This window comes from Rhizobium oryziradicis (genome assembly GCF_001939045.1).
Classification (GTDB): domain Bacteria; phylum Pseudomonadota; class Alphaproteobacteria; order Rhizobiales; family Rhizobiaceae; genus Allorhizobium; species Allorhizobium oryziradicis.
Genome location: NZ_MKIM01000027.1, coordinates 742,907 through 855,147 on the forward strand (window position 1 = coordinate 742,907; position 112,241 = coordinate 855,147).

Consider the following 112,241-nt stretch of genomic DNA (forward strand, 5'->3'; position numbering starts at 1 on the left):
AATTCTGAATTTGTCGCGCCCAATTTCTTGAGAACTTCAGAAACGTGGTCGCCAAATTTTCGCGCCAGCGTTTCCAAGTGGTTTGAGCTTTCATCCTTGGTGCGCAGCGGCGAGGCAGACGCGAGAAGGTGAGCGGCGACGGCTTTGGTGGGGTAGGAATGAATGGTCATTTTACAGGCTCCTGATTTTTGCAGTAGCCGCCTCGATCTGGGCGGCAAATTCGATTGCTTTTTGATGGTCAACGGCGAACGATTGATCGTTGCCGACAAGCGCGGCAAAGCCACCGCCCGCGATTTTCTGGGCGGCGGAACGTGCCAGGCCAGCCTCGCGGAGGAGGTCAACAAGTTCGGATTTTGAGTTGATGGATTTCAGCGCAGACACCCGCGCCGAACGATTTGACGGAAACACCACGACGCTGACCTCTTGCAGGTCGATTTCCTTTAGAAGGCTCGTTCCGTCGCGCTGGATTTCTTCAGCCCCTGCCGGGACGCGATAGCCGATGGAAAGCCCGCCAGCGTCGCCCGCTTTGAGGTGTTCCCATGCATCCCGCCCGCCTGTGGTGCGCAAGTTGATGACGCCCTCGGAAACCAAGCCGTGCGCGTCTTCGCGCATGGCGGTCCATTTCCCGATAGGTTGGTCTTGCTTGTGAGACCACAACAGCGCGGGCATGGTGCCAGCCGCCTTGTGTTGCGCCAGAGACTTTTGGAAAGCGCCAGGCGCAATTATGTCGCCGTGGCTATCGGCCCCGCCACCGAACGTGGAAGCGTAACCGATTATAATTCCTTCACCTTCCGTCTTGAAGCCATCAAGAACAGCGTTTGCGGTGAAGCGACGTTGAGCGTTTTTATGGAAAATGGTCATAGGCATACCTTCGGACACGACAAAGCTCGGGCAGAACTGCCCATTTTTTTGAGCTTCGCGCCCGGTATGGTCGCCGGTGCTGTCGAAGGTGGATTGTCTATGCGCTCCCTGCTTGGCAGGTGAGCCTTCAATCAAGCCGAGGGGAACATTGCCAGAACGATGCATGTCAGTCAATGCCTCACACCCATGTTTTCACTTTCGCCGGTGATACTGTGGAAAATCCCTGCCTCAATTTTCCCGGCGATCACGCGGAAGGCTTTCGCGGTGTTTGGCGATCCTTCAATTTTGCACACATGGGCGGCGGCGAACGTCAAGATTCGGTCGAGAACGAGGGGCATGGGTGCGCCGCTGTCCTCCGTCATGATTTTCGCGGCGCGGAACAAAACTTCGTCGCAAAATGCCTTCTGGCGTTCTTCAAGTTCGCTTTCTGAGGTGACTGTCTTGGGTTTCATGATGGTTTTTTCCCTTCAATTTCAGGTTTCTACAAAGAAATGACTGACGCCGGTGCGCGGCAAGGCGGGCTTTGAACTTTTGACCCGCCCCCCATGTCAGTCGGGTTCGGGACGGCGGCTTTCGCGCCATGACCGAAGGTTTGCGATGTGATCAGCGCGGCGGCATTCAGCCGAACAGAACACCGGCTTTCGCCCCGCACGGCTGGTTTCAGCGCTGAAGGGCTGCTGGCATGTCCTGCAAATCAGGTGCGCCCGTGCTGCTTCGCGGTCGGCTGCTTTTTGCCCATTCCATGCGTCACGGGTGCGTTTGCGGTCGATGGTGCGGCAGGCTTCAGAGCAGAACCGCGAAGGACGCCCGTTTGTGACTGGCTGGCTGAAATGCGCGCCGCATGTCTTGCAGGGCAGGGAACGAGGGCTTGCGCTCATTGCAGCACCCCCAGACCGGGAACCGTTGGCAAGCAAAGCCGCTGACATACCAAGCGCAGCCCGTCACCGCGCCGCCTAATCTCTGCTGCTGTGGCCTCGCCAGTGATTTCGGGGGTGAGGCGTTCAAGGGCGTCGCTGTAGGCTTCCCAACCAAGGCCGCGTAGGTCCAGCTCCAAGCGCCTGTTGGCGGCGTTCTCTGCCATCTGCCCATAGGATGCAGATATTGCAACCTTTGATTGTTGCTTCGATCCTGTCGGCTTGGACCCTTTCAAAAGCCCAATCGACCTTGAATTTAACTGATCGGTATCGGGCTTTTTCTCGCGCTCACGGCATACGTCTTCTCCACGTAGTTCTTTCACGTAGTTTATTCTATTGGTTTGGGTCGCATCCGTGCGACTATCAAAGTCGCATCCATGCGACTGTAGAGGTCGCACCGGTGCGACTGTTGCCGTCTGGTTTTGGGTGTCGAATGGTGGCATTTCCACCACCTCGAAATCGTCCGTTTGAGGGTCGGTTTGGGACGCGCCGCCCTTCATTTTTGCGTTCCACTCTGCAACTAGAGAGTTGAATTTATCCCAGACGGGCAGGTAGGCGTTACGGTGCGTTCTGCTTCCATGCTTCACACATTCGATAAGGCCAGCCGCATGGAGTTGCTCTGTGGCGCGCATGACGGTCGTGCGGTGCATGTTCAACAGCTTCGCCAGCCGGTCTATGCTGGGGTCGCACTGGCCGGTTCTACGATTGAAGTGGTCAATGATGGCCGCACCGACGCGACGCGCGCCGTCTGTCAGCCCTTCAGCCAAGTTCAGGGCCTTGTGTGCAAATAGAATATCGTTCTCGCGGATTGGGGACACACTCAACGCCCCCCGGCAAAACGAAGCTTGTGCGCAAGACGTGACGCCTCGACGGCTTCGAGAATATTCAAGCCGAACTTTGAACGAATAAACGGAATGCGCGGGCCGCGAATGTCGTCTTCATGGGTGGAAATCCACATGGCCGCGACCTGAACTGCTGTGGGTGCGCCTGACGCGCCGCCTGTATCGGTCGCGTTCATTTCATGCTCTGGGAGAGAGGAGGGGATCATAGCGCCCTCCAATTTTCATGAAAATACGTGATGAACGTTCGTGGAACATCATTTCGGAAATTTATGTGTTGGATTTTTCGGAAATGCCTCTTGCGCTTCTGATCAATCCGTTCTAAATGCCCGTCACCACACGCTTTTAAGTATTGGAATGGCCTCGTGGCGGAGTGGTTACGCAGAGGACTGCAAATCCTTGCACCCCGGTTCGATTCCGGGCGAGGCCTCCATTCCCTTCTTTCTCCCCCGGCAAGATATTGATGTTAAATCGGTATTTTCGAAGTGTGGCACTTTGTTCCTTGCCCGTTCCGCCACACATTTTTGAGGGTGTGGCAGTGTGTTCCTGAATTAGCCGTTTTCTGCCTCGTCTATAGGCAAGAGTTGCGACCCGACGCCATCCCAATTGATGCGCTCTACGGTTTGCCTTGCAAGCCGGGATCTTTCGGCGTTGCGGGTGTAGATTTTCGATGTTTTGCTATCGCGCCAGCCGAACATGGCTTCCAACATGCTGTCGGTCGCTTCGTTGTGCGCAACGTCCGTTGCAAGGCCTTTGCGTACCGAGTGCGAGGTGAGGTGGGGCATTCCGGCTTGCGTCCACCAGTCCGATATTCTGTTGCCCAATCCCTTCACGCTAAATGGTTTGCCAAACTCGGTCACAAGGTAGGTCGGGCCTGTGGTTTTGTGGGTTACTAGAACGGCCTCAAGAATGGGGTGAATGGTTATGTCGATGTCCACCGGCGTCCTGTTGCGATTCTTGAACAGGCGGAACCGGAAAGCGTCTTTGCGCCGGTGCTGCGGGCCAAGAGCTGCGAGGTCTGAAACGCGCAAGCCGGTGTACATCTGAATAGCCAAATAGAGTGTTGCTTTTGAACCTGTGCCGTGGTGCGCAATGAAGCGTTCCAGATCGGCAGGGGTTGCCGTGTCGTGGCCGTCTGTCTGGGCGCGAAATGGTTTTACCATCCGTGCGATGTTGGGCGTAATGGGTTTGCCGTTGTGCGCGGTGTCAAAAACCTGCCTAAGCACTTTCAAGCGCTCGTCGGCGGCAAATGGCGTTTCCTTTTTTCGGTCGCGCAATACTTCCAGATTTGTCACGTCCATATGCTGCAAGGGCATATCGGCAAAGGTGCGCTCGTCGCCTGCCTTTAGCGGTTCTTGCCACATTGATTCCATGATGTGCCTGCGCCGCGTCTGTGTGGTTATGTCCAGCGTGGTGAACTCATGGCTGCGCATGTATTCCATGCAGAGCCAACGGAACGTGCCGGGCTTGACTTGGCGCGAAATGGGTTTTGGTCCAGTGTCTTCCACCAAGGGGCGAACGGTGTTTCTGGCCTTCCAATAAGCCTTGGCAAAATCTTCTGATTCAATATCATCGGGCAGGCGGCAAATGCGCTGTCCTGCGATGCGCAGATAATAGCGCATCACGCCATGACGGGTTCTGTTCTTCTCGATGTAGGGCAGTTCGATATTGGTCATATTCATTATACAGATGCCCGCCACTCGTCGGCGCTACTGTCCTTTTTTGCCAAGGGGTTGTTGTCTTCTGGCCAGTCCATCATGGCGGCGGCGATTTCCTGCACCAGCCAGAGCTTGCGCCGATGAATACGTCGCGGTGGTGGAAGAAAACCTTCCATCACCATCACATCCACCATGGTGACGCCGACGCCAATGGATGCGGCCAACTCCACGCGGTTGAGGCAAAGCCGTGGCACGCTTGCGATGGGCGAGAAGGCCGGGCTGGAGCGAATATGCCCTGCTGTTGTCATTGCGTACCTCCCTGTTTGATGTGTTCCTCTTCTTTCAAAGATGCCTCTCCCGCCTGCTTTGTTCTGCGCGGGCTGCGGCAAGCGTGGAAAGGTCAGGCAAGGTCACACGTGAGCCGTCTGCCATTGTGGTGGTGTGGGTCCGAATAAAGGGGAACTGCTCTTTCAGCACGCCTTTGCGGGGCGTTGTGGGCTGGTTTCCGGTGGCGGGCTTGGTTTGTGGCTTTTCAGGTGCTGCACCCGGCAGAAACCACTTTCCCTTGCCGTTGTGAGTGCAGCCGAGATCACGCAACCATTCTCGCACTGTGTTGGCGGCGCACGCCAGCGTTTTTGCCATTTCGGTTGGTGCAATGCCTTCCTGCACCAATACCAAAAGCTCTTCGTCGTCGGGGCGCTTTATGGGTGTCGTAAATGCCATTGTGCATTCTCCTTTGCGTCTTGCCTGCCAAGCGGGCACAGAACTGCAATCGCGGCTCGTGGTGCGAGTGCGTTTGATTTGTGCCCACCGAGTTGAAGTGAGTGACGTGAAGATAATGCGGGAAATATCCCTTAGTCAACATAAATAAGGGACATGTCCCTCTTTTTGTTGCGCGGCATTTCGGAGAGGCTACCACTTGTGATTTTATGTTGAGGGGGCTATTTCAGGATATGTCTATACTACTTGCGGTATTTGGCATCGGCTTTATGGCAAACGCGGCCATCATGATGCCAAATGTACAATCGGCAATTCATCAACAATTGATTGCTGTCTATTTGGTCGGTGGCGCGATCGTTTTTGGTCTCGGCATTGTCGTTCACTACTTGAAGCGCGTGACCGAAGATCTGTCTTATGGGGTCAAAAAAGCAGATGAACGCGCAAATAAGGTGAGCTAGCGATCGTTAGGATAAGTCAGTGATTACCCGAACGACCTGTCCTATCACGACCGTTTCCTCATCAATGCTCATGGCTTCATGCTGAGGGTTGGTTGAGTAGGGTTCCAGCCGGTCAGGGTTCGACATGAACCGCTTGAATGTTGCTTTTTCGCCTTTTTGAAAGATGTAAAACTTCCGTGGAAGTAATTCTTTTGCTGAGGCATTTACGACAATCGTCGTGCCTTCTGGCGCTACGCGATTCATGGAATCGCCATGCACGGTAAGTGCAAAATAGGTGGCGGGCTTTAGACCCTGAACGGAAATTCTAGCTGCGTTGGCTTGATGTTCTATGAAGCCCGTTTCGGCAAAGGGGCTTGCCGCAACCCAGCTGATAATCGGAATCTGAATTGATTCTGAGTTGTTCTCTGATGCTTTCTCACCGAAAGCCAGCCAGCCCGCGGACACATTTAGCACCTGTGCGATTTTCTGAATGCTGTCCAGGCGAGGCAGCACCGCTTTACCGGGTCTCGTCCAATCGCGAACCAAATCCGGACCATGGCCAGACAACAGCGAAACCTTGCGCATTGAAAGGCCAAGCTCTTTCGCGCGTTGCGTCACCCTTGCAATGATTTCTGCTGTCTGTGAACTTTCCATAAGGGAAATATCCCCTGTTATCTTCTTGCGTGAAAGAGGGACATGTCCGGTTGACATTTGAGGGATATGTCCCTTATGCATGTTCGCATGAAACATTTGGATGCATTCTTTTCGTTGGTGGAAGCGTTCTGCATAGCCTCAGGCCATGCGGAGGCAACGCTGTCGGGAAAAATGTTCTCGGATGGAAAGCGAATTGCGGCCCTTAGAAGTGGTTCGGATATTGGGGTGAGGCGACTCTCTCGGGCAATAGAATGGCTATCCGATAACTGGCCGCCAAACGCTTCATGGCCAGAGGGTGTCTATCGTCCATACGCCAAGCCTGTGGAGGTTTTGCGATGATGCGATTTGCCTTCCTGTTTTTCCAATCGCGCACGCCTGCCTGCGAAGCTTGCGCGTCCCGCACCGGGTTATATGGCGTCTGGCCCGGTGCGGGCATTTATCATTTCCCATGCGGGCCTCCATAGCGGTGTAGTTGCTCCTTCCTACGCGCCTGAGGCGTGGGGATCATAGAATCATTTTCGCTTTTTGTTTCCTTGACTTGATCGGGGTGTTTTCGTGCGCCGTTTTTCTGAGAATGAATATCTGTCGCTTAAGCGTGTGCTGGATGTGGCCTATGAGCTGGCCGGTGGCGTTTCGGTGCTTCGGCATGTGACGCGCGTTAGCATTTCCCAGCTGTCCAAATATGCATCGGCGTTGAAATCTGCGCTGGATGATCCGCGCTCCGATGAAAAGACCTTCATTCCGGTGGACGTTGCCATTGATGTGGATAGGGCGGCGAAAGAGCCTTTGATCACGGCCAAGATGGCGGAATTGCTGGGCTATCGCTTGGTGCCTGCCGAAGAGCGCCTTGCGCGTGCCGGGGTTCTTTCGGTGGAAGACGCTTTTCGTATTATCGATGAAGCCACCGATTTTTGGCGGCTCACGCGCGAAGCCTTTGCCGATGGCCGAATCGATGCGCTGGAACGCCAGCAGCTACGCTACAAAATCGGGGAGCTGATCCGCGCCGCTCACATCATTTCCGATAAGTTGGAGGATTGAGGCGATGGCAGGTTATGTGCCCGTTAAATTCCCCAAGCCCGGTCCTGCCGGGCTTACGCTTATGGGGCTTGCAGTGCGCCATGGAGCGGTGTTCACCACCGATTCGCAGCAGGCAATTGCTGCGGCCAAGTGCCTGAGCCACGGCTATCTCACCCGTGATCCGCAGAATGGGAATCGCTGGTATCCCACCGATAAGGGCAGGGCGATGCTGGCAGCGCGGCGAGGTGTTGCCCCCGCCGTTGATGTGGCTCCGATTTCGGTTGCCAAAACCAAAGTGGCGACCGAACGGCGAATTGATAGCATTCGCGCCGAAAATCGTTTGCGGAATTTGGACGAAAAGACCGTGCTGGCCCTGATGGAATCCGTCCGCCAATACGGGCTGGAAACGCCGATCACAGTTTACGGTGATGTGGGTGCCGACTTGGTTGATCTTGGTGCGGGTGGCCATCGGCTGGAAGCCTGCAAGCGGCTGGGGCTTGATGCTATTCTTTGCTTTCATAAGCGTGGCGATGAGCTGGACCGCCAGCTTTGCGAGATCGACGAAAACCTGATCAGGGCCGATTTGACGCCTGCTGATCGGGCTTTGTTTTTGCATCGTCGCAAAGAAATCTATCTGGTCAAATTTCCAGACACGGCCCGCGAAGCCAGTTTGAAGCGCGGCGCTAATCTCCCGTCTCGCCAAATTGGCGAAACGGGAAAGCGCTTCACGGCGGCAACGGCAGAAGCCACGGGGCAGACCGAACGCACTATTCAGCGCGATGTCGAGCGGGGCGAGAAGATTTCGCGCACCGCGTTGCAAATGTTGCGCGGCACCCGCCATGACAAGGGCGTAACGCTTGATCAGCTTAAACGGCTGGAAACCCATGAGGCGCAAGAGAAATTTGCCCATGACCTGATCAAGGCTGACAAGGCGGTTACGGCTGAATCTAAGGCTATTCGCACCATCGGCCAAAAGCACAATCGCGAAATGCGGCTCAATCTGGTGTGCGCTATTGCCGAACAGGGGCGGCGCAAGGGTGCCGACATGCCGCGTGGCGCTTACGCGGTTGGTTATGCCGATCCGCCGTGGCAGCAAGAGGCGTGGAGCAATGAAACCGGGCAGGATAGGGGCCTGAAATATCCCTCCATGAGCGTGGAAGAGATCAAAGCGTTGTGCGCTGGCAATAAAAGCCCGTTCACCATGGATGCCGTGCTGTTTCTTTGGGTAACGGCCAATCGTTTGCCCGATGGCATTGATGTGCTGCAAGCTTGGGGCTTTGAATATGTCTCCTGCATGGTTTGGGACAAAGCCCACATCGGGATGGGGCGATGGGTGCGTGACCGTGCCGAGCTGCTGCTGATTGGCAAGCGCGGCAAGATTTCGTTGGCACCGTTGCCCGGCACCCAGCCCGAAAGTCTGTATGCCGAGCCGAAAACCGAACACAGCCGCAAGCCAGTGTGGTTTGCCGAACAGATAGACCGCCTCTGGCCCCAGCTGCCCAAGCTTGAGCTTTTCCAGCGGCGCGAAAGCTTGGCCGATGGCGACGTGCGCCTTTCGGACAGTTGGGATTTCTGGGGCTTTGAAGCTGGCCAAGGCGGTGCGGCATGACCATCGCTTTGAAACACTTCCATGGCAAATCCGTGCAGCCGCTGCGCATCCTGATTGGGTGCGAAACATCGGGTGTTGTCCGTCGCGCCTTTGCGGCTCTGGGCCATGATGTTTGGTCTTGCGATCTGCTGCCCGCCGATGACCGCAGCAATCGTCACATCATGTGCGATGTACGCGATTTGCTGGGCGATGGTTGGGATTTGCTGGTCGTACTTCATCCGCCATGCACCCGCTTGTGTAATTCCGGTGTTCGGTGGTTGAGAGAGCCGCCAAGGAATGCGCCCCGCGATGCAACTCCCGAAGAAATAGCCGCCTGGGCGGCAATGTCGCGTGAAGACAGGCTGCGCATCATGTGGCGGCTGCTGGATGAAGGGGCGGCGCTGTTTTCCGATTGCTGGAATGCGCCAATCGAGCGCATCGCGGTTGAAAACCCCGTCATGCATCTGCATGCGAAACAGCGGATACGGAATTATCAGAAGGCTGCGCAGACCGTGCAGCCGTGGTGGTTTGGTGATCCTGCATTCAAGGGCACGTCACTCTATCTGCGCGGCCTGCCGCCATTGGTTGCCACCAACCGCCTGACCCCGCCACAGCGCGGCACGGATGAGCATAAAATCTGGTCTGGCGTGCATCGGGCCTCACCGGGCGCGAACCGCTGGCAAATCCGCTCTAAGACGTTTCCGAGCATCGCGGCTGCAATGGCGTTGCAATGGGGCGGCCACGCCGTGGAGGCAGCGGCATGCGTATGACCGACCCGCAGCGCGACCGCGAAAAGGTGGCCATCAACCGGCTGCGCGCCACGGCGGATCGTCGATCTGGCGACATTTGGACCGTGGAAGATCGGCGCGGTGGCTTGCGGGTTATTGTGCGCCGTTCCACCGGCGAGGATGCCCATGTGGCCACCATCCACGCGGATGCGCTGGATGATGAGCGCGACCTGATATGTGGCGCGCTTGGCAATCTCTTGCTGTTTCTACGCCTGTTTGATCGTGCTGCCAATGCTGTTCGCGATTTGCGCGGGCAGCTGGAGCGCGGGCAAGCGCAAGCGAATAAGAAGAACTATTCGGCACAAGCCGCCATGCTGCTTTCGGACAGGGCGTTTCAGCGCTTTCTTGAGGGCAAGGGGGCAGGCGGGCCGGTGCGAGACAAGGGGGCTGCGGACACGCGCCTGAAAAGCCTTCTCGCCATTTCCAGCAAATCACAGATCAACACGGTTGAGCGCGCGCGGGCTGCCTTTTTGGCGCTGCGGGGCGAGTTCGACGCGTGGAAACGCGGAGGTACGCAATGACGGATATTTTGCCAATTGTTGAGCAGCTTTACGACTGCCAGACGGATGCCGAGCGGGCCGACTGGCTGTTGCGCGTGCCGCAGGGCGTTATCTTGCGCGATCTTTCCACCATTCGCACCGCATTGCGCACGGCTGGCTTTCTGGCCGGTGTGGCCTGCCTTGAGGTGGAGTTTGCGGCGCTCAATGCCACGCGCCTGCCGGATGGCGGCTTGCCAGAGGCGCATAAGGTGGCGGTGAAGGATGCCCGCATTTTTCTGGAAACTATTGTTTGCAAGGGAGGTTTGGCGTGAGTGCTGAAGCCACGATCCGGCGCGGGGTTCGCAATGCGCGTTACACCACAGTGCCGAACCATGTGTTTGAGGATGACCGGCTTTCCATGGAAGCGCGGTGGCTGCTTGGCTATCTGCTCTCCAAGCCAGATAACTGGACGGTTGTTGTTGGCGATATCGTCAAGCGCGGCAAATGCGGGCGCGACAAGGCCCGCAAGATGATCGCCGAGTTGGTCGAGATTGGCTATGCGGAACGGGAACAGACGCGCGACGACGGCAAATTCAGCGCGTCGGTTCTGGTGATCTATGATGAGCCGCGCGATGTGGTGCCGGTTGCAGATCCAGCCGCTTCCGAAAGTGTTGCATTTCTACCGCAGACTGATTTACCGGCGACGGCAAAACCGTCGCCGGTTTTGCCGTCGCCGGTAAAATCGGCACCTAGTAAAGACTTAAAGATAGTAAATACTGAATCTCTACCAAGCGGAGAGGCCCTTGCCGATGATTTGGAAAGTGCCCCGGCATCTGACGTCCCGGAAAAGGGGCAGGGGCGGGTGGAGCGGGAACGTGCCAGCCGTCAGTTTGACGTTTGGTTCAAAGCTTGGCCAAAGCCCGGCAGTCCAGTCTTTGCCCGGAATGCTTGGTTTGCGTTGTCGGCTGATGACCGTGCGGCCTGCATTGAGAAAACACCGATCTATCTGGCATGGGCCAAGCCCGAGGAGCTAACGGCACCAGCGGTCTACCTCAAGGGCAGGGCGTGGAATGACGTGCCTGAGCATTTCTCGGCAGATCAAGCGCCAGTGCGTGAGCTCGCCAAGCCTTGTGGTAAACTTTGGATGGGCACGCGATTGGAAGCGCTGCTCGGCGACCCCACTGGTCGCTTGGTGATTACCACGTACGACGAACGGCAACTCGCGTCTGGTGCCATTAGCCGGGAAGCGCTGTTGCGGCAAAAGCGCCGTGACAACGGCTGGCCGCTGGTGAGCCGTATGCATGAGCTTGCGCGCCACAATGAGCCTTTCTTTGCCGGGCTGGCCCTGAAGCCGCTTGTTGTTGATTTCCAGAAGGTTGAGCGAGGCACCCCTTTGTTTGTCGCATGGCGACGGCTGCATGAGCGCCGGGGCTGGCTGTTTGTCGATGGCCTGCGCGACTTCAACTATTTCCCGCCGATTGAAGACGGTGCGGATGATCTCGATGCGGCTGTGGAAGCGGCGCTTGAACACTTCAGAACCAAGATCAGCAAGGAGCGCACCAATGATGCAGCATAATGGAAACCTCTTGCGTGGCGTGTCTGATCAGGGGCTTTTGAAGCTTGCCCAGATCAATGAGGCAGAGGCCAGCCGCCAACGTATGATTGCCATGGCGCGGCAAGATCGGCCCGGCTTTGGGCAGCTGGCCCGCTGGCTGGTGGCCAGTTGCCAGAGTGGCACCGAACAGGGCATTCGTGATTCCTTGCAAGAGCAGCGAATCGAATGCTGGTGCCCGTGTGAAAGCTTTCGCAAGCCGCCAAAGCGAGGTCAAAAAGCTGTGGAAGTGAAGCGGGCAATTTTCCGCGGCTATCTTTTTGTAAGGGTGATTCCAGATAACGAAGCCTTTGTCGGCCTGCTGGCCGCATCGAAGCTAAAGGGGCTGATGGGGCAGGATGGCAAGCCTTATCTGATGCCCGAAACATTGATGAGCAAGCTCATGTTAGCGGCTAAGAAATCCGAGCGAAAACATATGGATGGCGAGAGCCTTCCCGTGATGCCAGATCTGCTTGGCAAGACTGTGACAATCCGCTCTGGCCCGTTTGCCGAGTTCGTTGTGACGGTGCGCAAGGTTCTGTCCAAGCGCGGGCAGGTGGTTGTTGAGGTGCCCATGTTTGGCGGTATGAGCGAAATTACCTTGGGTGTTGACAGCGTCGTCGCGTGAGATTATCGCTCGAAATGTGGAAAGGCGAATAGCGCCTCTCCATTAGAGATGACCGGGGCGCGCTGATGCTCCCAAAGGGATTGATGTTCACCCCCCGGCCTCGTTCTGATCCAAGCCAATAGGCAATGTGATTCAGAGCCAGTGCGTAAGCTATGCCCAAATGAATGAGTGAACGACAAGGCGGCCAGAGGGTCGCCTTTTTGCGTTATAGGATATGAGCATTCGTTATGATGAGGGCAGGCCGTGGAAGGGGTGGTACTCCACCGCCCGCTGGCGCAAGACCCGGCTTAACCAACTGACCATTGAACCGCTCTGCCGCATGTGCAGGCTGCAAGGCCGCTTCACAGCCGCCACGGTGTGCGACCACATTGAACGCCACAGCGGCAACCCTGATAAGTTTTGGAATGGCCCGTTTCAAAGCCTTTGCAAGACCCACCACGATGCAACCAAACAGGCAGAAGAGCATCGCGGCTTCTCGACGGCAGCAGGCACAGACGGCTGGCCCATCGACCCCCGCCACCCGGCAAACCGAGGGTAGGGGCGGGTCAAAAGTTCAATCCCCCTCCCACCGCGCACCGGCGTTAGTCATTTCTGTGTAGCGAGGGGAAATTGGAGACGAAAAGCCACTTCAATCTTTAGTGCTTTGTTGTAGATCTGGTCTGGCAATAAGCCAAAATGTTGCGCCAACCAATGCTCCGACTAAGCCGAATATAAGGAGGCGTGTCGGCTGATGGAGGACAGCATCACGCAACTCCTTTCCAACTATGCCGAATTGCAGGTTGTCTTGATATGCGATCCAGAGCCAAGTCGCTGCTATGCTAATGAATCGCAAAGCAACACCACATACAAAAGCTGATATAACGTAGTGATGTAGTCGTTCAAGCCGTTTTGCCTTCAACAAAAGGTGGCAAGGAAGGCCAGCTATCACCATCAAAATGTAGGCTACTGTAAAGCCAGCTGCTCCTGCTGTTCCAATTAATTCTGCCGCCGTCATTTCGCTTAGAATGGGATCCGTATGCGTCCAAGCCATTATTCCAAATAATATTGCGTAGAGCACTATCCAGAGTGGAGCAATTGCAAAGGCTATCATGGGTCTGCGGTTCATGGCGAAATCTCTCTCGTTGAACGATACGTGTTCGGTTATTTTTTTGCCGATTTCTTGAGGTAGATTCCGCTGAACGAAACACCTTGGCCGCCGCATTCCTCATTATCATCAACGAACAAATAATAGCCTGAGTATCTCAACCGAACCCTGCAGCCACTTTCGTCTTCAGATGACTTGGTACTGGCAGGTGCAGCGCCATCATAGTGTGAATCAGTGTATCCTGCCGCTTTGCCGCCATCTCCGATGAATGCCGGGCCAGATATGAAGCCTGTTCTAGGGTTATCAGACGGCCCGATTGTTGCGTCTCCTTCGATAACAACATAGCGGCCACTTTCACCCGGTTTGATAGTGATGTCGTTACCTGACTTATCCGTCCAATCGCCAAAGACTTTGGGGTCATCAATTGGATCCATGAAGTTTCCACCTCCAAAAAACCCTTCTTGGTTGAGCCATCCGAATGTAGTGATGCCCTTAGGTGAAATGTAGACGCCGCAGATCAAGGTTTTTTTATTTTTGGAATCATATCCCGTTGCATTAACAATCACTTGGTCTCCACTTAGCAAAAAAGCAGATGTCTCGCATCCATCCGCTCCTGGACAATTTGGTTTCTCTGCGGATGTTGGTGCAAGAAAGTGTAATTTTGGGATGCCTTCTTTCACATTTCGCCATGAGGGGTCACTGCTTGGATCTATGTATGACGTGCAGTTCATCGCTGCATAAGTGACATTTGGAACTGTGAATATGCACAAATTTACATATATTATTCTTAAGGTGAGTGAGTATATTTTTTTATACATTTAAATAATCCGTTGTGTGAGATTAAATGAAAGGTTGGCTAACATGCATAGCTGATCTCTCTCAGTCGGTGTCTGACAGTGTAAAGCCTGATGCCGAACCTACTTTTGTGAAATAAATCTCCGATTTCGGCGGATTCCAATACGCTGTTTCGGATACCTCGTTGAGATCTTCACTCTTAGGCTTGCCAAGCTCTATTTTTAGATCGTTCAGAAGGTTGCTTTTGTTTGTTAAGCTGTAACTGCAAACACGGGCCGGATTTAATCCGGTTGCGACCCAAAAAACCAAGGCGCTTTGAGTTTGTTCATCTCGCCAGCCAATGACATCAACCGTAACATGATTGTATTTCTCATAAGACGACTTCCAATTGGTGTCATCTTCCATTCTGGGCCAGCCGAGCGCGTTGCCTTTGGTTGTTGCCTCCGCCACGCTCCGTGATCGACACACTTCCAGAGCTTGCTTCGTAGAAATTTCCGCAGCGAATGGCTGGGTTACGGACGCTAAGCAAATATAAGCGGATGATAAGAATAATGGCGAAATTTTTTGCCGATTAAGTCCTAAATATCTCAATGGAAATCCTCCGCAGCCGGTCATTTCCTAAAAAGGATGGCGCACGGCTGCTTATTTTCAAGACATCGGAGACCTTTAAATGAAAGGCCGCAAGCCCGCATCCGAAAACGTTGTGCCGTTGAAGCCTGAGGACGGGCAGGGTGCGAACTTTGAGGCGCGGGCGTTGGCCAAGGCGCGGGAGCTGCGGCCTGATGAATTGCCGTTTGATGTTCGGGCGATTTGGGATCGGCTGGCACCTGGCCTGTGTGATCCGCGCAAAAACCGGCTGAATGAAATCAATGCCTATATGTTTGAGCAGCTTTGCTGGACCATTGCCCGCCATGAGCGGTTGCGGCTGGATGTGCGCGAGGGCGGGGAAACCTATGAGAGCGAAACCCGCAACGGCAAGCAGCTAAAGAGCCGCCCGGAAGTCAGCCAGTTGAACGAGACGTGGCGGCAAATTCGGGCGCTGGCGAGTGATTTTGGCATGACGCCTTCCGCCGAGCGCGGTTTACAGGCGACTGGCCAGTTAGGATTTGAGTTCCCAACCGATGATGGATTCGATTGATGTTGTGGTGCCGGATGTCAGCTATGATGACGATCCGGTCACGGCTTGGGCCTGTGATGTGGTGCGAGGTGATATTGTTGCCGGTCCTCATATTCGCAATGCCTGCCGCCGTCATCTTCTCGACCTTCGCGATGGCCCGGCAAGGGGTCTGCTTTGGGATCTGGAAACCGCAAACAAGCGCATCAAGTGGTTTGGCGATAAGCTGCGCCTGAATGGTGGACAGTTTGAGGGGCGGCGGTTTACGCTTCATCCCAGCCAAGCCTTTCGGGTCGGTTCGCTGTTTGGCTGGAAATGGGCAGACACCGGGCTTCGCCGCTTTCGTCGGTTTTACGATGAGGAAGGCAAGGGCAACGGCAAATCGCCGCTGCTGGCGGGCATTGGGATCTGCATGATGGTGGCCGATGGTGAGCCGCGTGCCGAGATTTATGCCGCTGCTGCCAAGAAAGATCAGGCGCAAGTGCTGTTTCGTGATGCGGTGGCCATGCGCGACCAATCGCCGGAACTGACACGGCGGATTATACCATCCGGCGTAAACCCGGTTTGGCAGCTGACCTATATCAGCAAGGGCGGCGACAAGCGGTTCTTTAAGCCGATCTCGGCAGACAAAGCGCAATCTGGCCCGCGTCCGTCTTGTGCCTTGTGTGATGAGGTGCACGAACACCCGAACCGGGATGTGATCGAAATGCTGGAACGCGGCTTTAAATTCCGCAAACAGCCGCTTTTGGTCATGGCCACCAACTCCGGCTCTGATCGCAAATCCATCTGCTGGGAAGAGCATCAACACGCGGTCGAGGTGGCAGCGGGCATCAAACAGGATGACACGACCTTTGCCTTTGTCTGCTCATTGGATGAGGGTGACGATTGGGAGAACGACCCCAGCTGTTGGGTGAAGGCAAACCCGCTGCTCGATGTCACCGTCACCTCTGAATATTTGCACGGCGTGGTGGATCAAGCCCGGCTGATGCCGGGAAAGCGCAACAGCATTGCAAGGCTTCACTTTTGCGAATGGACGCAATCGGTCAATGCGGCAATCAAGCGCGAGGCATGGATGGCCTGCCAAGCGCCGGTTGATCTCGATGAGCTGGTGGACAAGGGCTATCCCTGCTTTGGTGGGCTGGACCTGTCGAAGACGCGGGATTTTACTGCACTCACCCTGATATGGCTTCTCGATGCCACCAAGGATTCGGAACGGATGGTGTCTAAAACATGGTTTTGGTCGCCTGCCGATACCTTGCGGGATCGCGCCAGCACAGACCAAGCGCCCTATGAGCTGTGGCGGGATCAGGGTTTCATTGAAGCCATTCCCGGCCAGCGGCTTAAATATGCGTGGCTGGCAAAAGCGCTTGCCGAGATTTGCGCCCGGTTTGAACCCAGCGAGATTGCCGCCGACCAATATGGCCTGGAGCAATTGAGCGAACACTTAGGCGATGATGGCGTGTCTTTGCCGCTGACCATTCACCCGCAAGGCTTTCAAAAGCGGGTGCTGGAACGCGACAAACACGCTGCCGATGGCGAACAGGAGATTTATCTCTGGATGCCAGACAGCATCAACAAGCTGGAAAACGCGATCTACGAGCAGCGCTTGCAGATTGACCCAAACCCGATGCTCGATCTGTGTGCGGCAAGCGTTGTCTATACCGAAAACCGCACGGGGCAGCGCATGTTTGACAAGGAACACGCCTTCGGGCGCATCGACGGCATGGTGTCTTTGGCCATGTCGATGGGCATGGCGCTTTGCAAGGAGCGCGCAACGGGGCCGGATTTAGGCTCGTATTTGCAGGATATGGCGGGGCGATTATGAGCATATGGAATGGTCTTTTTGGCCGTCGCAACGTCAAGCTTTCTAACCGGGATGATGCGGAGACCATTGCCGCCTCGCTGGCATCATCTGGCAGTGCGGCGGGCAAAGCGGTGACACCGGATTCGGTGTTGCAGCTGGCCACAGCGTGGTCGTGCATCCGGCTGTTGTCGGAAACCATCGGCACGCTGCCTTTGCAGGTCTATCAGCGGCAGGGCGAGGTTAAATCCTTGGCGCGGGATCATCTGCTCTATGGGCTTTTGCACGATAGCCCAAACAGCGATCAGACAGCGGCGGAATTTGTTGAGGCCATGATTGCCTGCCTGTGTCTTTGGGGTAATTTCTACGCTCGAAAACAGTTTGTCGGCAAACGGCTGGTGGCCATTGAGCAGCTTCGCCCTGATAGAATGAGCGTGAAGCGCAACGCTATGGGGCGGCGGGTTTATACCTACAGCGGCGGGGCCAAGGCCGAAACCTTTGACGAAGACGCGATTTTCCATGTGCGCGGCTTTGGCGTGGGCGGCGATGTGGGCCTCTCACCCATTAGCTATGCGCGGCAAACCATGGGCACGGCGCTGGCTGCCGATGAAACGGCGGCGGAAACCTTCCGCAACGGCTTGCAGATCTCCGGCTTCATCAAGGAAGCGATGGGCACCAAGGCCACCAAGGAACAGCGCATGGAAATGATGCAGCTGTTTGATAGCTTCATGGGGTCGCGCAATGCAGGCAAGGTCATGCCGCTGCCCTATGGGTTTGATTTTGCCTCGATCAGCATGAACCCGGAAGATGCGCAATTGCTGCAAACCCGGCGTTTCCATGTGGAAGAGATTTGCCGCTGGTTTCGGGTGCCGCCGTTTATGGTGGGCCATACGGAAAAGTCGAGCAGCTGGGGCACGGGGCTTGAACAGCAGATGATTGGCTTTTTGACCTTCTCGCTGCGGCCATATCTGACCCGCATTGAACAGGCGATCAAGAAACAGCTGATTCCATTCAATGAGCGGGCAAACCTTTATGCCGAGTTCAATCTGGATGGCCTTTTGCGGGCCGATAGCCAAGGCCGTGCGGCGCTGTTGAGCGCCCTTGGTCAAAACGGGTTCTTGACCCGCAACGAGGGTAGGGCGCTGGACAATCGCCCACCCATGCCGGGCGGCGATGTGCTGACCGTGCAATCCAATCTGGTGCCGCTCGATCAGCTGGGCAAGGTGCCCGCCACGCCAACGCCAGATGCGCCGCTTCAAACGCCAGCGCCAACACCAACGACGCCTCCACCCACCGAGGACTGATCACCCATGAAAACCAAGAATTTTGACCTGCAGGTGAAAAGCCTGTCGGAAGACGGCACCTTTTTGGGCTACGGCTCGATTTTTGGCAATGTCGATAGCTATGGCGAAAAGGTCATGCAGGGCGCGTTTAACGAAAGCCTCGCCCGCCATAAAGCCCAAGGCTCCAGCGTTAAAATGCTGTGGCAGCACGACCCAAGCCAGCCAATTGGCATATGGGAAGACCTCACAGAAGATAGCCGGGGCCTGCATGGCAAAGGCCGGTTGATCCTTGAGGTTGAGAAGGCCCGCGAAGCCTTGGCGCTGATGAAGGCCAAGGCGCTGGGCGGTCTTTCCATCGGCTATCGCGAGGAAGACACCGACCGCGACGGCAAGGTGAAGCTTCTCAAAAAGCTGGACCTTTACGAGATCAGCCCCGTGACCTTTCCCGCCAATGATCAGGCGACGATTGAAAGCGTCAAATCAGACCAATTTACCGAATTTGTGCAGCGGCTGAAGGATGGCAACCCCATGCCAGCCGATGACTTTGCCGAGATCCTGCGCGGCCTCGGTGTTCCATCTTCCATCGCCTCGGAAATTGCCACGCTTGGCTATGCCAAGGCGGTCAATGCGCAAACCCACGCCGATGAGGCGGCCAGTAATGCGTTGAAAGCGCTTCGCGATGCCGCCAGCTCCTTCAAAACCCTTTGATCATCAAACCAGCCCACCAAAAGGAAATTACCCCATGAACGAACTCGAAACCTTGGCCCGTGACCTCAAAACAGCCGCCGATGAGGTCAAGCGCTCTGCCGAAACCACCAACATTGAAATCAAAAACCTCGGCAAGGTGACGGACGAAACCAAGAAAGCCGCCGATGAGGCGCTGATCAAGCACAATGAGCTGTCTGCCCGCATGACCGAGCTGGAACAGAAAATGGTGCGCGGCCCCGGTGAGCCGGAACGCCAGAAATCCATAGGCCAGTCGGTGACTGAGCATGAGGATTTCAAGCATTTTATCAAATCCGGTGCCAAGGGCCGCATGTCGATCTCGGTCAAGGCGATCATTTCGGCGCTGACCACCGATGCCGATGGTTCTGCCGGTGATTTGATTGTGCCGCAACGCCAGCCCGGCATTCTGGGCCTGCCACAGCGCCGCTTGACCATTCGCGATTTGATCATGCCGGGGCAAATGTCCTCCAATGCCATTCAATATGTCAAGGAAACCGGCTTCACCAACAATGCCGCCACCGTTTCGGAAACATCGGGCGCGACCAAGCCGCAATCCGAAATCAAGTTTGATATTGTCACGGCACCCGTGGCAACGATTGCCCATTGGGTGATTGCCACCAAACAGATTTTGGATGATGTGCCGCAGCTGCAATCCTATATCGACGGGCGGCTGCGCTATGGCCTGGCCCTCACCGAAGAGGCTCAATTGTTGATGGGCAGCGGCACGGGCACCAACCTCAACGGCATTTATACGCAAGCCACCGTGTTCACACCGCCGGTTAAATTGCCTGCGGGCGTCACCAAGATTGACGTGATCCGCCTTGCCATGCTGCAAGCATTCCTGGCCGAATATCCGCCAAATGGCATTGTGATGCATCCCGGCGATTGGGCAACCATTGAGCTGGTGAAGGATACCACGGGCCGCCACATCATTGGTAACCCGCAAGGCCAAGCCGAAGCCCGCCTGTGGCGTTTGCCGGTGGTGGAAACACAAGCCATGCCGATGGATAACTTCCTGACCGGCGCTTTCCAGCTGGGTGCGCAGATTTTTGACCGGGAAGACGCCAACGTGGAAATCTCCACAGAAGACGGCAACAACTTCACCAAAAACCTTGTGACCATCCGTGCAGAAGAGCGCTTGGCCATGGCCACCTATCGGCCAGAAGCCTTTGTGAAGGGCGCATTTGCAACCGCGATGGCGGCGGCAACCGAGGCCTGATTGGCGCTGCTTCCAGAGACGCAAAACCTCACTCCGAAAGCAGCCGCCTCCACATAGGCCAACATGGTTAGCAACCGATTAACCATGTTGGCCGCCTTCAACAAAACAACGCGAAAAAGGTTATGGATCATGAAACTCGAAGCGCTTGATAATTTTTACACCGACGAAACCAAACAGGTTTTGGCAGGCCGAACCTTCACCGTGGAAAGTCTAGAAACCGCAAAAGAGCTGATCAAGGCCGGGCTTGCGCAAGAGGTGGAAGACGACGGCGAAGAGGCCACAGACGCCGGTGATCCCGATGCTACCAAGGCCGAGACCAATTTGAAAAACAAGGCGAAAGCCCCGCCTGCCAATAAGTGAGGCGCGCCATGCTGGTGTCTGTGATTGAACCGCCCACCGCTGTGGTGACCGTGGATGAGGCAAGAGCGCATTTGCGCCTCGACCACACCGATGATGATGGCTTGCTCGAAACCCTGATCAAAGCGGCAACGGGCTGGATTGATGGTCCAGCCGGTTGGCTTGGCCGCTGCATTGGCGGCCAGGTGCTGGAAATGCGCCTTGCCCGCTGGCCATCAAGGGGCAGCGATCTGCCTTTGCCTTATCCACCCGTGGTGCAGATCGAACAGGTCGCCCACCTCGGCAGTGATGGCAATGAACAGCCGGTGTCAGATACGCTCTATCGCTTGGCGGGCAACCGCCTGTGGCTGATGCCGGATTTTGTTGCCCCTGTTGGCGGTGATGAACCCTATCCGGTGCGCATCCGCTACTGGGCGGGCTATGGCGCAATGAATGCGCAAGGCCAGTGGGAGAACGACGCTCCAGCCACCATTAAAGCGGCCATCTTGATGCTGGTCGGCCAATGGTATGCCAACCCCGAAGCGGTCGCCACAGCCACCAGCAACGACACCATGCCCTTTGCCGTCGAAGCGCTTCTCCAACCCTATCGGGTGCTGTCATGAAGGTGCGGTTTACCGAGGATTTTGATTACCGGCCAACACCGGCCTGCACCATCGCTTACAAAGCCGGGATGGTGGAAACCGTCAAGCGTGCTTGCGGCGAGGATGCGGTGGCAAAGGGCAAGGCGGTGGAAGTGCTGCCGCGTGGCCGCAAAGCCAAGGCCGTCAAAGAGGAGCAAGCCGATGGCGACCAACAATAGCGCGGGCCAGCTGACCGAGCGCGTGGCGTTTGAGCAAAAAGGCAGCGCCCCCGATGGCTATGGCGGCACCACCACCGCCTTTGCCGAGCAATTCACCTGCCGGGCAGGCTTCCAACATTTGCGCGGCGGCGAGGCGGTGCAGGCGGCGCGCCTGCAAGGCCAGCACACCCTTATTATTCGGGTTCGCGCCAGCAGCCTCACAAAAGCCGTAACAGGGGATTGGCGGGTGCGCGATACCCGCAAACGCACAGTTTACGCCATCAAGGACGTGGAGCTGGAAACCAACCGCATGTTTATCAGCTTCACATGCCAAAGCGGCGTGGCGGGATGAAGATCCGCAATCTGGATCGGCTTAAACGCCGGATCAAGCACATGCCAGCGGCCACGAAGGTGGAAATTCGGGCGGCGCTGGATGATGGATCGACTGAGATGGTCGATCTTGCAAAATCATTTGTCCCGAAAAAAAGCGGTGCTCTTAGAAACAGCATCGACAAAACTTGGGGTGAATACAGGCCGCAAAATGCCAATGTGCGCGGCGTCTCGGCTGGTGGCGCGGGTCATGAGCTATCGGTTGTGATTCATGCCGGTGATGCCGAGGCCTATTATGCTTCGTGGGTGGAGTTCGGCACGGCCCCCCACAAGAATGGCGGAAAATTCAAGGGTACGCAAAATCCCGGTGCCAAGGCCAGCCCTTACTTCTTCCCTGCCTATCGACTTTTGAAAAAGCGGATGAAATCGAAGCTATCCCGCGCCATGCGACGGGCGATTAAAAAGGCTGCGTCATGACTGCCGGAAAAATGATTGCAGGCGAAGTGCAAAAGGCAATCTACGACGCCATGATCGCGGCCAATTGCTGCGATGGCCGCATTTACGATGGTGTGCCACCGGATGCGGTCTTTCCTTATCACACCATCGGTGATGAGCAGGTGTCCGATGATGGCGGCAGCTGCGGCAATATGTGGATCGTTCATTGCGACATTCACTCATGGTCGCGGCCTGATAGCGGCTCAAAAGCAGAAGTGAAGGCGGCACGCTCTGCGGCCTTTGAGGCGGTTTCCGCCATTACCGATATTTCCGGCTTTCAATTTGATGGCGTGTCGCTGGAAACAGCGCGCACGCTGTCCGACCCTGATGGCATCACGCAACATGACGTGATGACCATCAAATTCCTCATCAACTCACTCTGATCTTAGGAGACGACCATGGCCCCCGTAAAAGGTCTCAAGGGCGAAAAGCTGCTTGTGCAAATTGGTGACGGCGCATCGCCGGAAACGTTTGTGATTGATTGCCTGATCAACACAGATCGCGGCATCAAATTTTCATCGGATACCACCGATACCAATCTGCCCGATTGTGATAATCCCGGCGCGCCTGCGTGGAAGTTCCGCAATAAGGACGGCTTTTCTGCCGAAATTTCCGGCTCTGGCAAAGTGCATACGCCATCGGTCAAGCTGTTTTGGGATTGGTTCAATTCCGATGAAGGCAAGAACGTCCGCGTGCTTGTTGATGTGGCGGTAGGTGTTGGCGGTGGCTATTGGATTGGCGCATTTAAACTCACCGATTTCGATGTGACCGGCACACCAAAAGAATACGCTGATTGCAGCGTTACACTGCAATCAGATGGCGTCATCACATGGGTGGATGCTGTCTGATGGCCGGTCATGGATCAATCACACTCGATTGGGCGGACGGTGAATACACTTTCCGCCTGCCTCTTAAACAGCTGGAAGAGCTGGAGCAGCGCTTTGATCGCTCGATCTTCGTCATCACGGATCGAATGGCCACCCGCACGGCCACATCCTCGGAAATCCGCGAGGTTTTGCGTCTCGGTCTGATTGGTGGTGGCGCAAAGCCAGCCGATGCCCTGCCGCTGGTGCGCAAATATGTTGATGAGCGCCCTTTGGATGAAAACCGCGATACGGCTCATGTGATCTGCCTTGCAGCTCTTGCCCGTGTCCATGGTGACGGTGTCAGCGCGGGGGAGAACGTGGCGGAGCTGAGCGGCTCGACTTCGCCTCCATCCATGGAGCCGCAATCCTGATCGGTTTGCAAGATGTTGGCCATCTATCCATTGGCCAATGGTCTGTCATGATTTCGGCCTGGGCGCTTGCCCACGGTGATCACAAACCACAATCCCCAAGCGACGATGAATTTGAACAGGCTGTGAGCCGCGCAAGGATGCTTTGATATGGCAATCTCTGAAGAACGATTGATCGCGGTTCTTGAGGCGCGAATTTCTGAATATGAAAAGAAACTCGCCAAGGCCTTTGGCACGACAGATCGGCAATTTACCAAGATTGAGCATCGAGGCAAAGCAATGGAGGCAAAGCTTGCCGCCATCGGCAAAGGCACTGGCGACAAGTTTTCGCGGGGGTTATCATCGGCACTTGGGGGCCTGTCTGCGGTTTTATCCGTGCGAGAGGTTGCCCATTATGCTGATGCCTGGACCGCGGCCAAGAACAGCTTGGCCGTGGCGGGTGTCACGGGTGAACAGCAGAAAGTCGTTCTCGATCAGCTGTTCAACAGCGCGCAAAAGAATGCCGCTCCCATTGGTGCGCTTGCCGATCTCTATGGCCGGGCGGCGCAATCGGCTGATGTTTTGGGGGCGTCACAGCAAGACCTTGTGAAATTTTCTGACACCGTCGCACTCGGCCTTAGAGTGGGTGGCACAAGTGCAGAAGCCGCTAGCGGTGCCTTGCAACAGCTGGGGCAGGCGCTGGGTTCTGGCAACGTACAGGCAGAAGAATTTAACTCGATCATGGATGGCACCCCCGCCCTCGCGAAAGCGGCGGCAGCCGGGATTAAAGAAGCGGGCGGATCTGTTGCCAAGCTTAAGCAGCTGGTGAACGACGGCAAGATCAGCTCAAAAAACCTGTTTCAAGGAATTTTGGTCGGCGCTGAGCGTCTCGAAGAAATGGCCGGTAATGCCGCGCAGACCATCCAGCAGGGCGTGACGAAAATCGATAACGCATTCACCCGTTATATTGGCCGCACCGACGAAAGCAATTCGGCCTCTCAACGGCTTGTGACCGGGCTAAATTCGCTTGCCGATAATTTTGATGCAAATGCCGATGCGGCCTTGCAGCTGGCCAGCGTGATCGCGGGTGCATTGGTGGGGCGCGGCATTGGTGCAATGTTGTCGCAAGTGCCAAAGCTGGTTGGCACTCTTGGCACACTCCTCACGGCCTTGCGCACAGGGGCAAGTCTTGCGCCTGCGCTTGGTTCCGCTCTTGGCCCATTGGGCGCTATTGCTGGTTTGGCCGCTGGCGCTGCCTTTGCATTTGGCGCGTTTTCCAGCTCGGTCGATGATGCGACACGCAAGCTTGCAAGTCAGGCCCGAAGCGGTGAAGCCGTCAAAGGCATGATTGATGATACCAAGGCTGCGCAAGATGCCTATCGAAAGGCCGTGGCCGATCAAGCGGGCGTACAGTCGAAAAGCACGGCATCTATTGTTGCCTCTACGAAGCGCGAATTTGATGCCAAGAAATCGCTTCTCGAAATAGAGTTGAGGCTTCAGGAAGCGAGGTTGCAAACACTGCAATTCGACCTTGATACAAAATCAAGCCAATTGAAAAAAGAGATCGGTGAACAGGTCTATACGCGCAACTCGTCTGTGCAACAGGGATATTCAGATCCCAAGATTGGCGATTTTGTCAGGCTGCCCGATAGCATTTCGGGTCTCGAAAAGACGCAAGCGGCGATTGATGCAAACCCGCTTACAGATGAAATCAAGAGAATACGGGCGGAATCTGATCTTGCCGCGATTGGTGTTGATGGTCTGAAAAAAGCGCTCACCACGACGTTTGCAGATGGCCTCGGCGGTGGTGCCGTTGACGGCGCTGTTTCTGCTGATGGCACGGGAGGCAAGAATAAGGGTGCATCCGGGGGAAAAAGAACGGCGGATGATCGTTTTTCCGAGGATATTCAAGCGGTCAAAGATCGCACGGCTGCGCTTGTGCAAGAACAGCAGATCCTTGGCCAAACCTATTATGAGCAGGAACGGCGGCGCTTGGCGCTGGACCTTGAACAGCAAGCCTTGAAAGATGTGCGTGAGGAGGCGCGACAAAAGGGCGATGCTGACTGGCAGAATGCAAAGCTAACCCCTGATCATATTGCCAAGATTGAAGCGGCCTCGGCAGCGTATGCCAAGCAAGCAGATGTTTTGCGCACGGTGGAAGAGGCGCAACAGCGTGCAGAAAGCTCGGCGCAAGAGTTTTACGGCACGGCTAAATCTGGCTTTGTCGATGTTATCAAAGGCACATCCAGCTTTAGCGATGCGCTGTCCAATCTGGCCAATAAACTTTCCGATCTCGCCTTGAACAGCGTGTTTGATAGCATTTTCGGTGGTAGCAAAACGACGGGCAGCGGCGGTATTCTTTCCACGGCTTTCAAAGCGATCGGCTTGAAGGACGGCGGGGATGTTGAACCTGCGGGCTTGATCCGGGGGCCGGGCGGTCCGCGTGGCGACAAAATCCCGACCATGTTGTCGGACGGGGAATATGTGGTCAATGCAGCTGCCACCAAGCGCAACCGGGCTTTGCTGGAAGCGATCAATAACCGCAAGCATTATCAGCATCGCGCTAACGGCGGCATTGTCAGCAACCGTTCTGGTGTGTTGAGCCAACCGCCCCGCACATTGGACGTGGCGCAAGTTGCCGCCAGCCGCACATCGCCGGTGCAGGTCAACTTTAACCCGGTGATCGACAATCGCGGGGCGTCCCTTGAGGCGGTGGCGCGCAACGAACAGGCGCTTGCACACCTTCAAAAAACACTGCCTGCGCAAGTGGTCAATGCTATCCGTGATGCCCGTGCGCGGGGTGTGAAGATATGAGCATCACCTATCCGATTGACCTGCTGGCCGATTTTCCCGGCTGGTCTATCAAGTTTGAGCCGCTTTACCGGCAAGAGCAATCGCGCACGGCGGGCGGTGTCACCTACATCAAGGATCTGGGATCGCCGCTATGGTCGGCAAGCTATCAAACGCGGTCGCTGTCCATCAATGAGCTGGACGCATGGCGGGCAAGGCTGGAAGCGCTGGAAGGCGGTTTGCAGTTCTTTAAAGGTGTGCCTTTGTCGCGGGCGCGTCCTATTGCCTATCCGGCTGGCAAGGCGGTGCCTGCCAATCCGGTGCTGTCGGCCATTGGTGCCGACAACAAGAGCGTGACGATTTCCGGCCTGTCCAGCGGCTATATTTTGTCGCTGGGCGATATGATCCAGATCGCAAACAGCGGGCTTTATCGGGTGGTGGAAGTGGCGGTTGCCAATTCCGGTGGCGTTGCCAGCCTGTTTGAAGTGCGCCCGCATCTGTGGCCGGGCACGGTTGCGGGATCGGCTGTCACGTTGGTTCGGCCATCCTGCACCATGATGATTGTGCCGGGGTCGATTTCTTCCGATGCTGATCTCGCGACGGGTCGCGGGGCGTTGTCTTTTCAGTCTATTGAGGTGCGCTAATGCGGATTTTGCCAGCTTCTATCACCACCGCATTGTCAGCGCGGCAACTGGTGGCGCGCGATTTTCTGTGGCTGATTGCGCGAGATCGGCAAACAGGCCAGCCGCAAGCGGTGGGCTTTTGGTCGGACGTGGGCAATATAGCGGCAGAGGTGGTGCATCCTGACACGGGCCATGCGGATGCGCGCAATTTCTACGGCTCCGGCACCTTGATCAGCATCACGGAAATCCCGCTGGTTTCCACGCTGGAAGCGCAAAACGTCACCATCACCATGTCCCAGATTGATGAACTGGTGGCGCAAGCGGTGCGGCTCTATGATTGCAAGCAAGCCCGCGTGGAAATCTATCGCGGGCTGTTTTCGCCACAGACACGCAAAATGGTGGCACCGGCAGAACTGCGGTTCCTCGGCTTTGTTGACACGGTCAATGTCAAAACACCCGCCGAGAACGAGGCCGGGGCGGTGACCTTCACCTGTGCATCGCATATGCAGGAAATCACCCGCTCCAACCCCGACACCAGATCGGACGCCAGCCAAAGGCAGCGCAATGCCAATGATAATTTCTATCAGGATGTGGCGGTGGTGGGTGAGTGGGAACTGTTTTGGGGGCAGGTGCAGGGCAAGATTGCCACCACGGGCCGCAAGCTTTCAAGCATCCTTGGCATATCGGGCTAAACCATGATCAGACATGCTTTGATGGATGATCGCTTTGCGGTCATTGCGCTGTTGCGCGAAAGCCATGCAGCGGCAGGGGCCGATTATAAGTTTGAGGCGGCGCGGGCCGATGCGCTGTTTCGCTACCATCTGCAAAGCGCCATGGCTTGTGTGCTTGTGCTAGAGCGCCAAGGCGCGGTCTGCGGCGTTCTCATGGCGTCGGCCTTCGATCATCCCTTCGGAGCTGGATTGATAGCCAAGGAAACGGTGTGGTTTGTCGCGCCCCATGCGCGCGGGCGCGCCTCTCTGGCCATGCTGGACCTTTACGAAGAGTGGGCAAGGGCGGTGGGCTGCACTGCTATCGGCATGGCGGCGCTTGCCAGCAATGATGTGTCCAACCTTTACCTAAGGCGCGGCTATGCGCCTGCGGAAACGCATTTTATCAAGTCAATCTGACGGTATCCCCTTATGGCTATTTTCTCCGGCATCGCCGCACTGGTCACCAGTGCGGTGGGTGCAATCTCGACCTTTGTCGGCGGCTTGGGCGTTATCGGCTCGGTCGTGCTGCGGGCCGCTGTTGGCGTGGGTTTGAGCCTGTTGGCCAAGGCAGTGTCGGGCAAAGGCAATACAGCCGATGCGGCATCCTTTGCGGTGAGCGGCCAGTTGCAAGCCGGTGGCACGGTGTCGCGCTCGATCATTTTGGGCATGACGGCCACGGCGGGTTCGCTGGTTTACGCCAACACATGGGGCAATGAGGGCAAAACACCCAACGCCTTTGCCAGCCAAGTGATTTCGGTGGCCGATGCGCCGATCAAGTCTTTGCTGGCCGTCATCGTCAATGGTGTTGCCTGTCAGATTGATTTTGGCAACCCACACCCTGAATACGGCTGGCCGGTGATGGATTACCGCAAGGATGGTGCGGACTATCTTTGGCTCAAGTTTTACGATGGCACACAGACGCAAGCCGATGGCTTTCTGGTCAACCGTGTATCCAGCGCAGATCGGCCTTATCAGGCCAGCCGCGTGGGTTATGGCGTTGCCTATGTGATTGCCACCTCGCGGGTCAATCAAGAGCTGTTTTCCGGCTTTCCATCGTTCAAGTTCGTGCTGGACGGTATGCGGCTTTATGATCCGTCTGCTGATAGCTCGGTGGGCGGCAATGGTGGCCAGCGCTGGAGCGATCCTTCCACATGGGGCGGTGATGGCGACCGCTTGCCGGTGGTGCAGCTCTATAACGTCATGCGCGGTATTCGCTGGAATGGCCAATGGTTGTTTGGTCTGCAAACGCTGACAGAGCGGCGCTTGCCCGCCAGCCATTGGATTGGCCAGATTAACAAGTGCCGGGCTTTGATTGATGGGCCGGATGGCAAAGAGGCCACCTATCGTTCGGGTGCAGAAGTTGGCGTGAATGCCGCTATTCAGGACGCGGTGAATGCGATCCTGACGGCCTGCCAAGGCAGGCTTTCCGAGATTGGTGGCACCTATAAATCTTACATCGGCGCACCGGGAAACGCGGTCTATCAGTTCTCCGATGCCGACATTCTCTCAACAGAAGAGCAGACGTTTACGCCCTTCTTTGGCCTGTCCAACACCATCAACGGCATATCGGCCTCCTATCCGTCGATTGATGATGCATGGTCGATGACAGAAGCACCGCCCGTTTATAACAGCGGGTTTGAGGCAGAAGACGGCAATCGGCGTTTGCTCTCGGATGTCAGCCTCGACTTTGTGCCCTATAAAGGCCAAGTCCAGCGACTGATGCAATCGGCCTTGAAAGAGGCGAGGCGCGCAAGGCGGCATACGCTTTCCATGCCGCCGATGTTTTGGGCCTTGGAGCCGGGCGATATTGTTGCCTGGGCAAGTGCGCGCAACGGCTATAACCAAAAGCTGTTTCGCGTGGATGGGGTGCTTGATCAGCCCAACCTCGATGTGGTGCTCGACCTCACCGAGGTGGACCCAAGCGATTATGATTGGAACCAAGCCACCGATTACCGCGTGCCGGTATCGGGCAGCATCGTCACAGACCGGCCAGCGGCGCAACCGATGTATGGTTGGCAGGCAATACCCGCCACGATTTACGATGATCAGGGGCGGGCGCGGCGGCCATCCATCAAGGTGAGCTGTGATGCGGGCCAAGATGATGTGCGGGCTGTGTGGGTGCAGGTGCGGCTCAAATCCAGCCAATCGGTGGTGTTTGACAGCAACGCCACCGCCTATGCTCTGCCGTTCGAATGGGTCTTGAATGGTGTTTTCCTGTCGGCAACCACCTATCAGGTGCGCGGCAAATTTGTGCCATACTCGGCACGGGCCACCGATTGGTCCGATTGGCTGGATGTGACCACACCCGATGTGCGCTTTCTGGCCGGTGTCGATTTTGACCCTTACGAGGGCGTGACCGGCTTTGACAATCTTGATGATGATTTAGCGCATTATCAGGATTGGTTGGGCGGCGGCTTGCGCGAAGTGCAGACCACGATTGCCGAGCTGGATGCCCGCATTGCCGGCCTCGACCTGGGCGGCGCTGTTGTGCGTGATCAGCTGCGCCAGCAAATCCGCGCAACGGCTGATCAGGTCACGGCGGATTACACCCATCAAGTGGATGTTTTGGCCTCTGCGGATGCGGCGATTGTCAACAGCGTGACCGCGCTGACCTCGACATTCAACGCACAAACGGCGAGCTTTACCTCGCAGATCAGCACGCTGGCGGCAGCTGACACGGCCATGACAAGCCGTGTCGATACGCTGACCGCCACTTTGACCGACACACAAACCGGCTTGCAGGCAACGGCAACTGCTGTTTCCAGCCTGCAAGCCAAAGTCACCAGTGTTGACGGCGAGGTCACGGCGGTGGCCTCGGCCTTGACCTCGCTATCAGCCGCATCATCCAGCGGCGATGTCAACAGCGCCAATTTCCGCATGTCGGTGATGAGCGGACCTGTTGGCTATTCGCGCATTGGTGCAGAGGCCCGCCAAGGCGGGGCGGGGAATTTCCGCTCTGCCGCCTGGTATCTGGATGTCCCCAACGATGCCAGCCTGCCAACCCGCTTTTTGGTTGAGGCGGGTCAATTCATCGTCGTCGCGGGCGGCAACCTCAACAACCCGTTTGTGGTCGATGGCACGGCGGTGCGCATGAATGTTGCCAACATCGGCACGGTGACGGCGGGCATGATGCAAAGCGCAAACGGCAAGATGATCATCAACCTCAATGCAGGAACGATTGTGATTTCCTCATGACCAAAACCCTGATTGGCCTCGACTATACCGGCACGGCCTGCGTTAAAATCACCAAGGGTTCCTATGATCCGGTCACCACGCCGGATGGTGAGGTTTCCAAGTTTCTCTATTCGTCAAAATGGGCGGCAGATTGCAAGATTGCCGCCCTGTTTCGCGGATTGCCGCAAGGGGCGGGTTATTATCCATCGCCTCAAAACTGGAATTATTACATCTCATATGGGCACCCGCCATCGGCAGGCGAAACCACGGTTGAATTCAACATCATTCAAAAGAGCTATTTCCCTGATCTGCTCTATGATTACCCGCTGCACATCATCAAATCCTATGATGCAAACGGCTATGATATCACCAACAGGGTTTGGAGTTTTGTGCTGAACGCTGGTTACGCTCAAACCTATGTTTGGCAGACCGCAAACGGATCATCGAATAACGTGGGCTGGGTTAGCCCCGGCTCTACCTTTGGGGTGCTGGCTGCGGGCGGGGCATGGACCACGGTAACAGCCACGCAAACGGCCATTGCCTCCAATATGGATTTTAGCGGGTCATCGCAGATCTCCATGGCGGTGTTTAATCTGCCCGGTGATGATGCTGGTATCCAGAACGGTGAAGACCGACCGCCCGTTGCTGGCCAGCCGCAAATCATCATCAATTCCAGCACGCTCAAAGTGAGCAAGCCGGGCTTTGATGTAACCACGGCCTCCGGCACGCAAGTGGCCTTTGACAGTGCCAACATGCCAAGCAAGATCATTGCGGCCAATGATATCTATATCCCAAGCGGCACTAGCTATTATGAAACTGGATATTATCTCTCGTTGGAAACGCTGGTGGATTGCCATTTCTATGACAGCAGCGTGATCTATTATCCGCGTTCGATTGCCAAGGGTGCCATTCCGGTGGTCTATCGCAAGAACGGCACGACCATAGAATTCGTCAACTCCGGCGCACCGTGCCGGGCGCGCTTCATGATCTATGCCTCTGGCAAGACAGATCAAACCTATGGCCAGAACGATGTGTTGCGGCAATTCACAGACGGCAGCGGCAACAATGTCGTGCAGTTTCTAAGGCCCGGCTGCGGCCCTAATCCGTCCTTTTCCGATATTGTCATCGATAGCCGTTGGCCTGTCGTGAAGATCGTCAAACAAGGTTATTTCAATGTGCCAGATGGGACGGCGGAATCGACTATATCCTATGACGCCAACGGCATGTTTGTGTTTGTGCGCTGGTGCACCTTGCACGGCGGTGGCAGCAACGGCAACGGCGTGAACCGCTGGACGTGGAGCAAGTTCGTGCGGCCACCAGAGTTCACGCTGTGGGCTGTTGATAACGGCGCTTTCAACGTGGGCGGCAACACCACAATCTGCCGTTACGACAACAGCTCGGCCACGTTTTACAGCTATCGCGGGCTGCCCAAATACCAGACCTACACCAGCTCAACCCCGACCACGGCCTATGACACGGCTCCGATCATCGGCATTCGTTACTACGTCTTTGGCGTAGCCATGCCCTGACCAATCCAATCCATTTTTGAGAGATTGCATCCATGAACATCCATCCCGATGTCGCATATGCCGAGCTATGCGCTGAGAACAAATATTTGAAAGGCCGCAATCTGGCGCTGGCGCAAACGTTGTTTGAAACGACAAGCGAACGCGACCAGCTGCGGGCCGAGCTGGACGCATTGAAGGCACCAAAGGAGGCGGATGATGGCGCTGCTGAGTGATTACACAGCGGGCACCGTGACCATTGCCGCCAATGGAACGGCGGTGAGCGGATCTGGCACGGCATGGTTAGCCGCGGGCTTTAGCGAAGGTGATGTGCTGATTGCCAATGGTTATTTTGGCCTGGTTGGATCGGTGCAAAGCAACACGGCTTTGACGCTGGCGCAGCCTTGGCGCGGCGGCGCGCTGAATGGTGCGGGCTATCGTCTGCGCTATCAGGGCGATGGATCGCGGATTTCTGCGCAAGCGCGGCAATTGGTTGAGTTGCTGGGCGGCTCTGGCAATCTTGAAGCCCTTGGAAGGTTGACCGCCGTTGCCAATCAGCTGCCCTATTTTACCGGCGCGGGGCAGATGGCCGCGACCAACTTCACGGCTTTTGCGCGCACGCTGCTTGGTGGTGCCGATGCGGCAACGATGCGCGCATCGCTGGGTGCGCAAGCTGCGCTTGGCTTTATGCCTATTCAGCAGGGTGGAACGGCGGATAGTGGCACAAACAAGATTTATGTCGGTTGGGGGGCAGACGCGAGCTTAAGACTGAGGATCGACAATACTGAGTTTGGCTCCACCTGGCCCATAAAAGCCCGCGATAACGTTGCCAAAACTGGCGACATCATGACCGGCTCATTGACCGTCAATGGCGATGTATCAACACGAAGTAACGTCAGGGTTGGTGTTGGGCAACAGTCCAGTATGCTTGAAATGCACGATACCGATGAGGGCAATCGCTACCTGCACAATAACGGTGGCGCTATCGGATTCCTCGGCAGCACTGTTAACTGGATATTCCGGGTTGGTGACAACGGGGTCGCTGTTGCTGCGGGTGAAGTCCATGCAGGTAATGCGATCCTTGGTACAGATGGCAATGTTTACGGATCAGTTTGGAATAATTGGGGTGCCGCCGACGCGTTCACCGCCATATCAACGCGGATCGACAATCGTATTGCGAGCCTGATTTCGGGATCGCTGGCGGCGTCTGGATATACAAAGCTGCAAAATGGCCTGATTATCCAGTGGGGATCTGGCGTTATCACCAATGGCAATGTGGGGATCGTGTTCCCCATTGCGTTCCCAACTGCGGCTTATGCTGTTGTGCCGGTTTCATCCGGCCCCACAGCTGACAATGCTACGCTCTATTCTGTGGCTGCCGATGGCTTGACGCAGACCGGCGTTAATCTTCGCGGGCGCGGCACACTCGGTGGCGGTGTGTTCGCCGCTGGCCTGAATTACAATTACATCGCGATTGGACGCTAACCATGAAACTCGCACAATTTGACGCGGTTGGATTACCGCTTGCTTTCTATGACAGTGAGATCAACGCCGATACCTTGCCAGAGGATGCCGTTGAGATCACGAATGATCAATGGCAGGAGCTGATCAACAACCAAGGCCAGCGGCGCTTTCAAGATGGCGAGGTGGTGGAATATCAGCCGCCAAAGCTTGCACTGACCGGGGCAGATGTTGACCGGGAACGGGATCGACGGATCGACGCGGGCTTTGTGTTTGATGGTGTTCTCTTTCAATCCGATGAAGGATCACGCGAGAACATTGCCGGGGCAAAATCGGCGGCAACAGACGCCCTTGCCCTGGATGCCTCATCGGGTGATTTCGGCTGGCAACGTCTGCTTGATCCTGATGCTTCGGAAACATTCAAATGGATCGCCACCGACAACAGCCTGCACCCGATGGATGCGCAAACCGTTGTCCGGTTTGGCTATGCCGCCATGGCCCACAAACAGGACATGATTTTCAAGGCCCGTGCCCTAAAGACCATGGACCCGATACCGGCAGATTATGCCACCAACGACGCCTATTGGGTTTAGGCAGCCGTTCTTGGCCGTCCCGTTGTTCTTGGCCGGTAATGGGCGTGCATGATCAGCGGATCACGGCGGCTGGCGCACAGAATGATCTTGATGGCCTCACTGATCTCTTGCCCGGCTTTGTAGTTCTTCCATGTGCGCAGAGACACCCCCACCAGATCGGCGGCCTCATTGTTGGAAAGGCCAAGCTCCTCTTGCCACTTAGTGAGGTCTTCGCCGGTGTAGCTGCGCTGGTCCTCGGCAATCTGGGAGAGGTGATAGGCATCAATGGCCAGATCTTCACCGGCCCACTCAATCGTTGCCCCAAAATCCTCAACTGTTGCCGTCTTCCAGATCGCGTCTGATTTGAGTGGGGCCAGAAGATCGCCACCCGTGGCAATCCAGCCAATCAGGTTGACGCTGGAGCGGGTGCCATTTTGCCATTCAATGTCCAGCAGGGTGCCTGCTTTGGGCGTCACTGCTTTGATGCGGGGCATATCCATGGTGCTCTCCTTCAGGCGATTGGAAAACGAGGGTTGGTGCGGTTCCATTCTGCGGCGATCAGTTTGCGATTTTGCGCTGCCCATTCAAGGGCGGCTTCTTCTGCCTTGCGGGGCAATTTTCCTTTGAGAATTTCCAGCGTGGCAATGTCCACCAAGGCGTCGGCATCCGGGGTGATGATGTGAAAATGCGGCGGCAAATGATCGTTCGCATACACCCGAATAATGATGTTTCCGATTTGAACCAGTTTGCCCATGTGCCCCTCATGTCTGTGAGAAATACATAGGGCATTTACTGCACCATGTAAATAACACGGTGCAAATTTTACACCACAATAGGAGAGAATAATGGATCGTGCGAAATTCTTCGCAGGGCTGCGCAGCGCGTTGTTTGGCGGCAGGCTCACGCAAGGGCAGGTGGATGGCATCACCGCCATTCTGGACGCATGGCAGGCAAGCCAGATGAAGGATCTGCGCTGGCTGGCCTATATGCTGGCCACGGCCTATCATGAAACGGCCAAAACCATGCAGCCAATTGCTGAATACGGCAAAGGCAAAGGCCGCAAATATGGCGTGAAGGGCAGGCACGGCCAAGTGCCCTATGGGCGCGGCTATGTGCAGCTTACATGGGATGCGAACTATGAGAATGCAGATCGTGAGCTGGGGCTTGGCGGTGCGCTTCTCGACAATTTTGATCTAGCACTTGATCAGGATTTGGCCTCGAAAATCATGTTCCTCGGCATGGAGGAGGGGTGGTTTACCGGCGCGAAACTCGGTGATTATTTCGAAGGCGAGAAAGCCGATTGGCTGAATGCCCGGCGCATCATCAACGGCATGGATCGCGCCAAGGACATTGCCGTCTATGGCCGCAAATTTTACGCGCTTTTGCAGGAGGCGGGCGCATGAACACCAACACATTGCGCAATATCTTCAACACCAACCTTTTGCACAACATCATCAATAATCTGGTTTGGGCCATTCCGGTTTTGGCCCTGTTTGACTGGTCAACGCTATTTAGCGAGGCGGTGGCGCTTAAAATTGTGGCCGTCCTGGGCTTGCTTAAACTGCTGATCAACGCCCGGCGTGATGGCATTCGCGGCATGGTCAAACCACAGCCGCCTGTGGGGTGGAAAGTGCCGGACGATGGCACCGGAAATTGACGCAAGCGTGCATCGCCAGCTTGGTGAGCTGGTGGCGGGTTTACGCGCCTTGCAAGACGACATGCGCGAGATCAAGGATGCGCAAATACGCGCAGAAGACAAATCCAACCAAAGCCGTGCGGTGGTTCATCGCCGCATGGATGAAATGGTCGGCCATGTGGGCGCGCTGGAGCGCAACATCTCCACCGTGCAGGCCGATGTGGCCGACATGAAACCCGTCACCAATGACGTGAAGCGCTGGAAGCTGATCGGCATTGGTGCCCTTGGCATGATTGGCATCGGCGGCATCGCTCTCGGTGTCAGCTTTGCCGATGTGCTCAAACGGGTTGGCGCTCTGCTGCTTGGCAGACTGTAATCAAACCAGATCGAAATACCAAAGGCCGGGGAGCAATCTTCCGGCCTTTCTTCATGCCACCGGCACGGGTGGCTGCGGTCTTGCGACCGCAACAGCGGGTGAGATTGGCGTCACGCCCCGCTTGGTAAAAAACTGAATCATTACCACACCCGGCACCTGCGCAGGCGCGGGCGGTGTGGCAGAAAAAGTGATTCTCAACAATGGAACAGACCAGTTTAAACTTCACCACGGTTCGCCCCGTATCGCCTCCAGCTGCCTATCTGGGCGGCAAACGGCAACTGGCCGAACGTATTTCTTCCATCATCGAACAGATCCCGCACACGCTCTATGCCGAACCCTTTGTCGGCATGGGCGGCGTGTTTTTCCGCCGTAAACTCATTCCCAAATGTGAGGTTATCAATGACCGCTCCGGCGACGTGGCAAACCTGTTTCGCATTCTGCAAAGGCATTATCAGCCGCTTATGGATCATATGCGGTTCCAGCTGTTTTCGAGGCGTGAGTTTGATAACCTCGCCGCCATGGACCCGGAAACTCTGACGGATATTGAGCGGGCAGCACGGTTTCTATACCTTCAACGCTCTGCATTTGCGGGCAAGATTGTGGGCAGACACTTTGGTGCGGATTTAACCCGCCCTGCGCGGTTCAACATGAAAAACTTACGGGGAGCGCTGGAAGAGGTCCACGACCGCCTTTGCGGCGTCACCATCGAAAACCTCGACTGGCAAGACTTCATTACCCGGTATGACCGCCCCGGCACGCTCTTTTACCTTGACCCTCCATACTTTGGAAACGAGGGCGACTACGGCAAAGACGCCTTTAGCCGCGATCAATTCACCCAAATGGCCACCCGCCTGAAAACCATCAAAGGCCGCTTCATGATTTCGCTCAACGACTGCGAAGGCGTGCGCGAAATCTTCAAGGATTTTCAGTTCATTCCTGTGGGCCTGACCTACACCGTGCGCGGCGGCGGCGGCAAAGATGTGGGCGAGGTGATTATTATGGATGGCAAGAGCGAGGTTGGGAATTTGCCTCTGGGATGAGGCGCGACAGACAATCGCGTGGGCAGTTTCGTTCTGCCCGCTGAAACTTAGGTTCTAGCCCTTCGTTAGGCTTCTTTTCGCAAAGGCTAGAACCGAAGTATTTATATTTCAGTGCTGAATAATATTAAAATATGTTTTTATTTATAAAATTTAAAATTTTAAATCGATAAATATTCATTATAATACTGTATTTTATTTAATGTTGATTGTCATTTTCCTGGAACAGCAAAACCATCACTGATATTGCCAAGCCGCAAATTGATTGCGTGTTCGTGGATATGGACTATCTAAAATAGAAAAAATCATATAAACGCGTGTTGATATATTAGGGTTTGTACATAATTCGGGGTTGGGGAATATGCAGTTCTTGGGGTTTATAAATAGTCTAGATAAAAGAACCTCGTGGTCGTTTTTTGGGTTTCTCTTGGCAATAATATTCGGATGCACGTCATTATATACAGAATTTTTTAAAGATCAGTCTCCGAGGCTTGGTCTGGAAGTTTTGAGTAACGAGCCTGTACTTGATGTTCGAGAAAAATTAGCAGATTTGGAGGTTTTCTATCAGTCTCAAGATATCGCAAAAAGCGGGAAAACAATTTCTGTGTTAATAGTTCGAGTTGCAAATAGAGGATCTGCAGATATACTAAATAATTACTATGATAGTAAAGTCCCTCTTGGAATAAGGGTTGGAGTTGGTACGATCGTGAAGGCCGATGTATCTGACGCCAGTATTGACTATTTGCGTAAGGTTGCGGTTGCAATCAAAAATGAAACAAGCGTGACCTTGGCACCTGTTATATTAGAAAAAAATGAATGGTATGTCGTAAAAATAATCGTACTTCATAGTATAGAAAACACTCCTTTAGTAAGTTCTGAAGGAAAAATTGCTGGTCAGCGCGAAATTTCCGTTTCTTTTCCTAATGAAGAAATTTCAAAAAACAGCTTATTATATAATGTTTTCTCAGGAAGTGTTTTGACGCAAATTATACGTGTCTTATTTTACTTTTTAGCTGGGGTATTCTTGTTGTTTTTTATTTTGATTCTGCCATCAGAAATCATTAACTCCTATCAAAAAAGCAGACGGAAAAAACAGGTCGCGCGGTTCAAGGAAAAGTCAAAATATCCGATCTCACAATTTGATGAATTTATATTTTCCGCCTATGTGCGCCGAGGATTAAAAGAGGTCAAAATGCTAATATCAATGGCGCAAAGTGAGGACTATCTTAGGAAATTTAGCGATGTTTGGTATGGTGGTTGGTTTACAGACGAAACTAGAGATTCACTACCTATGTCGGAATCCGAACGAGAGTTGTCGAGCCGTAGGCATAATCTAAAGCCTAGAGAGGTAATGATTTTCGATGAAATGCGCTCAAATTCATTCATCGAGCAAAAAAATGGCATTTGGGAAGCCGTACCCGACCGATTGAACGTTGCTACTTCGTTCCTCAAATATATTGAAATAGCTGATGGAGGTTAAATATCTCAAGGTCGATTTAACATACGCTTTTTATGGCATGGTGTAGTTCTCCAGGGGTGCAGGCTATAGTTTTGAAATAATTTCAGCATTCGGGACTGTTTAAGAGTTCATCGCCGACACTGGGCGCGTCCGAGACGGCCTCAAGTTCAAGATTCTCAAGATTATTAGATTGGTCTTTATTTTTTAAAGTGCAATTTCAATGGGCAATTCTCCCAATCGTTTCGCTCATTGCTCAGATACCAGCGGCCTTGCGCAGCGCCTCATTCATTTTGCCGCGCCAGTCTTTGCCGGATGCCTTGAAAGCCTCCAGCACATCTGGTTCCAGCCGAAGTGTCACTGGCACCAACGGTTTTTCCACCTTGGGGCGTCCACGGGTTTTGCGCGCATTGGTCAGGCTTTCAAAGAGCGAGGCTGGAAGAACATCCTTTGCCGGGCGCATGTTGGCAAGGTCTTCGTCGGTCAGCTCCGGGCTATCAACTGCGTCCCAATCTTCTTGCGTATAGCCGTTGCCCGGCTCAAAACTGGTCTTGGTTGGATGTTTAGTGCCCATCAAGAACCTTCCTTTCTTTGGCGCTGGCGGGGCGAAAGCTGATGATGGACATTGCTTCCGTGCCAAGCGTTGCGAAAATCACCACAGCCGTTCCATCTGCATAATAGCCTATGGCTTTCATGCGCTTAGAGTGGCTGGCGTCAATAACTGCCGTTTCCCATTCGAAATGCACCACATCGGCAAAGTCGAAGCCGTGCTTATGCAAATTGGCCAGCCGCTTCGGCTCATCCCAGATAATCCTCATCGAATTTTCGTACACCTAAAATAATCAGAGAGCAAGAATAAAAGTACACGGAAAATAGCAAAATCGAATAGCCTTGTCGTCACAACTTTGACAGTCCATAAATGCCGCCACACGCATTTAGGGGATCAAAAGATTATTATGAAACTATTCAATCAAAAAACTTTAATGCGCTACATTAGAGCCGATCCGATCCGGCCAGATCATCGGGTGATGCTGGAGGCATGGGCGGAGCTGATCAGCTCGGGCCGAATTAAAGGCTTGAGGGAAAGTGCCCTGCACGGGCAGTTTGCCTCCAAGATCGTAGAAGGGGTTCTCGGCTATCACGGCCCCGCAGGTGGCGCAAATTACAACGTTTCAACCGAGCAAAATATTTTGCGTGGCAGCGTCGATTTGGCCCTGGGCCGCTTTGGTGGTAAGACGCCTGACATTGTTGCGCCCTTCGAGCTAAAAGGCGCGGATACCCGCGACCTTGATGCGATCATGCCGGGTCGCAACAAAAGCCCTGTTCAACAGGCGTGGGAATACGCCATGAACGCGCGCGGCGTGAAATGGGTTCTTGTTTCGAACATGATCGAACTGCGCCTTTATGGCTTTGGGGAAGGCACCTCGGCCTATGAGCAGTTCCGCCTCGATCAGCTGACAGACCCGGAAGAATACGCGCGTTTCATGCTGCTCCTGTCGGCGGAAAACCTGCTGTCTGGCCGTACAGCTGAACTGCTGCAAGAAAGCCGCCGCGAAGACAAGGACATCACCAATAGCCTTTATCAAGACTACAAGACCCTCCGCCTCAAGTTGTTGAACGCCGTCCAGAAGGCTGATGTTGCGATCACACCCCTTGATGCAATCGCCCTCGCGCAGAAGATCCTTGATCGCGTGCTGTTCGTCGCCTTTGCGGAAGACACCGGCCTGCTGCCCGACAATACGCTGGAAAATGCTTTTGTCGCGCGTGACCCTTACAATCCGCGCCCCATCTGGGATAATTTCAAAGGTTTGTTCCGCGCGATCGACGTGGGCAATAATGAGCTGAAAATACCGCGCTACAACGGGGGGCTGTTTCGCGAAGACGCTGTGATTGACGCGCTGAAAATACCCAATGAGGTCTGTGAGGGGTTCAAAGCCCTAGGCGAGTATGATTTCGCCTCTGAAGTCTCAGTCACGGTACTTGGCCATATCTTCGAGCAGTCCATCGCGGACGTGGAGCGCTTGCAAGCCATTGCGCGTGGCGAAGAGGAAGAGCCCGAGAAAGCCAACGGTACAAGTGGGCGGCGTAAGCGTGACGGAGTGGTCTATACTCCCGATTACATCGCACGCTTCATCGTGGCCGAAACACTAGGTACGCACCTGAAGGAAATCTTCGGAGACACTTTGCGCGAGCACGCTAGGAAGGGCGCGGATGTCAGCGATTACGAAAATATTCCCTGGAGGAAAAAATCGGGCGAGCTGGAAGCGTGGCAAGCCTATCGAGATCGCCTGAAATCCTTGCGCATCGTCGATCCCGCCTGTGGTTCTGGTGTGTTCCTCATTATGGCCTTTGACTTCATGAAGGCCGAACTGACCCGCGTGAACGACAAGATCAAAGACTTGTTGCCCAAAGCAGAACATTTTGGTGATCTTCTTGACTATGTCCCCGACAGTGACATTTTGACCGACAATCTTTTCGGTGTGGACGTAAACGAAGAAAGCATCGAGATCACCAAGCTGTCTCTCTGGATCAAGACCGCCCGACGCGGTAAGGTTCTGGACAGCCTTTCGGACAGCATCCGGGTCGGTGACAGCCTGATCGAGGACAGCAATTTTGCCTATCTAGACCATGCTTTCACTTGGGAAAGTGCATTCCCCGGCGTCTTTGCCGAGGGTGGCTTCGACGTGGTCTTAGGCAATCCGCCCTATGTGCGGATGGAGTTCTTGAAGCTGCTGAAACCCTATTTGGAAAAACGTTATGAGGTCGTTTCTGATAGAGCCGATCTCTACTGCTATTTCTATGAACGTGGTCTGCGTCTGCTAAAGCCGGGCGGGCGTTTGGGCTACATTTCCTCGAACACCTTCTTCAAAACTGGTTCGGGCAAACCCTTGCGGAAATACCTACTCAAGGAGGCCACCATCGAAAGCGTGGTCGATTTCGGTGATCTACAAGTTTTCGATGGCGTAACCACCTATCCGGCCATCCTGACCATGAAGCGTGGGGCTGCGCCCAAAGGGCACGAGTTGCGTTTCTGGAGGGTGAACGCCCTGCCTGAAAACAACTTCCTAGCTACTTGGGAAGATGCTGCAGGCCCATATCCACAAACTGCTTTGGGGGCAGGGTCGTGGGAACTAGAAAATCCCGCCTTGCGCGCTCTGCGGGACAAGATCAGAAACGGTAGAAAGTCCTTGAAAGAGGTTTATGGATCACCGCTCTACGGGATCAAGACCGGCCTGAATGCTGCCTTTGTGGTCGATAACGCCACCAAGGAACGCCTCTGCGCCCAAGACCCAAAGTCTGCTGATCTGCTTAAGCCCTTCCTCGAAGGTAAGGACCTGAAACGCTGGCGATCCGAAACGCGCGGTTTGTGGCTTATCTACATTCCACAACGTAGCATCAGTATAGATGACTATCCCGCTATCAGAGATTGGCTGTTGCCATTCAAAGATAAGCTGGAAAAGCGTGCAACAAAACAACAATGGTTCGAATTGCAACAAGCGCAGGAAGCCTATGCACCCTATTTCCAGCCACCCAAAATTGCCTATGGCCATTTCCAAGATCAGCCGATCTACTCCATGGAAACGACTGGTGCGTACTCTAATAACAAGACCTACTTCATCCCAAATGGCGGTTGGGACTTGTTGGCTGTTCTGAACTCAAAAATTATTTGGTTTGATTTTTGTTCAAGGACCACTGCCGTTCGAGGTGGGTGGCGCGAAGCAACAGCACAGCATGTGGAAAATCTCCCTATGCCCGTCATTCCTGATGACGTTAGTACTGAGCTTTCCCGTCTGGCAAAGGAAGCGCAAATGTCTGCTGAAACTCGCCTCGCCCTACAAACAGCCTTGACACGCCGTATTCCCGATCTCTGCCCGCCTCAGCGTGAACCCAAGCTGACAAATAGGCTTCAGGAATGGTGGACTTTGCCCGACTTCGCCGCCTTCCGAGCAGAGGTGAAGAAGGTCTTCAAAGCTGACATCCCTTTAGCTGATCGCTCCGGCTGGGAAGACTGGATCAATCGCGACCGTGTCGAGATTAATCGCCTGACCACCGAAATCGCGCAGGCCGAAGCCAAGATCAACAGCATCGTTTATGACCTGTTTGACCTTAGTGAAGACGAGATCGCGCTATTGGAAAGCACAACTTGAATTCTGGCCTTGCAAACACTTAGGGGGGTAAAGCCATTGATTGTGGATGACTTTGTGGCTGTATATGTTAGGCGACTACCTGCTACTTCTCCGTAGCGTCTCGACATACTCGAATTCTATTCGTGATAAGCTGAGATGTGGGCCGGTGCAAACGGCCCGAGGTTTGAGTGCAACTATCATCTGGCATCCAGCCCCGCGTATAGCCGGGGCTGATTGCGCATGATGCTAAGGCTAATTGATGGCGCAGCTCTTGAATATCATCCAGCAATGTCTTGATAGCGGCTTTCACATCGCCGTCATGCCAGACGATAAGATGCTCAACCGGGTCGGCTTCCGGTGTTTCCAATTGGGTGCGCATATCATGAACCTCCTGTGCAGAGAGAAATTATCTGCCGAAATGTTCTTGATATGTTCATGTTTAGTGAGAGTCAATATCGACTGTTGGAACGACTTTCTGGGGCGTGGGTATGAGGGTAGGGCCGCCAAAGGAAGGATGTCACAAATTCGCCTCGGATTCACACGTAGTGTTCTACTCAGTGCCGAGATTATGCTGGCGGTGGAGAGACAAAATGGCCTTCCGATTTTTCCGCATAACCTTTGCCATTCTCTTCAGCCTTGTCGGTGTGGTGGCGATAAGCTGGCAGGCGCAAGCGGGCGAGGTGTGGCAACCGCCAGAGGGCCTTAAGCAAATTCCTATCTGGCCAAATGGTGCGCCGGATATGAAGGGTGTTTCTTTGCCGCCTGAAAGTTTGAAGCCCGGCAAGCAGACGATATTGAACGTTTCTGAGCCAACCATGACCGTCTTTCCGCCGAAAGGCAAAAATACGGGTGTGGCAATGGTCGTGTTTCCCGGTGGCGGGTTTCGAATTCTGGCAATGGACGTGGAAGGAACCGAGCTGTGCGATTGGATAACCGCCAAGGGCATAACCTGTGTGCTTTCCAAATACAGGATACCAGGCACCGCTGATTATTGGGATCCGCAATGCAAGTGCCGCATTACCCCGAAAGTTTCTTTCGCCCTTCAAGATGCGCAGCGCACAATCCGGCTTGTAAGGGCAAGGGCTAAAGAGCTTGATATTAACCCGCAAAAGATTGGCGTTTTGGGAATGTCTTCCGGTGGGTATCTGGTGGCCGAAACCAGCAATATATTCAAACCGGCCTACAAGCCTGTTGATGCGATTGATAACATCAGTAGTCGCCCGGATTTTGCCATTGCACTTTACCCCGGCCATATGTGTGAGGATGGAAAGCTGCGCAAAACTATGCCTTCGGTGAGCAAGGATGCACCGCCAACATTCTTGCTTCAATCGTGGCAAGATCCCGTTGATGATGTTTGTAACAGCCTTGTTTATGCCCGTGCGCTGTATGACGCTGGTGTTAATTCGGAGGTGCATATCTTTGCCAAAGGTGGCCATGCCTTCGGTGTCAGGAAAACAGATCAACCCATTACAAAGTGGCCAGCATTGGCGGAAGGCTGGCTTACTGAAATTGGAATGTTGCCGTAGGTGCAATTCTTAAGATTCGCTCCACGCAGCTATGAAACGTGTGGCAGGGTGTGGCAGCCAGCGTTGATTTTTCAGCGAAATTATTTTGAGTGTTTTGTAGCAATGGGGTCTATAAAGGTTTGAAGGCGTTGAATGCCCCTAGTCCGGGCGAGGCCTCCATTCCCTTCTTTCTTTATCGTTAATTGGGCGACTGATGCGTGTTTGCGTGCAGAGACAACTCCTCGGCTTTGTCTCGTCTTTTTGTATCACGTCTGCGTATTTGTAGAGATTTTGCACCGTGTCCAATGACATGGCTTGAAAGCTGCCTCATGGCCGATTAAACACGGGTAGAAATTTAACCCAGTGTGAGATGGGCAAAGACTATGATCGATTTCGAAGCAGCACGCGCAAAGATGGTGGATGGCCAGATTCGCACGACGGATGTAACTTCCCATTCTATTCTGTCGGCTTTCCTGTCGGTTCCGCGCGAAGCCTTTGTGCCGGACCATTTGAAGCCGTTGGCCTATATTGATGAAGATTTGCAAATAGCGCCTGGCCGTTATCTGATGGATCCGTCTCCGCTGGCAAAGCTGTTGCAGCTTGCCGCTATCAGCGCTGATGATCTGGTTTTGGAAGTTGGTGCGGGCACTGGTTATGTCTCGGCTTTGCTGGGCCGGCTTGCAGGCGCTGTGGTTGCGCTTGAAAGTGATCAGGAGATGGTCGCCAAAGCCAAGAGTTTGCTGGCAAGTGTTGATGCGCAAAATGTCACGGTGGTGACCGGCGCTTTGGACGCGGGTTGGGCGGCAGAAGCCCCTTATGACCTGATTTTCATCAATGGTGCGGTGGAAGAGGTTCCTGCAGCCTTGTTTGGTCAATTGCGCGAGGGCGGTCGTTTGGTGACGGTTGTTGGGCAAGGCCATTCGGCACGTGCGACGCTGTTCGTGAAGGCGGCTGGCTCGATTTCCGCCACATCATTCTTCAACGCGTCAATTCGTCAGCTTCCAGGCTTTCAGAAAGCGCGTGAATTCGTTTTCTAAGCTTCCGAGTGATTTTATGGATGAGACCCACAAAGCTGTGCATTGTGGGTCTTTCGTTTTTTTATGCAATTTCTTCCTGCGGTGGCATATTCTAAGGTGAAACGAATCAGATGGCATAAGCCGATGAGGTAAAACGCCAACGGGGAGTTTCATGGCCCAGCCGAATGTATCGCGTGAACCGTCGATGGAAGAGATTCTTGCATCCATCCGTCGTATTATTGAAAGCAACGAACCCGTTGCTGCCAATTCCTATGACTCTTCTTACGGTTATGAGAGCGAGTTGGACCAAGTGGATGTGGGCAGTGGCAATGATGGCTTCGGCTCTGAGCCTGCCGCTATGGATCTCCCAACGCCTGCCAATCAATCCGGCTTTTCCAGCGTTACACGGTTGAGTGATCGTGAACCCGCAGGTGGACCTGCCAAGACAGTTTCGCTGGCGGATTTGGCGGCGCGCGTGCGTGCGACAACGGAGCGGGTTGAAACCGTGAGTGCAGAAGCGCCCGCACCTGAGGAGGTGGCTGCGTCGGTTGCGCCTCAATATTCGACTGAGCGTCTGAGCCATAATCAGGACAGGCCTTTGCAGAAGGCGCGGATCGCCGATATTCATCATCTGGACACTTTGGAAGAAAGCCGACGCCAGATGGATGCGATGGAGCTTGCGCGGGCTTCCGTGATGGAGGAGCCTGCGAATATTGCTCAGGAAGAGCCTCGTGGTTTGCTTTCCAGCCATGCCGGTGCCGAGGTTGCCCGCTCTTTTGAAGAGCTGGCGGCGGCTGTTGATGGTCAACAGCGTCGCTCGTTGGATGAAATTGCTCAGGATATGCTGCGGCCCATGCTGCAAGACTGGCTGGATGATAATTTGCCAACGCTTGTTGAGCGGCTGGTGCGCGAAGAGATTGAGCGCATTGCACGGGGTCCGCGCCGTTAAATCACCTTTAAGCGGTCTTATGGTCAAGCCGCCTCGACAACGGGGCGGCTTTATTATTGACTCATCGCCACGGCTCCGCTTTACACAAACCCTATCTTTTTCAAAGTATCAAAGTCTGGTCAGAACATGCTCGATAAGACCTACGATTCCGCATCGGTCGAACCTAAAATTGCTAAATCCTGGGAAGAGGCAGATGCTTTCCGCGCTGGTGCCAACGCCAAGCCGGATGCTGAAACCTTCACCATCGTGATTCCGCCACCAAATGTGACTGGCTCGTTGCACATGGGCCATGCGCTCAACAACACGCTGCAAGACATTATGGTGCGCTTTGAGCGCATGCGCGGCAAAGACGTGTTGTGGCAGCCGGGCATGGACCATGCGGGCATTGCCACACAAATGGTGGTTGAGCGCCAGTTGATGGAAAAGCAGCTGCCGGGCCGTCGCGAGATGGGCCGTGACGCCTTTATCGACAAGGTTTGGGAGTGGAAGGAAGAATCAGGCGGCCTGATCTTCAATCAGCTCAAGCGCCTTGGTGCCTCCTGCGATTGGTCGCGTGAGCGCTTCACCATGGATGAAGGGCTTTCCAAGGCCGTTCTGGAAGTGTTTGTGACGCTTTACAAGCAGGGCCTGATCTACAAGGACAAGCGCCTTGTGAACTGGGATCCGAAGCTGTTGACGGCGATTTCCGATCTGGAAGTTGAACAGCATGAGGTGAACGGCAATCTCTGGTACCTGCGCTATCCGCTGGAAGAGGGCGTGACCTATCAGCACCCCATTGCTTTCGATGAAGATGGCAAGGCAACCGAATGGGAAACCCGCGACTATCTGGTGGTGGCCACAACCCGGCCTGAAACGCTGCTGGGTGATACCGGCGTTGCTGTGCATCCGTCTGACGAGCGCTATCAGTCGATTATAGGCAAGCATGTGATTTTGCCGATTGTTGGCCGCAAAATTCCAATCGTTGCCGACGAATACCCTGATCCGACCGCCGGAACCGGGGCGGTCAAGATGACGCCTGCCCATGACTTCAACGACTTTGAAGTGGGCAAGCGCGCTGGTCTGCGGATGATCAACGTTCTCAATGTTGATGCGACGGTGACGATTGTCGACAATGATGATTTCCTTGAAGGCCTGACGCCAAGCCGCGAGCAGCAGATGGTCTGGGCTGAGCTAGAAGGTCAGGATCGGGCGTTTGCGCGCAAGAAGATTGTTGAGATTCTCGAAGCCGAAGGCCTGCTGGACAAGATTGAGCCGCACAAGCACATGGTGCCGCATGGCGACCGTGGCGGCGTGCCGATTGAGCCACGCCTGACCGAGCAATGGTATGTGGATGCCAAGACATTGGCCGAACCCGCCATTGCCAGCGTGCGTGAAGGTCGTACCAATTTTGTGCCGAAGAACTGGGAAAAGACTTACTTTGAGTGGATGGAAAACATCCAGCCATGGTGTGTGTCTCGCCAGCTGTGGTGGGGTCATCAGATTCCGGCCTGGTATGGCCCAGATGGTCAGGTTTTCGTTGAAAAGTCTGAGGAAGAGGCGCTGGACGCCGCTGTTCAGCACTATCTCGCCCATGAAGGCCCATGGAAAGCCTGGGTGCAGGAGAAGCTGGAAAACTTCCAGCCCGGCGAGATTCTGACCCGCGATGAAGACGTGCTGGACACGTGGTTCTCATCGGCACTGTGGCCGTTCTCCACACTTGGCTGGCCAGACAAGACGCCGGAGCTGGTGCGCTATTATCCCACCAATGTGCTGGTGACGGGCTTTGACATTATCTTCTTCTGGGTTGCCCGGATGATGATGATGGGCCTACATTTCATGAAGGATGAGGATGGCAATCCGGTTGAGCCGTTTAGCACCGTTTACGTTCACGCGCTGGTGCGCGACAAGAACGGGCAGAAAATGTCCAAGTCGAAGGGCAATGTCATCAATCCGCTGGAGCTGATTGATGAATATGGTGCGGATGCGCTGCGCTTTACGCTCACGATCATGGCGGCACAGGGCCGCGATGTGAAGCTGGATACAGCGCGTGTGGCGGGCTATCGCAATTTCGGCACCAAGCTTTGGAACGCCACGCGCTTTGCCGAAATGAACGGTGTCAAAAGCGATCCGAACTTTCTGCCAGAGACAACGACGCTAGCCATCAATCGCTGGATTTTGACCGAGCTCACCCGTGCGCAGCGCGACGTGACGGAATCGATCGAAAATCATCGCTTTAACGATGCGGCGACAGCACTCTATCGCTTCGTGTGGAATAATTTCTGCGATTGGTATCTCGAATTGTTGAAGCCGGTGTTTTCTGGCGAAGACGAGCGGGCAAAAACCGAAGCGCAGGCTTGCGCTGCTTATGTGCTGGAAGAAACCTATAAGCTGCTGCATCCCTTCATGCCATTCATGACGGAAGAGCTGTGGGCGCATACCGCCGGTGAGGGGCTTTCGCGCGAAACCTTGCTCTGCCATGCAGATTGGCCTACTCAGGACTTTATTGATGAACTGGCCGCAACCGACATCAATTGGCTGGTGGATCTGGTGACCGGGATTCGCTCGGCGCGCGCTGAGATGAACGTGCCGCCAAGCGCCATTGCGCCTTTGGTTGTGGTGGGTGCCAATGTGGTGACACAAGAGCGAATCAAGCGCCACGAAGCATCCATCAAGCGCTTGGCTCGTGTGGGTGATATCAGCCTTGCGCAGGAAGCGCCAAAGGGTGCGGCTCAGGTTATCGTTGGAGAAGCGACCGCATGCTTGCCATTGGGAAGCTTGATTGATGTTGCGGCCGAACGCGCCCGCATCGAAAAGGCCATCGGCAAGACGGATGTGGATATCGACAAGACCCAGAAAAAGCTCGGCAATGAGCGTTTTGTTGCCAATGCTGATCCTGAAGTGGTGGCCGCGGAGCGTCAGCGTCTTGAGGAGCTTGAAGGCCAGCGCGCGGTTCTTGCTGTGGCTCTTCAGCGCATAAACGACGCTGTGTAAGCTTCTACATGATGCGGTAAAGTGCCGTCATGGTTTGGAGTGTCTTTTTTCAGCCCGGAGCATTCGTGCTCCGGGCTTTTATGTGAAGTGGGTTATAGGAAGAGTCATTGAAAATGGCTCTTCGTGTTCCTTTCGCAATATCTTCAAGGCGAGGCTGCGTCAGCCTCTTCGAGGCTTGGTATAGGTTGGGTCTCGTCCATCATCAGGCCGGTTTAATCAAGAAATAGAGCGGGCAGTATGGCTCGAAGGAGCAGATGAGTCTGCTGCAATGACGTGTGTGCGAGATGATGTATCAACGTTGCGACGCATCATTTTAGAGACAATTTTATAAGTTCTTAGAATGTTTCCGCTGTTGCGACTTTGCAACTTCTCTGGCTATTGTGGGTATGATTTTCTGATAAATATGCAATTTTCGAGATTTTTTCGAAAAAATTTTCTTATAAAATGTCAATTATAAGGCAAGTAGAGATTCCTACGTAAATCCGTGAATTAAATGCTGCGATGCACCTGATTGTGGTTAAGTTGTCATTTAATTTGAATAGGTTACGGTATCGTAATAGACAAATCGTGGGTGGAGTTATACATGGCGACCAAGACACTTTCGGCGGGACTTCTAGCTGTTATTGCGGCGGGACTGTGGCAGACGAACGCGTTTGCGGGCGGGCTTGAGCGTGGCGGTTATAATATCGATCTGCTGTTTGATCCATCAACAGTGACGGCAGAGGGCAACACCGTTTATGTGATGCCGAACCGAAAGTTGAAGGACGTAAAGGACATTAATCGCGCCAACGGCGTTGGTGCCAATGGCATTGGCGGTGGCACCACAACGGCGGACGATTCTGAAGCCTACTCGAATTCGAGATTTGGGATTAAGGCAGCGCTTGGCAGCGGCTTTGATTGCTTGGTCGATTATTCCCAGCCATGGGGCGCGCACACCAAGCCCGGTGCCAACTGGATGGGTGCCAACGAGAATATTGAAACCAAGATCAAGAGCGACAACTACGCCGCAACGTGTTCTTATCGGTTTGATGCCGGCCGTGGCCAGTTGCGCGTGATTGGCGGTGCTTTCTATCAGGAAGTAAGCGGTTTCAAGGACCGTCTGGTTGTGCCAGACGCAGCCACACCTTTCGGTAATGGTATTGGCCATCTTCAGCTTTCCGGCGATGGCTGGGGCTGGCGTGCCGGTATGGCCTATGAAATTCCAGAATATGCCTTCCGGGCTAGCCTGGTTTATAACAGTCAGGTTCAGCTGGACAACATCACTGGCAAGCTGGATCTGAGCCAGGTCAATGGTCGTACTTTTGATGTTTATGGCGCGCAAGCGATGCCAGACTCAGTTGAGTTGAAGGTGCAAAGTGGTATTGCTCCCGATTGGCTCGCTTTCGGTTCGGTAAAGTGGGTCAACTGGAGCCTGCTTCAGCAAGTTCCGTTTAAGATTGCAGGGACCAACACCGTTGCGACCACACTTGACCTCGGCTATCGCGATGGGGTCACGATATCTGGCGGTGTTGGACACAAGTTTAATGAGCAGTGGAGCTCTGCGGTCAGCCTGACCTGGGATCGTGGCACATCGCAAGGCTATGGCACGCAAACCGACACCTGGGCTGTTGGTGCGGCGGTTGCCTACGCGCCGACGAAAAATGTCGAGCTCCGCCTTGCGGGTCTGCTCGGTGTCATGACCAGCGGGAAATCTGGTCCTGTTGTAATCGACGGGCTCAACTATGGCACCGATGCCACCTATACATTTGGCAATGACTTGCTGAGTGCGGTCTCGGCCAATCTCAAGGTCAAATTCTAAGTTTCCAGTCTTTCAGAAAGCGCAGCGGATCACCTGCTGCGCTTTTTTGTATTTGATACAATTTTTACTTTATTTCTTGGCTATTATTTTAAAAAAGACCGCATATCTGGTGTTGTAAGGATGGCATCAGGTGTTTGCAGTCCTTGCGTTTTGCCTGTGTGATCTGTGCCACTCTGTGGCGATTTTGCAACATTGAATATATCCTCGTTCCAATGCCGTGTGCGGAAAGAAAATGTCTATTTCCCGCCACAAATGGAGCGCAGCAAGATTGCAAGGCAAGGTTGGAAGTTTGAATAAGCATGTGGTGACATGGCAAGGTTTTGAGTGCGTTGAGCATCCGTTTTGGGTTGTGTTTTCGAACGTGGACTTTGCATTTAATCAGATGTTGTTTTAGGTCGCAGTGTTGCCCGAAATGCAGTCTAGGGTGGGAGAAATGGATATGATGCGTAAAGCTGTTTACCAGATATCAATTCGGTTCGACGCTTACCGTCATTTTCCTTCGGTCAAAAATGATCGTTGCCACCATGGCATTTTTGCATACGTGGATATGGGCCTGTAATCGTGGATACATTAAAGCTGTACAGAGTTGGAATGGGAAATGGCTGGATGTCTTCCGCCATTGTTGTGCTGTCATTGGCCGTTGCCAATTTGATTGCGGCACAATCTTGCCATGCCTTTGATATCAAGGCGGGGGTCTCAAAAGAATCCGGTCCGTTCGATCTTTTCAAATTTGGCTTCAATGCCCAGAAAAATGGTCAGACGCAGGATGCCGTTGAAGCCTATCGCTATGCTGCTGAAAAAGGCCACACGGGGTCGCGTTGGGCTTTGGCCAACATGTATGCCGATGGCGATGGCGTGGTCAAAAATGACTATGAAGCCTTCAAAATCTATTCAGAGATTGCCAATCAGGGTGTCGAGCCTGGCTCGGAAGATACGGTCTATTTTGTCAATGCGCTGGTGTCGCTGGCGGGCTATTATCGCACCGGCATTCCTGGCAGTCCGGTCAAGGCCGATCTCATTCAGGCGCGGCAGCTTTACTTTCAGGCAGCCTCCGCGTTTGGTTATCCCGACGCGCAGTTTGATCTCGCCAAGATGATGCTGAGCGGCGAGGGCGGCAGACGCAATGTGCAGCAGGCCAAGAAATGGCTCAATGTGGCCCGCAAAAATGGCCACCCCGGTGCCATGGCACTGTTTGGACATGTGATCTTTGATGAAGGCCAAACCGCGCGTGGCCTTGCCTTCATGACAGCGGCCATGGACAAATGCGCGCCCAAGGACTGCAAGTGGATTGAGGATATGCAGGAAAAGGCATTTTCTCTGGCTGACGAAAAAGAGCGCCGGGTTGCCGTCGCTCTCGTGCCACAGGTGCAGCAGCAGCCTTAAGGGTTGAGGTTTCAGCTTGCGAGGCTGAAGTTAAAATGGCCTATGACCGGAACATGGTCGGATGGCTTTTCCGCTCCACGCACATGCTTTTCGATATCTGTTGATACGAGCTTGTCTGCGGCTTCTGGTGACAGGAGCAGATGATCAATGCGGATGCCGTTGTTTTTCTGCCAGGCACCGGCCTGATAATCCCAGAAAGAATAATGTTTTTGCGCATCCGTCGTGGCGCGCACGGCTTCTGTCAGGCCCAGATTTTCTAAATTTCGAAACGCGGCCCTTGTTTTGGGCAGGAACAAGGCGTCGGTGGCCCAGACGGCCGGATCATAGCAATCATGCGGCTCGGGAATGACATTATAGTCGCCAGCCAGAATCAGCGGCTCTTCCAAAGCCAGACGTGATTCTGCAAATTTTTGCAGCCGGGCCATCCACGCCAGTTTATAGGGGTATTTTATCGGATCGTCTGATGGATTGCCATTTGGCAGATAAAGCGAGCAAACGCGCAAAACGCCGTCTTTGACCGAGAACACGCCTTCGATAAACCGAGCCTGCTCGTCGGAATCGTCGCCTGGAAGGCCACGGTTGACCTCGTCGGGCTTGATTTTGGACAGCAGCGCCACGCCGTTAAAACCCTTTTGGCCATGGGTTTCCACATGATAGCCAAGCGCTTCAATTTCGGCACGCGGAAAGCCTTCATCAACGGATTTGATTTCCTGCAGGCAGGCAATGTCAGGAGAAGAGCTTTCCAGCCACTGGCATAGCTCTGAAATGCGCGCTTTCACACCATTGATGTTCCAGGTCGCAATTTTCATCAGAATTCTCCATCATCGATCGACGGTCTTTTTAGCGCAATTGCAAGAGTTTGCCACTGCGATTTGCTGAAAAACATATTTAAGATTTTGCAAATTTTCACTGTTGCGGCATTCTGTTTGGGTTGTGATGCGACGTTTTGGGAGGAGCGTGCGTATTCAAGATAAAAATGGGGAACATAATGTCTGACATGGTAAAAAAGACAGAGCCTGTTGACGAAATCCTGCCCATGCCGCGATTGGCCGTGCTGGGCATTCAACATGTTTTGGTGATGTATGCGGGGGCGGTGGCTGTTCCGCTGATTATCGGGCGGGCGCTCAAATTGCCGCCGGAAGATGTCGCTTTTTTGATCTCAGCCGATCTGTTTGCGTGCGGCTTGGTGACGTTGATTCAGTCTTTTGGCTTGACCCAGTGGTTTGGCATCAAGCTGCCCGTGATGATGGGTGTCACCTTTGCATCCGTTGGTCCCATGTTGGCCATGGCATCCAGCCTGCCGGGTGTTGATGGCGCGCGTTTGATTTTTGGCTCCATTATCGGAGCAGGGCTGGTCTCGTTGCTGATTGCGCCTTTGGTCAGCCGATTGTTGCGCTTTTTTCCGCCGGTGGTGACAGGCACGATCATTTTGGTGATTGGCGTGACATTAATGCGGATTGGTATCAACTGGATTTTTGGCAATCCCTTTGGCCCCACCGCACCCAGTGTGGTGGATCCCGCGGCGGTGAAGTGGTTGGCCGATGTGAAGGCTCTGGCGGCCAGCGGCGTGGCCATTCCGGAAATACCAGCGAAATTGAGCTTTGCGCCAACGGTTGCTAATCCAGCCTATGCGCCTTTAAGCGGCGTTGCTGTTTCAGCCGTGGTGCTTGTTTCGATTTTGCTGATCTCGCGTTTTGGCAAAGGCTTTGTTGCCAATATCGCGGTGCTGATGGGCATTGTCATCGGCGGTATTCTAACCGCACTGTTGGGCATGATGCATTTTGACAAAGTGGCCAATGCGGCCTGGTTTGCCCCGATCATGCCTTTTCACTTCGGCATCCCCATTTTCGATCCGATTGCCATTGTAACGATGTCGGTGGTGATGATTGTGGTGATGATTGAGTCCACGGGCATGTTTTTGGCTTTGGGCGAACTGACTGGCAAAACCGTAACGCGTCCGATGCTGGCAGCGGGGCTGAGAACCGATGGGCTCGGCACGCTGCTTGGCGGGATTTTCAACACTTTTCCTTACACCAGTTTTTCGCAAAATGTTGGGCTGGTTGGGGTAACCGGCGTGCGCTCACGCTTTGTCTGCGTGGCTGGCGGGCTTTTTCTTGTTGCTCTTGGCTTTTTGCCAAAGATGGCGGCCTTGGTGGAGGCTTTGCCGACCGTCGTTTTGGGTGGGGCGGGGCTCGTGATGTTTGGCATGGTGGCTGCAACCGGCATTCGCATTCTCGCCAGTGTCGATTTCAAGAGAAGTCGCAACAATCTCTTCGTTGTTGCTGTGTCGCTGGGCTTTGGGATGATTCCCTTGATTGCACCCAACTTCAAACAATGGATGCCCCATGAACTTCACACACTGATTGATTCCGGCATTCTACTGGCATCATTTGCTGCGGTTGTTCTCAATGCCTTTTTCAACGGCGTGGGTGAAGCATCGGTGGAAAATGTGACAGAAGCTGCCAAATTGGCCGACGCCCACTAACAAGCCAAAAGCCGCCGGAGACATCCGGCGGCACACCCGGCTTTACACGGCAAAGCTGGTGCCACAGCCGCAGCTGGCGACTGCGTTGGGATTGTTGATCTGGAAGGACTGGCCCAGCAGGTTATCAACAAAATCAATCTCTGAGCCCGCCATATAGACCAGCGACATTTCATCAATCAAAAGGGTTGCGCCATCGCGTTCAATCACCAGATCGCCATCTTGAGCATCCTTGTCGAGATCAAACTTATAGGAAAAGCCCGAACAGCCGCCGCCTTCAACGGAAACGCGCAAGGCTTTTTTATCGGCCTCTGCGGCCACAATTTTCGCAATGCGCCGGGCCGCAGCCTCGGAAACACGCACAGTCTGATTCGTCATAATCGCCTCCTGACGGGTTCAAGGCCCGTAGAAATTCGGTGGTTTGGATTTCAGTTTAATCTGAAATCGAACGTTTTGATACAAAAATGCATTCAAAACACGGCATGGTGTTGGGCAAGACCGTGCCTTGTGTTGGCATTTCCTATAGGTATGAAGTCGAGACGTGAGCGTCAATGGTGGTTGAGCGGGTGTGGGTGTAGCAGGCATGACGATTGATAAAAACGCATTGGGGTTTGGCTTTGGCGAGCGGGCGGTTTTTGCAGCCGACCCATGGACATCGCTTGGCAGGCTCTACCCTGAATCCAACAGCCTGACGCGCTCCGATTTCCAGCGCGACCGTGACCGTATTGTTCACACCACAGCGTTTCGACGCCTCAAGCATAAGACACAGGTGTTCATTGGTCCCGATGGCGACCATTATCGCACGCGGTTGACCCACACCATTGAAGTGGCGCAGATTGCACGCGCGCTGGCCCGTGCTTTTCATATTGATGAAGATTTGGCCGAGGGCGTGGCGCTGGTGCATGATTTTGGCCACACACCTTTTGGCCACACCGGCGAAGACGCGCTGCATGAACTGCTGCTGCCGTACGGCGGGTTTGATCATAATGCGCAATCGCTCAGAATTGTCACCAAGCTGGAGCGCCGCTACGCAGAGTTTGACGGGCTGAACCTGACCTGGGAAACGCTGGAAGGCCTGGTCAAGCACAATGGCCCACTGACAAACGCCAATGGCGAATGCATCAAAGGCCCGGTGCCTTTGCCAATTGTGGAGTATTGCCAGCTGCAAGATCTTGATATCGCCAGCCATGCCAGCCTGGAGGCGCAAGCGGCTGCCGTTGCCGATGACATTGCCTATAACACCCATGATATTGATGATGGGCTGCGCTCCGGCTTCCTGACCTTTGATATGCTGGAAGAGGTGCCGTTTCTGGCCGGGCTAATGCAGGAAGTGCGCGACCGCTATCCCAATCTGGAGGCGGAACGCTTTACCCATGAAATCATGCGCCGCCAGATCACTCGCATGGTGGAAGATGTGATTGCGGTGGCGCAAAGCCGGCTCAACCGTATCAAACCCATGTCGGCGGATGATATTCGCAAGGCAGGCGAAACCATCATCACCTTTTCCGATGCCATGGCCGAGACGGATCGGCAGATCAAGAAAATGCTGTTTTCGAAAATCTACCGCCATCCAGACATTATGCGTATCCGCGCCGGGGCCGCGCAGATTGTGACCGATCTGTTCAATGCCTATATGGCAGATCCAACCCTGATGCGCAGTGACTATTGGGTCGAGCACACAGCGGGGCTGGAAATTCCGGCCAAAGCCCGCCATGTCGGCGATTTTCTGGCTGGTATGACGGATACCTATGCTGTGCGTGTGCATCGACAGCTGTTTGACCACACACCCGATTTGCGTTAGGCAGCGGGCGAAAGTGCTGGCGCATGAAAGCATATCTCCTGAAACCGTGTTGCGGTTTTAGGAGACATCTAACACGCCGTGGGCACAGTCTGTTTGCATCTGTCTGGATTGATCGTCATGAACCTCTTCGCCGATTTCGAAAATCGAATCAAAAACGCGCTCGAAAGCCTTGATATCGTAAAGGAAAAGCGAAGCGAGCTGTCTTTTGACAGGATTGTTGTCGAGCCGCCGCGCGATGCAAGCCACGGCGATGCAGCTACAAATGCGGCCATGGTGCTGGCCAAGCCGCTGGGCACAAACCCGCGCGCGCTGGCCGATCTTCTGGGCGAAAAGCTCAAAGAGGATGCCGATGTTGCCGAGGTATCCGTTGCCGGGCCTGGATTTTTGAATATTCGTCTGTCTGTTGCATACTGGCAACGCTTGCTGGCCTCGGTGATTACCGAGAGCGAAGCCTATGGCCGCTCAGGCGTGGGCGAGGGCCGCAAGGTCAACGTGGAATATGTCTCCGCCAACCCGACTGGTCCCATGCATGTGGGCCATTGCCGAGGTGCTGTGGTGGGCGATGCGCTGGCTAATCTGCTGTCGTTTGCGGGCTTTGATGTCACCAAGGAATATTACATCAATGATGCGGGATCGCAGATTGATGTGTTGGCGCGCTCTGTGTTTATTCGCTATCGTGAAGCGCTGGGCGAGAGTGTGGGCGAAATTCCCGCAGGTCTTTATCCGGGTGATTACCTTATTCCGGTCGGCGAGGCGCTGGCCAAGGAATATGGTGTTCGGCTGCACAATATGCCGGAAGAACAGTGGATGGCGATTGTCAAGGATCGCGCCATTGATGCGATGATGGCGATGATCCGCGATGATCTGGCTGCCCTGAATGTGCACCATGATCTGTTTTACTCGGAGCGCAAATTGCATGAAAATGGCGCAGCCGCCATTCGCACTGCCATCAATGATCTGACATTCAAGGGTCATGTCTATCGTGGCACACTGCCGCCACCAAAGGGGCAGTTGCCGGAGGATTGGGAAGACCGTGAACAGACCTTGTTCCGTTCCACCGAAGTGGGTGACGACATGGACCGTCCGTTGATCAAATCGGATGGCAGCTACACCTATTTTGCCGCCGACGTTGCTTATTTCAAAGATAAGTTTGATCGCGGTTTCGATCAGATGATCTATGTGCTTGGGGCAGACCATGGCGGCTACGTCAAGCGGTTAGAGGCGGTTGCGCGCGCGGTGTCGGATGGCAAGGCCAAGCTGACCGTGTTGCTGTGCCAGATGGTGAAGCTGCTGCGCGATGGCGAACCGGTGAAGATGTCCAAACGCTCCGGTGACTTTGTGACGCTGCGTGATGTGGTGGAAGAAGTTGGCCGTGATTCGGTGCGCTTCATGATGTTGTATCGTAAAAGCAGCGAAACATTGGACTTTGATTTTGCCAAAGTCACAGAGCAGTCCAAGGACAATCCGGTGTTTTACGTGCAGTATGCCCATGCCCGTTGCATGTCCATTTTCCGTCAGGCTTTTGAAGCGTTTGGCGAGATGGATTTGTCGGCTAAAACCCTTGCAGAATCAGTGGCTGAGATCACTGATCCGGCAGAAATGCAGTTGATCGCCAAGCTTGCGGAATATCCGCGAATCGTTGAATCTGCGGCCCTGTCCATGGAGCCACATCGCATCGCATTTTACCTGTATGATCTTGCCAGTTCTTTCCATGCGCATTGGAATAAAGGTAAGGATCGTCCGGAATTACGATTTGTTAACGATAAAAATAGACAATCAACCCTTGCCAGACTTGGGCTGGTGCATGCTGTCGCTGCTGTATTGAAGTCTGGTCTCGGTATTACGGGCACAGATGCTCCTTCGGAAATGCGATAGTCTTGACACCAATAACCCACATTGCTCTGGCAAGCCGATTGTCGCGTAGCGAGTGGAAATAAAGTGATGGTGCAAAAACCGGCCTCGTACAATAGGGACCCAGCAAGCAATGCTTTTGCGGATGATGATCCGCTGGCAGAGCTTGCTCGCCTTGTGGGGTATGATGCACCCCGCTCCGATCGCCAGCAACAGCCTCGGGTGGAGCCGGAAATGTCGGCCAGCCACTTAGGTGTAAGCCATGCAGATCCCAGCCCAGCTGGCACTGGCTACGTAGCACCGCGCCAACCGGCTGATCACTTTGAGGATTCGGCGCATCTTCGTTCAGCTTACAACGACGAGCGGCAGCGTTTGTCTGTATTTGAGCCCGTTTCTTTTGGATCATCCCCCGCAAGAGCAGTGCCGCAAGATGACGGCGTCAGCAGTGAGAGTGATCTGGCTGATGAACTGCTGTGGTCAATGGGGGAAGTGGCTGCCGAGCCGCAGCGCTCGCCATCGGGTGGCGCGGATGCATCCGAGGGCTATAACCGCTTTCGCCTGCCTCTTGCCAATTTTAATCCTGTTCCATCAACGCCCACCCGGCGCGATGAGCCGCCGATGCAGCGGTCAGAGGCCTTGTACAAGCCTGCGTCTGAGCCCGAGCCTGATCAATGGGCGGTGGCGTCTGAGCCGCCAGTCGTTCGCCCCACCGCGCCGGTCTATGCTGCACCATCCTCTCCTGCAGCCGCTTCAGAGCGCCATCGGGAGCCGGATTTTGACAGCTATCCTGTGTCGGAAACGCCGACACCAGATCTGTCCTTTTCCATAGAGTCCGAGCATCGCCCGGCTCCTGCTGCTTTTCCAGAGCCAGTGTTTGAAGCGCCAGCAAAGCGTGAAGCGCCAAATTTCTTCAATGAGCCCTCCTTTCATGTAGAAGAGCCGCGTGTTGCGCAGACCTTCGGGGCAGAGCCGCAGATGGCTTCGTCTCCGGCCGGTGAGGATGATTTCTTTGCGGGTGATCTGGAACTGGATCTCGCCGAGATCGAATTGGACTTGGCTGACATGGAGCCAGAACCCGTGCTCGCGCGTGCGGCTTCACAGCCTGTACCTGCGCAAGCACCGATTTCTAGCGCGCCAGAGCCCGTTTATCAGGCACCAAAGCCAGCACAGGCTGCTGCGCAAGTGCCTCAGCCTGATTATCGGGCACCTTCTCATGACGCGCAGCAGGATTTGCCTGCTCCGCCATTGCCTTTTGATGCGTCGGCAATTTCAGACCAGGATGAGCATTTAGAGGTCATTGCTCATCTGGATGTGCCGGATCTGCCGCCGCCAGAAGAAGAAAAGCCGGTTAATTATGTAACCGAATATGATTTTGATATTGATGCCGAGTTGGCAAACCTGCTCGACAAAACCGCCGAGCAACAGGCACAGCAGCCCGCACCTGCGGCGCATCAGGCTCCCGCTGCGGTCGCTGCATCTGCCCAGATGCCGCAGCCGAAAAACAGCCTGAGTGATGACTTCGACGTGTTTGAAAAGGCGCTTGAGGAGGATTTCCGGCGCACGCTTGATACGCAATATAATTTCGGTGCCAAAAAGGCGGGTGCTTTGCCCGAGGTGCCAGAGATTGACGATGAGGAATTTGAAGAGGAAGAGCGATCTTCTTCGCGCCGGTGGATTGCGATTGCTGCGGCCGCTGCGATTGTGCTTGTGGGCGGTGGCGGTGTCTTTGCCTGGATGAAGAGCGGTGGCGGTGAGATTCTTGGCGGTGGTGAACCCAAAATCGTGATGGCCGATAAGGATCCGGTGAAGGTTGTTCCCGCCAATCCGGGTGGAAAATCGGTGCCCAATCAGAACAAGGCGGTTTATGATCGCGTGTCTGGTGCAACGACGGATCAGCCTGCACAAAAAAATCTGATCTCGCAGGATGAAGAGCCGATGGATGTTGCCCAGCGGACATTGGGGCCGGACAATCTGCCACTTGATGACGAAGGTGGCGGTGCCAATGCGGAAGCGGGGGCAAATCCTGCGAATGGTGGTGCGACCAATAGTGCAAACAACGGCGATGAAAACCTGTCGCCTCGTCGGGTAAAAACCATGATCGTGCGCCCGGACGGAACGTTGGTAGCACAGGATGATTTGGCGAATGCTGGCACCCAGACCGCCAACGCCGCACCGGGGACAGCGACACCTGCTGCGACCCCGGCTTCAACAACAGCATCAACGACGGGCCAATCCGTTGGAGATTTGCTGGCGTCGGGTGAGGCGCAGCCAGACGCGGCAGCGGCGACCGCCGATGATTTTGCCGGCGTGCCTGCACCCAATATGCCCGTGCCAATGACGCGGCCAACGCAGACGGCGTCTGCCCAGCCAGCTGCTGAAAAGCCAGCCACTGAAAAGCTTGTGGCTCCGTCTGGCGCGGCGCAAGCCGCTGTCACCACGCCCGTGGCCTCAACCTCGACAGCGCCGGGAGAGTATCTGATACAGATTTCCTCCTTGCCGACCGAGGCGGATGCACAGAAGAGCTATAAGAATCTGTCGACCAAATATAGCAGCGTGATTGGTGGTCGCGGCATGAACATCAAGGCGGCAGAGGTGGCAGGCAAGGGTACCTATTATCGGGTGCGGATTCCTGCGGGCAGCAAGGATGCGGCAGTTTCGCTGTGCGAACGCTATCGGGCGGCTGGCGGAAGCTGCATGGTTGTCCGCTAAGATCATTCTGGACGATCTAAAAGGGGCTGTTTCGCTGGAAACGGCCCCTTTTTGTCGTTTTTGCGCTGTTTTCTGTGCATGATCACAGCTTGCCTCTCGGCTTTTGCCAAAGCTTCATTATTGTCACGGCATGACCCACGCAAAAGCAATGATTTTGGGCTGTTCAGGCCCCGTTCTCACTCCGGATGAAAAAGCCTTTTTTGGCGATCATCAGCCTTGGGGTTTTATTCTGTTTGGCCGAAACTGTGTTGACGCCACCCAGATCAGTGATCTGGTGGCTTCCATGCGTGAAACGGTTGGCGGGCGCAATGCACCTGTGCTGATCGATCAGGAGGGCGGGCGTGTACAGCGCATTCGCGAGCCCATGTGCCAGCGCTACCCATCGGGCGCAGACATTGGCGCGCTTTACCGGCAGGATCGTGAGAAGGGTCTGCGGGCCGCCTGGCTTATGTCGCGTCTGCACGCTTTTGATTTGCTGCGCTTCGGTATCAATGTGGATTGCCTGCCGGTGTTGGATGTGCCGGTGGAGGGTGCTAATAATGTCATTGGCAATCGCGCCTATGGCACAGACCCGAAGACCGTGGGCGAGATTGGCGAGGCCGCAGCGGCAGGCCTATCGGCGGGCGGCGTTTTGCCGGTGATGAAACACATTCCCGGTCATGGCCGGGGCATGGCCGATTCGCATCACGAATTGCCGGTGGTCACCGCCAGTCGGGCCGAGCTTGAGGCCCATGACTTTCCACCGTTCCAACGGCTGAAAGGTGAATTGATGGCGATGACCGCGCATGTGGTCTATTCCGCCTATGATCCGATCTATACCGCCTCGACCTCCACCACCGTGATTAATGAGGTTATTCGCGGCACGATTGGCTTCCAGGGCCTGCTGATGAATGATGATATTTCCATGAATGCGCTGAAGGGCACAATCGCAGAGCGCGCCGCCGCTGTGGTTGCGGCTGGCAATGACGTTTTGCTCCATTGCCACGGCATCATGGAGGAAATGGTGCAGGTGGCGGCTCATGCTCCGGTTTTGGCCTATGCGGCATTGCAAAGAGCGCAGGCGGTTGAAGCGGCTTTTGGACCCGGCGATGGTGCTGATGAGCAAGCCTTGCGTGATGAGTTTCATGCGCTGATCGCGGTGTCGTGATGGTTGATCCTGGCGCGCCAGCTATGGTGACCACCACGGATGTGCCGATGGACAAGCTGTGGCAAGAGGGCAGTGCTGTCGAGCGTGTCAGCGAAGACGAGGCCTTGCTGATTGACGTTGCCGGTTTTGAAGGCCCGCTCGATCTGTTGCTGTTTTTGGCCCGCAATCAAAAGGTCGATCTGTCGCGTATTTCTGTTTTGGCGTTGGCCGAGCAATATTTGATTTTCGTGGAAAAGGCCCGCAGTATCCGGCTGGAGCTGGCGGCAGATTATCTGGTGATGGCGGCATGGCTGGCCTATCTGAAATCGCGGCTGCTGATTCCGCAGCAGGCCAAGGATGATGAGCCTTCGGGCGAGGAAATGGCTGCGGCCCTGTCGTTTCGCCTGAAGCGGCTGGAGGCGATGCGTGATGCTGCCGGGCGGCTGGTGAACCGCAATCGGCTGGGGCGCGATGTGTTTGTGCGTGGTGCGCCGGAGCACGTGCCGGATAGAATGCACTCTTCCTATGACGCCAGCCTTTATGATCTTTTGTCTGCCTATGCCAATTTGCGCCAGCGACAAGCGTTCACGCAGGTCACAATTGAGCGCAGACGCGTGTGGTCGCTGGTGGATGCCCGCACCATGCTCAACCGTATGATCGGTGAGATTAGCGATTGGACGGCGCTCAATCACTATTTGCTGCAATATCTGACGGATCCCACTGAGCGCGTCACCGCCATGGCCAGCGCATTTGCGGCGTCGCTGGAACTGGTGCGCGAGGGCAAGCTGGAAATTCGTCAAGACGGAGCCTTTCAGCCGATTTTCATGCGCGGTGGCAATGGCCGCATGGCAGATGGCAGTCTTGCCGTCGCTGCCGCTCAACAGGGCTGAGACAATGACAACGGACGATCATGACGACGGGCAAAATCTGCAACAGCCATCGGCGGATTTAAGCGAGATCCGCCAGCGTGAAGCTGCTCGAATTGCTGAAGCGCTGGTTTTTGCCTCGGCAGAGCCGGTGTCTGAGAGCTTTTTGGCAGAGCGCTTGCCGCGCAACACCGATGTTGGCGCGCTGATGCGCAGCTTGCAGGCCGATTACGCGCCGCGCGGGGTGAATTTGCTACGCATTGACGGGCATTGGGCGTTTCGCACCGCGGCGGATCTGGCCTTTGCGATTCGCAAAGAGGAGAGCGAGGTCAAAAAACTGTCGCGGGCGGCGTTGGAAGTGTTGGCCATTATTGCCTATCACCAGCCCGTCACACGCGCCGAGATCGAAGATGTTCGCGGTGTGCAAACGTCCAAAGGCACAATCGATGTGTTGCTGGAAGCGGGCTGGGTGCGGTTTCGCGGCCGCAGGCGCACGCCGGGCCGGCCGGTGACCTTTGGGACGACGCGGGATTTTCTTGACCACTTCGGCTTGGAAGAAATCAGAGACCTGCCAGGCATGGAAGAGCTCAAAGGGGCGGGGTTGTTAACGGGCCGCATCCCGGCCAATTTTCATGTGCCCATGCCAACCGATGGTGTGGATCTGAACGAAGACGAAGATCCCATCACGCAACTCGATCTGGAAGAGTTGGGTTTGCTCACGCCTCTTGATGAAAGAAATGACTGATTTTGCCTGACAATCGCGTGAAATGTGCTGTGCATGTTGATGGTGTGGTCTTGGCGGCTTGCCTCTGTCGTTTTACCATGCCAAGCATGCGTGTAATTGTTGTTTGAAAAAGACGTGCAGAGATCTTACATGCGTAAGATCAAGGAAACAGGAGCGGGATCATGGGATCTTTTAGTATGTGGCATTGGCTGATCGTTCTTGCGATCGTGCTGTTGTTGTTTGGTCGCGGTAAGATTCCCGATCTGATGGGCGACGTTGCCAAGGGCATCAAAAGTTTCAAAAAGGGCATGGCGGATGATGATGCCCCGGAGAAGCCGTCACAGACGGTGGACCACAAGGCTGACGATCATAAGTGATCGTTGAATAAATCTGCGCACAGGCGAGATTGTTCGCCTGTGAATATGACGTGAATAGGTCGCCGCTTGGCCGACGGCTTCGGGAGCCTGAAGAATGCTGGACATTGGCTGGAGCGAATTGCTGGTCATTGCGGTCATTTTGATCGTGGTGGTGGGTCCAAAAGACTTGCCTCCGATGCTGCGCGCATTCGGAAAAATGACAACGCGCTTGCGCAAGACGGCGGGCGAGTTTCGCGCGCAGTTCGATGATGCCCTGCGCGAAGCCGATATGGATGATTTGCGCAAAACCATAGGCGATGCGCAAAAGCTCAATCCCGCCAATGCACTTCGCGACGCCATGAACCCGCTGCGGCAGATGGGGGCCGATATAAAGGCCGATTTGCAGCGCGCCACGCATGTCGATCATTTTCCTCTTGCCGATGCGAGTGGAATTGCTGCAAGCGACCAGCCACTCGTGCCAATGACGGATGCCGATTTTCCGCCTCTTGGCCCGATTGACAATCCACATCCATCGCAGTTTTCGCCGCGCGGGTCGGCATCTAGCCATAATCAGCGCGGTGGCAGTGGTGTGGGAAAATCTGCCCGCTCAAGACGTGAATTGATTGTAACGCCGTCATCAGTGGCTCATGCGAGCGCCAAAGCCGCCTCAAGGTCTGCTGTTCGGAGAGCTTTCCGCAAAAGTGACCGTTCGTAATACCTGACCGTGATACCTGAGAAGTCAAGGATGAAGCATGAGTGACATTGACGATAAACCGCAGCCACTTGTGGAGCATCTGGTTGAGCTGCGCTCTCGGCTGATCTGGTCGCTTGGCGCTTTTTTTGTTGCCTTCATCGTGTGCTTTTTCTTTGCGAAACACCTGTTCAATTTGCTGGTGATTCCTTACAAATGGGCGGTGCTTTGGGCGCATCTGGATGTTACCAAGGCCGAGTTGATCTACACTGCTCCGCAGGAGTTTTTCTTCACGCAGGTGAAGGTCTCCATGTTCTGCGCCATGGTGGTGTCCTTTCCGGTGATCGCGGCGCAAGTGTATAAATTCGTGGCTCCCGGCCTGTACAAGAATGAGCGCGCGGCTTTTCTTCCGTTTCTGATTGCCTCGCCTGTGTTGTTTCTGATGGGCGCGGCACTGGTTTATTTCTTCTTCACGCCGATGGTGATGTGGTTTTTCCTGGCAATGCAGCAAGCGCCGGGCCAAGGCGATGTTGCAATTTCGCTGATGCCCAAGGTGTCGGAATATCTCAGCCTCATCATGTCCTTGGTGTTTGCCTTTGGCCTGGTGTTTCAGTTGCCGGTGGTCACAACGCTTTTGGCGCGGGTTGGCATTTTGGAATCGAAATGGCTGGCCGAGAAACGCAAATACTTCATCGTGATCGCCTTTATTGCGGCTGCGATTTTGACCCCGCCTGATCCCATGTCCCAGATCGGTCTTGCACTGCCCACAATCCTTCTTTACGAAGTTTCCATCTACGCGGCAAAGCTGGTGGAACGTGGGCGGGCGAAGGCAGCAGCTTCCGAAGGCTCATCGTCAACCGATGTGGATGCGCGCGATTAAGACGCGCGCGTCTCTTGTCGCAATAACCCCTGACGGGATCGGATGAAATTGGACCCGTTTGGTCAGCATAACGATCCCAGTCTGAATTGAAGATCTGGAAACGATGCTCGATATTAAATGGATCCGTGAGAACCCCGAAGCTCTTGATCAGGCGCTGGCCAAGCGCAGTGCCGAGCCTTTGTCTGCCGGTCTGATCGCGCTGGACGAAAAGCGCCGCGCCATTGTGCAATCCATGCAGGACATGCAGTCGCGCCGCAATTCGGTGTCCAAGGAAATTGGCGCTGCCATGGCCGCCAAAAATTCGGAACTTGCCGGAAAACTGAAGGCCGAAGTGGCATCGCTGAAAGACAGCCTGCCTGCTGCAGAAGAAGAAGAGCGCAGGCTGACAGCAGAGCTGAATGATGCCCTGTCGCGCATTCCAAACATTCCGCATGAGGATGTGCCGGTTGGCAAGGATGAGCATGACAATGTGGTGACCCGCGTGGTTGGCCAAAAGCCCGGTTGGAATCATCCGGCACAAGAGCATCCCGAAATTGGCGAAGCGCTGGGCTATATGGATTTCGAGCGGGCCGCCAAGCTTTCTGGCGCACGCTTTACCGTGCTCACGGGCCCTCTGGCCCGGCTTGAGCGCGCCATTGGTCAGTTCATGATTGATCTGCATACCAGCGAGCATGGCTACACCGAAGTGTCGTCGCCGTTGATGGTGCGCGATGAGGCCATGTTTGGCACCGGGCAATTGCCAAAGTTTGCCGAAGACCTTTTCAAAACCACAGATGGTCGCTGGCTTATTCCGACTGCCGAAGTGACGCTGACCAATCTGGTGGCCGGAGAGATTCTGGATCAGGAAAAACTGCCGCTGCGCTTTACCGCGCTGACGCCATCTTTCCGCTCAGAGGCCGGTTCTGCCGGTCGCGATACCCGCGGCATGTTGCGCCAGCATCAGTTCTGGAAATGCGAGCTGGTGTCGATCACCGATGCAGAGAGCGCTATGGCTGAGCATGAACGCATGACGGCCTGCGCCGAGGAAGTGCTCAAGCGCCTTGGTCTGCATTTCCGCACCATGACGCTGTGCTCTGGCGATATGGGCTTTGGTGCGATCAAGACCTACGACCTTGAAGTCTGGTTGCCAGGCCAAAACACCTTCCGCGAAATCTCGTCCTGCTCTGTTTGTGGTGATTTTCAGGGTCGTCGCATGAATGCGCGTTATCGCAACAAGGACGGCAAGGGCACCAGCTTTGTTCATACGCTGAATGGTTCTGGTACGGCGGTTGGTCGCTGCCTCATTGCGGTTATGGAAAATTATCTCAATGAAGATGGTTCCATCACTGTTCCTGACGTTCTTCTGCCATATATGGATGGCTTGAAGAAGATCGAGAAAGCTTCTTGATCAAACGTTATTTGTTTTCGTTTGTCTGATCAGAAAAACCGGGTTCCACTTTTTCTTGACAAACTCTAGGATCACGTGATGCGCATTTTGCTCACCAATGACGACGGTATTCATGCGGATGGACTTGCCGTTTTGGAGCGGATTGCGCACACGCTGAGCGATGATGTCTGGGTGGTTGCGCCCGAAACAGACCAGAGCGGACTTGCTCATTCGCTGACCCTGTCGGAGCCATTGCGGCTGCGACAGATGGGCGAGAAGCGCTTTGCCCTGCGCGGCACGCCTACAGATTGCGTTATCATGGCTATTCGCAAGGTTATGGACCGAAAGCCTGATCTCGTGCTCTCAGGCGTCAATGCCGGAGCCAATCTTGCGGATGACGTGACCTATTCGGGAACTGTTGCCGGTGCCATTGAGGGCACGGTGCATGGCATTCGCTCTTTTGCGCTCAGTCAGGCCTATAGCTATGAGCCGGGAGCCCCCATTCCATGGCATGTGGCCGAAACCTTTGCCCCTGAGCTGATTGCCAAATTGATGAGCGTTGATTTGCCGCCGGGCACATTGCTCAATCTGAATTTTCCCCACTGCGAACCAGACGAGGTTCAAGGTGTGGAGGTGACCGCGCAGGGCAAGCTGGAGTTTGGCTTGAGCGTTGAAGAGCGCACGGACGGCCGTGGCTTTCCCTATTATTGGCTGCGGTTTGGCGATCGCAAAGGAAATTTCCGCTCAGGAACGGATATTCGGGCGATTCGCGAGGGCCAGATTTCGGTAACCCCTTTGAAATTGGATATGACGGATTATTCTGTTCAGGATAATATTGCGCAAGCGCTGGCGACCGGAGTCGTATCTTGAAATCTGCAATGATGGAACGAGAGGGCTTTGCTGCACTGGTGTTGCGGCTGAGGTCCGAAGGCATATCCGATATCAATCTGTTGACGGCGGTTGAACAAACGCCGCGCTCCAGATTTGTTGCGCATCATCTGGCAGAACATGCTTATTCCAGCCGAACCATTCCGATTGAATGCGGCTCTTTTCTGGAAGGGGCTGATCTTGCCGTGCGGCTGTTGCATCGCTTACGCATTGGGGCTGGGCAGCGCGTGCTTGAGATTGGCACAGGCAGCGGCTTCATGACCGCCGTTCTCGGGCGCATTGTCGAGCGAGTCATTTCTGTCGAGCGTTACAAGACGCTTGTGGAGGAGGCGCAAACGCGACTGGATCAGTTCTCGATTCGCAACGTGATTTTACGCCAGGGCGATGGCAGCAACGGATTGCCGGGTGAGGGCACCTTTGACCGCATTATCGCAACGGCCGCTTTTCCTGCTATCCCCAAGACGTTCACCGAGCAATTGGTGCATAATGGCATTTTGATGTGCCCGGTCATGGTCGATGATGAACGGTGCGTGATGGTGCGGCTGACCCGCACTGGCAGCCGATTCGAGCGTGAAGATCTGTTCGAGGTGCCTTACCTGCCACTGACACCGCATATTGCCTCTTATTTGTAAGGGGCCTTTTTTGTAAGGGTTTCACGCCCTGCAAATCCTGCCGAAAAATGTCGCATTTACCAATGATTCACTAAAAAGCTTCCCAAGAAGTGATCCCGGTTAACCAGCCGGTAACACTAACGCGCTTTAATATATTCCAAGTTAGTTGCGTCGTTAGTGGATTGTATCATGCGTCAGAGTCACTCTCCAAAATCCGGCATCCCCTTTGCCAAATTGCTGTGGGTCGCTCTTATGGCGAGTGCGGCAACTGGCTGTAGCTCCGATTCGTCTCGTTTTGCAGGCTTGTTTTCAAGCAAGGACACGATGTCGACGGCCTCCGTTGGCCAGCGTCCGAGCGTCATGAACAATGCGCCTGTGCCAATGGCTGATGTGAGCAATTCGGGTGGCACCTATGCGCCCCAAACCGCATCGGCTGGCGGCGATTATGGCAATCGGCAACAGGCGATGGCACAACCTTACCCGAGCCAGCAAACCTATTCGCCAGCGCGCCGTGCTTCTTCGGCTGTGCAGGTGCAAAAGTCAGATCTCGCCCCACCGCCTGGCTCTAGCGCATCAAGCGGGCCGATTTCAGAGCGTCGACAGACGGCATCTGCGCAGCCATTCCCTTCTGCCAATGCGCAAAATGATCAACAGGACGGTTTGAAAACCGCCACTGTTCCGCATGCGGCAAACCCGGAAAGCATCAACCGCAGCAGCAACGGCTGGAGCACGGAAAATGCACCCCGCGTGGTGTTGAAGCCGGGTGAAAGTCTGGCGGCGCTGTCCAGACGCTATGGCGTTCCGGAAAAAGAAATTGTCAAGGCCAATGGCCTGTCCAGCGCAAGTGCTGCCCGTCCGGGTCAGTCCATCGTGATTCCAACCTTTGGCGCGCGCAGCACGGCCGCACGGTCTGCTGCCGCCGAAGGCTCCTTGCTGCCGCCGGGTCAAAACCCGACACCTATGCCACGCGGTGAGGAAAAACTTGCCGTATTGCCCACAAACCCGAAACTGCGCGATAAGGCGAAAGCGGAGATTGCATCTGCAAACGCCAGCAACGCAGAAGGCAGCGGCAATACACCGCCAGCAGGTGGCACCTATGTGGTGAAGCCGGGCGATTCGCTCAACAAGATCGCCCAACGCAACGGGGTGTCGGTGGCCGCTCTCAAGCAGGCCAATGGCTTGAATGCCCAAGGTGTGCGCGTTGGTCAGACATTGAATTTGCCAGCCGCCAGTGACAAGCCGGTGGTAACGCAGGTCAGCACAGGCACGCTCTCGGCAAAAGCTGAGGCCCCCAAGGTGGCGGATGCACCAAAGGCGGCTGCTGCGCCCACCAAATCTGTCACAGAAGTTGCCTCGACGGATCCAGGTGCCACAGCACCCGAAGCAACGGGCATTGGTAAATATCGCTGGCCGGTGCGCGGCGCAGTGGTTGCTGCTTTCGGTGCCAATGTTGGTGGCAAGCGCAACGATGGTATTGATATTTCCGTCCCCAATGGCACGCCGATCAAAGCCGCTGAAAATGGCGTGGTGATCTATGCTGGCAATGGCCTGAAGGAATTGGGCAACACCGTTCTAGTGCGCCACGATGATGGAACCGTGACCGTTTATGGCCACGCCAGCAACATTTCTGTGCAGCGCGGCCAAAAGGTGCAGCGCGGCCAGCAGGTTGCCACATCTGGCATGAGCGGTAACGCCACCCAGCCCACATTGCATTTCGAGGTTCGCAAGGACGCGACCCCGGTAAACCCAATGACATTCCTCGAATAGAGCATGTCGCGTTTCAGGTCGGTTGGAGAAAGACCCGGTTTCAGGCCGGGTCTTTTTCGTTTCAGGCGTTGGAAATATCCACCCGCAGGCGGCCTGCCAGATCCTGAATATATTGCCATGCCACGCGGCCAGAGCGTGCGCCGCGGGTTGTGGCCCATTCCAGCGCTTCGGCGTGAAGTTTCTCGGTGGGCAGTGGCAGGTTGAAATGGCTGGCGTAGCCGTCAATCATGGTGAGGTAATCGTCCTGGCTGCATTTGTGAAAACCCAGCCACAGACCAAAACGGTCAGACAGCGATACCTTTTCTTCAACCGCTTCTGATGGATTGATGGCGGTGGATTGCTCATTTTCCATCATGTTGCGGGGCAACAGGTGGCGGCGATTGGATGTGGCGTAGAACAGAACATTGTCTGGCCGTCCCTCAATGCCACCGTCCAAAGCTGCTTTCAAAGATTTATAGGCTGTGTCGTCGTGATCAAAGGACAGATCATCACAAAAAATGATGGCGCGTTGGCCGCTGGTTTTCAACAGATCGAGCAGGACAGGCAGCGAGGCGATATCCTCGCGGTGGACCTCAATCAGCTTCATGGCAACGCCCGATGTTTTGCACACATCGGCGTGCACGGCTTTGACCAAGGATGATTTGCCCATACCACGCGCGCCCCAAAGCAGCACATTGTTGGCCGCAAAACCTTGCGCAAAGCGCTCGGTGTTTTCATGCAGGATGTCGCGGACCCGATCAACACCACGGATGAGGGTGAGGGCGACCCGGTTTGGCCGCGCCACGGGCTGAAGCCTGGCACCGGTTGGATGCCACACAAAGCACTCTGCCGCCGTCCAGTCATTGATGGCGTTTGGCGGTCCTGCCACACGCTCCATTGCGTCTGCCAGACGTTTGACTTCCATTAAGAGCAGGGTGAGCGTATCGGTCATGGTCCGCCTCATTCTTGGGGGTGAGAGGGTAAATTGCGTGTGCATTCATGCCGCTACCATGGCGAAATGGGGCTCGAAAGTGTATTAGCCTTGGATTCGGTACGCAAAGCCGCTGTTTCTGTTGCAATTGTGGCATGTCTTACTATATTCCGGCGGCAAAACAGGGGGCATCCAGCTCTTTGCGGCCCCGGTTCCGAAGGAGTTTTTCATGTTTATTACCCAAGCATTCGCTCAGGATGCAGCACCAGCCGCTGGCGGCTTTGGCTCCGGCATGGAGATGCTGTTTCTTTTCGCGCCTTTGATGGTGATCTGGTATTTTCTGCTGATCCGTCCGCAGCGCAACCAGATGAAGAAGCGCAATGAGACCCTTTCCGCCATTCGCCGTGGCGATCAGGTGGTCTTGGGTGGCGGTCTTATTGGTAAAGTGAGCAAGGTCATTGATGACGGCGAGCTTGAAGTTGAGATTGCTGATGGCGTCAAGGTTCGCGCGCTGCGCAGCCTGATTGCAGAAGTTCGGGTCAAGGGCGAGCCGGTTAAAGCCGACGCCTGATAGCCTTTTGCTGAAGGCCGCCCTTTGAGAAGGGCGGCCGTTTTTTATCTTTAGATCCGAGATGTCGATGCTGTATTTCGCCCGCTGGAAAACAATTCTGCTTTGGCTTGCCGTCGTGGCAAGCGTATTGGTCGCGCTGCCCAATCTTTTCAGCAAGGAACAGCTGAAGCAATTCCCATCCTGGATCCCGTCCAAGCAGATCACGCTCGGGCTTGATTTGCAGGGCGGTTCTCACATCATGCTCCAGATGCAGCGGAGCGATATCGTCAAGGAACGGCTGGATACCACCGTTTCCGACATTCGCACCAATTTGCGGGACGCCAACATCCGCTACACCGGATTGAGCGGCACAGGCCAGGCCATTCAGGTGCGCATCACCGATCCGGCCCAGGTGGAAGCCGCAAAGAAAGCTTTGCAAAGCCTGACCGCTCTGGTCAGCGCCGGTGGCTTGACAGGCGGTAGCCTCCAGGAAGCGACGCTGGACGATGCGGGCGACGGCTTGCTTAAAATCAATTTGACGGATGCTGGTATTGATTACCGCATGTCCTCGGCACTGACGCAATCGATCGAAGTTGTGCGCCGCCGCGTGGACGAGCTGGGCAATACCGAGCCACTGATCCAGCGTCAGGGCAGCGATCGCATTATCGTGCAGGTGCCCGGTCTGAACGATCCGCAGCGCCTGAAGGCTTTGCTGAACCAGACCGCCAAGCTAACCTTCCGCATGGTTGATACCAGCATGCCGGTGTCTGAGGCGATCAGCGGTCGCCCGCCTGCAACTTCCGAAGTGCTGTATGGTGAAGGCGAAGCGGCAGAGCCTTATCTGGTTGAAAAGCGCACTATTATTTCTGGTGAAGACCTTGTGGATGCACAGGCAAGCTTTAACCAGCAAAATAACGAGCCTGTTGTGACATTTCGCTTTGATAGCCGTGGTTCACAGCGTTTCGCCCAGGCCACCCAGCAGAATGTCGGCAAACCCTTCGCCATCATTCTCGACAATCGGGTTATTTCCGCGCCAGTGATCCGCGAGCCAATCATTGGCGGTTCTGGCCAGATTTCGGGAAATTTCACGGTTCAAGGGGCCAATGACCTTGCCGTGCTGTTGCGCGCGGGTGCGCTGCCTGCCACGTTGACCGTGGTGGAAGAGCGCACCGTTGGCCCAAGCCTTGGTGCAGACTCCATTCGCGCCGGCGTGTCAGCGGGCTTCATCGGTGCAGGTCTTGTCGTGCTGTTGATGATCGGGCTCTATGGCTTCTTTGGCGTTTTGGCCGTTGTGGCGCTGGTCGCCAACGTGATCATGATCATGGCGGTGTTGACGCTGCTGGGCTCAACGCTGACGTTGCCGGGTATTGCCGGTATCGTTTTGACCATCGGCATGGCTGTTGACTCCAACGTGTTGATTTATGAGCGTATCCGTGAAGAGTTTCACAGCGGCCGATCCCTCATTCAGTCCATTGATACCGGCTTCTCCAAGGCGCTGGCCACCATTGTGGATGCTAACTTCACCACGCTGATTGCAGCTGGCGTGCTGTTTTTCCTCGGTTCTGGTCCCGTTCGCGGCTTCTCGGTCACGTTGGCCATTGGTATCATCACCACAGTGTTCACCGCTTTCGCGCTGACACGCTGGATGTTTGCGCTGTGGGTGAACCGTCGTCGTCCCAAGCACATGCCGAAAGGCGTGCGCACTGGCATTTTCGATGGCACCAACATTCCGTTCATGGGAATTCGTCGCTACACATTCGCCATTTCGGTGGCCTTGTCGCTGGCGGCCTTGGGTGGCTTTGGCACCGTTGGCATGAAACTCGGCATCGATTTCACCGGCGGCTCCATTATTGAGCTCAAGGCCAAACAAGGTGACGCTGACATTGCGGCCATCCGTCAGGAGTTGAGCACGTTGAATGTCGGTGACGTTCAGGTGCAGAGCTTTGGTGACAAGAGCAGCGTGCTGGTGCGTTTGCAGGCCCAGGACGAGGGTGAGAATGGCGAGCAATCTGCCGTTGCCAAGGTGCGCGATGGATTGCAAGATAGCTATGAATTCCGCCGCACGGAGGTGGTCGGGCCGTCTGTTTCTGGCGAATTGACCAAGTCGGCCACCATTGGTGTTGTTGTGTCGCTCTTGGCCATCCTTGTTTACATCTGGATTCGCTTTGAATGGCAGTTTGCCGCTGGCGCGATTATTGCGACCTTGCATGACGTGATCTTGACGCTTGGTCTCTACGTTGTCACCGGGGTCGAATTCGACCTCAGCAGTATCGCGGCGATTTTGACAATCGTTGGTTACTCGCTCAACGACACCGTGGTGGTCTATGACCGCATGCGCGAAAATCTGCGGCGCTATAAGAAAATGCCGCTGGATGTGTTGATTGACACCTCGATCAATCAAACGCTGTCGCGCACAATCCTCACATCCGTAACCACGCTTTTGGCATTGCTGGCGCTGTTCCTGTTCGGTGGTGAAGTGATCCGTTCGTTCACCTTTGCCATGCTGTTCGGTGTTCTTGTTGGTACATTCTCGTCCATCTATATCGCTGCACCTGTGTTGATTGCGTTCCGCTTGCGTCCGGAAGGTGCCAACCGCGGTGACGATGAGAAAGAAGACAAGAAGAAAGCCATTGGCGGCGCGGGGGCATAGGGTTTGGCAAAAGGAATCATCATCCGCGACGCCCATTTTCCGGGTCGTGCCCAGATCGACACCTATGGCAATGGCGGTTTCCGCTTTGCCGATATGTCCCACAAAGGCTCTCTGATGCTTTTGCCGTCAGGGATTCACGGCTGGGATGTCAATGAAGGTGACGTGTTGACGGTGGCCTCCTTGGAGCGGATTCTGGATCAGGCGGCGGAGATTGAGTTTCTGCTGGTTGGTACGGGCAAGGAGCTGGTGCGCATTCCCAATGACGTGAAGGAGGCGCTGCGTGCCGCTGGCATCGGCTCCGACCCGATGAGCACGGGTGCCGCCGTTCGCACTTATAATGTGATGCTGGCCGAAGAGCGCGCCGTGGCGGCTGTGTTGATGGCGGTTTGATGCCATGGCCGATGATGGACACAACGAGGCTGTAGCCGAGCAGGATGATGCCTGCCTCTCGGCCTTGCGCGAGACGGACAGAGATCGTTATCTCGCGTGCCTTTTATCTCCGCCGGACAAGCAGCCTGCACTGGCTGCCCTCTATGCCTTCAGCGCAGAGTTGGCACGGGTGCGTGAGCTGGTCAGAGAGCCTCTGCCGGGGGAAATCCGCCTGCAATATTGGCGTGATTTTCTATCAGGACAGGGGCATGGCGATGCTCAAGCCAACCCGCTGGCCGTTGGGTTGATGGCGACGATTGAGCGTCATCATTTGCCAATCAAGCCGCTGCTGGACATGATTGATGCGCGCGTCAGCGACCTTTACGATGATCCCATAGGCCCGAAAGCGGCGCTGGAAGGCTATGCGGGCGAAACAGCATCCGCTTTGATCCAGCTGGCAAGCCTCGTGCTGGATGATAAGGCAGCGATTGCCTGCGCTGACATTGCAGGGCATGCGGGTGTTGCGCAGGCCGTTGCCGGATTGCTGCTGCTGATGCCGCAGCACAGCGCCCGCGGTCAGCTCTATATTCCAGATGAAATTCTGACGGCCACCGGTCTGACCCGGGACAGTTTTCTGCAAGGTCAGGACACAGCCCGTATTCAGGGTGCTATTGAGGCATTCGCAGGGTTTGGCATGGACCATCTCACCAAGGCGCAAAGCTCGGGGAAGGTCCCTGCCAGCGTTTTCAACGCCTATGTGCCGGTGGCGCTGGCGCGGCCGGTTTTGGTGGCAGCGCGGCGCAACCCAGCGCGCGTTCTCGCAAGTCAGCTTCGGCCCGTACAATGGCGCAGGCAATTGACTATGCTAAAGGCAAGTTTGCTTCGCCGGTTTTAGAATGCCCATAGCGCCAAGCTGGCTGTTGCAGAGTTCAAATTCGCACAAGCTCAGAAACTTAAGTAAGTGATGGTTGACTATATTCTCTGTTTGATCAGAATTTGTTTGACAGAGCGCTGATGTGGTACATCTAAATTGTTGGAATAAGTCGCGCGCTTTAAGCTGCGCCTGACGCTTAGGTGAGCCGCAAGCGTCACTCGGAGGTTGTTCGGTGGGCATGGCGTTTGGAATATTGGTGTTCGGCACCATTATCGGTATTTCCTGGTATTTCTCGCGCATGTCAGAGCGCGACAAAGACCCGGATCTCAGCGATGTCGGGCTTGCTATTGTCGAGTTTGGTCGTGCTTTTCCCAATGAAGCGTTGCGCAGTCTGCACGCAACCGCCGACGGTAAGGCGGTTTTTGCGCGACTGCATGATAACCGTGCGGGATTTATGCGCAATATGCGCGGTCACTATGCCTGCCATGTGATCGAAAAAGGCCGCCTTCAGGCGCAAATTTTGCAACAAGGCACCGGGCTGCACGTTCTCTTTGCTGATTATCCGCAATACAATGGTGATTATCTGTTTGCCTCCGCAGAGGAAGCCGCAGAAGTGTCGCTCTGGATGCTGAGCAACTATCTCTCTGACGGCGCGCTGGATGATGCGGCTGTACCCCCAAAGCAAGACTGAAGAGGCGTGGGCAACACATAGTCTTGTGCTGCCCACGCGCGTCCCTTATTCGACGTTCATCGTCTCATCCAGCTCATCTGCTGGTGTCTCATAGGCCACAGGCGGCAAACCAAGCCAGTGTCTGCAATCAGCAATGGCACGTGCGCACATCAATTGCCGTTTCATAACGGTCTTGTCCTTACCCCGAAAGCGCTTCACACCCTCTGGCTTGACAATCGAGCCCGGTTCCAGCTCTGGAAACAGGCCGAAATTGATGTTCATCGGCTGAAACGAGCGTTTGCCCGGTTCATCATCGGAGGTGATATGGCCACCGGTGATGTGCGAGAGCAGGGCTCCCAGCGCCGTTGTTGCTGGCGGTGGGCTAATCGATTCGCCCTTGCGCTCCGAGGCTGCGAAACGCCCGGCCAAAAGGCCAATGGACGCACTCTCAACATAACCTTCACAGCCGGTGATCTGACCAGCAAAACGCAGGCCTTTTCGGCTTTTCAAGGTCAGGGACGAATCGAGCAGAATGGGGGAATTGATATAGGTGTTGCGATGCAGCCCACCGAGACGCGCGAATTCAGCATTTTCCAAACCGGGAATCATGCGAAAAATCTCGGCCTGTGCGCCGTAGCGCAGCTTGGTTTGAAAACCGACCATATTGTAGAGCGTGCCCAGCGCATTATCCTGGCGCAATTGCACAACCGCATAGGCTTTCACCGTTGGGTTATGGGCATTGGTCAAACCCATTGGCTTCATGGGACCGTGGCGGAGCGTTTCGCGTCCGCGTTCCGCCATCACTTCGATCGGCAGGCAGCCGTCGAAATAGGGGGTGCCTTCCCATTCCTTGAAGCCAACCGCATCGCCTGCAATCAAGGCATCGATAAAGGCGTTGTATTGTGTCTCATCCAATGGACAATTGATGTAATCCTTGCCTGTGCCGCCCGGACCAACCTTGTCATAGCGGGATTGATACCAGCAAATGTCCATATTGATGCTGTCGCGATGAACAATCGGCGCGATGGCATCAAAAAATGCCAGCGCATCGGCCCCGGTCTCATTGCGAATTGCTTCGGCAAGTGCTGGTGATGTTAGCGGGCCAGAAGCAATGATGGCCTGATCCCATTCTTTTGGCGGCAGTCCATCCACTTCTTCGCGCACAACGGTGATCAAGGGATGGTCATGCAGGGCCTGGGTGACGGCATTGGAGAAGCCATCGCGGTCAACTGCCAGGGCTCCACCAGCAGGCACCTGATGTTTATCGGCGCACATCATAATCAGCGAGCCAGCCAGACGCATTTCCGCATGGATGACGCCAACCGCATTGGCTGTGGCATCATCGGAGCGGAAAGAGTTGGAGCAAACCAGTTCGGCAAGGCCATCGGTCTGGTGCGCATCCGTACCACGCACGCCGCGCATCTCGTGAAGGACAACCGGCACGCCAGCCTGGGCAATCTGCCAGGCGGCTTCAGAACCTGCAAGGCCGCCGCCGATGATATGAATAGGGGAAAAAGAGCTATCTTGGGTCATGGCGCGCTCTTTATCATGCCTGCTTGCAGCTTCCAATCATTTCGCGCCGGATATTTGCGAAGGGGGTTTGACCTTTTGAAAAACTAGGCGCTTTGCACGGGTTCAAAAGATTCTATCGCACCTTTTAAACAGGCCTTAGAATCAAAAACGGCACCACGTGGTGCCGTTAAGACATACAAATCAGTCTGTTCCGATTAACGGAAAGAGCGATTTGCAATATTGCGGATTTCGTAACGGCTGATGCCGATGTCAGACAATGTCTGGTTGGACAGGTTGCCCAGTTCAGAAATCGTGCGGCGGTAGCTCATCCAGTTCTTTGCAATGCGGATCGGGTTCATGATCTTTTCCTCTTGGTAACTCGTTTGCTGATCTTGCGGTCTGTTCCGCTTCAGCTGTTGGAGCCTTTATACGCCTGAGGATTGTTTTGTGACAGTGCAATATTTAGGCGACTGCCATGCATTTGTGCAGGTGGTTGCTGCATATTTAGGCCATGATGGCTATTTGAGCAGGCATGCCTGCAGAACGGGCAGGGCGGCTTTGGATGCTAAATATAGGGTCTGTCTGAGTTTTTGGGATATATATGGTGGGAGCGCTACGAAGCGAGGATCTGGCGTGCACTGAAACGAAAAAAGCCTCCCCGAAGGGAGGCTTTCAAATATGCAACCAATGGACCGCTGCAGCAAATCTTTGTGCACCTTAACAGGTGCTTCGCTGCGAGCCGATCTATCGGGTGTTAGCGCTCGTTGACGGCGTGGCGGGCAACGCTGCGGATTTCGCTGCGGCCAATGCCGAGGTCGTGCAATTCGCGGTCCGACATGCGGCCAAGTTCAGATACGGTCTGACGATATTTGCGCCAGTTGGTGAGTGTGCGGGTCAGGTTCATGGTATGCCTCGTTTCAGCGTGTTTGCTGGCACATCCGCCAGCCCTCATTTGATGAGTTGAATATATGCTCTGCAGCATAACTTATGAAGAGCCAATGTCGCGAGGCACCTATGCTCTATATGCATGGCATGTTTAAGATTTTTAATGATCTGGCTATTTTGAGGGCAAAATCATGGATCAAAGGTGATCTGGGGCATGCGTGAAGAGCAAATGTGCGAAAATGCCGATTGTTATGCTGGGAGAAGGGGTTCAAATCCTTAACAAAGGTTAGAAATGCCTGCGCGAAGCATTAGGGTGCATAACGGAAGGTTTGGGCCTATCTCCGGGCGCTGGAATCAATAACGCCCACCGGGGGAGGAGGTCCGGCGGGCGTCATTTGAGGTGACTGACAATTGGGAGGAGCTTGTCAGTCTGATCGACGCGCATCGGGAGGAGGAGGACGCTGCGTCGAAACTTTTTGGCGGATACCGCCGTTAGCGCACATTCGGCTTGTCTGCCTGTCGTTTGCTGTTGCAGTATTCCTATCAGAATTTATGGTTTTGTGCAGTGCGATATTTTCATGGAAGATATGCATTTCACGCATGGCGTATTTTGCCCGCCCATGGCGTTCATGGAATTGCGAAGGGTCTTTCTCGCTGGAGGCTGTAACACTTTTAATCTGCTGCATAATTTCTGAAATCGATTCCAGTTTTAGACATTATGCAGTAATCAATGGGCGGGGGAGCAATCAGGAGATGGCATGTATCGCGCAAAGTTAAAGAGGGATCTGATGCGGTGGACAGCCATGGGGCTTGTCAACGAGCGCGATGCGCAGGCCATGCTGGCTGATCATGATGCGCAGGCGTCAAGTTTCAGTGTTGGCTCTGTTCTGTTGGTGCTGTCCGCCGTTTTGCTCTCGGCGTCGATCCTGCTCGTCATTGCGGCCAATTGGCAAGCGATCCCACGGCTCATGAAGGTGTCGGTGGTCATTGCCCTGATCTGGGGCTTTCATTGTGGCGGTGCGATGTTGATTGCCTTTGGGCGAACGGTCTTGGGGCAGGGATTGCTGGTGTTGGGGGCTGCAAGCTTTGGCGGCGGCATGGCGCTGGTGGGGCAGCTTTACCATCTCTCCGGCGATGAGCTTGATTTGTTTTATATCTGGCTGGCTGCGGCCGTGCTGTCGTGCGTTTTTTTTCGCTCAGGCATTATGCTGGGCTTTGTCGCCGCTTTGTGTGTGTCAACGCTTTGGGTCGCGTTTGATCGGTATAATTTCGATTGGACGACCCAGACCGTGCTTTTGCCGCCAGCGTTGAGCTGCATTATTGTTCTCCTGTCCTTTTGGGCGGGAAATGTGCGGGTTCGCCACGTTGCTGGCTTCTTGATGCTGGGTTGGCTGATCTGGCTCTATGCGCAAACGACAGATGTGCGGATTGCCATTGCTTTTGTGGCTGGCGGCTTTGGCCTGTTTGCCGTTCTCTCACTGACAAGGCTTTATGATAGCCATGTGGCGCGTCTTGTTGCGACCTACGCGCTGGCCCTGAGCGCGATTGGCTTGGCGCTGATCAATATAGAATACAGCAGAGGTTTGCCGCTGGCCGTCGTTTCCGTCGCCTCATTGGCCATATCTGTCGCTGCTCTTGTGATGAAGGGGCGGGATGATGGCATGGTGCGGGCAATCGCTTATATGATTTTCGCAGGCGAGACGTTGTATCTCTCATTTCAGACGATTGATTCCCTGCTGGACACGTCCAGTTTTTTCCTGATCAGCGGTCTGCTTTTGGCGCTGCTGGCCTTTGGTGTAAGCCGTCTGGAGAAGTTGTTGTCCAAAAAACGCGGTTTGAAGAAGGAGGGCGTCGATGCTTCGTAATCATGTGTTTCGATTGATCTCCGCTGCGATTTTGCTGGCGTGCTTTCAAACTGCGGTGATCGGCTATCAGATCGGTGAACGAACTTATATCCTGCGCACTGGTGTTGAAATTAAGCTCAAAACAGAAGCGGTTGATCCTCGTGATCTTTTGCGCGGCGATTATGTTGTGCTCAATTACGCAATTTCCCGCTTGTACAATGACCAGATTGTTGGTGAGCGACCAGCGCACCGGCAGGAGGTGCGTTTTCATGTGCGTGTCGCACCCGGTGCAGATGGCTTTGCTGTGCTGCAGGAGGTCTCAATCGCAAAACTGCCTCCGAAGCCCGATAGTGTTGTTCTGGTGACGGAGCCGGTTGTCTATGATCCCTCCTTTGGCAAGGACGCCAGCTTTGTGGTGCAATATGGTATTGAGCGCTTTTATGTGCCGGAGGGTGAGGGAAAAGAGATCGAGGACGCCCGCAACAGAGGTGCTGTCAGTGTGACTGTGCGGGTCTCGTCGGGTGGAAAAGCGCAGTTGAAGCAGCTTTTTATTGGTGACCAACCAGTTTATGCGCAGCCTGATTTTTGATTTTCCCGCATTTTTTCACATTTCAGTTTGATTGTAATGGATTGAATTTACGTTTGTTTTGGCTGTCCTGCGTGTTTAAGGGGGAGGAAATCTGCATCACGTGTCATTTTTCCTTTGCGTGGCGAAAAACGGGTGCTATAGAGACCCGCGCTCCGGCGGTTTCATGCAAATGTCGCATGAAGTTCTGATGGATCGCGGGTATGGTGAAATTGGTAGACACGCCAGATTTAGGTTCTGGTGCCGCAAGGCGTGGGAGTTCAAGTCTCTCTACCCGCACCAGAATGTAACGCAAGAGGGCTATGGGGCGGGAATGGTATCATTCCGGCCCTTCACCTGTTAGCGCCATTTTGCCTGGAAAGATATTCGAGGGGCAGAATGCTTAAGATTTGCCAAGAGGCCGCGTCCGGGAAAAGTCCGACGTCGCGCTCAGAAAAGTCACCGACCGATCGATCACGGTCGTCATGAAACCAAGGTTGTCCGAGGAGGGCGACCAAGAAACCAACGGGGGCCGTGCACGGTCGCCGCGACACGAAGGTTACAACATGCAGGTTATCGAAACGCTCGCTGAAGGGCTGAAGCGCGAACTGAAGATCATCATTCCGGCCGCTGACATGGAAGCTCAGATGAATGAGCGCCTTGCCGACGTGAAGGACAAGGTTAAGATCAATGGTTTCCGTCCGGGCAAGGTGCCTGCTGGTCATCTGAAGAAGATGTACGGCAAGTCTGTTATGGCTGAACTGGTCAACGAAATCGTTCGTGAGCGTCCTTCGACCATTCTGTCCGAGCGTGGCGAAAAGTCTGCGACCCAGCCTGAAGTGGCGATGACGGAAGACGAAGCTCAGGCTGAAAAGATCCTGAACGCTGAAGCCGATTTCGAATTCACGCTGTCCTATGAAGTTATTCCCGCAATCGAATTGAAGCCAGTGGATGGCATCAAGGTTGAGCGTGAAGTTGTTGAAGTGTCGGAAGACGAAGTCAACGAGCAGATCCTGAAGATTGCTGAGAGCGCCCGCTCTTTTGCAGCCAAGGACGGTGTTGCTGAAGACGGCGACCGCGTCACCATGGACTACCTCGGCAAGGTTGACGGCGTTGCTTTCGACGGCGGCAAGGACGAAGATGCAGAGCTGGTGATTGGCTCTAACCGCTTCATCCCTGGCTTTGAAGAGCAGCTCAAGGGCTTGAAGGCTGGCGACGAGAAGGTGATCAACGTCACGTTCCCAACCGAATATCCAGCTGCAAACCTGGCTGGCAAGGACGCAACCTTCGACATCACTGTCAAGGAAGTTGCAGCACCTGCAGCCCAGGAAATCAACGATGAACTGGCCACCAAGCTTGGTCTGGAATCGGTTGACAAGCTGAAGGAAATCGTTCGCGGCCAGATCGAAAGCCAGTATGGCAACGTGACACGCCAGAAGGTGAAGCGTCAGATTCTTGATCAGCTCGACGAGATGTACAAGTTCGAAGCACCTTCGCGTCTGGTTGAAGCCGAGTTTGAAAACATCTGGCGTCAGATCAACACCGATCTCGCTCAGTCCGGCAAGACCTTTGAAGACGAAGACACAACGGAAGAAGCCGCTCGCGAAGAATATCGCACGCTGGCTGAACGCCGCGTTCGTCTCGGCCTCGTTCTGTCCGAGATCGGCGAAAAGGCCGCTATCGAAGTGACCGAAGAAGAAATGCAGCGCGCACTTTACGCTCAGTTGCAGCAGTTCCCAGGTCAGGAAAAGCAGATCATCGACTTCTTCCGCAACACCCCCGGCGCTTCTGCATCGCTGCGCGCTCCGATCTTTGAAGAAAAGGTCATGGACAAGCTGATCGCTGAAGTGAACGTGACGGACAAGACCGTGACGAAGGAAGAGCTGCTGGCTGAAGACGAAGACGGCGATGACGCAAAGCCTGCCAAGAAGAAGGCAAAGAAGGCCACTGCTGAAGGCGAAGAAGCCGCTCCGAAGAAGAAGGCTGCCCCTAAGAAGAAGGCTGCTGCTGAAGGCGACGCTGAATAATCTGTCCTACAGATAAAACCGAAAAGGCCGTCCATTGGGCGGCCTTTTTGTTTGTCTACGACACTGTTGCCAAAAATCGGAACCGGTTCGCTGTAGCTCTTTATTTTTGTTTTCGCATCGAATTTATCCGAAAACCGGTTGCCAGTTTTCGGACCAAAGCTGTAGCTCCAAAAGCCGGCAAGTGCTTGGTTCGGGGCAAGAGTTCGGCCGATTGGTAGGCCCGAGCTCTTGCCCTCTTGTCACGGCACGGTCTGGCTGATGACCGTCAGGATTTGGACGCTGGCGTTTGCGCTTTTGTGTTCAAAACCAGCTTCGCTACACCCAATTTCTGCGCTTTGTAAATGCCCATATGGCCACTGCATAGATAGGCCACAAAGCAGGCTACGGCGAGATAGGCGGAGTGTGTGGCTCCAAACAGCTCAATGCCCATGATCAGGCAGGCCAGTGGCGTGTTGGTGGCACCGGCAAAAACAGCAACAAAACCGAGTCCGGCGAACAGGTCTGGCGGTGCACCCAGCACGCCCGCGACCGCGCTGCCAAGGCCTGCGCCGATGAAAAACAACGGTGTGACTTCACCGCCCTTGAAGCCCGCGCTGAGGGTGATCACCGTGAAAATCAGCTTCCATGCCCAGCTCCAATAATCGATGACATCGGGGTGAAAGAAGGTGGAGATGGTGATGTCATGGGGGTTGGGCGACCAAACGCCAAGGCCCAGATAGCTGCGTGTGCCTAAGAGATAGACAAGAGCCAGCAAAATGAGGCTGGCCAGCACGGGCCGCAGCGGCGCAAAGGGCAGGAGGCGTTTATAGAGCGATGATGCAAAATGCGCGGAACGGGCAAAAAGCTGCGCAGCCAAGCCAAAGGCGATGCCTGCAATGGCCGTCTTGAGCAGCAAAAGCGCATCCAGGTTAAAGGTTTCGGGTGTGCTCAAACTGCCAAAGGTGATGGCATAATGCGTGTGGCCAATGCCCCAGGCATGACAGGTCCAATCGGCCACAAGGGCGGCAAACAGCGACGGCAAAAGCGCGTCATATTGCATGCGGCCAATGGTTAGCACCTCCAGCGCAAACACGGCTCCGGCAATGGGTGTGCCGAACACGGCCCCAAAGCCCGCAGCAATCCCCGCCATCAGCACAATGCGGGTATCGTCTGGCGTTAGCCGGAAGAGCCGAGCAAAGGCACTGGCCAGACTGCCGCCCACTTGCACCGCAGTTCCTTCTCGGCCAGCCGAGCCACCGACAAGGTGGGTTAACACCGTTGTCACCAGAATGAACGGGGCCATGCGCAAAGGCACGCCGCCGCCGGGCTGATGAATCTGGTCGATAATCAGATTGTTACCGGCTTCAACGGTTGTTCCAAATTTTTGATAGGCGAAAACCATGGCAAAGCCTGCCATAGGCATGGCGTAGATCAGCCATGGAAATTCAAATCGCGCTCTTGTGGCTTGGTCCAGTCCCCAGAGAAAAGCAGCGACCAGCGAGCCGACAAGAATGGCCATGGGCACGAGAATGGCAATCCATTTTGTCAGGCTGCGCAATTGATGAAGGCGTGGGATGATAAAGATTGATAACGCCTTCATAGGTATGCGCTCCAAACGGACTTTATGGATTGTAGGGGAAGAAAAATCAGGATTCTAGACAAGCTTCTACTCCTTCGCGTGTTGGCGTTGAGTAGGAGTCATCAGCTTCTTCAAGGAAGCGGTTCGGCTTGATGCCAGGCAGAATCCATTACCGATGGGAGAGATACTTGGTTTCATTTGCGCCTGTCAATATCCCCCTTGGGGGTGTGGTTGACCAGCAGTTGTTCTTTATGAAATTTTGTTATCACTTCGTCGTGTAGTGGAAAAAATCCAGTTTTTTCCGAATGGTTAGGTAAAACCCGTCATGATGCTGTCACGTTATTGCCGTTAAGCCGTCTTTTGTGATCAGGAAAGCTGGACCCTCCTTCCTGGCCTCAAGACGTATCTTTCCTTCTCTGTGCCGAAGGGCTCAACCATGGCATCTCATAAACATGCACCGCTCGCGGTTCGCCAATCCCTGCTTCTTAGCCTTTGGAACGTGATGGCGCTGCTGCTGGTGGTTGGCGTCATCGTTCTTATTGCCTATGGTGCTGATGTTGCAACAGAACCATTGACGGCGCTGGATATTGCGCCGCTGTCGCTTGATCCGGCAAATTTGCCGATTTATGCCGTGCGCACCATGCTTCGCATGTTGGCAGCCATTGTGTTTTCGCTGATTTTTACCTTCCTCTTTGCCACCGTTGCCGCCCGAAGCAGGCGGGCTGAAATGGTGATGATTCCCATTTTGGATATCTTGCAGTCGGTCCCCATTCTGGGCTTTCTGACATTCACCGTCACATTCTTTCTCAATCTCTTTCCCGGACGGGTGTTGGGCGCGGAGCTGGCTTCGGTGTTTGCAATTTTCACCAGTCAGGCCTGGAACATGACATTCAGCATGTATCAATCCATGCGCAGTCAGCCACGCGATCTGGAAGAGGTTTCGAGCAGTTTTCATCTCAGCGGCTGGCAGCGGTTTTGGCGGCTTGATGTGCCGTTTGCCATGCCGGGATTGGTGTGGAATGCGATGATGTCCATGTCGGGCGGCTGGTTTTTCGTGGTTGCTTCTGAAGCAATCACCGTGGGTGATACCACGGTGACGTTGCCCGGCGTTGGCTCCTACGTGGCGCTGGCCATCAAGCAACAGGATATTTGGGCCATTGGCTATGCCATTGCGGCCATGCTGGCCGTGATTATCATCTATGACCAGTTTCTGTTTCGCCCGCTCGTGGCCTGGGCCGATAAATTTCGGTTTGAAACAACATCATCCGGCCCCGGTCCAAAATCCTGGATGCTGGATCTTTTGCGCCGCGCGCGGATTATTCGTGTGCTGACAGCGCCGATTGGCTGGCTCAGCCATGTGATCTGGAATCTGCGGTTTCCCTCATTTGTGGTGTTCAAACCTTCCAGTGCTCAAGCCAAACCATCGGTGATGCTTGACCGCCTTTGGGTGACGTTGATTTTCATCGGCGCGATCTTTGCCGGTTATCTCAGCTATAATTATCTGCGTGGCACGATCGGCTGGAGCGAGGTGGGGATTGCTGTTGTCGATGGCTTTATCACGCTGTTGCGGGTGATTGTGCTGATTGTTCTGGCCACCCTGGTCTGGGTGCCAATTGGTGTGTGGATTGGCCTGCGGCCAAAGCTGGCTGAAAGGGTGCAGCCCTTGGCGCAGTTTCTGGCGGCTTTCCCGGCCAATTTGGCCTTTCCGGTCTTTGTTGTGGTGATTGTACGCTATGGGTTGAACGCCGATATCTGGCTCAGCCCGCTGATGATCCTTGGCACGCAATGGTATATTTTGTTCAATGTCATTGCTGGGGCCTCGGCCTTTCCGGGCGATTTGAAAGAGGCGGCGCGCAGCTTTCATATCAAGGGTTGGCGCTGGTGGTTCAAGGTCGTGCTGCCCGGCGTGTTTCCCTATTATGTCACGGGCGGCATTACCGCATCGGGCGGGTCATGGAATGCCAGTATCGTTGCCGAGGTGGCCAGTTGGGGCACCACGCAGCTCTCCACGCCGGGGCTTGGCTCTTACATTGCCAATGCCACCACACAAGGCGATTTTCCGCGCGTGGTGCTTGGCATCATCGTGATGTGCACGTTTGTGACACTGTTCAATCGCCTGTTCTGGCGTCCGCTCTATGAGCTTGGCGAGCGTCGCCTGCGCGTCAATTGATCATGTCAATTGATCGTGGCGAGGCGCTTGCCACGATCATCTCCCCTGTTTTGAACACTCTTATCTCGAAAGATCGCGCCCATGTCTGATCTGTCCACCAAGGCTCCGCTCGTTCGTATCCATCAGGTCAGCCGCTCTTTTCCCAAGGGCAGCGGGACCGATGTGGTTGTGTTGGAAAATGTTGATCTAACCATCAAGGAAGGCGAAATTGTTGGTCTGCTGGGTCGCTCCGGCTCCGGCAAGTCAACGCTTTTGCGTATTATTGCCGGTCTCATTCCGCCCTCGTCAGGAAAGGCGCAGAGCTGCGGCAAGGACATTGTTGGACCGCCTGATGGCATTGCCATGGTGTTCCAATCCTTTGCACTGTTTCCATGGCTCACCGTGTTGCAAAATGTGGAGCTGGGGCTTGAGGCACAAGGGGTGAATAGCACGGAGCGCCGCTCACGCGCTCTGGCAGCCATCGACCTGATTGGCCTTGATGGCTTTGAAAATGCTTACCCCAAGGAATTGTCGGGCGGCATGCGCCAGCGCGTTGGCTTTGCGCGGGCGCTTGTGGTGCATCCTGATCTGATGTTGATGGATGAGCCATTCTCGGCGCTTGATGTGCTCACAGCCGAAACCCTGCGGACGGACATGATCGACCTTTGGATTGAAGGTCGCCTGCCGATTAAATCCGTGCTGATCGTCACCCATAACATCGAAGAAGCGGTGCTGATGTGCGATCGCATTCTGGTGTTTTCTTCCAATCCCGGTCGCGTTGCGTCGGAGTTGAAGGTCGATTTACCGCATCCGCGCAACCGGCTTGATCCCATCTTTCGCCAATTGGTCGATAGCATTTACGCGCAGATGACCAACCGTGCCGAGCCACGCCAACCCGCAATGGATGGTATTCATGGCACAGGCGTCGGCATGGTTTTGGAGCACGTTTCCACCAACGTGCTCTCAGGTTTGATTGAGGCTGTTGCTGGCCCGCATTACAATGGCAAGGCGGATCTGCCGGTTCTGGCAAGCGCGTTGCAGCTGGGCACAGAAGAAATATTCCACCTCGGCGAGGCGCTGCAGCTGCTGCGGTTTGCGCAGATGAGCGAGGGGGATCTGGTGCTGACCGATATTGGCAAGCGCTTTGCCCATATGGATACGGATGCGCGCAAAAAGCTCTTTGCCGAGCATCTGGTGGCCTATGTGCCGATTGTCGGTCTTATTCGCCGCGTGCTGGACGAGCGGCCATCGCATACGGCACCAGCAATGCGCTTTCGAACAGAGCTGGAAGACTACATGCAGGAAGATCAGGCGGCGGAAACCATGAAAACGGTTGTTTCCTGGTCGCGCTATGCCGAGCTGTTTGCCTATGACGAACATTCGGAAATGTTCAGTCTGGAAAATCCAAGCTGACGCCTAATTTTAGACGTCGGTCAGCTGATCAGCCTTTGTCGGATTTGGCCGCGACTTGAGCGAGAGCAATTGCATCTTGCTCAAGGCGTAAAGCCCGCAGGCGCGCAGTCTTTTCATTGCGCGCTGTTGCCACGGCGTCGATTTCTGAAACAACGCGGTTGCGCGATAGGTGCTGGGTCTGGGTGAGGCTGAAAGCGGCTTCGGCGCGTTCACGGTTCTTGCTGATGTGCTCAGTCATGGGTGTTTCCTGTGTTGAGTAGCGGTTTTGCTGCAAATTTGAAATTTTGCGCTGTCTTATGGGCGTTTGACAAAACGCAGGCGCTGTATTTGCCAAAAAGGTCAGGCCAAAAAAAAGGTCAGGCAAGATGCCTGACCTCATGATTCATTCTTTTCGCGTTGATGCCAGTACATCCGTGGTCACCGGCAACAAAAACTGTTTTAGGCAGCCTTAAGCTGACCTGCGGACATCTTGCCCGACTTGTTGTCGCGTTCCAGCTCAAAGCCGATCTTTTGGCCTTCGATGAGCTCGCGCATACCGGCGCGCTCTACAGCGGAGATGTGCACGAAAACGTCTGCGCTACCGTCGTCTGGCTGAATGAAGCCGAAGCCTTTTGTGGAATTAAACCATTTTACTGTGCCAGTGGTCATAACGAACCCTTTCAATAGCAAGATTATAGGAAGGTCCGTGCAATGCAGGGGCCTTATTCGCTTCGATTTTTGAAGGGTAATTTCGTCAGAGTTGCACAGAGTGCCAGCAACAACAATATCAAACAAACAATTATCGATAAGGCTTTATAACAGCCTTATCGTCTTCTGTCCAATTTATATTTCCGCCCCGTAAAGTGACCCGGTAAACCGGCATTTTCCGAGACTCGATATTATGGCGTCAATTTCGAGATTGAGGCTAAATTCACTATTGGAAATTCAAGCCTTTTTCACCAGCTCGCCCATTCTGTTCCAGGCATCCAGACCCGCAATCTTATAGGCTTCCGCCAAGGTCGGGTAGTTGAAGGTGTTTTCGACAAAATATTCCACGGTGCCTTTGAGGTTGAGAACGGCTTGGCCTATATGCACGAGTTCGGTGGCACCTTCGCCAACAATATGCACACCCAGCAGGCGGCGGGTTTTGAGCGAGAAGATCATTTTCAGCATGCCGCTATCAAGCCCCATGATATGGCCGCGCGAGGTTTCGCGAAAATGGGCAATGCCGCATTCGTAAGGAATATTGCGTTGCTGCACTTCTTCTTCGGTCAGGCCGCAGGTGGAAATTTCCGGCACGGCATAGATACCATAGGGAAAATATTGCGGCGGCTCGCTGGAATGGGCGCCCACAGCATGGCGGGCGGCAATGCGGCCCTGTTCCATGGAGGTCGAGGCAAGACTTGGAAAGCCAACCACGTCGCCGGCTGCGTAGATGTTGGGTACAGTCGTCTGGAAGGTCTCCGGGTTGACCTTGAGGCGGCCACGGCTATCAGCCTGCAGGCCGCAGGCTGCCAGATTGAGCGTATCGGTTGCGCCAACACGACCCGCCGCAAACAGCACCATTTCAGCATTGAGCACACGGCCACTTTTCAACGTGACACGACACTTACCATCGTCCTTTTCCACCTTGTCGGCAGATTGGCCAAAAATCAGCTTCATATTGCGATCGCGAAGCTGGTAGGTAAAATCCTCGACAATTTCCTTGTCGATAAAGTCCAACATGCTGTCGCGTGGTTCAACCACCGTCACCTGGGTATCTAGCGCGCTGAAAATTGTGGCGTATTCGATGCCAATAACACCGGCACCGATCACCACCATAGAGCGCGGGACGTCCTTGATATTCAAGATATCATCGCTGTCGAGAATGGTTTCGCCATCAAACGGAATATGCTCTGGCCGATGCGGCCGTGTGCCCACAGCGAGCAGAATGGCGGCGGCAGTGACGCGGGCAATTTCGCCGTCGTCCTTTTTGATCTCAATGGTGTTGGCATCAATAAAAGTCGCCGTGCCACGCATTTGCTGCACGCGATTGCGCGAAAACTGATGCTCAAGCACATCCACTTCATGATCAAGCGTGATGAGCAGGCGGCGGCGAAGGTCGGCTGCACTGATTTCCTGCTTCACCCGGTAGGAGCGGCCATAAAAGCCGCGCTCGCGCCAGCCGGTGAGGTTGAGCGCCGTCTCGCGAAGTGTTTTCGAAGGAATTGTGCCTGTATGCACAGAAACGCCGCCAACCCGGCCTCCGCGCTCAATAACCAGAACTGACTTCGAGAGCTTTGCGGCCTGAATGGCTGCTCTGCGGCCTGCGGGGCCGCTGCCGATGACAACGAGATCATACTGGTACATAGTTTATCCTGTCTGGCGCTGTTTCAGCTTGGGGCTGATGGCGGTCATCTTACCCGAGGATTCTAACTGAATCGTTATTTTACATTGCGCCGCACATAAGACCAGAATTTAACGGGTTCAGATTTTTTTAAAGACACAGGCATGTGATTGCGAATGCGCTGATATGTGCGGTTCATAAAATGATTCAAGGCCTGTATAATCTGATTCAATATTTTGAATTAATATATTGATTATAAGTGTTAATCTGTGATTTTATTTTCGGATCAATCCTCGAAGCGGACGTGAGAAAGGGCAATTGAGGCTACGGGCTCGTTTTCCCACATGCCTTGCAGTTTTGCGTTCCATACGCCAATTTTGGGGAGGGCGAACAAAAACAGCGCGGGCAAATCAGTGGCCAGCAGTGTTTGCGCTTCGCCATAGAGCCTGTCTTGCTCTTTCTCATCGGTGGTTTGCTCGATTGCGTCGATCAGAGCGTTAAAAGCGGGGTTGTAGTATTTAAAGTAATTTTTCTGCTGCGCAAACAGTCCGATATCCATCGGCTCGGCATGGGCCATAATGGTCATGTCGTAGTCCGCGTCGTCAAACACCTCGCGGGTCCAAACGTCTGGAAACAAAACTGTCCTGATTTTCATTGTGACGCCAACCTCCGCAAAAGCGGCCTGCAGGATTTCCGCGCTCTGTGCCGCGTAAGGCATTTGCGGGATTTTTGCGGTGAAGGTGAAACCGTCTGGATAGCCCGCAGCGGCCAGAAGTCCCTTGGACTTGACCGGATCGTAAGGGTAGACCCCCGTCAGATCGCGGTAGGCACGATCATTTGGCGTGTAATAGCTGCCAATTTCGGTGCCAAGCCCGTCCCAACCGCCATCAATAATGGTTGAGCGGTCAACGGCCATCATCAGCGCCTGTCGCACCCGCAAATCATTGAAGGGTTTTCGGGCATTGTTCAGGCCTGCAATCACCTTCATCTCTGTCACACCAATAACCACTTTCAACGAGGCGTCCCGTTGCAATTGGGCTACGGGATCGGGAGTGTTGAACTCTGGAACGGCATCGATCTCGCCAGATCTGAGTGCATTGGCCAAGAGGATGGGATTGTCGATAAAATGAAACGTCACGGTCTTCAGGGCAATTTCTGAACGGTTCCAGTATTGCTCATTTGCAATCAGCTCGAGTGTCTTGCCCTTGTTCCATTGGGAAAACTGGAACGGGCCGGTTCCAATAGGTGTAAGCGCGTTGGTCTCAGCGCTATCGGGGGCAACAATGACACTGGCAGGCCAACCGAGCCAATAGAGCAAGCTGCTGTTTCGGCGCTTCAGATGGATTATCAATGTCAGCGGGCCTTTCGTTTCGACCCAGTCGATTTCTTTAAAAAATTGCCGCTGCGGGTTCATGGAGTGCGGTGCGCGCGCACGATCGAGCGAAAATTTTGCCACGCTGGCATCAAGCGCTCTTCCATTGTGAAAGACCACGCCCTCACGCAGCTGGAATGTATAGATTAATCCGTCGGGAGAAATGGTCCATTCGGTTGCCAATTGCGGCTGTATCTTGCCGTGGCGATCAATGGTCACCAATCCTTCGAAGATATTTTTCCATGTGACCTTGCCCACAGACACCGGGGCGGACGCGGTGGGGTCGAGCACTGGCGGCTCAAGCGACATGGCAATATTGAGCGATGTCCGGGGCAATGATGTTTGAGCCAATGATGTCTGACGGGGAGCCGCCGGGTTGGCCTGCGCGCGGGTGACCATTGTAACGGCAACAATGCTCTGCATCATGCCGTTGAGCACAGCTCTACGGGTTACAAACCTGAAATTCATTGCCTCATCCCCCTCATGCCAATAATCAATCGAGACGCTCAATCACTGATCATTGGTATGAGGCACATCTATTTCCTTGGATTTCAGGTTATAGTGTGAGATGTAAAAATCCTGAGATAATTGTTTTCGTTATAAACAGGATATTCAAAAAATATTTTATTTATGAATATTATTCACTTTTATACTACGAAATAAACATCATGGAAAGCGTTGATACCGGATTGGATCACGCAAGACCTTACAGATCTGCCTATTTTTATTTTCTGGTTAAGTTTGCCTTTCAGCAAAATTCGGTTTCGCTCTTCTCAACGCAACTTGACAACACTGTTCTCGATATATCGCCGACAGTGCTGTAACACTTTTCATCTGCTGCATAATGTTCATCCGAAATCGATTCCGATTTCAGGAATTATGCAGTAGAAAAATTCTTTGACGAAAAATTCCCGATTCTGGTGTTGGGTAAAACCTTGGGCGGTGCATTGATGTCCTGTTCTTTCAATCCGCGCGTGGCAAGTCTTTCTCTGCCGCCAATTCCTGCTGTGTTTGCTTGGGGCCGCAGCTATGACGGGGCACACGGCTCCCTGATTGATCTTTCACAGGCAGCACCCGGTCACCCGCCCCATGGTGATCTTTTGCGATGGCTGGCAGAGGCGGCCGGATCGCCTGATGCCTGTGGGTATGGTGCCATTGAAGGCGAATTATCCCTCAGGCAAGCCTATTGCCATCACCTGGAAGGGGTTTATGGCCGGGCATTTGCACCGGAGCACATTCATATTACCTCAGGTGCCAATCAGGCCTTTGTGTGCACGGTGATGGCCTTGGCGGGCAAAGGCGATAAGGTTGCGCTGACAAATCCGTTTTATTTCAATCACGAAACCACACTCTCCATGCTGGGAATCGAGGTTGTGCCTGTGCAGTGCGATGCGGATGAGGGCTTTTTGCCCTCACTATCGTCCGTCACTGCGGCCTTACAATCGGGTGTGAAAGTGTTGGCGCTGGTGACACCCAACAATCCAACCGGGGCGGTCTATCCGAAGGCACTGCTCCAAGAGATTTTCACACTGTGCCAAGCCCATGACGCCTGGCTGATTGTCGATGAAACCTATCGCGATTTTCTGGATCCTGCGTTTGGCAGGCCGCACGATTTGTTTGCCAATCCCGGATGGCCCGAGGGCCTGATTCAGATCTACAGTTTTTCCAAATCCTTTGCCATTCCGGGACATCGTCTGGCTGCGGTGACTGCCGGGCAAGAGACCATTACCCAAATTGTGAAGGTGATGGACAACGTGCAGATCTGCGCACCAAGGGCTGCACAGATCGCCTTGGCCAAGGCTCTGCCGGTGCTGGATGGTTGGCGGGCTGACAATGCGGCAGAAATTGCCCGGCGCACACTGGCGATGCAGCAGGCCTTCAACGCGCTGCCAAATTGGCAATTGGCGTCCATGGGAGCGTATTTTGCCTTCGCGCGGCATCCCTATGCTGGCAAGAGCTCCGCAGAGGTGGCAGAGTTTTTGGCAAAGCGTGCAGGTATTCTTACTGTTCCGGGCGGCTTTTTTGGAACAGATCTGGATGGCTATCTGCGGCTCGCCTTTGCCAATGTCGATTGCAACACGATCGCAACCCTATCAGAGCGGCTGAAAGCTTTTGAAATGTGAAAACCTTTGAAATGAAAGAGTGAGGAAATCCCTCACTTTTTCAACGGCACGCAAGGCGTTTTCTTGCCCATGGAGCAGGTGGTGATGGGGTCTATGTTTTTGCCCCGATGTTTGACGTGTTTGGTGTGCTTGATGGGCTGTTGTGCTGGTTTGGCGGTGTCACAACGGGCAATCACCCCCTCTTTTGCGCAGACGCCTTGAGGGGTGGTGGAGCTGGCGTATCCCGGCTGCGCTGCCACCAGCAGGGCGGTGGTCATCACCAGAGCTGGTATAATGGTCTTCATCGTCTGTCCTATTCAAAAGCTGCAAACTGCATCGCGCAGCCGCATAAATCATTCTTTTCAGCATTTCTAAAGGCAAAATCGTGACTGTTTTTGGCTGAAACTGTCAGATCAACCGCAAGCCCTTCAGGCTGGCATGGCCTTGTTTGCCTATGATCACATGATCATGGACGGTGATGCCAAGGGGTTTGGCTGTATCAATGATGGTTTTTGTCATCTCGATATCGGCCCGCGATGGTGTCGGGTCGCCGCTGGGATGGTTGTGGACCAGAATGATGGCGGTGGCCGAAAGCTCCAGGGCCCGCTTGACCACTTCGCGTGGATAGACGGGTGTGTGGTCCACCGTGCCGCGCCCTTGTATCTCATCGGCAATCATGGCGTTGCGCTTGTCGAGAAACAGAATGCGAAATTGCTCGGTGGTCTCATAGGCCATGGCCGCATGGCAATAGTCAATGACGCTCGACCAGGATGACAGCACCGGCTTGCCCTTGATATCGCTTTTCAACATCCGTTGGGCCGCAGACGAGATCAGTTTGAGATCCAGCGCCACAGCCTCGCCAACGCCCTTGACCTCTTGCAAAAGGCTCAGTTGCGCGCCAAACACGCCAGCCAGCGAGCCAAAGCGATCAATCAGCGCTTTGGCAATCGGCTTGGTATCGCGCCTTGGAATGAGGCGGAACAGCAATAGCTCCAGCACTTCATAATCGGCCAGAGCATCATCGCCCTTGTCTTTAAACCGTAACCGCAAGCGGTCCCGATGGCCGTGGTAATGTTCCACGGCCTTGGTCTCTACAGGTTTGGCATCGACGCGGGTGGCTTTTCTTGACGCTTTTGGCGTTTGTGCAAGCTCGGCAAAAAAGCCGCGCTCGTCCTCCTCGAAGTTAAAAGAAACGCCATCTGGATCGCTCTGGAACTGCTCGGAGTCCATCTCGTTCAGGCCTGGGGTCCGTGGCGTTTTGGTCATTGCTTAGCCTTGCAATGGAGGAAGGCCTGGGCGATCGAGACCGGCAGGCGAGAGCGTGAAAATTTCGCAGCCTGTGGCGGTTACGCCGACGGCGTGCTCGTATTGCGCGGTCAAGGAGCGGTCGCGGGTGACAGCCGTCCAGCCATCAGCCAGCACTTTCACATGCGGCTTGCCAAGATTGATCATGGGCTCAATGGTGAAAATCATGCCTTCGCGGATTTCGGGGCCTTCATCAACTTCGCCATAGTGCAAAATATTGGGAACATCGTGAAACAGCTGACCAACGCCATGGCCACAAAAATCACGCACCACCGAGCAACGCTGGGCTTCGGCGTAAGACTGAATGGCCGCACCAATGGCTCCCGTACGCGCACCGGGCCGCACGGCGGCAATGCCGCGCATCAGGCATTCATGCGTCACTTCCAGCAGGCGCTCAGCCGCGCGCTTGATTTCGCCCACGGGATACATGCGGCTGGAATCGCCATGCCAGCCATCAACCACATAGGTCACATCGATGTTGACGATATCGCCCTCGCGCAAAGGCTTGTCATCGGGAATGCCGTGGCAAACAACATGGTTGATCGAGGTGCAGACCGAATGCCGGTAGCCTCGATAATTCAAGGTGGCGGGCAGGGCATGATTGTCCATGCCGAATTCAAACACGAAGCGATCAATCTCATTGGTGGTCACGCCCGGCTTGACCATGGGTGCCAAGGCATCCAGACAGCGGGCGGTGACATTGCAAGCCTTGCGCATGCCCTCAAATGCCTCTGGGCCATACAGGCGGATGGCACCTGTGTTTTTCAGCGGCGCTGTTGCGGCCTCGATATAATTCACCATTTGCTCTGTGTCCCGCTTCCAATTTCAGCGCTTACATACCGCAGCCGAAGGGAGTTCGTCCATGGTGAACCGCAGATTGTGATGAATTCTTAACGGAAACCGGCGTTTTGCGCGGACAATTTTAGAAATTGTCGTGCCACTTCGCTCAAGCGACGCTCGCGGTGACGAAGCGCTGAAAAATGACGCGAGGCGAGGCGAATCGGTGCCGCTTGCAGCTTGCCATTGTCAATCAGCGGCGCTGCGGTCGAGCGCGAAAGGGCTGCCGCACAATGGCCTTGCAAAACAGCCGATAGCACTGATTCATTGGATGGCAGTGTCAAAGCAATTTTGAGCGTGTCGGATGCAATGCCAAAGGTGCGTAAGGCATCTTCAAAATAAGCGCGCGTGCCAGAGCCGTGTTCGCGCATGATCCATGTCGTTGCCAGCAATGCGGCTGGCAAATCCTCATGCTGCGTCAAAAGCGGATGGCCGGGGGCTGCAACAATCACCATGATGTCTTCTGCAACATGTGTGCGGGCCAGTTTATCCGAAGACACATCGGCCTCAATAAAACCCAGTTCTGCAACGCCGGAAATCACCGCGTCTGCCACCGAGGTGGAATTGCCAATGGTCAGTGCCAATTCGATGTCCGGATAAAGAGCGTGAAAGCGCATCAATTGCTGCGGAAGCCAATGGCTGGCCACGGTCTGGCTGGCCTGTACATTCAGCTTGCCACGTTTCAAACCGCCAAGTTCGGCCAGCATCAGGGCCGCACTGTTGGCGCGTGCCACGGTGGCCTTGGCCTCATCCAGAAAAAGGCGGCCAGCCTGGGTCAATTCTATGCCCCGGCCAACCCGATCAAACAACAGCACGTCATGATTGGTTTCCAGCAAGCGAATGGCAGAGCTGACGGCCGATGGCGTCAGCCCAACGGCCTCGGCCGCACGGGTAATATGCTGCCGCTCGGCCACGGCAATGAAAATGGTCAGCTGTTCGAGGGTCATGATCAAAAACGTGCAATTTTATTGCATAAATTATGACATATTATGCGATGGAATCAAACGAATTGCGAGAGCAAATTGGGCGCACCCATTCAAAGAGGTTCTGCCATGCGCCCGTTTCACCGTCTTGTTTCACTCTATCCCGGAATTGCCCTGTCAGGCGGTGTTGCGCTTGGCGGATATGGCATCGCCTATCTCGTTCAACGGTTGACCGGGCAGACGCTGGTCGATGCGCTGGTCTGGTGCATTCTCTTGGGCACACTGATCAACAGTCTGTTTAGGCTCTCGCCCAAAATGCATGACGGCATTCATTTTTGCGCAAAAATCGTGCTGGAAGTGGCCATTGTGTTGCTGGGAGCATCGATCAGTCTGAGCCAGATCGCAGGCAATGGGCTGCCATTGGTTGTTGCCGTGGTTGTTGTGGTCTGTTGCGCCATCAGTTGCAGTTATCTGATTGGCAGGGCGCTTGGGTTAACCCATCCGCTGGCGCTGCTGGTGGCTTGCGGCAATTCCATCTGTGGCAATTCGGCCATCATGGCGGCGGCTCCGGTTATTGGCGCGGATTCCGATGATGTGGCCTCATCCATTGCCTTTACCGCCGTGCTTGGCATCATCGTGGTGTTGGCTCTGCCATTCATTGCCTTTCAAACCGGCTTGAGTGATCGTCAATACGGCATGTTGGCTGGAATGACGGTTTATGCGGTGCCGCAAGTGTTGGCGGCAACGGCGTCTTTTGGCACCATGAGTTTGCAAATGGGCACGGTGGTCAAGCTGGTGCGGGTGATGATGTTGGGGCCGGTTCTGTTGCTGCTGGGCATGCAGAGCGGGCAGGGTGGCAAAGTGCGTCTCTCCCACGTTGCGCCCTGGTTCATTCTTGGCTTTCTGGCAATGCTGCTGGCACGCTCGGCTGATCTTCTGCCTCATGCTGTGCTCCTCCCATCCCAGCAAGTGTCTGGCTTTCTCACCACCTTGTCCATGGCAGCCCTTGGCCTTCAGGTGAATGTCCGCAGCGTGCTGGCATCCGGTGGCAGGGTGCTGGCCACAGGCAGCCTGTCAATTGTGGCGCTGGCCGCTATTGCCGGTACCGCAATTCATCTCATATCATAAGCTGGTCGTAGCTTAAATCGATGGCAACAGCTTTGTGCGGTGTAATATGAGAAGGGCTGATCGCACATTTCACCGCATAGGCCTCAACCCCTTGCGCAATGGCCGCCTGAAAAGCGCGGCCATAACCCGGATCCAGATCATCGCAAATTGCCAGTGCCTCACAATCATCGCGCTGAATGATGTAAAGCATCACGGCGCGTTTACCGCTTTGCACCAGCTTGCTCAATTCATTCAGATGCTTGGCACCGCGTGTGGTGACGCTATCGGGAAACTCGGCCAGACCTTTTGTGCGGATGAAGTGGACATTCTTGACCTCGACATAGCAATCTTGCCGGTCCGGGCCTGAGAGCAGCAGATCAATACGCGAATTTTCGCCATAGCGCTGCTCGGTGCGCAAGGCCGTGTAATCGGCGAGATCGCCCACCAATCCGGCTTGAATGGCTTCAACAGCCAGTTTGTTCGGTAAGGCCGTGTTGACGCCCACCAGCGTGTTTTCAGCCTCAATCAGCTCAAAACCATAGCGATATTTGCGGCTTGGGCTATCGTGCATCGATAGCCAGATGCGAGAGCCGGGGGCGGTGAGGCCGCGCATCGAGCCCGTGTTGGGGCAAAAGCCGGTAATCTCCTCGCCGCTATCGAGCGTCGCATCAAAAAGAAAACGTTTGTAGCGGCGAATGAGGGTCGCCGGCACAAGCTCCGGGTTAAATTTCATCGCTGCTAAACACGCTCCAACACATAGGTGCCGGGCGCATCGGCAATGGCGTTCAGGGCCACGCCACCGGGCTTGCGCGCGGGCGTGCGCCGCTTGTCGAGGCTTTCAATCCAGCGCTGCCAATGGGGCCACCATGATCCAGGGTTTTCCTCTGCGGTTGCCACCCAGTCGTCAAAGTTCTCGGCCTTGAAATCGCCTGCCTGCTGAGTGTTCGTCCAATATTGATATTTCATTTTGTCGGGTGGATTGACAACGCCGGCAATATGGCCGGAACCGCTCATGACATAGGTGACAGGACCGCCAAAGCAGCCAGAGCCAACAAACACCGATTTGGCCGGTGCAATATGGTCTTCCTTGGTGGCCAGATTGTAGATCGGCACTTTCACGTCTTTCAGCGACAGGGTTTTGCCATCCAGTTCCATCCGGTCTTTGGCCAGATTGTTTTCCAGATAGCAATTGCGCAAATAAAACGAATGATTGGCGGCCCCCATGCGGGTCGAATCGGCATTCCAGAACAGCAGATCAAAGGCGGTGGGGTCTTGGCCCTTGAGGTAATTGTTGACGAAATAGGGCCAGATCAATTCCGATGAGCGCAGCATATTGAAGGCTGTCGCCATTTTTGAGCCATCAAGATAGCCTTTGATGCGCATGCGCTCTTCCAGATTGCGCACCTGCTCTTCATCAACAAACACTTTGAGATCGCCCGCATAGGTGAAATCCACCTGCGTGGTAAACAGGGTGGCGCTGGCAATGCGCTTGTCGCCGTCCTTGGCGTGCAGTGCCATGGCGGCAGACAACAGCGTGCCGCCGACGCAATAACCAATGGCGTTGACCTTTTTCTCGCCCGTCGATTTCTCCACCGCATCCAGTGCAAAATCGACGCCTTCGCGGATGTAGGACAGCCAGTCCTTATCGGCGTGGCGTTCATCCGGGTTGACCCATGAGATGACAAAGACGGTATGCCCCTGATCAACACACCATTTGATAAAGCTCTTTTGCGGATTAAGATCGAGAATATAGAATTTATTGATCCACGGCGGGCAAATCAAAAGCGGCCTTTTCAACACTTTCTCGGTTGTTGGCTCATATTGCAGCACCTCGCAAACGTCGCTGCGGGCAATCACCTTGCCCGGCGTCAGGGCCATGTTCTGGCCCAATGCAAATTTGCTGGTGTCGGTTTGGCGCAGTTTCAAATCACCTTTGCCAGCGGCCACATCTTCGGCAAACATCCTCATGCCCTTGGCGAGGTTGGCACCATGGGTGGCAATGGTTTCGCGATAAAGCTGCGGATTGGTCATGATGAAATTGGCAGGTGACAAGGCTGCCGTCATCTGCCGCATGTAAAAAGCGGCTTTGTGGCGGGTGTGCTCATCCAGACCTTCGGTGTTTTCCACCAGTTTTTCTGCCCAGTCGGACACCACCAGATAGGCCTGACGCAGAAAATCGAAGAAGGGATTGCGCTGCCAATCGGCATCAGAGAAGCGCTTGTCCTTAACGGGCTCTGGCGCGGGTGCGTTGACGCTTGCGGAAAGCTTGTTCAAGCTTTTCATCCACACACCAAACAGCGATGACATCAGATGGGTTTGGGCTTCAAGATTGCGCTTCGGGTCGCCCATCCAATATTCGCTGATGCTGGATAGCGTCTTGATCATCTCCACGGCAGGTTCAGATCCGGTATCGGTGATTTCACCCTTTTCGCGTGGTGCTATCCATGTGGATGCCGCTTTTCCAAGGCTTTCCAGCGCTCTGGCAAAGTTGACTGCCAAGGCCTCCGGATCTTTGACAATGTAGGGATCGACCAGACTGGGATCAAAACCGGGAATGTCAAAACCGCTGCGCTCTTGCTCGGTCCGGGCATCGCCTGTCTTGCCGTCGCTCTTTGATGCTGTGGTCAATGCCGTCTCCCCTCGGTCGCGAATGTTTTTTATAATTGCTTATCCTGCCTGATAATGACTACAAGTTCCAGACAGACGAAAATATGACGCTATGACTGGCTTGCATATTTTACAAGACTTTCATGTGTGGGTTGTGTCTGTTTACAGCGCCGTGCACCATAGATGGTGCATAAAGGACGCTGTAAAACTTTTAATCTGCTGCATAATTCCTTACATCGATTCCGGTGTAAGGAATTATGCAGTCGGTGGTAAGCTTGGCGCTCAAGGCTGCCGTATCAGTGGGTTGGATTTGAATATGACTGCAATCGTCTCCGGGGCGGCTTATCGCCGTATATGTGCCAAGATGTGTGCCAATGTGCTGGTTGTGGCCGCAGTGGTTACTGTCGCGGGCTGCGCTGCCAGCAACACAACAAACGTGAAGCCAGCAACCATGACCGCGCCCAAAAGCGTGATTGTAACAGGGCAGGCAGAGCCTGCAGACAATTATAAAACGCCGGATGGCTATCCTGATCTTTCAAGGCCTTTGACCGCTGCCAACAAGCAGATGTCGAATGACGATGCGCAGAAGCAGGAAGATACGCTTTCCAGCCTGGCGGCAAAGCGCAAAAAAGGCCAGATCAGCGAAGCGGAATACAACAAGCGCGTGGAAGAATTCCGCAAGCTTGGCCAAACGCAGTGACGTAAATTTTAGCGTTTGAGGCTCTTTCGAAGCGGGAAGGCCTTGCATTCCTGAAATTGTCATTGCAAATCGCAAAATGGCGTTATCGATCATGCCGTTCGGGTTGCAATTTGCAAATAAAAGCCGCGAATCGGTGTTGAATACGCTAAAATATCATTGCTCCGAGTTGATTGATCCGTTTTCGGGGCGGCTGAATGGGTAACGGGTCATCCGCCGGGTTTTAACTGCCCGCGGTTCAACGAGGTCTGAGATGGAAGAGTTTCATAAAGTTCGGCGCTTGCCGCCCTATGTTTTCGAACAAGTCAATCGTTTGAAAGCAAGCGCGCGAGCCGGTGGCGCGGACATTATCGATCTCGGCATGGGTAATCCAGATCTTCCGACCCCGCAGAACATCGTCGACAAGCTGTGTGAAGCAGTCCAGGACCCGCGCACACACCGTTATTCGTCCTCCAAGGGCATTCCCGGTTTGCGCAAGGCGCAGGCAGCCTATTATGCCCGCCGCTTCAACGTGAAGCTCAATCCCGACACGCAAGTGGTGGCAACCCTTGGCTCCAAGGAAGGTTTCGCCAATATGGCGCAAGCCATTACCGCCCCCGGCGACGTGATCTTGTGTCCCGATCCAACCTATCCCATCCATGCGTTTGGCTTCCTGATGACCGGTGGGGTTATTCGCTCCATCCCGGTTGAGCCGGATGAGACATTCTTTCCGCCGCTGGAGCGCGCTGTTCGCCACTCCATTCCAAAGCCTTTGGCCTTGATCATCAACTATCCGTCCAATCCGACCGCGCGAGTGGCATCGCTGGATTTCTACAAGGATGTGATTGCCTTTGCCAAAAAGCATGAGCTGATTGTGCTCTCGGATCTGGCCTATTCGGAAATCTATTTTGATGGCAATCCGCCACCATCGGTGCTCGAAGTGCCGGGTGCGATGGATGTGGCGGTTGAATTTACCTCGATGTCGAAAACTTTCTCCATGCCCGGCTGGCGCATGGGCTTTGCCGTTGGCAATGAACGCTTGATCGCAGCACTTGCTCGCGTCAAATCCTACCTCGATTATGGCGCGTTTACGCCGATTCAGGTGGCGGCAACTCATGCATTGAACGGCGATGGTACGGATGTTGCCGAAGTGCGCAATATCTACAAGCGCCGCCGCGATGTACTGGTGGAGAGCTTCGGCAAGGCAGGCTTTGAAGTGCCGCCGCCTGCGGCCACCATGTTTGCTTGGGCCAAAATTCCGGAAAAATTCCGCCATCTCGGCTCGCTGGAATTCTCCAAGCTGCTGATTGAAAAGGCTGACATCGCAGTTGCGCCCGGCATTGGTTTTGGCGAGCAGGGCGATGATTATGTCCGCATCGCGCTGGTGGAAAATGAGCATCGTATCCGCCAGGCCGCCCGCAGCCTCAAGCGTTTCATGTCGAGCGCCGATGAAACGCTGCACAATGTGATTTCGCTCAACGCCCATCGTTGATTTCACCATTCAAAAGGGCGGTCTGTTCCGGGCCGCTCTCTTCCCAAACGTCTAAAAGCATAGCAGGTATATGTCATGGCTGACGCCCTTAAGATCGGCATAGCGGGTCTCGGTACTGTTGGTGCGTCTCTGGCGCGGATTCTTCAAACACGTGCGAATGCGCTGGCTATTGCCTGCGGCAGGCCCTTGACCATCACCGCCGTTTCTGCCCGCAGCAAGGGCAAGGATCGCGGTTTCGATCTTGATGGTATTGCATGGTTTGATGATCCGATGGACATGGCCGAAAAAGCCGATATCGACGTTTTTGTTGAGCTGATCGGCGGGGCCGAAGGGGCTGCCGATCAATCGGTGCGTGCTGCTTTGTCGCGTGGTTTGCATGTGGTGACCGCCAATAAGGCCTTGCTGGCAAAGCATGGCGTGGCGCTTGCCAGAATGGCAGAAGAAAAAGGCCTCCTGCTCAATTATGAAGCTGCTGTTGCAGGCGGTATTCCCGTCATCAAGACCTTGCGTGAATCGCTGACCGGCAATCATTTTTCGCGCCTTTACGGCATCATGAATGGCACCTGCAATTACATCCTGACAAGGATGGAAAAAGAGGGCTTGAGCTTTGCCGATTGCCTCAAAGAAGCGCAGCGCCTTGGCTATGCCGAGGCCGATCCCACCTTTGATATTGAGGGCAATGACACTGCCCACAAGCTGGCAATTTTGACCACGCTTGCCTTTGGCAGTCAGATTGCGGCCGATGAGATTTATCTCGAAGGCATCAGCAATATCTCGATTGACGATATTCAGGCCGCCCATGATCTCGGCTATCGTATCAAGCTGTTGGGCGTGGCACTCAAAACCGCAACCGGCATTGAGCAGCGCGTGCACCCCACCATGGTGCCGCTGGATTCGGTGATTGCGCAGGTGGATGGCGTGACCAATGCCGTGGCGCTGGAATCCGATATTCTGGGCGAGCTTTTGATGGTTGGTCCCGGTGCCGGTGGCAATGCCACAGCCTCTGCCGTGCTGGGTGATATTACCGACATTGCCAAGAGCCGTCCGGGCGCGCAGCAGGTGCCTATTCTGGGGCGTCCTGCGCATCTGCTTGAGCCCTATGCCAAGGCGGAAATGACCCGCCATGAGGGTGGCTATTTCATTCGCCTAAGCGTTGTCGATCGCGCAGGCGTTTTTGCCAGCATTGCCACGCGGATGGCGGAGAACAATATTTCGCTCGAATCCATTGTCCAGCACGCCAAGTCGGCTGCATCCGGCGACGACACCAAAAATATCATTCTCGTCACCCATGCCACAATGGAGCACGCGGTGCGTCAGGCTGTGGCGGCCATCAAGGGCGAGGGCTATCTGCTGGGTGAACCACAGGTGATCCGCATTGAGCGCACCAAAGCGGCATAATCGTTGTTCAGGCTGATCTCAACTCTCTAGATTATGGGCACTGAGTATGGTTCAGAGACATGTTGTGGCTTTGCAATTAGCCAATGGTCAGATGCGATTTGAACCGCTCAAAGCTTGGTTGCGGAGTAATCCCGGACAGTTGCCTGCTGGTGTCTCTACTGAAGATAAGACATCTCATCAGTTGCGTTCTATCCTGAGAAGACAGGGATGGCAGGTGGAGTTCTTACCAGAAGAAGTTCGGCTTACGAAGTCAGGGACTGTATTTTCGGAAGAGCAGATTGCCACGGCTTCCGATGACGAATCTTTTATAGAAGATGAGCGTGAAGAGGATTTTGAGACTCGGTTTTCTTTGGAGAGCCAACTCAGGGATTTTATTTCAGGAAACTTGCCAAGAATTCCAATTAATGGTCGATATTTAAAGCTCTTCGTTGATGCAAACGGTGTTGATGGGGTTGAATATCAAGTCGGTGTTGGTCGTATTGATATTCTTGCGCTTGATTCCGACGGGTCATTTTATGTTTTTGAACTGAAAAGGGCAGAGAGCTCCGATCGCGTTCTTGGGCAGCTCACTCGTTATATGGGGTGGCTTAAGAAAACCATAGCGGCTGACAGAGAGGTCTATGGTGTGATTGTTTCGAAAGAAATAGGCTCGAACCTTCGTTATGCCGTTTCGGTTGTTCCGAATGTATTTCTCTTTGAGTATGCTATTCAATTTACCCTTAATGAGGCACATCAATTGCCAAGTTAATTGAAGGTCCGTTAATACTTATGTTTGAACCCGTTGATCCGATTGAGCGCGCCTTTTTAAACGTTGAATCCTCCGCCAGTGGTCAGCGCTGGGTATCGCGGCTGGATCAGGCCGGGCTCAACCGTTCGCTAGCGATTTCGCAAAGCCACGGCATTCCAGAGCTGGTTGCCCGCGTGCTGGCGGGCAGGGGCGTTCCGGTTGCTGACGCCAAAACCTTTCTCGATCCGACCATTCGTGGTCTGATGCCCGATCCATCCAGCCTGACCGATTGCGATGCGGCAGCGGCGCGCTTGATGGCGGCAGTAAAGCGCGGCGAACGGGTGGCGATTTTTGGTGATTATGATGTGGATGGCGCGGCATCGTCGGCGCTGTTGTGGCGTTTTCTCGCCCATTTTGGCGTGGAAGCCGAAATCTATATTCCAGACCGTATTTTTGAAGGCTATGGGCCAAACGCAACCGCCATTGGCCAGTTGATTGAGCGCGGCGCGCAGCTGATTGTCACTGTGGACTGTGGATCCACCAGCTTTGAAGCTCTGGAAGAAGCAAAACGCCGCAACATTGATGTGGTGGTTATAGACCATCACCAGATGGGCCATGAGCTGCCAGCGTGTCTGGCGCTGGTCAATCCAAACCGGGGTGATGATCTGTCAGGGCAGGGGCACTTATGTGCCGCTGGCGTGGTGTTCATGGTGCTTGTTGCCACGCTTCGGCAATTGCGCGATGCCGGCCATGCCAATGCCCGCTCATTGGATCTGCTAGCCTGGCTGGATCTCGTGGCGCTGGCAACGGTGTGCGATGTGGTACCGCTGAAAGGGCTAAACCGCGCCTATGTGGTCAAGGGGCTGATTGCAGCACGCCATCAACAAAACGCCGGTCTTGCCGCACTTTTGAAAGTGGCAGGCATTGGCGGGCCGGTGACGCCCTATCATTTTGGCTTTCTGGTTGGCCCGCGCATCAATGCCGGGGGCCGCATTGGCGATGCTGCCTTGGGCAGCCGCTTGCTGACGCTTGATGATGCCGCAGAGGCCGAGGAAATTGCCGCCCAGTTGGACGATCTCAACCGTCAACGCCAAGCCATGGAAGCGCAGATGCTGGCCGAGGCCGAAGCCGAGGCCATGGCCGAATATGGTGATGGTGAGCGGGCGTCTGTGATCATTACGGCCCGCGAGGGCTGGCATCCCGGTATTGTCGGCTTGCTGGCGGCGCGCTTGAAAGAGCGCTTCCAGCGTCCGGCCTTTGCCATTGCTTTTGATGGCTCTGGCAAAGGTGCTGGCTCTGGCCGCTCCATTCCCGGGTTTGATCTGGGCAAAATGGTGCGGGCGGCGGTTGATTCTGGCTTGTTGGTCAAAGGTGGCGGCCATGCCATGGCGGCTGGCCTGACGGTCGAGCGCGGTAATCTCGGAAAACTGCGAAGTTTCTTTGAGGAGCAATCCCAGAAAACGGTGATGGAGCTATCGGCCAATCGCGCTTTGAAAATTGATGGAGCAGTGAGTGCATCGGGTGCCAATCTGGCGTTGATTGACCTGTTGGAAACCGCAGGCCCTTATGGCTCTGGCCATTCTCAGCCGATTTTTGCCATTCCTGCCCACCGCATTCGTGATTCACGCCTGATTGGCACCAACCATGTGAAGGTCACGCTGGAAGCGCCAGACGGCAGCCGTCTTGATGGCATCGCCTTTCGAGCCAAGGAAACGCCGCTGGGCGATCTGTTGCTCGGCAAACGCGGCGATTCCGTGCATGTGGCGGGAACCTTGAGTGCTGAAGTGTGGCAAGGCTCCCGTCGCATCCAGATCCGCATTATCGATGCGGCACCGGCGTTTTAGAGACTGTCAGGTTCAGATTGAACCAGACAGTCTCTAAACGTCTTTGTTTGAGTTTGTCTGCTCAGAAAAACCGGATTCCACTTTTCCCTGACAGGCTCTAATCTTCTATTCTGCAATCACGCGAAGCGAGCGGCCGACGGTGCCTCGACCATAAATCATCACGTGGATTGTGGTATCGCCGCGCAGGATGCGCTTGCCATCGGCACGCGAGATTTCTCCCTGCGCCAGCATGGCCTCAGCCTTGGCGCGGTTTGCCTCGGATGCGAAGTAGCTGTCATCCTCGTCGCCGTCCTGGCGAATACCAAACTTATGATAATTGGCGCGATCTTGCCGGATAACCTGCCAAGGCTGTGTCAAGCGATCGCCTTTGGAATTGTAAAGATCGTCTTGGCCAATATAAGCGCTATAGCCATCAATGACCTCGTCAGACTTTGCGATGCCAGCCGATAAAGCAAGCGTTATCGTTGTAAACAGTAGAATTGAATGGCTTTTCATGACGTCCCCCGGTGATCAACAGGGGGCACGTTACTTTATGCGTTTCGCAAACGAAATCGCAATTGCGCTCAGAACGGATGATCACCGTGAGCATTTTTGGGTGCGATTTATGAAGGGGAACAGTGGCACGCCCTAGGGGAGTCGAACCCCTCTTTTCAGAATGAAAATCTGACGTCCTAACCGATAGACGAAGGGCGCGTGCTGTGAGGCCGCTTATAGGCATCGACTTGATTCATGGCAAGCGGAAAAATGATCTTTTTCCACAGACTTGCATTTTTTTTCTAACGCAGGACATGAGGAAAAATAGCGGCATACATCAGCCTTCATACGGCGTAACCGAATGTGCATTTTCAACTTCATGACAATTTTCTGGGAGAGACAGTGGCACGCCCTAGGGGAGTCGAACCCCTCTTTTCAGAATGAAAATCTGACGTCCTAACCGATAGACGAAGGGCGCGTGCTGTGTGGCGCTCTATTAATCGGAAGTGATTGTCGCCGCAAGAGGAAATTTGAATTTTTTGCCACAAAATTGAAAAATCTTCGTGGAAAATTTTCTCTGGTACACAGCGTGTTCGCTCTTCACAATCGAACAGCCTTGTTGCGCATTTGCAGGGCGCGCGAATGTGTGTGTGGCCAAAACCGACATGTTTTGACACGACAGACTATGAAAATCACAAATGTTGGGAAAATAAGCAGTGGCACGCCCTAGGGGAGTCGAACCCCTCTTTTCAGAATGAAAATCTGACGTCCTAACCGATAGACGAAGGGCGCGTGCTGTGTGGCCCTTATAAGCAGAGGTGGCGGAACTGGCAAGCGGTGAGTGTGGATTTCTGTCAGGAAAATGACAGGCAATTGAAAATAATAAATTTATTTCTGCTTTTCACGCCCATTCGCTCAAGCACCACCTATGCAAGCCTAAACGTCAGAGCCAGTGGTATCATGCTCCTGCATAATTCCTTAAATCCCAATCAAGTTAAGGAGGAAATTATGCAGCAGATTAAAAGTGTTACAGCGTCCTTTGGGCGCCCTATATGGCGCACGGCGCTGTAATGTGTTCTGCGCGCTTGCATTGTCAGGCAATGGGCATGGCGGCAATGGCAACGGCGCGATTCTCATGATGCTTTGGTATTTGTTGTCAGGACATGGCAACAATGCTGCCGGGTGACAGTCAAACAGTCGGCTACTTGCGCAATTTCGCCAGGAATTTTTTGATAAAACTGTCTCGCGTCATGCCTTGTGCCTGCGGGGCACCTTGAATCTGTTCCATCTGGCTTGCTGCAGTGGAGTTTGCTGCGGCCGGGGTGGCGGTTGGTATGCTGGCTTGCAACTGTGCGGTTTCAGCAGGGCTCAATTGGGTGGCCATGGCTTGAGTGTTTTGAGCAGGCGTGCTCTGGGCGGGCATTGTTTGAGCTTGCGCCGTGCTTTGGCGCATTTGCTGCATATTCTGCCGCTTGCTTGGGTCAGGTGCCAATCCCGCGAGGATCTCGGCCTTCGATGGACGCCGAGGTTGTTGCTCGGCCGGCATTTGCCGTGGTGCGGGTTCAGTGGGCTGGACTTGAGCGTCCTGCTCCAAAGGCGTTTGCAGGCTGTAAACACTGGCGACAGTGGCCTGTATCGACCGGCTTGGCATGCGAGACGGCACAATGCTGTTGTTGCCTTCTGTCTGCACAGCCGGCTCGGCCTGTGCTGTGAAAAGGCCGCCGCGCGTTGATGAAGCGCTCGGGCGGGGTGCCGCGGGCTCGGCTTGCGCTTCTTCAAGGTTGCCGGAGTGGGTCGGTGTTGTGCTTCGCGCCTCAGGCCCAGCATGTTGCGTCGTCACCAATGGATCCTTATAGGGACCTTTGTTGCGATACACCACTTGCGGCACATCGGCGTCACCAATGGATCCTTGGTCGGCAATCGGGGCTGGTGTCTTCGTGGTTGCGCAACTGCCAAGCATTGAGAGCGCAATCAAAGCTGTTGCGGCTTTCAAGGTGTGTGCGGGCAAGGTGCGCGTGCGGATCAAGTTGTTGCCTGACGTCATGTCATTCTCCGATTCAGACTGGGCGCACGGCTTGTTCAAAGCAGCATGCGGCGGATCTTATTTGAGAAGGACTGTCTCACGGTTAGCTTGCGTCAGGCGGGACGCCGCCCCGCGTGTGCGAGGCGGCTTTTGCACAAATCCAGAATCCGAACCGATTCCGGGTGGGCATGGCCAACAGGGCGTGTTGAAACGCCGTGTCAGTTACCAGCTGCCGGTGTTGGGCATGGATACCCAAGGCTCGGCAGGGGCAAGCGCGCCATTCTTTTGAAGAATTTCAATGGAAATACCGTCTGGAGACCGCACAAAGGCCATGTGGCCGTCCCGTGGTGGGCGGTTAATGGTGATGCCATTGTCCATCAGTTTTTGGCAAATGGCGTAAATGTCATCAACTTCGTAAGCGAGGTGGCCAAAATTGCGCCCGCCCGTATAATCTTCTGCATCCCAGTTATAGGTCAGCTCCAGGCACGGGGCCATGTCTTTCGAGGCATTTTCCAGATCATCACTGGCGGCGAGGAAGATAAGGGTAAAACGACCCTTTTCGTTTTCGATTCGACGCACTTCGGACATGCCGAAATGCTCACAGTAAAATTTCAGAGATGCATCAACATCTTTTACCCTGACCATTGTGTGAAGGTAGCGCATATTCAAATCTCCTAGTGCATCGATCCAAACGGAAGTTTCAGCGGAGTTTGGATAAATCGATGCATAAACAAAAGGCGAGTGCACGAAAGCATGAACGAAGTGAATGCGTCTGTGCACTAGGTGCCCGATGGATATGTCGCTTTATGGCCAATGCTTCAAGCATTGCATGGGTTTGCATTGAAAAAATAAAGCCTCGCGATAATTCCAATTGGCGAGCATTTCAAGGACACATAATGCCCGTCAGCCTCGAACAAGCTTTGAGCGGCAGAAACGACATGCAAATAAGTGAAACTAGGGCTTGCACAATGGCGTTAGCAAAATGTTAATCTAGTTTCAGGGAATCAGTTTACAATAGTCATGTTTGGCGTGGTTGAGGGACGAATTGAGATGGCGGAGAGAATTTCAGCGAATGGCTTCGTGGAATTCAGCGGGCTCTCGGACGAGGCCCTGGATCTTGTCGAAATCACAGGCGTTGTAAAATGGTTTGATGTCGCCAAAGGCTTTGGTTTTATTGTGCCGGACAATGGCATGCAGGATGTGCTTTTGCATGTCACCTGCCTGCGTCGTGATGGATTTCAAACAATTCTAGAGGGCACTCGCATTGTCGCGCTTATTCAAAAGCGTGACCGTGGCTATCAGGCCTTTCGTGTGCTTTCCATGGATCAGTCCACGGCGGTTCATCCATCGCAAATGCCACCCATGCGCACCCATTCCCAGGTCACCCCATCCAGCGGCCTTGAGCGGGTGATTGTGAAGTGGTTTAACCGCACCAAGGGATTTGGCTTTTTGTCGCGAGGCGAGGGCACTGAAGATATCTTCATTCATATGGAGACACTACGCCGTTTCGGCTTGACAGAACTGCGTCCCGGACAGACTGTGCTTGTGCGTTTTGGCGATGGCGATAAGGGCCTTATGGCGGCCGAAATCCACCCGGATAACCCAGTTCCGCTCGTGCGGGCTCACTAGAGATCATCACAATGACAGTTTTTGTCAGAAGCGCCTCTATGGCGCTTTTTTTAATCGTCCTTTCTGCCTTGCCCAGCCTCGCTGTGGATGCTTTTCGAAAAGGTGAGGCGATCATTGAGACCGTGACTGGCCAAAGGCACGTATTGCAGGTCGAATACGCCACGACAGCAGAAGAGCGCGAGCAAGGCTTGATGGGGCGCACAGTACTTGGGCCGAATGAGGGAATGATTTTTGATTTTTCTCGGCCGCAGATGGCAATTATGTGGATGAAAAACACCCCTCTCTCTCTGGATATGCTGTTTGTCGATGAAAAAGGCGTGGTGAGCCGTGTTGCTGAGAAAACCACACCTTATTCCGAAGATCTAATTCCGTCAGAAGGACTTGTGCGCTACGTGATTGAATTGAACGGTGGGCGCGCTGGCGCGCTTGGAATTCAAAAAGGGAGTCGGATCGTGCAGGGACTCCACCCGCCAAAATAGCCAAATCAGGACTTTGGCTGTGCTAGCGGACATTCTTGTGCTGGAAAGCGGTGGTTTTTCTCTGATGTTTTTAATGGAAATTATGAAGAGAAAATAATCCGTTAAGTCATTGTTGATTTTGTATTTTTCGGTGTTCAAGCGCAGGTTCAAAGAAAAGCGATTTTTCCTGTTGCGCACCGGGAATGAACCGTGTAGACACACTTTCAGTCGCCGGTCACGGAGTGTAGCGCAGTCTGGTAGCGCATCTGGTTTGGGACCAGAGGGTCGGGAGTTCGAATCTCTCCACTCCGACCATTCTTTCAACGATCTTTCGTTGAGGGTTGATGGTGATGAGGTGGCCGCTTTAAGCGGCTTTCTTCATTTTTATGGGGAATGGAAAACATGTCTGCA

Annotated in this window: 113 protein-coding genes, 6 tRNA genes and 1 riboswitch (2 of these 120 running past the window's edge); of the genes, 80 read left to right on the forward strand and 39 right to left on the reverse strand. The window is 54.5% G+C overall.

Translation table 11 applies throughout. The features are described 5' to 3' along the window. From BJF95_RS14540 to BJF95_RS14565, 5 genes are all read right to left on the reverse strand, one after another. On the reverse strand, positions 1-170 hold the 5' end (the start) of the coding sequence (locus BJF95_RS14540; RefSeq protein ID WP_083638820.1) for a phage major capsid protein. 1,030 nt of this gene lie to the left of the window's left edge; the window shows 170 of its 1,200 coding nt (coding positions 1-170); the start codon lies at positions 168-170; the stop codon falls past the left edge of the window. A 1-nt stretch (position 171) separates the two neighbouring features. Further along, entirely contained in the window at positions 172-1,026 is an 855-nt protein-coding gene (locus BJF95_RS14545; RefSeq protein WP_245297347.1) for an HK97 family phage prohead protease, read from the reverse strand. A gap of 5 nt (positions 1,027-1,031) precedes the next feature. After that, positions 1,032-1,313 (reverse strand): hypothetical protein, encoded by a 282-nt coding sequence (locus tag BJF95_RS14550; protein ID WP_075640126.1) that lies wholly within the window; start codon positions 1,311-1,313, stop codon positions 1,032-1,034. A gap of 422 nt (positions 1,314-1,735) precedes the next feature. After that, positions 1,736-2,593 carry a helix-turn-helix domain-containing protein gene (locus BJF95_RS14560; protein ID WP_075640128.1) on the reverse strand — a complete coding sequence of 286 codons (858 nt, stop codon included), beginning with the start codon at positions 2,591-2,593 and terminating at the stop codon, positions 1,736-1,738. A gap of 2 nt (positions 2,594-2,595) precedes the next feature. After that, positions 2,596-2,793, reverse strand: coding sequence for a hypothetical protein (locus tag BJF95_RS14565; RefSeq protein WP_139317507.1), 198 nt, complete (start codon positions 2,791-2,793; stop codon positions 2,596-2,598). A 180-nt stretch (positions 2,794-2,973) separates the two neighbouring features. On the opposite strand from BJF95_RS14565, the gene BJF95_RS14570 reads away from it, so the two are divergent. After that, a tRNA-Cys gene (locus BJF95_RS14570) sits at positions 2,974-3,047 on the forward strand. Positions 3,048-3,165: 118 nt separating this feature from the next. On the opposite strand, the gene BJF95_RS14575 is transcribed toward BJF95_RS14570, so the two are convergent. From BJF95_RS14575 to BJF95_RS14585, 3 genes are read right to left on the reverse strand one after another with little or no spacing between them, the layout of a single operon-like run. Then, positions 3,166-4,296: a tyrosine-type recombinase/integrase gene (locus BJF95_RS14575; RefSeq protein ID WP_075640130.1), complete on the reverse strand. Its 1,131-nt coding sequence runs from the start codon at positions 4,294-4,296 to the stop codon at positions 3,166-3,168. Beyond that, a complete protein-coding gene (locus tag BJF95_RS14580) occupies positions 4,296-4,580 on the reverse strand; it encodes a hypothetical protein (protein ID WP_075640131.1) in 285 nt (94 codons plus the stop codon). Before BJF95_RS14580 ends, BJF95_RS14575 begins: the two co-directional genes overlap by 1 nt. A 34-nt stretch (positions 4,581-4,614) precedes the next feature. Next, on the reverse strand, positions 4,615-4,995 hold the full coding sequence (locus BJF95_RS14585; protein WP_075640132.1) for a hypothetical protein: 381 nt from the start codon (positions 4,993-4,995) through the stop codon (positions 4,615-4,617). A gap of 230 nt (positions 4,996-5,225) precedes the next feature. On the opposite strand from BJF95_RS14585, the gene BJF95_RS14590 reads away from it, so the two are divergent. Continuing rightward, positions 5,226-5,450 carry a hypothetical protein gene (locus tag BJF95_RS14590; RefSeq protein WP_075640133.1) on the forward strand — a complete coding sequence of 75 codons (225 nt, stop codon included), beginning with the start codon at positions 5,226-5,228 and terminating at the stop codon, positions 5,448-5,450. A 6-nt stretch (positions 5,451-5,456) separates the two neighbouring features. On the opposite strand, the gene BJF95_RS14595 is transcribed toward BJF95_RS14590, so the two are convergent. Then, entirely contained in the window at positions 5,457-6,083 is a 627-nt protein-coding gene (locus BJF95_RS14595; RefSeq protein ID WP_075640134.1) for an XRE family transcriptional regulator, read from the reverse strand. Positions 6,084-6,638: 555 nt separating this feature from the next. On the opposite strand from BJF95_RS14595, the gene BJF95_RS14605 reads away from it, so the two are divergent. The 8 genes from BJF95_RS14605 to BJF95_RS14640 all read left to right on the forward strand — a co-directional run bounded on the left by BJF95_RS14605 (position 6,639) and on the right by BJF95_RS14640 (position 12,712). After that, a complete protein-coding gene (locus BJF95_RS14605) occupies positions 6,639-7,121 on the forward strand; it encodes a hypothetical protein (protein WP_075640135.1) in 483 nt (160 codons plus the stop codon). 4 nt (positions 7,122-7,125) lie between these two features. Then, on the forward strand, positions 7,126-8,709 hold the full coding sequence (locus BJF95_RS14610) for an MT-A70 family methyltransferase (RefSeq protein WP_075640136.1): 1,584 nt from the start codon (positions 7,126-7,128) through the stop codon (positions 8,707-8,709). Continuing rightward, complete coding sequence (locus BJF95_RS14615) at positions 8,706-9,458, forward strand: hypothetical protein (protein ID WP_075640137.1); 753 nt, start codon at positions 8,706-8,708, stop codon at positions 9,456-9,458. The genes BJF95_RS14610 and BJF95_RS14615 overlap by 4 nt, the downstream gene beginning before the upstream one ends. Next, complete coding sequence (locus BJF95_RS14620; RefSeq protein WP_139317509.1) at positions 9,449-9,997, forward strand: hypothetical protein; 549 nt, start codon at positions 9,449-9,451, stop codon at positions 9,995-9,997. Before BJF95_RS14615 ends, BJF95_RS14620 begins: the two co-directional genes overlap by 10 nt. Continuing rightward, on the forward strand, positions 9,994-10,287 hold the full coding sequence (locus tag BJF95_RS14625) for a hypothetical protein (RefSeq protein WP_075640139.1): 294 nt from the start codon (positions 9,994-9,996) through the stop codon (positions 10,285-10,287). Before BJF95_RS14620 ends, BJF95_RS14625 begins: the two co-directional genes overlap by 4 nt. Next, complete coding sequence (locus tag BJF95_RS14630) at positions 10,284-11,531, forward strand: helix-turn-helix domain-containing protein (RefSeq protein WP_075640140.1); 1,248 nt, start codon at positions 10,284-10,286, stop codon at positions 11,529-11,531. Before BJF95_RS14625 ends, BJF95_RS14630 begins: the two co-directional genes overlap by 4 nt. Further along, positions 11,518-12,174, forward strand: a complete 657-nt coding sequence (locus BJF95_RS14635; protein ID WP_075640141.1) for a transcription termination/antitermination NusG family protein — start codon at positions 11,518-11,520, stop codon at positions 12,172-12,174. The genes BJF95_RS14630 and BJF95_RS14635 overlap by 14 nt, the downstream gene beginning before the upstream one ends. Positions 12,175-12,388: 214 nt before the next feature. After that, the gene (locus BJF95_RS14640; protein WP_075640142.1) at positions 12,389-12,712 is read left to right on the forward strand and encodes a hypothetical protein; all 324 of its coding nucleotides are present in this window, start codon (positions 12,389-12,391) and stop codon (positions 12,710-12,712) included. Positions 12,713-12,802: 90 nt separating this feature from the next. Here the strand turns inward: BJF95_RS14640 and BJF95_RS14645 are convergent, their stop codons facing one another. The 3 genes from BJF95_RS14645 to BJF95_RS24460 form a co-directional block, all read right to left on the reverse strand. Beyond that, a complete protein-coding gene (locus tag BJF95_RS14645; protein WP_139317510.1) occupies positions 12,803-13,279 on the reverse strand; it encodes a hypothetical protein in 477 nt (158 codons plus the stop codon). Between the two features lie 35 nt (positions 13,280-13,314). Next, a complete protein-coding gene (locus BJF95_RS14650) occupies positions 13,315-13,824 on the reverse strand; it encodes a hypothetical protein (RefSeq protein ID WP_075640144.1) in 510 nt (169 codons plus the stop codon). A 313-nt stretch (positions 13,825-14,137) separates the two neighbouring features. Then, the gene (locus BJF95_RS24460; RefSeq protein ID WP_245297329.1) at positions 14,138-14,458 is read right to left on the reverse strand and encodes a hypothetical protein; all 321 of its coding nucleotides are present in this window, start codon (positions 14,456-14,458) and stop codon (positions 14,138-14,140) included. Positions 14,459-14,723: 265 nt separating this feature from the next. Here BJF95_RS24460 and BJF95_RS14660 point away from each other — a divergent pair, with 265 nt between their 5' ends. The 22 genes from BJF95_RS14660 to BJF95_RS14765 all read left to right on the forward strand — a co-directional run bounded on the left by BJF95_RS14660 (position 14,724) and on the right by BJF95_RS14765 (position 34,225). Next, entirely contained in the window at positions 14,724-15,191 is a 468-nt protein-coding gene (locus BJF95_RS14660) for a P27 family phage terminase small subunit (RefSeq protein ID WP_075640146.1), read from the forward strand. Next, complete coding sequence (locus BJF95_RS14665) at positions 15,175-16,992, forward strand: terminase large subunit (RefSeq protein ID WP_075640147.1); 1,818 nt, start codon at positions 15,175-15,177, stop codon at positions 16,990-16,992. The genes BJF95_RS14660 and BJF95_RS14665 overlap by 17 nt, the downstream gene beginning before the upstream one ends. Beyond that, positions 16,989-18,272: a phage portal protein gene (locus BJF95_RS14670; protein WP_083638823.1), complete on the forward strand. Its 1,284-nt coding sequence runs from the start codon at positions 16,989-16,991 to the stop codon at positions 18,270-18,272. Before BJF95_RS14665 ends, BJF95_RS14670 begins: the two co-directional genes overlap by 4 nt. 6 nt (positions 18,273-18,278) lie before the next feature. Next, complete coding sequence (locus tag BJF95_RS14675; protein ID WP_075640148.1) at positions 18,279-18,959, forward strand: HK97 family phage prohead protease; 681 nt, start codon at positions 18,279-18,281, stop codon at positions 18,957-18,959. Between the two features lie 34 nt (positions 18,960-18,993). Beyond that, the gene (locus tag BJF95_RS14680) at positions 18,994-20,196 is read left to right on the forward strand and encodes a phage major capsid protein (protein ID WP_075640149.1); all 1,203 of its coding nucleotides are present in this window, start codon (positions 18,994-18,996) and stop codon (positions 20,194-20,196) included. 129 nt (positions 20,197-20,325) lie between these two features. Beyond that, on the forward strand, positions 20,326-20,556 hold the full coding sequence (locus BJF95_RS14685) for a hypothetical protein (protein WP_139317511.1): 231 nt from the start codon (positions 20,326-20,328) through the stop codon (positions 20,554-20,556). Between the two features lie 8 nt (positions 20,557-20,564). Further along, the gene (locus BJF95_RS14690; RefSeq protein WP_139317512.1) at positions 20,565-21,155 is read left to right on the forward strand and encodes a head-tail connector protein; all 591 of its coding nucleotides are present in this window, start codon (positions 20,565-20,567) and stop codon (positions 21,153-21,155) included. Further along, positions 21,152-21,352 carry a hypothetical protein gene (locus BJF95_RS14695; RefSeq protein ID WP_075640152.1) on the forward strand — a complete coding sequence of 67 codons (201 nt, stop codon included), beginning with the start codon at positions 21,152-21,154 and terminating at the stop codon, positions 21,350-21,352. The genes BJF95_RS14690 and BJF95_RS14695 overlap by 4 nt, the downstream gene beginning before the upstream one ends. After that, a complete protein-coding gene (locus BJF95_RS14700) occupies positions 21,336-21,683 on the forward strand; it encodes a phage head closure protein (protein WP_075640153.1) in 348 nt (115 codons plus the stop codon). The genes BJF95_RS14695 and BJF95_RS14700 overlap by 17 nt, the downstream gene beginning before the upstream one ends. Beyond that, positions 21,680-22,138 (forward strand): HK97-gp10 family putative phage morphogenesis protein, encoded by a 459-nt coding sequence (locus tag BJF95_RS14705; RefSeq protein ID WP_075640154.1) that lies wholly within the window; start codon positions 21,680-21,682, stop codon positions 22,136-22,138. The genes BJF95_RS14700 and BJF95_RS14705 overlap by 4 nt, the downstream gene beginning before the upstream one ends. Further along, positions 22,135-22,539, forward strand: a complete 405-nt coding sequence (locus BJF95_RS14710; protein WP_083638824.1) for a DUF3168 domain-containing protein — start codon at positions 22,135-22,137, stop codon at positions 22,537-22,539. Before BJF95_RS14705 ends, BJF95_RS14710 begins: the two co-directional genes overlap by 4 nt. 15 nt (positions 22,540-22,554) lie before the next feature. Next, a complete protein-coding gene (locus tag BJF95_RS14715; RefSeq protein WP_075640156.1) occupies positions 22,555-23,004 on the forward strand; it encodes a phage tail tube protein in 450 nt (149 codons plus the stop codon). Further along, a complete protein-coding gene (locus tag BJF95_RS14720) occupies positions 23,004-23,393 on the forward strand; it encodes a gene transfer agent family protein (protein WP_075640157.1) in 390 nt (129 codons plus the stop codon). Before BJF95_RS14715 ends, BJF95_RS14720 begins: the two co-directional genes overlap by 1 nt. Before the next feature lie 147 nt (positions 23,394-23,540). Then, positions 23,541-26,183: a tape measure protein gene (locus tag BJF95_RS14725; RefSeq protein WP_075640158.1), complete on the forward strand. Its 2,643-nt coding sequence runs from the start codon at positions 23,541-23,543 to the stop codon at positions 26,181-26,183. Further along, on the forward strand, positions 26,180-26,803 hold the full coding sequence (locus BJF95_RS14730; protein ID WP_075640159.1) for a hypothetical protein: 624 nt from the start codon (positions 26,180-26,182) through the stop codon (positions 26,801-26,803). Before BJF95_RS14725 ends, BJF95_RS14730 begins: the two co-directional genes overlap by 4 nt. After that, positions 26,803-27,474, forward strand: a complete 672-nt coding sequence (locus BJF95_RS14735) for a hypothetical protein (RefSeq protein WP_075640160.1) — start codon at positions 26,803-26,805, stop codon at positions 27,472-27,474. Before BJF95_RS14730 ends, BJF95_RS14735 begins: the two co-directional genes overlap by 1 nt. Before the next feature lie 3 nt (positions 27,475-27,477). Further along, the gene (locus BJF95_RS14740; RefSeq protein ID WP_075640161.1) at positions 27,478-27,909 is read left to right on the forward strand and encodes a GNAT family N-acetyltransferase; all 432 of its coding nucleotides are present in this window, start codon (positions 27,478-27,480) and stop codon (positions 27,907-27,909) included. 12 nt (positions 27,910-27,921) lie between these two features. Beyond that, entirely contained in the window at positions 27,922-30,687 is a 2,766-nt protein-coding gene (locus BJF95_RS14745) for a phage tail protein (RefSeq protein WP_075640162.1), read from the forward strand. Beyond that, positions 30,684-32,195, forward strand: coding sequence for a hypothetical protein (locus BJF95_RS14750; protein ID WP_075640163.1), 1,512 nt, complete (start codon positions 30,684-30,686; stop codon positions 32,193-32,195). The genes BJF95_RS14745 and BJF95_RS14750 overlap by 4 nt, the downstream gene beginning before the upstream one ends. 32 nt (positions 32,196-32,227) lie before the next feature. After that, on the forward strand, positions 32,228-32,407 hold the full coding sequence (locus BJF95_RS14755; RefSeq protein ID WP_075640164.1) for a hypothetical protein: 180 nt from the start codon (positions 32,228-32,230) through the stop codon (positions 32,405-32,407). After that, on the forward strand, positions 32,391-33,656 hold the full coding sequence (locus BJF95_RS14760) for a gp53-like domain-containing protein (RefSeq protein ID WP_075640165.1): 1,266 nt from the start codon (positions 32,391-32,393) through the stop codon (positions 33,654-33,656). Before BJF95_RS14755 ends, BJF95_RS14760 begins: the two co-directional genes overlap by 17 nt. A gap of 2 nt (positions 33,657-33,658) precedes the next feature. Continuing rightward, positions 33,659-34,225, forward strand: a complete 567-nt coding sequence (locus BJF95_RS14765) for a DUF4376 domain-containing protein (RefSeq protein ID WP_075640166.1) — start codon at positions 33,659-33,661, stop codon at positions 34,223-34,225. Here the strand turns inward: BJF95_RS14765 and BJF95_RS14770 are convergent. Both BJF95_RS14770 and BJF95_RS14775 read right to left on the reverse strand, forming a co-directional pair. After that, positions 34,222-34,704: a response regulator transcription factor gene (locus BJF95_RS14770; RefSeq protein WP_075640167.1), complete on the reverse strand. Its 483-nt coding sequence runs from the start codon at positions 34,702-34,704 to the stop codon at positions 34,222-34,224. The genes BJF95_RS14765 and BJF95_RS14770 overlap by 4 nt on opposite strands. Before the next feature lie 11 nt (positions 34,705-34,715). Continuing rightward, positions 34,716-34,958 (reverse strand): DUF4160 domain-containing protein, encoded by a 243-nt coding sequence (locus BJF95_RS14775; protein ID WP_075640168.1) that lies wholly within the window; start codon positions 34,956-34,958, stop codon positions 34,716-34,718. Between the two features lie 91 nt (positions 34,959-35,049). Between BJF95_RS14775 and BJF95_RS14780 the strand changes: the two genes are divergently transcribed. From BJF95_RS14780 to BJF95_RS14800, 5 genes are all read left to right on the forward strand, one after another. After that, complete coding sequence (locus BJF95_RS14780) at positions 35,050-35,607, forward strand: lysozyme family protein (RefSeq protein WP_075640169.1); 558 nt, start codon at positions 35,050-35,052, stop codon at positions 35,605-35,607. Continuing rightward, a complete protein-coding gene (locus BJF95_RS14785) occupies positions 35,604-35,861 on the forward strand; it encodes a hypothetical protein (protein WP_075640170.1) in 258 nt (85 codons plus the stop codon). The genes BJF95_RS14780 and BJF95_RS14785 overlap by 4 nt, the downstream gene beginning before the upstream one ends. Then, positions 35,845-36,216: a DUF1515 family protein gene (locus tag BJF95_RS14790; protein WP_075640171.1), complete on the forward strand. Its 372-nt coding sequence runs from the start codon at positions 35,845-35,847 to the stop codon at positions 36,214-36,216. The genes BJF95_RS14785 and BJF95_RS14790 overlap by 17 nt, the downstream gene beginning before the upstream one ends. 200 nt (positions 36,217-36,416) lie before the next feature. Continuing rightward, positions 36,417-37,256, forward strand: coding sequence for a DNA adenine methylase (locus BJF95_RS14795; protein WP_075640172.1), 840 nt, complete (start codon positions 36,417-36,419; stop codon positions 37,254-37,256). 358 nt (positions 37,257-37,614) lie between these two features. After that, positions 37,615-38,733: a hypothetical protein gene (locus BJF95_RS14800; protein WP_075640173.1), complete on the forward strand. Its 1,119-nt coding sequence runs from the start codon at positions 37,615-37,617 to the stop codon at positions 38,731-38,733. 232 nt (positions 38,734-38,965) lie between these two features. Here BJF95_RS14800 and BJF95_RS14805 read toward each other — a convergent pair whose 3' ends face one another. Beyond that, entirely contained in the window at positions 38,966-39,283 is a 318-nt protein-coding gene (locus BJF95_RS14805; RefSeq protein ID WP_075640174.1) for a BrnA antitoxin family protein, read from the reverse strand. Next, positions 39,273-39,527: a BrnT family toxin gene (locus tag BJF95_RS14810; RefSeq protein WP_075640175.1), complete on the reverse strand. Its 255-nt coding sequence runs from the start codon at positions 39,525-39,527 to the stop codon at positions 39,273-39,275. The genes BJF95_RS14805 and BJF95_RS14810 overlap by 11 nt, the downstream gene beginning before the upstream one ends. 138 nt (positions 39,528-39,665) lie before the next feature. Between BJF95_RS14810 and BJF95_RS14815 the strand changes: the two genes are divergently transcribed. The 7 genes from BJF95_RS14815 (at position 39,666) to exoR (ending at position 52,457) form a co-directional block, all read left to right on the forward strand. After that, on the forward strand, positions 39,666-42,857 hold the full coding sequence (locus tag BJF95_RS14815; RefSeq protein WP_075640176.1) for an Eco57I restriction-modification methylase domain-containing protein: 3,192 nt from the start codon (positions 39,666-39,668) through the stop codon (positions 42,855-42,857). A 569-nt stretch (positions 42,858-43,426) separates the two neighbouring features. Continuing rightward, the gene (locus BJF95_RS14820) at positions 43,427-44,362 is read left to right on the forward strand and encodes an alpha/beta hydrolase (protein WP_075640177.1); all 936 of its coding nucleotides are present in this window, start codon (positions 43,427-43,429) and stop codon (positions 44,360-44,362) included. Between the two features lie 362 nt (positions 44,363-44,724). Further along, positions 44,725-45,378, forward strand: a complete 654-nt coding sequence (locus BJF95_RS14825) for a protein-L-isoaspartate O-methyltransferase family protein (RefSeq protein WP_075640178.1) — start codon at positions 44,725-44,727, stop codon at positions 45,376-45,378. A 151-nt stretch (positions 45,379-45,529) separates the two neighbouring features. Then, on the forward strand, positions 45,530-46,306 hold the full coding sequence (locus tag BJF95_RS14830; RefSeq protein WP_075640179.1) for a PopZ family protein: 777 nt from the start codon (positions 45,530-45,532) through the stop codon (positions 46,304-46,306). A gap of 126 nt (positions 46,307-46,432) precedes the next feature. Then, positions 46,433-49,276: a valine--tRNA ligase gene (locus BJF95_RS14835; protein WP_075640180.1), complete on the forward strand. Its 2,844-nt coding sequence runs from the start codon at positions 46,433-46,435 to the stop codon at positions 49,274-49,276. A gap of 583 nt (positions 49,277-49,859) precedes the next feature. After that, a complete protein-coding gene (locus tag BJF95_RS14840; protein WP_075640181.1) occupies positions 49,860-51,074 on the forward strand; it encodes an OmpP1/FadL family transporter in 1,215 nt (404 codons plus the stop codon). A gap of 606 nt (positions 51,075-51,680) precedes the next feature. After that, positions 51,681-52,457 (forward strand): exopolysaccharide production regulator ExoR, encoded by a 777-nt coding sequence (gene exoR / locus BJF95_RS14845; protein ID WP_210187741.1) that lies wholly within the window; start codon positions 51,681-51,683, stop codon positions 52,455-52,457. Positions 52,458-52,468: 11 nt separating this feature from the next. Here the strand turns inward: exoR and xth are convergent, their stop codons facing one another. Next, positions 52,469-53,266 carry an exodeoxyribonuclease III gene (gene xth / locus BJF95_RS14850; protein ID WP_075640183.1) on the reverse strand — a complete coding sequence of 266 codons (798 nt, stop codon included), beginning with the start codon at positions 53,264-53,266 and terminating at the stop codon, positions 52,469-52,471. A 188-nt stretch (positions 53,267-53,454) separates the two neighbouring features. Here xth and BJF95_RS14855 point away from each other — a divergent pair, with 188 nt between their 5' ends. Continuing rightward, a complete protein-coding gene (locus BJF95_RS14855; protein ID WP_139317532.1) occupies positions 53,455-54,942 on the forward strand; it encodes a nucleobase:cation symporter-2 family protein in 1,488 nt (495 codons plus the stop codon). A gap of 42 nt (positions 54,943-54,984) precedes the next feature. Here BJF95_RS14855 and erpA read toward each other — a convergent pair whose 3' ends face one another. Further along, on the reverse strand, positions 54,985-55,317 hold the full coding sequence (erpA, locus tag BJF95_RS14860; protein ID WP_075640185.1) for an iron-sulfur cluster insertion protein ErpA: 333 nt from the start codon (positions 55,315-55,317) through the stop codon (positions 54,985-54,987). 205 nt (positions 55,318-55,522) lie between these two features. Here erpA and BJF95_RS14865 point away from each other — a divergent pair, with 205 nt between their 5' ends. From BJF95_RS14865 to BJF95_RS14925, 13 genes are all read left to right on the forward strand, one after another. Further along, positions 55,523-56,740, forward strand: a complete 1,218-nt coding sequence (locus tag BJF95_RS14865) for a deoxyguanosinetriphosphate triphosphohydrolase (protein WP_075640186.1) — start codon at positions 55,523-55,525, stop codon at positions 56,738-56,740. Between the two features lie 117 nt (positions 56,741-56,857). After that, the gene (argS, locus tag BJF95_RS14870; protein ID WP_075640373.1) at positions 56,858-58,615 is read left to right on the forward strand and encodes an arginine--tRNA ligase; all 1,758 of its coding nucleotides are present in this window, start codon (positions 56,858-56,860) and stop codon (positions 58,613-58,615) included. 66 nt (positions 58,616-58,681) lie between these two features. Beyond that, positions 58,682-61,300, forward strand: coding sequence for an SPOR domain-containing protein (locus BJF95_RS14875; RefSeq protein ID WP_075640187.1), 2,619 nt, complete (start codon positions 58,682-58,684; stop codon positions 61,298-61,300). A gap of 130 nt (positions 61,301-61,430) precedes the next feature. Next, positions 61,431-62,447, forward strand: a complete 1,017-nt coding sequence (nagZ, locus tag BJF95_RS14880) for a beta-N-acetylhexosaminidase (protein ID WP_075640188.1) — start codon at positions 61,431-61,433, stop codon at positions 62,445-62,447. Then, positions 62,447-63,316, forward strand: a complete 870-nt coding sequence (locus tag BJF95_RS14885) for a segregation and condensation protein A (protein ID WP_075640189.1) — start codon at positions 62,447-62,449, stop codon at positions 63,314-63,316. Before nagZ ends, BJF95_RS14885 begins: the two co-directional genes overlap by 1 nt. A 4-nt stretch (positions 63,317-63,320) precedes the next feature. Continuing rightward, on the forward strand, positions 63,321-64,037 hold the full coding sequence (gene scpB, locus BJF95_RS14890; RefSeq protein ID WP_075640190.1) for an SMC-Scp complex subunit ScpB: 717 nt from the start codon (positions 63,321-63,323) through the stop codon (positions 64,035-64,037). A gap of 161 nt (positions 64,038-64,198) precedes the next feature. After that, entirely contained in the window at positions 64,199-64,393 is a 195-nt protein-coding gene (locus BJF95_RS14895; protein ID WP_075640191.1) for a twin-arginine translocase TatA/TatE family subunit, read from the forward strand. Between the two features lie 94 nt (positions 64,394-64,487). After that, entirely contained in the window at positions 64,488-65,087 is a 600-nt protein-coding gene (gene tatB / locus BJF95_RS14900; RefSeq protein WP_075640192.1) for a Sec-independent protein translocase protein TatB, read from the forward strand. A gap of 37 nt (positions 65,088-65,124) precedes the next feature. Then, entirely contained in the window at positions 65,125-65,943 is an 819-nt protein-coding gene (gene tatC / locus BJF95_RS14905) for a twin-arginine translocase subunit TatC (RefSeq protein WP_075640193.1), read from the forward strand. 103 nt (positions 65,944-66,046) lie between these two features. Further along, positions 66,047-67,330 (forward strand): serine--tRNA ligase, encoded by a 1,284-nt coding sequence (gene serS, locus BJF95_RS14910; protein ID WP_075640194.1) that lies wholly within the window; start codon positions 66,047-66,049, stop codon positions 67,328-67,330. Between the two features lie 78 nt (positions 67,331-67,408). Continuing rightward, a complete protein-coding gene (gene surE, locus BJF95_RS14915; RefSeq protein WP_075640195.1) occupies positions 67,409-68,179 on the forward strand; it encodes a 5'/3'-nucleotidase SurE in 771 nt (256 codons plus the stop codon). Further along, the gene (locus BJF95_RS14920; protein WP_075640196.1) at positions 68,176-68,829 is read left to right on the forward strand and encodes a protein-L-isoaspartate(D-aspartate) O-methyltransferase; all 654 of its coding nucleotides are present in this window, start codon (positions 68,176-68,178) and stop codon (positions 68,827-68,829) included. The genes surE and BJF95_RS14920 overlap by 4 nt, the downstream gene beginning before the upstream one ends. A gap of 168 nt (positions 68,830-68,997) precedes the next feature. Then, the gene (locus tag BJF95_RS14925; protein WP_075640197.1) at positions 68,998-70,575 is read left to right on the forward strand and encodes a LysM peptidoglycan-binding domain-containing M23 family metallopeptidase; all 1,578 of its coding nucleotides are present in this window, start codon (positions 68,998-69,000) and stop codon (positions 70,573-70,575) included. A 61-nt stretch (positions 70,576-70,636) separates the two neighbouring features. On the opposite strand, the gene BJF95_RS14930 is transcribed toward BJF95_RS14925, so the two are convergent. Beyond that, positions 70,637-71,506, reverse strand: coding sequence for an ATP-binding protein (locus BJF95_RS14930; protein WP_075640198.1), 870 nt, complete (start codon positions 71,504-71,506; stop codon positions 70,637-70,639). Between the two features lie 208 nt (positions 71,507-71,714). On the opposite strand from BJF95_RS14930, the gene yajC reads away from it, so the two are divergent. The 5 genes from yajC (at position 71,715) to BJF95_RS14955 (ending at position 76,619) form a co-directional block, all read left to right on the forward strand. Next, a complete protein-coding gene (gene yajC, locus BJF95_RS14935) occupies positions 71,715-72,056 on the forward strand; it encodes a preprotein translocase subunit YajC (RefSeq protein WP_075640374.1) in 342 nt (113 codons plus the stop codon). A gap of 67 nt (positions 72,057-72,123) precedes the next feature. Further along, a complete protein-coding gene (gene secDF / locus BJF95_RS14940; protein WP_075640375.1) occupies positions 72,124-74,685 on the forward strand; it encodes a protein translocase subunit SecDF in 2,562 nt (853 codons plus the stop codon). A gap of 3 nt (positions 74,686-74,688) precedes the next feature. Then, positions 74,689-75,075, forward strand: coding sequence for an Mth938-like domain-containing protein (locus BJF95_RS14945; protein WP_075640199.1), 387 nt, complete (start codon positions 74,689-74,691; stop codon positions 75,073-75,075). 4 nt (positions 75,076-75,079) lie between these two features. Next, a complete protein-coding gene (locus BJF95_RS14950) occupies positions 75,080-75,949 on the forward strand; it encodes a phytoene/squalene synthase family protein (RefSeq protein ID WP_075640200.1) in 870 nt (289 codons plus the stop codon). Positions 75,950-76,160: 211 nt separating this feature from the next. Continuing rightward, positions 76,161-76,619, forward strand: coding sequence for a hypothetical protein (locus tag BJF95_RS14955; protein WP_075640201.1), 459 nt, complete (start codon positions 76,161-76,163; stop codon positions 76,617-76,619). A gap of 45 nt (positions 76,620-76,664) precedes the next feature. Here BJF95_RS14955 and trmFO read toward each other — a convergent pair whose 3' ends face one another. The 3 genes from trmFO to BJF95_RS14970 form a co-directional block, all read right to left on the reverse strand. Beyond that, a complete protein-coding gene (gene trmFO, locus BJF95_RS14960) occupies positions 76,665-78,131 on the reverse strand; it encodes a methylenetetrahydrofolate--tRNA-(uracil(54)-C(5))-methyltransferase (FADH(2)-oxidizing) TrmFO (RefSeq protein ID WP_075640202.1) in 1,467 nt (488 codons plus the stop codon). A gap of 194 nt (positions 78,132-78,325) precedes the next feature. Beyond that, positions 78,326-78,469 carry a DUF1127 domain-containing protein gene (locus BJF95_RS14965; protein ID WP_075640203.1) on the reverse strand — a complete coding sequence of 48 codons (144 nt, stop codon included), beginning with the start codon at positions 78,467-78,469 and terminating at the stop codon, positions 78,326-78,328. Positions 78,470-78,864: 395 nt separating this feature from the next. Beyond that, positions 78,865-79,014, reverse strand: coding sequence for a DUF1127 domain-containing protein (locus BJF95_RS14970; protein WP_075640204.1), 150 nt, complete (start codon positions 79,012-79,014; stop codon positions 78,865-78,867). A 769-nt stretch (positions 79,015-79,783) separates the two neighbouring features. On the opposite strand from BJF95_RS14970, the gene BJF95_RS14975 reads away from it, so the two are divergent. The 4 genes from BJF95_RS14975 (at position 79,784) to tig (ending at position 83,431) form a co-directional block, all read left to right on the forward strand. Beyond that, a complete protein-coding gene (locus tag BJF95_RS14975) occupies positions 79,784-80,860 on the forward strand; it encodes a DUF2157 domain-containing protein (RefSeq protein ID WP_175577262.1) in 1,077 nt (358 codons plus the stop codon). Continuing rightward, entirely contained in the window at positions 80,850-81,428 is a 579-nt protein-coding gene (locus tag BJF95_RS14980; protein WP_075640206.1) for a GDYXXLXY domain-containing protein, read from the forward strand. The genes BJF95_RS14975 and BJF95_RS14980 overlap by 11 nt, the downstream gene beginning before the upstream one ends. Positions 81,429-81,622: 194 nt before the next feature. After that, positions 81,623-81,707 (forward strand) — tRNA-Leu (locus BJF95_RS14985). A 263-nt stretch (positions 81,708-81,970) separates the two neighbouring features. Then, positions 81,971-83,431: a trigger factor gene (gene tig / locus BJF95_RS14990; RefSeq protein WP_075640376.1), complete on the forward strand. Its 1,461-nt coding sequence runs from the start codon at positions 81,971-81,973 to the stop codon at positions 83,429-83,431. Between the two features lie 265 nt (positions 83,432-83,696). Here tig and BJF95_RS14995 read toward each other — a convergent pair whose 3' ends face one another. Beyond that, on the reverse strand, positions 83,697-85,010 hold the full coding sequence (locus tag BJF95_RS14995) for a voltage-gated chloride channel family protein (RefSeq protein ID WP_075640207.1): 1,314 nt from the start codon (positions 85,008-85,010) through the stop codon (positions 83,697-83,699). A gap of 85 nt (positions 85,011-85,095) precedes the next feature. Beyond that, a riboswitch (Fluoride riboswitch) is annotated at positions 85,096-85,172 on the reverse strand. Positions 85,173-85,425: 253 nt separating this feature from the next. Here BJF95_RS14995 and BJF95_RS15000 point away from each other — a divergent pair. Next, positions 85,426-87,159 carry an ABC transporter permease gene (locus BJF95_RS15000; protein ID WP_075640208.1) on the forward strand — a complete coding sequence of 578 codons (1,734 nt, stop codon included), beginning with the start codon at positions 85,426-85,428 and terminating at the stop codon, positions 87,157-87,159. Between the two features lie 81 nt (positions 87,160-87,240). Continuing rightward, positions 87,241-88,551 carry an ABC transporter ATP-binding protein gene (locus BJF95_RS15005; RefSeq protein WP_075640209.1) on the forward strand — a complete coding sequence of 437 codons (1,311 nt, stop codon included), beginning with the start codon at positions 87,241-87,243 and terminating at the stop codon, positions 88,549-88,551. A 28-nt stretch (positions 88,552-88,579) separates the two neighbouring features. Here BJF95_RS15005 and BJF95_RS15010 read toward each other — a convergent pair whose 3' ends face one another. The 4 genes from BJF95_RS15010 to BJF95_RS15025 form a co-directional block, all read right to left on the reverse strand. After that, positions 88,580-88,789, reverse strand: a complete 210-nt coding sequence (locus BJF95_RS15010) for a hypothetical protein (protein WP_075640377.1) — start codon at positions 88,787-88,789, stop codon at positions 88,580-88,582. A gap of 200 nt (positions 88,790-88,989) precedes the next feature. Then, on the reverse strand, positions 88,990-89,199 hold the full coding sequence (locus BJF95_RS15015) for a cold-shock protein (protein WP_075640210.1): 210 nt from the start codon (positions 89,197-89,199) through the stop codon (positions 88,990-88,992). A 276-nt stretch (positions 89,200-89,475) separates the two neighbouring features. Further along, positions 89,476-90,879, reverse strand: a complete 1,404-nt coding sequence (sthA, locus tag BJF95_RS15020) for a Si-specific NAD(P)(+) transhydrogenase (RefSeq protein ID WP_075640211.1) — start codon at positions 90,877-90,879, stop codon at positions 89,476-89,478. A gap of 263 nt (positions 90,880-91,142) precedes the next feature. Continuing rightward, entirely contained in the window at positions 91,143-92,696 is a 1,554-nt protein-coding gene (locus BJF95_RS15025) for an ABC transporter substrate-binding protein (protein WP_139317514.1), read from the reverse strand. 479 nt (positions 92,697-93,175) lie between these two features. On the opposite strand from BJF95_RS15025, the gene BJF95_RS15030 reads away from it, so the two are divergent. Beyond that, the gene (locus BJF95_RS15030) at positions 93,176-94,351 is read left to right on the forward strand and encodes an aminotransferase (RefSeq protein WP_425348699.1); all 1,176 of its coding nucleotides are present in this window, start codon (positions 93,176-93,178) and stop codon (positions 94,349-94,351) included. A 32-nt stretch (positions 94,352-94,383) separates the two neighbouring features. Here BJF95_RS15030 and BJF95_RS15035 read toward each other — a convergent pair whose 3' ends face one another. The 4 genes from BJF95_RS15035 to BJF95_RS15050 all read right to left on the reverse strand — a co-directional run bounded on the left by BJF95_RS15035 (position 94,384) and on the right by BJF95_RS15050 (position 97,419). After that, positions 94,384-94,635, reverse strand: coding sequence for a hypothetical protein (locus tag BJF95_RS15035; protein WP_139317515.1), 252 nt, complete (start codon positions 94,633-94,635; stop codon positions 94,384-94,386). Positions 94,636-94,738: 103 nt separating this feature from the next. After that, complete coding sequence (radC, locus tag BJF95_RS15040; RefSeq protein WP_175577270.1) at positions 94,739-95,560, reverse strand: RadC family protein; 822 nt, start codon at positions 95,558-95,560, stop codon at positions 94,739-94,741. Positions 95,561-95,599: 39 nt separating this feature from the next. Further along, positions 95,600-96,436, reverse strand: coding sequence for a type I methionyl aminopeptidase (gene map, locus BJF95_RS15045; protein WP_075640214.1), 837 nt, complete (start codon positions 96,434-96,436; stop codon positions 95,600-95,602). An 89-nt stretch (positions 96,437-96,525) separates the two neighbouring features. Continuing rightward, on the reverse strand, positions 96,526-97,419 hold the full coding sequence (locus tag BJF95_RS15050; RefSeq protein WP_075640215.1) for a LysR substrate-binding domain-containing protein: 894 nt from the start codon (positions 97,417-97,419) through the stop codon (positions 96,526-96,528). 105 nt (positions 97,420-97,524) lie between these two features. On the opposite strand from BJF95_RS15050, the gene BJF95_RS15055 reads away from it, so the two are divergent. Further along, complete coding sequence (locus BJF95_RS15055; protein ID WP_075640216.1) at positions 97,525-98,523, forward strand: YeiH family protein; 999 nt, start codon at positions 97,525-97,527, stop codon at positions 98,521-98,523. Here the strand turns inward: BJF95_RS15055 and sfsA are convergent. Next, positions 98,513-99,235 (reverse strand): DNA/RNA nuclease SfsA, encoded by a 723-nt coding sequence (sfsA, locus tag BJF95_RS15060; RefSeq protein ID WP_075640217.1) that lies wholly within the window; start codon positions 99,233-99,235, stop codon positions 98,513-98,515. The genes BJF95_RS15055 and sfsA overlap by 11 nt on opposite strands. A 5-nt stretch (positions 99,236-99,240) precedes the next feature. Beyond that, on the reverse strand, positions 99,241-101,130 hold the full coding sequence (locus tag BJF95_RS15065; protein WP_075640218.1) for a PHA/PHB synthase family protein: 1,890 nt from the start codon (positions 101,128-101,130) through the stop codon (positions 99,241-99,243). Positions 101,131-101,425: 295 nt separating this feature from the next. Here BJF95_RS15065 and BJF95_RS15070 point away from each other — a divergent pair, with 295 nt between their 5' ends. From BJF95_RS15070 to recJ, 5 genes are all read left to right on the forward strand, one after another. Then, positions 101,426-101,809: a hypothetical protein gene (locus BJF95_RS15070; protein ID WP_075640219.1), complete on the forward strand. Its 384-nt coding sequence runs from the start codon at positions 101,426-101,428 to the stop codon at positions 101,807-101,809. Between the two features lie 250 nt (positions 101,810-102,059). Continuing rightward, on the forward strand, positions 102,060-103,277 hold the full coding sequence (locus BJF95_RS15075) for an LL-diaminopimelate aminotransferase (protein WP_075640220.1): 1,218 nt from the start codon (positions 102,060-102,062) through the stop codon (positions 103,275-103,277). 75 nt (positions 103,278-103,352) lie between these two features. Next, positions 103,353-104,675, forward strand: coding sequence for a homoserine dehydrogenase (locus BJF95_RS15080; RefSeq protein ID WP_075640221.1), 1,323 nt, complete (start codon positions 103,353-103,355; stop codon positions 104,673-104,675). 64 nt (positions 104,676-104,739) lie between these two features. Further along, on the forward strand, positions 104,740-105,423 hold the full coding sequence (locus tag BJF95_RS15085) for an endonuclease NucS domain-containing protein (protein WP_175577263.1): 684 nt from the start codon (positions 104,740-104,742) through the stop codon (positions 105,421-105,423). A gap of 20 nt (positions 105,424-105,443) precedes the next feature. Next, on the forward strand, positions 105,444-107,246 hold the full coding sequence (gene recJ, locus BJF95_RS15090) for a single-stranded-DNA-specific exonuclease RecJ (protein WP_075640223.1): 1,803 nt from the start codon (positions 105,444-105,446) through the stop codon (positions 107,244-107,246). 105 nt (positions 107,247-107,351) lie between these two features. On the opposite strand, the gene BJF95_RS15095 is transcribed toward recJ, so the two are convergent. The 6 genes from BJF95_RS15095 to gloA form a co-directional block, all read right to left on the reverse strand. Continuing rightward, complete coding sequence (locus BJF95_RS15095; protein ID WP_075640224.1) at positions 107,352-107,741, reverse strand: hypothetical protein; 390 nt, start codon at positions 107,739-107,741, stop codon at positions 107,352-107,354. A 123-nt stretch (positions 107,742-107,864) separates the two neighbouring features. Then, positions 107,865-107,939, reverse strand: a tRNA-Glu gene (locus BJF95_RS15100). 184 nt (positions 107,940-108,123) lie between these two features. Further along, positions 108,124-108,198, reverse strand: a tRNA-Glu gene (locus BJF95_RS15105). A gap of 239 nt (positions 108,199-108,437) precedes the next feature. Beyond that, positions 108,438-108,512 (reverse strand) — tRNA-Glu (locus BJF95_RS15110). Between the two features lie 409 nt (positions 108,513-108,921). Further along, on the reverse strand, positions 108,922-109,764 hold the full coding sequence (locus BJF95_RS15120) for a hypothetical protein (RefSeq protein ID WP_075640226.1): 843 nt from the start codon (positions 109,762-109,764) through the stop codon (positions 108,922-108,924). A 201-nt stretch (positions 109,765-109,965) separates the two neighbouring features. Continuing rightward, a complete protein-coding gene (gloA, locus tag BJF95_RS15125) occupies positions 109,966-110,406 on the reverse strand; it encodes a lactoylglutathione lyase (protein WP_075640227.1) in 441 nt (146 codons plus the stop codon). A gap of 387 nt (positions 110,407-110,793) precedes the next feature. On the opposite strand from gloA, the gene BJF95_RS15130 reads away from it, so the two are divergent. From BJF95_RS15130 to BJF95_RS15145, 4 genes are all read left to right on the forward strand, one after another. Continuing rightward, complete coding sequence (locus BJF95_RS15130) at positions 110,794-111,372, forward strand: cold-shock protein (RefSeq protein WP_075640380.1); 579 nt, start codon at positions 110,794-110,796, stop codon at positions 111,370-111,372. Between the two features lie 11 nt (positions 111,373-111,383). Next, positions 111,384-111,851 carry a DUF192 domain-containing protein gene (locus tag BJF95_RS15135; protein WP_075640228.1) on the forward strand — a complete coding sequence of 156 codons (468 nt, stop codon included), beginning with the start codon at positions 111,384-111,386 and terminating at the stop codon, positions 111,849-111,851. 217 nt (positions 111,852-112,068) lie between these two features. Continuing rightward, positions 112,069-112,145: transfer RNA gene (locus tag BJF95_RS15140), tRNA-Pro, on the forward strand. An 87-nt stretch (positions 112,146-112,232) separates the two neighbouring features. Further along, positions 112,233-112,241, forward strand: the 5' end (the start) of a protein-coding gene (locus BJF95_RS15145) for an ETC complex I subunit (RefSeq protein WP_075640229.1). The gene runs 297 nt beyond the window's last position; the window shows 9 of its 306 coding nt (coding positions 1-9); its start codon is at positions 112,233-112,235; its stop codon lies beyond the right edge, outside the window.

Bases quoted from the DNA above. Each gene is read 5' to 3' on its own strand.
- BJF95_RS14545 (WP_245297347.1), bottom strand. From the start codon at position 1,026: ATGCATCGTTCTGGCAATGTTCCCCTCGGCTTGATTGAAGGCTCACCT.
- BJF95_RS14550 (WP_075640126.1), bottom strand. From the start codon at position 1,313: ATGAAACCCAAGACAGTCACCTCAGAAAGCGAACTTGAAGAACGCCAG.
- BJF95_RS14565 (WP_139317507.1), bottom strand. From the start codon at position 2,793: ATGAACGCGACCGATACAGGCGGCGCGTCAGGCGCACCCACAGCAGTT.
- BJF95_RS14575 (WP_075640130.1), bottom strand. From the start codon at position 4,296: ATGAATATGACCAATATCGAACTGCCCTACATCGAGAAGAACAGAACC.
- BJF95_RS14580 (WP_075640131.1), bottom strand. From the start codon at position 4,580: ATGACAACAGCAGGGCATATTCGCTCCAGCCCGGCCTTCTCGCCCATC.
- BJF95_RS14585 (WP_075640132.1), bottom strand. From the start codon at position 4,995: ATGGCATTTACGACACCCATAAAGCGCCCCGACGACGAAGAGCTTTTG.
- BJF95_RS14590 (WP_075640133.1), top strand. From the start codon at position 5,226: ATGTCTATACTACTTGCGGTATTTGGCATCGGCTTTATGGCAAACGCG.
- BJF95_RS14595 (WP_075640134.1), bottom strand. From the start codon at position 6,083: ATGGAAAGTTCACAGACAGCAGAAATCATTGCAAGGGTGACGCAACGC.
- BJF95_RS14610 (WP_075640136.1), top strand. From the start codon at position 7,126: ATGGCAGGTTATGTGCCCGTTAAATTCCCCAAGCCCGGTCCTGCCGGG.
- BJF95_RS14615 (WP_075640137.1), top strand. From the start codon at position 8,706: ATGACCATCGCTTTGAAACACTTCCATGGCAAATCCGTGCAGCCGCTG.
- BJF95_RS14620 (WP_139317509.1), top strand. From the start codon at position 9,449: ATGCGTATGACCGACCCGCAGCGCGACCGCGAAAAGGTGGCCATCAAC.
- BJF95_RS14625 (WP_075640139.1), top strand. From the start codon at position 9,994: ATGACGGATATTTTGCCAATTGTTGAGCAGCTTTACGACTGCCAGACG.
- BJF95_RS14635 (WP_075640141.1), top strand. From the start codon at position 11,518: ATGATGCAGCATAATGGAAACCTCTTGCGTGGCGTGTCTGATCAGGGG.
- BJF95_RS14640 (WP_075640142.1), top strand. From the start codon at position 12,389: ATGAGCATTCGTTATGATGAGGGCAGGCCGTGGAAGGGGTGGTACTCC.
- BJF95_RS14645 (WP_139317510.1), bottom strand. From the start codon at position 13,279: ATGAACCGCAGACCCATGATAGCCTTTGCAATTGCTCCACTCTGGATA.
- BJF95_RS24460 (WP_245297329.1), bottom strand. From the start codon at position 14,458: ATGGAAGATGACACCAATTGGAAGTCGTCTTATGAGAAATACAATCAT.
- BJF95_RS14660 (WP_075640146.1), top strand. From the start codon at position 14,724: ATGAAAGGCCGCAAGCCCGCATCCGAAAACGTTGTGCCGTTGAAGCCT.
- BJF95_RS14665 (WP_075640147.1), top strand. From the start codon at position 15,175: ATGATGGATTCGATTGATGTTGTGGTGCCGGATGTCAGCTATGATGAC.
- BJF95_RS14670 (WP_083638823.1), top strand. From the start codon at position 16,989: ATGAGCATATGGAATGGTCTTTTTGGCCGTCGCAACGTCAAGCTTTCT.
- BJF95_RS14675 (WP_075640148.1), top strand. From the start codon at position 18,279: ATGAAAACCAAGAATTTTGACCTGCAGGTGAAAAGCCTGTCGGAAGAC.
- BJF95_RS14680 (WP_075640149.1), top strand. From the start codon at position 18,994: ATGAACGAACTCGAAACCTTGGCCCGTGACCTCAAAACAGCCGCCGAT.
- BJF95_RS14685 (WP_139317511.1), top strand. From the start codon at position 20,326: ATGAAACTCGAAGCGCTTGATAATTTTTACACCGACGAAACCAAACAG.
- BJF95_RS14690 (WP_139317512.1), top strand. From the start codon at position 20,565: ATGCTGGTGTCTGTGATTGAACCGCCCACCGCTGTGGTGACCGTGGAT.
- BJF95_RS14695 (WP_075640152.1), top strand. From the start codon at position 21,152: ATGAAGGTGCGGTTTACCGAGGATTTTGATTACCGGCCAACACCGGCC.
- BJF95_RS14700 (WP_075640153.1), top strand. From the start codon at position 21,336: ATGGCGACCAACAATAGCGCGGGCCAGCTGACCGAGCGCGTGGCGTTT.
- BJF95_RS14705 (WP_075640154.1), top strand. From the start codon at position 21,680: ATGAAGATCCGCAATCTGGATCGGCTTAAACGCCGGATCAAGCACATG.
- BJF95_RS14710 (WP_083638824.1), top strand. From the start codon at position 22,135: ATGACTGCCGGAAAAATGATTGCAGGCGAAGTGCAAAAGGCAATCTAC.
- BJF95_RS14715 (WP_075640156.1), top strand. From the start codon at position 22,555: ATGGCCCCCGTAAAAGGTCTCAAGGGCGAAAAGCTGCTTGTGCAAATT.
- BJF95_RS14720 (WP_075640157.1), top strand. From the start codon at position 23,004: ATGGCCGGTCATGGATCAATCACACTCGATTGGGCGGACGGTGAATAC.
- BJF95_RS14725 (WP_075640158.1), top strand. From the start codon at position 23,541: ATGGCAATCTCTGAAGAACGATTGATCGCGGTTCTTGAGGCGCGAATT.
- BJF95_RS14730 (WP_075640159.1), top strand. From the start codon at position 26,180: ATGAGCATCACCTATCCGATTGACCTGCTGGCCGATTTTCCCGGCTGG.
- BJF95_RS14735 (WP_075640160.1), top strand. From the start codon at position 26,803: ATGCGGATTTTGCCAGCTTCTATCACCACCGCATTGTCAGCGCGGCAA.
- BJF95_RS14740 (WP_075640161.1), top strand. From the start codon at position 27,478: ATGATCAGACATGCTTTGATGGATGATCGCTTTGCGGTCATTGCGCTG.
- BJF95_RS14745 (WP_075640162.1), top strand. From the start codon at position 27,922: ATGGCTATTTTCTCCGGCATCGCCGCACTGGTCACCAGTGCGGTGGGT.
- BJF95_RS14750 (WP_075640163.1), top strand. From the start codon at position 30,684: ATGACCAAAACCCTGATTGGCCTCGACTATACCGGCACGGCCTGCGTT.
- BJF95_RS14755 (WP_075640164.1), top strand. From the start codon at position 32,228: ATGAACATCCATCCCGATGTCGCATATGCCGAGCTATGCGCTGAGAAC.
- BJF95_RS14760 (WP_075640165.1), top strand. From the start codon at position 32,391: ATGGCGCTGCTGAGTGATTACACAGCGGGCACCGTGACCATTGCCGCC.
- BJF95_RS14765 (WP_075640166.1), top strand. From the start codon at position 33,659: ATGAAACTCGCACAATTTGACGCGGTTGGATTACCGCTTGCTTTCTAT.
- BJF95_RS14770 (WP_075640167.1), bottom strand. From the start codon at position 34,704: ATGGATATGCCCCGCATCAAAGCAGTGACGCCCAAAGCAGGCACCCTG.
- BJF95_RS14775 (WP_075640168.1), bottom strand. From the start codon at position 34,958: ATGGGCAAACTGGTTCAAATCGGAAACATCATTATTCGGGTGTATGCG.
- BJF95_RS14780 (WP_075640169.1), top strand. From the start codon at position 35,050: ATGGATCGTGCGAAATTCTTCGCAGGGCTGCGCAGCGCGTTGTTTGGC.
- BJF95_RS14785 (WP_075640170.1), top strand. From the start codon at position 35,604: ATGAACACCAACACATTGCGCAATATCTTCAACACCAACCTTTTGCAC.
- BJF95_RS14790 (WP_075640171.1), top strand. From the start codon at position 35,845: ATGGCACCGGAAATTGACGCAAGCGTGCATCGCCAGCTTGGTGAGCTG.
- BJF95_RS14795 (WP_075640172.1), top strand. From the start codon at position 36,417: ATGGAACAGACCAGTTTAAACTTCACCACGGTTCGCCCCGTATCGCCT.
- BJF95_RS14800 (WP_075640173.1), top strand. From the start codon at position 37,615: ATGCAGTTCTTGGGGTTTATAAATAGTCTAGATAAAAGAACCTCGTGG.
- BJF95_RS14805 (WP_075640174.1), bottom strand. From the start codon at position 39,283: ATGGGCACTAAACATCCAACCAAGACCAGTTTTGAGCCGGGCAACGGC.
- BJF95_RS14810 (WP_075640175.1), bottom strand. From the start codon at position 39,527: ATGAGGATTATCTGGGATGAGCCGAAGCGGCTGGCCAATTTGCATAAG.
- BJF95_RS14815 (WP_075640176.1), top strand. From the start codon at position 39,666: ATGAAACTATTCAATCAAAAAACTTTAATGCGCTACATTAGAGCCGAT.
- BJF95_RS14820 (WP_075640177.1), top strand. From the start codon at position 43,427: ATGGCCTTCCGATTTTTCCGCATAACCTTTGCCATTCTCTTCAGCCTT.
- BJF95_RS14825 (WP_075640178.1), top strand. From the start codon at position 44,725: ATGATCGATTTCGAAGCAGCACGCGCAAAGATGGTGGATGGCCAGATT.
- BJF95_RS14830 (WP_075640179.1), top strand. From the start codon at position 45,530: ATGGCCCAGCCGAATGTATCGCGTGAACCGTCGATGGAAGAGATTCTT.
- BJF95_RS14835 (WP_075640180.1), top strand. From the start codon at position 46,433: ATGCTCGATAAGACCTACGATTCCGCATCGGTCGAACCTAAAATTGCT.
- BJF95_RS14840 (WP_075640181.1), top strand. From the start codon at position 49,860: ATGGCGACCAAGACACTTTCGGCGGGACTTCTAGCTGTTATTGCGGCG.
- exoR (WP_210187741.1), top strand. From the start codon at position 51,681: ATGTCTTCCGCCATTGTTGTGCTGTCATTGGCCGTTGCCAATTTGATT.
- xth (WP_075640183.1), bottom strand. From the start codon at position 53,266: ATGAAAATTGCGACCTGGAACATCAATGGTGTGAAAGCGCGCATTTCA.
- BJF95_RS14855 (WP_139317532.1), top strand. From the start codon at position 53,455: ATGGTAAAAAAGACAGAGCCTGTTGACGAAATCCTGCCCATGCCGCGA.
- erpA (WP_075640185.1), bottom strand. From the start codon at position 55,317: ATGACGAATCAGACTGTGCGTGTTTCCGAGGCTGCGGCCCGGCGCATT.
- BJF95_RS14865 (WP_075640186.1), top strand. From the start codon at position 55,523: ATGACGATTGATAAAAACGCATTGGGGTTTGGCTTTGGCGAGCGGGCG.
- argS (WP_075640373.1), top strand. From the start codon at position 56,858: ATGAACCTCTTCGCCGATTTCGAAAATCGAATCAAAAACGCGCTCGAA.
- BJF95_RS14875 (WP_075640187.1), top strand. From the start codon at position 58,682: ATGGTGCAAAAACCGGCCTCGTACAATAGGGACCCAGCAAGCAATGCT.
- nagZ (WP_075640188.1), top strand. From the start codon at position 61,431: ATGACCCACGCAAAAGCAATGATTTTGGGCTGTTCAGGCCCCGTTCTC.
- BJF95_RS14885 (WP_075640189.1), top strand. From the start codon at position 62,447: ATGGTTGATCCTGGCGCGCCAGCTATGGTGACCACCACGGATGTGCCG.
- scpB (WP_075640190.1), top strand. From the start codon at position 63,321: ATGACAACGGACGATCATGACGACGGGCAAAATCTGCAACAGCCATCG.
- BJF95_RS14895 (WP_075640191.1), top strand. From the start codon at position 64,199: ATGGGATCTTTTAGTATGTGGCATTGGCTGATCGTTCTTGCGATCGTG.
- tatB (WP_075640192.1), top strand. From the start codon at position 64,488: ATGCTGGACATTGGCTGGAGCGAATTGCTGGTCATTGCGGTCATTTTG.
- tatC (WP_075640193.1), top strand. From the start codon at position 65,125: ATGAGTGACATTGACGATAAACCGCAGCCACTTGTGGAGCATCTGGTT.
- serS (WP_075640194.1), top strand. From the start codon at position 66,047: ATGCTCGATATTAAATGGATCCGTGAGAACCCCGAAGCTCTTGATCAG.
- surE (WP_075640195.1), top strand. From the start codon at position 67,409: ATGCGCATTTTGCTCACCAATGACGACGGTATTCATGCGGATGGACTT.
- BJF95_RS14925 (WP_075640197.1), top strand. From the start codon at position 68,998: ATGCGTCAGAGTCACTCTCCAAAATCCGGCATCCCCTTTGCCAAATTG.
- BJF95_RS14930 (WP_075640198.1), bottom strand. From the start codon at position 71,506: ATGACCGATACGCTCACCCTGCTCTTAATGGAAGTCAAACGTCTGGCA.
- yajC (WP_075640374.1), top strand. From the start codon at position 71,715: ATGTTTATTACCCAAGCATTCGCTCAGGATGCAGCACCAGCCGCTGGC.
- secDF (WP_075640375.1), top strand. From the start codon at position 72,124: ATGCTGTATTTCGCCCGCTGGAAAACAATTCTGCTTTGGCTTGCCGTC.
- BJF95_RS14950 (WP_075640200.1), top strand. From the start codon at position 75,080: ATGGCCGATGATGGACACAACGAGGCTGTAGCCGAGCAGGATGATGCC.
- trmFO (WP_075640202.1), bottom strand. From the start codon at position 78,131: ATGACCCAAGATAGCTCTTTTTCCCCTATTCATATCATCGGCGGCGGC.
- BJF95_RS14965 (WP_075640203.1), bottom strand. From the start codon at position 78,469: ATGAACCCGATCCGCATTGCAAAGAACTGGATGAGCTACCGCCGCACG.
- BJF95_RS14970 (WP_075640204.1), bottom strand. From the start codon at position 79,014: ATGAACCTGACCCGCACACTCACCAACTGGCGCAAATATCGTCAGACC.
- BJF95_RS14975 (WP_175577262.1), top strand. From the start codon at position 79,784: ATGCGGTGGACAGCCATGGGGCTTGTCAACGAGCGCGATGCGCAGGCC.
- BJF95_RS14980 (WP_075640206.1), top strand. From the start codon at position 80,850: ATGCTTCGTAATCATGTGTTTCGATTGATCTCCGCTGCGATTTTGCTG.
- tig (WP_075640376.1), top strand. From the start codon at position 81,971: ATGCAGGTTATCGAAACGCTCGCTGAAGGGCTGAAGCGCGAACTGAAG.
- BJF95_RS14995 (WP_075640207.1), bottom strand. From the start codon at position 85,010: ATGAAGGCGTTATCAATCTTTATCATCCCACGCCTTCATCAATTGCGC.
- BJF95_RS15000 (WP_075640208.1), top strand. From the start codon at position 85,426: ATGGCATCTCATAAACATGCACCGCTCGCGGTTCGCCAATCCCTGCTT.
- BJF95_RS15005 (WP_075640209.1), top strand. From the start codon at position 87,241: ATGTCTGATCTGTCCACCAAGGCTCCGCTCGTTCGTATCCATCAGGTC.
- BJF95_RS15010 (WP_075640377.1), bottom strand. From the start codon at position 88,789: ATGACTGAGCACATCAGCAAGAACCGTGAACGCGCCGAAGCCGCTTTC.
- BJF95_RS15015 (WP_075640210.1), bottom strand. From the start codon at position 89,199: ATGACCACTGGCACAGTAAAATGGTTTAATTCCACAAAAGGCTTCGGC.
- sthA (WP_075640211.1), bottom strand. From the start codon at position 90,879: ATGTACCAGTATGATCTCGTTGTCATCGGCAGCGGCCCCGCAGGCCGC.
- BJF95_RS15025 (WP_139317514.1), bottom strand. From the start codon at position 92,696: ATGAATTTCAGGTTTGTAACCCGTAGAGCTGTGCTCAACGGCATGATG.
- BJF95_RS15035 (WP_139317515.1), bottom strand. From the start codon at position 94,635: ATGAAGACCATTATACCAGCTCTGGTGATGACCACCGCCCTGCTGGTG.
- radC (WP_175577270.1), bottom strand. From the start codon at position 95,560: ATGGACTCCGAGCAGTTCCAGAGCGATCCAGATGGCGTTTCTTTTAAC.
- map (WP_075640214.1), bottom strand. From the start codon at position 96,436: ATGGTGAATTATATCGAGGCCGCAACAGCGCCGCTGAAAAACACAGGT.
- BJF95_RS15050 (WP_075640215.1), bottom strand. From the start codon at position 97,419: ATGACCCTCGAACAGCTGACCATTTTCATTGCCGTGGCCGAGCGGCAG.
- BJF95_RS15055 (WP_075640216.1), top strand. From the start codon at position 97,525: ATGCGCCCGTTTCACCGTCTTGTTTCACTCTATCCCGGAATTGCCCTG.
- sfsA (WP_075640217.1), bottom strand. From the start codon at position 99,235: ATGAAATTTAACCCGGAGCTTGTGCCGGCGACCCTCATTCGCCGCTAC.
- BJF95_RS15070 (WP_075640219.1), top strand. From the start codon at position 101,426: ATGACTGCAATCGTCTCCGGGGCGGCTTATCGCCGTATATGTGCCAAG.
- BJF95_RS15075 (WP_075640220.1), top strand. From the start codon at position 102,060: ATGGAAGAGTTTCATAAAGTTCGGCGCTTGCCGCCCTATGTTTTCGAA.
- BJF95_RS15080 (WP_075640221.1), top strand. From the start codon at position 103,353: ATGGCTGACGCCCTTAAGATCGGCATAGCGGGTCTCGGTACTGTTGGT.
- recJ (WP_075640223.1), top strand. From the start codon at position 105,444: ATGTTTGAACCCGTTGATCCGATTGAGCGCGCCTTTTTAAACGTTGAA.
- BJF95_RS15095 (WP_075640224.1), bottom strand. From the start codon at position 107,741: ATGAAAAGCCATTCAATTCTACTGTTTACAACGATAACGCTTGCTTTA.
- BJF95_RS15120 (WP_075640226.1), bottom strand. From the start codon at position 109,764: ATGACGTCAGGCAACAACTTGATCCGCACGCGCACCTTGCCCGCACAC.
- gloA (WP_075640227.1), bottom strand. From the start codon at position 110,406: ATGCGCTACCTTCACACAATGGTCAGGGTAAAAGATGTTGATGCATCT.
- BJF95_RS15130 (WP_075640380.1), top strand. From the start codon at position 110,794: ATGGCGGAGAGAATTTCAGCGAATGGCTTCGTGGAATTCAGCGGGCTC.
- BJF95_RS15135 (WP_075640228.1), top strand. From the start codon at position 111,384: ATGACAGTTTTTGTCAGAAGCGCCTCTATGGCGCTTTTTTTAATCGTC.